Raw genomic sequence first — 115343 nt, forward strand, 5'->3', positions numbered from 1 at the left:
TTAGCATCAAAATGTCTTTCTAATAAACCTAAGAATGCTTTACCATGTCTTGCTTCATCTTTACACATTTCATGTACTGTATCATGTATAGCATCAAGTCCTAATTCTTTAGCTCTCTTAGCTATTTTTAATTTTCCTTCTGTTGCTCCGTACTCTGCATCTACTCTTGCTTTTAAGTTAGCTTTTGTATCAGCTACAACAACTTCTCCTAATAATTCTGCAAATTTAGCAGCATGTTCTGCTTCTTCAAATGCTATTCTCTTATAAGCTTCTGCAACTTCTGGATATCCTTCTCTATCAGCTTGTCTACTCATTGCTAAATACATTCCTACTTCTGTACATTCTCCAACAAAGTTTGCTCTAAGTCCTTCTAATATTTCTTCGTCTATACCTTTAGCAACCCCTATTCTATGCTCGTCAGCCCAAACCATTTCACCTTTCATTTCTTCAAACTTATCAGCTCCAACTCCACATACTGGACATTTCTCTGGTGCAGTTTCTCCTTCATGTATATATCCACATACTGTACAAACAAATTTTTTCATAATTTTATTCCTCCAAATTTATATAAATTTTATTTACTTTCTTTTAACATACTATATATATACCTCATATACATTGTTTTAAACATTTATTTGCATATTTTTTTATTTTTTAATCTATATTTTATAAGTCCATATACTATAGTTATTATTAATAATAAAATAACCATTATATATGAGTATTTAGTAACTAAAGACATTACAAATTTTAAGTTATCTCCTAAAACATAACCTATACTTATTAATGAAGTATTCCAAATCCCTATTCCTATAGCAGAACACATCATAAATGTAAATATATTCATTTTTATAGACCCTGCTATTATTGACACAAATGTCCTAGCATAAGGTATTACTCTAGTTAAAATTACTGATAATTTATCATGCTTTTTTAACCAAATATAAGATGAGTTTATAATTGATTTGGTCTTTGGATACTTTTCACCTATAGTATCTATTAAAGGCTTTCCAAATTTAAATCCTAGAAAATAATTTAGCAAGGAACCTATAACCCCACCTAAAGTAGATACTACTATTACATTTACAAATCCAAAGTTATATTTATATGCAAACATACCTGCAATTGGAAGTACTACTTCACTAGGAAGAGGTACATTAGCATACTCTAGTGCTACTATTATAAATATACTTATAAGTCCATAATTCATCATAAAATGTTCTATTATATTTTTTAATTCCAATAATTTCACCTCTTTATATTTATATAGTAACAGTGATTAATATATAAAAAGACTACCTGTATAAGGCAGCCTTTATATTCTATATATTACTTAGCATCAAAATGTCTTTCTAATAAACCTAAGAATGCTTTACCATGTCTTGCTTCATCTTTACACATTTCATGTACTGTATCATGTATAGCATCAAGTCCTAATTCTTTAGCTCTCTTAGCTATTTTTAATTTTCCTTCTGTTGCTCCATACTCTGCATCTACTCTTGCTTTTAAGTTAGCTTTTGTATCAGCTACAACAACTTCTCCTAATAATTCTGCAAATTTAGCAGCATGTTCTGCTTCTTCAAATGCTATTCTCTTATAAGCTTCTGCAACTTCTGGATATCCTTCTCTATCAGCTTGTCTGCTCATTGCTAAATACATTCCTACTTCTGTGCATTCTCCAACAAAGTTTGCTCTAAGTCCTTCTAATATTTCTTCATCTATACCTTTAGCAACCCCTATTCTATGCTCGTCAGCCCAAACCATTTCACCTTTCATTTCTTCAAACTTATCAGCTCCAACTCCACATACTGGACATTTCTCTGGTGCAGTTTCTCCTTCATGTATATATCCACATACTGTACAAACAAATTTTTTCATAATTTTATTCCTCCAAATTTATATAAATTTTATTTAGTTTCTTTTTAACATACTATATATATACCTTTTGTTTTTTTATTTAAACATGTTATTTAAAATTTTTATGTTTTTTATACAATCTGTATATTTTATCTAAATAGTTTTAGTTATTTTTTACATTACTAAGAAAACATTTTTTTGATATTATTAAAATATAAAATGAAATTAAAATATAGTTGTTAAAAGGGGGAAATGGTAATGGCTAAGGTAATTTTAAAAAATATATGTAAATCATATTCAAATGGATTTAATGCAGTAAAAAATGTAAATATAGATATACAAGATAAGGAATTTGTAGTACTAGTTGGACCATCTGGCTGTGGTAAGTCTACTACGCTAAGAATGATAGCAGGCCTTGAAGAAATAAGTGATGGTGAACTTTATATAGGAGAAAATTTAGTAAATGATGTAGATCCTAAAGACAGAGATATAGCTATGGTTTTTCAAAACTATGCACTTTATCCTCACTTGACAGTATACGAAAATATGGCATTTGCTCTTAAACTTAGAAAATTGCCTAAGGATGAAATAGATAAAAAGGTTAGGGATGCAGCTAAAATATTAGACTTAGATCAATTATTAGATAGAAAACCAAAAGCACTTTCAGGTGGTCAAAGACAAAGAGTTGCACTAGGGCGTGCTATAGTTCGAAACCCAAAGGTATTCTTAATGGATGAACCTTTGTCAAACTTAGATGCAAAACTTAGAACATCAATGAGAACAGAAATAACTAAACTTCATAAGTCTTTAGGTACTACATTTATATATGTGACACATGACCAAGTTGAAGCTATGACTATGGCAGATAGAATAGTTGTTATGAAAGATGGTATAGTTCAACAAATAGATACTCCACAAGAAATATACGATAAACCAAACAATATGTTCGTTGCGGGATTTATAGGCGCTCCACAAATGAACTTTATAAATGTTATTCTAACTGAAGTAAATGGAGAAATACATGCAAAAGCTGATGGTTTTGATATAGCATTAAATAAAGGTGAATCATCTAGTTTAATAGAAAAAGGATATATAGGTAAGGAAGTTGTTCTAGGTATAAGACCTGAAGATATACATATGGAAGATATATTTGTCGAAAATAGCTTAGATAGTACTTTTGAAGCTACTGTTGAACTTGGGGAACTTATGGGTGCTGAAATATATGCTTACTTAAAAACAGGTAATCAAAGTATAACTGCAAGATTTGATGGTAGGTATAGAGTTAAAATGGGAGATAAATTAAAACTTGCTATGGATAAACATAAAATACATATATTTGATAAAGAAACACAAGAAGCTATAAATAAATCTCTAGTTTATATATAAATATTTCTAAATTAATGATATATTTAAAGTAGGATGATTAATCATCTTACTTTTTTAATTGAAAACTTCAGGGGTGGTCTTCATGCAAAATTTGATACAATTTATAGAGGGAAAGACAAATAAAAAAATTAATTTTTTCGAGTATAATAATCAAAGTATTAGCAAAAACCAAAATGTAGTAACATTTAATGATAAAGCTTATGTTATAGAATTTATAGAAGATATAACTATAGATAATATAAAAGGTTATTTTTATATATTCTATCAACAAGACTGTGAACTAGATAATTTAAAGGGAATATTATATAACTTATATGATAATATAAAATTATTTTTATATGAAAATTTATTAATATTAAATTCAGATTATAAATTAGATATTAATTTTCATACACCAGAAATAATAGAATCAGAGACTTATAGAAATACTTATATTATTAATTTAGGTGAAATATATGATATAAATATATTTAAGTCTAGAGTATCTATTTTTAATGAAATACCTAAAGACCTCCTTATAAATAACACTTTTTTTAAAAACTACATAACTTTAAATGATTTAATAATATATAAATCTATATATTTTATAAAACACGACAGACCTTTTTACGATTTGATAGATTTTGAGTCTATAAAAACAATGGATATAAACTTGTTGAATACAGGAATATGCTTTATAGAAAATGATCAAAATATTTCTAAAACTTCATCATCATTATTTTTACATAGAAATACACTTATATATAGATTAGATAAAATTAAAGAAATACTAAATCTTGATTTGAAAAACTTTAAAGATGCTTTAATTTTTTATTTAACTATAAAATCTTATATAAATTTTAAATAATAATTTTTGCTTTAACTATTAACAGCTTAATATATTTAAGCTGTTTTTATTTTGCCTAATCTACTTATCACTAAATTACGAATATTTTTATCATATTTTTTATAAAATAAGATTAGCTATAACTTTAAACAAGGAGGATATTATGGGATTTTTAACTATATTTTTTACAGCATTTGCACTTTCAATGGATGCATTTGCCGTATCTCTTACAAAAGGTATGACTCTAAAGAATATAAATTTTTGGCTAGCTTCTAAAGTAGCTTTTTTCTTTGGATTATTTCAAGGCGGTATGCCTTTAATTGGTTATTTATTAGGTGTAAATTTTGAAAGCTATATAAAAGCATTTGATCACTGGATTGCTCTAATTTTACTAAGCTTTCTCGGTTTGAAAATGATTTTAGATGCAAAAGACAAACCTGAAGATACTACTTCATATTACATAAATAATAAAGATCTCATTATATTGTCAATTGCAACTAGCATAGATGCACTTGCTGTTGGAGTTAGTTTTTCCTTTTTAAGTGTAAATATAATTCCTATATCTATTACTATATCTTTAGTTACATTTATAGTATGTTTTTTAGGTGTTTTATTAGGAAAAAAAATTGGTAATTTATTCAAATCATCTGCTCAAATAATAGGAGGAGTATTACTTATTTTAATAGGTTTGAACATATTCAATGATCATACAGGTATTATAAATTTACTATTTTAATATATATTACAATTTTTTAACTTTACTTTTTATTGTATAAATAATATAATATAAAATAGTTCTAAATCTAACCTTATTTAGTCAACATGGAGGTGTAAAGACGTGAAAAATATTTTTAAAATATATAAAAAAGACATAAAGGATATTTTTACAAACAAAGTATTGTTAGTAATAATACTAGGACTAACTGTCTTACCATCATTATATGCCTGGTTTAATATAAAGGCATCTTGGGATCCTTATGGTAGTACTAAAAATATATCAGTTGCTATAGTTAATAATGATAAAGGTACTGAAATAAGGGGTAAGGATATAAATGTTGGTGATGAATTAGTAAAAAAACTTAAAGAAAATGATAATTTAGGTTGGAAATTTGTAGATAAAGCTGACGCAATAAATGGAGTTAAAAAAGGTACATATTATGCCTCAGTTGAAATTCCAGAAAGCTTTTCTAAAGATTTAACTTCATTAACTTCTGATGAAGTAAAAAAAGGTAAGATAGTATACACAGTTAATGAAAAAATAAACGCGATAGCCCCTAAAATTACAGATAAAGGTGCTTCAACTATACAAAATGAAGTTAATCAAACAGTAGTAAAAACTGTTAGTCAAATTATATTTGAAGTATCTAATAATTTAGGTATAGAACTTGAAAATCAACTTCCAAAGCTATCTAATTTAGAAAGTGAACTTATAGATGTTCAAAGTAAATTTAAAGATATATATAAAACTGTAAATCTTGCTTCAGATGCTACAGATAAAGTACAAGATCTTGCTAAGGAATTAAAAAAAGATGTTCCTTTAATAACTTCTACTATATCTAATACTAAAAAGTTAGCATCAGATGTAAAAGTATTTTTACAAGATAGCAAAGGTAGCTTAGATAAAGTTGCTCCTGTAATAAAAGAAGATTTGCAAATAGTATCTAAAGTTTCATCAAGTGCTTCATCAAATATATCATCTATAATAGATGCGATAAATAACGGTGCTGATAATATACCTCAACTTATAGATAGCTTATCATCAAAGCTTTCTACTTTATCAAGTACAAGTAATACAGTACTAGACTTTTTAAATAAATTAAATGCTATTAAACCAGGTGGGCCTCTAGAAAATGCTATATCATCTTTACAGTCTATAAATAATAGTTTAAATAATGCTACTAACGCTTTAAATGCTATAAAAGGACAGATTGCAAATGGAGAAAAACCTTCTTTAGATAAGTTAAATAGTATATTAAAGGTTGTAAATGATGTAAACCAAATTTCTACATCAATTTTAAATAATTTTGATTCAAAAATAGTAAATCCTATAAATAACATATTTGAGGGAAGTTTCAATACTGCTAATGAAGTTATTAGTGTGTTAGATAAAGCTCAAGCAAAACTACCTCAAGTTGAGGATATACTAAATACTACGATATCATTATCAGATAGTGCGAAAGATAATATATCATTTATAAGAAAAAAACTACCTATAGCTAAATCAACAATTGATGAATTAGTTAATGCTATGAAAAAAATAAACTCAAGTGACGATGTTAATGAGTTAATATCTTTACTTAAAAGCGATGCTATAAAACGTGCTGAGTTCTTAAAGCAACCAGTAGAGCTAGTTACAGATAAATTATATCCAGTAGCTAACTACGGAGCTGGTATGACTCCATTTTATACAGTATTATCTTTATGGGTTGGTGTACTTTTATTAATGTCATTACTGTCTGCTAATGTACATGGAGATTACAAACCATTTGAGATATACTTTGGTAGAGGACTTACTTTCTTAACTATAGCTATAATACAAGCTTTTATCGTAAGTGCTGGTGATTTATATATTCTAAATGTTAAAGTTATTGATCCTTTATCATTTGTATTATTATCAATGTTTACAAGTATTGTATTTACAGCTATTGTATACTCATTGGTCTCTATATTTGGAAATGTAGGAAAAGCAATAGGTGTAATACTATTAGTTATACAAGTTGCTGCATCAGGAGGTACTTTCCCTATACAAGTTACTCCTCCATTTTTCCAATACGTAAACCCATTTTTACCATTTACTTATGCTATATCTGCTCTTAGAGAGACTGTAGGTGGTATTTACAAACCAGTATTGATAAAAGATATATATGTATTAATAGTATTCTTAATAATACCTATAATATTAACTATACTATTTAAAGGTATTATTAATAAATATACAAAACCTATAACTGATAAATTTAATGAAAGTGACTTAACTGGACATTAAAATTTAATATAAAACATTAATATAGTAAAAAGTCTTCCTATAATCTTTAGGAAGACTTTTTACCATATTAATGTTTTATGTCGTCGTAATGTATACCAACTCCAGGTCTATGCTTATTTACTTCTCGTTCTTCATGTTCTCTTTCTTCTATTGCTTTATTTACATATCCTTCTAACTCTTCTTTACTTACATTTGTACAATTTTCTTCTATTATTCTATTTGAATTAAATTCATCTACTTTGGATTTTAAGTCATCGTCAAAACTATCCATGTCTTCATCACAACAATAAGCTCTGCTATCATAATCATCATAATAATAAGATTCATTTTTATAATCATTACAACAATTGAAATTTTTATTCATTCTTTTATTCTTAATAGCCTTATATGCAAAATAGCCCCCTAATCCAACTAAAACTCCTCCTGTATATACTAAGGCTTTTTTACTTTTTACGTTGACTTCATTTTTCATTTTACGTTTAACTAAGTACTTTACCATAGAACTTTTTCCTCCTTAAATGTCATATACTATATTAATAGTATTTGTATTATCTAATAAAAAATTCTTCTATTAAAAATAAAAAAATAACCCTTAAATTAGGGTCATTTTTTTTTATATACATATATATAAGTTATAATTAAAGTTAATACTTCAGCAAACACAGCACTTAACCATACTCCATTTACACCTAAGAATATGGGAAGTATAGTTATACCTATTATAATTAGTATAATCCCTCTTGATAATGATATTGCATTAGATAATATCCTATGTTCCATGGATTGATAATATGCTCCATTAACTATATTTATCCCCATAAATATAAATGCTAAGAAGTAATATCTTATGGCATTCACAGTTATATCTACAATCTGACCTTTTTCACTTGTAAACACTCCTACTATAAATTGTGGAAATAATATACCTATAATATAGAAACTTAATCCAACAATTATAGAAGTCTTCAGACCTTTTTTTCTTACTCTCTTTACTCTATCTATCTTATTTGCACCATAATTTACACTTATTATAGGTTGCATAGCTTGTGATATCCCCGTAAATATAGCTGCTGCTACTAAAGATACATTTGCTATTATACTATATGCACTAACACCTATATTACCTACTATATTTAGTAATTTCAAGTTAAATATAAATATTACTATTCCAGATGATATTTCAACAATAAAGCTTGGTAAACCATTAAATAGTATCCTTGATATATCTTTTACATTGATTTTAAATTTTATAAATCTTAAGCTACATTTTTTAGATATAAAGTGAGTTAAAAGTATTAATAGGTTTATAAGTGATGCTATTGATGTAGCTAAACCAGCACCTTTTATACCCATATCAAAAATAAATATTAGTAAATAATCCAAAATAACATTAGATAAACCACTAGTTACAGTAGCTATCATAGCAAGTCTTGGATTATGATCATTTCTTATAAAAGCTGATGTAGTATGAGCTAAGATATAACTAAATGAAAATATTAAAACACCACTTAAATACTCTTTTACCATATATATATTACTTATATTAGCCCCTAGTATATACCCTATTTTCTCAGTAAATATTTTCCCTAAAGTAGATAATGTAATTCCTACTAAAATAGCTATTATAATAGATTTTGTAAATATCCTTTGTGACTCAACTATTTCTCCTTTTCCTCTACTTATACTTAAGGCTGTAGCCCCTCCCATACCAAACAAAAGCCCTAATCCATTAAATAGATTAAATATAGGTATACATATATTTAAAGCAGCTAATCCATCGCTTCCTATACCTTGTCCTATAAACATAGTATCTGCTAGTATACAGAACGATACTGCTAGCATACCCAAGACACTATTAATTAAATACTTATAAAATAACTTATTTATATCTGAATTTAAAAATACACTTTCTTTATCTTTCATTTACTTCTCCTCATACATATATTTATATATAGTATTTGCTATAATGAAAGTATATTATTCATATTAGTAAGCATTCTATAAGCTTATATTTAATATATAGATATGTTTTCTAATAAATAGTAAAAAAAATAATGACATAAAAATATGTCATTATTTTTTGTGTTTTATACTATTTTAAATGGATTTAAATCTATATTACTTTTTAAAACTTCTATATCATGTATATCATCTAAAAATCTCTTCATAACATCCTTAAATATATCTTCAGTTTCAAAGTGCCCACAATCTATTATACACATCCTCATGTCTATTGCATCTTGTGCATCATGATATTTAACATCTCCAGTTATTATAACTTCACAACCACTTCTTTGAGCTTTCTTAACCATATCAGCACCAGAACCTGTAACTAAAGCTATTTTACTTATAGTAGTATCTAAACTACCTACTACTCTAATATGTTTCATATTTAGCTTTTCTTTTATAGAATTACTTAAATCTTTTAAACTAATCTTTTCTTTTAACTTAGTAACTCTACCTAAACCAACTGAATTTCCTTTATTCTCTAGTTTATATAAATCATAAGCTACTTCTTCATAAGGATGAGCATTTATCATAGAGCTTAAGACTCCGCCTAATATTTTTTGAGGTACAATAGTTTCTATTTTTACCTCTTTAACACATTCTATCTCTCCTTTTGTTCCTATAAATGGATTTGTGCCCTCTAAAGGCATAAAGTTACCTTCTCCTCTTGATGTAAAGCTACAGTGACTATAATTTCCTATATGACCTGCTCCTGCTTTTCCTAAAGCATTTTTAACCTTATCTATATGAGTCTCAGGAACATAAACTGCTAGCTTATATAATACTTCGTTATTTGTAACTTCTAATACCTTACAATCTTCAAATCCCATTAATTCCATGAAGTAATCATTTAAACCATCAAATGCTATATCAAAGTTTGTATGCATAGAATAAAGTGCTATATCATTTTTTATTAATTTATGTATAAGTCTTCCTTTTAAATCCGATGTATTTATTTTATTCATCTTTTTAAATATAAATGGATGATGAGTTATTATTAAGTCTATATTATTTTCTATAGCTTCATCTATAACTCTTTCATTTGCTTCTAGAACTACTAATACTTTTTTAATATCACTGTTAAAATCACCCACTAAAAGGCCTACATTGTCCCAGTCATAAGCTAAGTTTAATGGGTATTTAGCTTCTATATTTTTTATAAGACTTTTAAGTAACATAATATCATTCCCCTTATAAAGTTTTTAATTTTTCTAATTTAGATATATTAAGTCTACTATCTTCTATTTTCTCATCTATCCCTTTTCCACTTTTTCCTTCTAATTTATTAAGTATTGAAGTGTATGTATGTATTCTTTTATCTATAAACTCATTTAGTAATTCATCTTTATTTTCTATAAGTTTATTTCCTACTTCATAAAATATTTCATCTTCTACATTAGTATTTTTCCCAGTATATTTAGCCACTATTATTTCATATATTCTGAAATCTTCTCTAACTAAAACCTCATCTAATATCTCATATCCATTATTTAATAGATATTTTCTAAGTTCTTTTTGTGCTTGCATTGGTTGAAGTATAAATTTTTCAGTACTTTGTGCTACTTCTATATTAGCTTCTAACAATTCACTTATAAGTATTCCACCCATACCTGCTATTATAACTTCATCAACTTCACCTTTCTTTAATACTTCTATACCTGATCCTAATCTCAAATCAACTTTATCAATTAAATTATTATGTCTAACTTCTTTTCTTGCATTTTCAAGCGGTCCTTTATTAACATCTGCAAGTATTGCAAAATCTATGTTTCCTTCATTTAATAAATGTACTGGTATATATCCATGATCTGTTCCTATATCAGCAATTTTTTTGCCTTTAGTAACTAAAGATGCTATTTTTAATAATCTATCTGTTAACTTCATTTATATAGTCCTTTCCTTATTTCTTAGATGCAAAAAAACGCCTTATATAAAGGCGAGTTTTTGGTATAATCTAGTCTAAGTAGTCTTTTAATTTTTTAGATCTACTTGGGTGTCTTAATTTTCTTAAAGCCTTAGCTTCTATTTGTCTTATTCTTTCTCTTGTTACATCAAACTCTTTACCAACTTCTTCAAGAGTTCTTGCTCTTCCATCTTCAAGACCAAATCTTAACTTTAATACTTTTTGTTCTCTTTCATTTAAAGATCCTAAAACTTCTTCTATTTGTTCTTTAAGTAGTGAATATGCTGCAGCTTCTGCTGGTGCTGGTGCTGCATCATCTTCTATGAAATCTCCTAAATGACTATCTTCTTCTTCTCCTATTGGAGTCTCAAGAGATACTGGATCTTGAGCTATTTTCATTATTTCTCTTACTTTTTCTTCTGTCATATCCATTTCTTTAGCTATTTCTTCAGGCTTTGGATCTCTACCTAATTCTTGAAGAAGCTGTCTAGATACTCTTATTAATTTATTTATAGTCTCTACCATATGTACTGGTATTCTTATAGTTCTTGCTTGGTCAGCTATAGCACGAGTTATAGCTTGTCTTATCCACCATGTTGCATAGGTACTAAATTTAAATCCTTTTTCATAGTCAAATTTTTCAACAGCTTTTATAAGACCTAGGTTACCTTCTTGTATTAAATCAAGGAAAAGCATACCTCTTCCTACATATCTTTTAGCTATACTTACAACTAGTCTTAAATTTGCCTCAACTAGTCTTTGTTTAGCCATTTCGTCCCCTTCATTCATTCTTCTAGCTAATTCTACTTCTTCATGCGGCTTAAGTAAAGGTATCTTACCAATTTCTTTTAGATACATTCTAACAGGATCGTCTATACTTATACCTTTAGGTAATGATAAATCTATAGCTTCTAATTCCATAGGTGCATCATCTTTTGATAATTCTTCATCTACACCATCTTCTAGCACATCTATATCTAAATCATCATCTGATGAGAAATTAATATCAGCATTTTGAGGTTTGCTTTCTATAACCTCTATACCTAAGTTTCCTAAAGTTTCATATAAATTTTCTATTTGATCTTTATCAAGTTCAGTTTCAGAGAAAGCTTCCATTATTTCCCCTAAAGTAAGAGATCCTTGCTTTTTACCTTTTTCAATTAATCCCTTAGCTGTTATTCTTTTTGATTCTTTTTTATTTGTTTTATTTTCCACACTCAGACCTCCCTTCATTAAAGCTTTTGTAGCATTCTTCTTATTTCCACGATTTTTAAAGCAATTTCCATAATCTTACCATCTACCTCTTTCGTGTCACTATTATTTTTATTTTTTTCAATTTCTTTTTGTTCTTTTAATAATCTATTCATTTTTTCATTAAGAGTATTTTTCTTTACATTCTTAATAATATCATCTACACCCTTGACATTATTCAAGCTCATATTATTCAATGATATATTTTCTATATCTTTAATGTATTCTTCGGATATGTTTAAACTTTTAATTTTGTCAATAGTTATTTTGTCCAATTCTTGATTTTTAATTATCCAATTTAAAATTTCTTTACTTTCATCTAATAAAAAATCATTGTCATTTACTTTTAGTACGATTATATCTCTTAGTTTTTTATCTTCTATCATTAATTTTATAAGATTTTTCTCAACAAACTTTTCTCCATTTGTTATAATCTTAGGTTTTTCTATTACAACTTCGTCTTTTTTTATATATTTACTTTTTTGGTATTTATTATTTCCATTTTTATTATAACTTTTTCCATATATTTCCCTTTTTATGGAATCTATACTTATTTGTATTAAATCACTTAAGTATTTAGTATAATAGTCAATTTCAACAGGACTTTTTACTTTTTTTATTATTTTAGATGCCTCTTTTGCAAATTTAACCTTATCTTCATCTTTATTTAGATTAAATTGTTTTTTTAGATTATTTATTCTAAATATTATTTGATTTATTGACTCATCTATTGCCTCTTGGTATCCTTTAACTCCATATTTTCTTATAAATTCATCTGGATCTTTGCAATCCTTTAAATTTAATACTTTAACATTTATATCTATATCACTTAATATTTCTATAGCCCTTAATGTAGCTTTTATACCTGCTTCGTCCGAATCATATGATATAATAACATTATCAGCATATCTTTTAATTAACATACCTTGTTCTTTAGTAAGTGCCGTACCTAACGTAGCTACTACATTTTTTATACCATATTGATAAAGAGATATTAAATCCATATATCCTTCAACTAATATCAAAGTCTTATTTTTTATTTCTTTCCTTGAGAAATTAAGGCCATATAAATTATACCTTTTATTAAACGTTATTGTATCTGGGGAATTTAAGTATTTAGGTAATGAATCATCAAGTACCCTACCTCCAAACCCTATAACATTTCCTCTATAATCAAATATGGGAAACATAACTCTATTTCTAAATTTATCATAAATTTTGTTACTTTCTTTTTTATGTGCTAATAGCCCACATTCTATAAGATCTTTGTTACTATAACCTTTTGATGTTAAATAGTCCATAAGTGAATTCCAAGATGCTAGTGAATACCCAAGTCCAAATTTTTTTATGATTTTGTCATCTAATCCTCTACTTCTTAGGTATGCATATCCACTATTTTTCTTAGTGTGTAGGTTAGAAAAATAAAATCTAGCCGCTTCTGTGTGTATATCTTGAAACTTTTTTATCTTTTCTAATTTTTTCTTAGATTCTTCATCCATATTAGTATTAATTTCAATTCCATACTTCTGAGCTAAAACTTTTACTGCATCAATAAAATCTAGATTTTCCATCTTCATAACGAAGTTAATTACATCTCCACCCTCTCCGCATCCAAAGCATTTATAAATTTGCTTAGATTCATTTACATAAAATGATGGTGTTTTCTCGCCATGAAAAGGACAAAGTCCCTTATAGTTTATCCCAGATGATTTAAGCTCTATATACTGGGATATTGTGCTTACTATGTCACATCTACTTTTAACTTCTTCTATTATATCTTTTATATCATTCATATTATCACCTTCTGGTGTAATTTTTTCTAACATTACTATTTTACATTATATTTTAAATTTGTCAAATCCTCATTATACACAATTCGACTTTTTTTGTTAATATCCTTCTTATTTTTTTATTTTTTTATTATTTAATTCTATCTATATATTTATTATACGTTATTTATCTACAATTTTAAAATATCACATATTTTTTGAATTAAATATGTCTTTTGCAGATTAAATCTATTCTTATATAATTTTTCCTATTTTAATATAAATACCCTTATTTTTTAATATTAATTAAATTAATTTTAGCAAAATAAAAAAGAGGTAATTACCTCTTTTTTTATAAATTAATTGAATTCATTAAATCTTCAAATTCATTAAAGTGAAGTGACTGCATACCATCTGATAATGCATTTATAGGATCTGGGTGAACTTCTACCATTATACCATCAGCACCTGCTGCAAGAGATGCTATAGACATTGGTTTTACTAAATATCTTACTCCAGTTGCATGAGATGGATCAACTACAATAGGAAGACCTGTCTCCTTTTGTATTATAGGTACAGCTGCTAAATCTAATGTATTTCTAGTATAATCATTATATGTTCTAATTCCTCTTTCACACATGATTATTTTTTGATTTCCACCTATGGCAATATATTCTGCTGCTCCTATCCACTCACTTATAGTAGATGATAAACCTCTTTTTAACATAACAGGCTTATCTTGTTTACCTACTTCAGTAAGTAAACTAAAATTTTGCATGTTTCTAGATCCAATTTGAATTATATCAGCTACTTCATATAGTTTATCTAATTCTCTTGCATCCATAAGTTCAGTTATAACAGGCATTCCTGTTTCTTTCTTAACTGCTTTTAATATTTCTAATCCTTCTTCTTTTAATCCTTGGAATGAATTAGGAGATGTTCTAGGCTTATATGCTCCTCCTCTTAAAATATTTGCTCCTTTTAATTTAACAAATTTAGCTGTTTCTAAGAGTTGTTCATAACTTTCAATAGCACAAGGTCCTGCCATTACAAGCTTATTTTCCTTTACTATTAGCTTAGAGTTTTTATCCGTATTTATCTCAATCCTTATGTTGTCATCAAACAAATTTTTCTTCATCGCCTACGTACTCCTTTACTTGTTCTCTCTCCTCACAAGTTAGCGAATTTAAGTATTCCTCTATAGTTTTATTTTTAATTTTTAATTTTTTATTTAAATCCATAAGAGGGATAAGCACAAATGCTCTCTCACTTATTCTTGGATGAGGTATGTATAAATTTTCATCCTTCAATATTATATCATTGAAAAATAATATATCAATATCTATAGTTCTTGGTCCCCATCTTATAATTCTTTCTCTATTTAACTTTTGTTCTACCTCATGACAAAACTCAAGCAAGTCATATTCATTTAAACTTGTTTCTATTTCTAAGCACATATTTAAAAAATCTGCTTGGTCAGTATATCCCCAAGCCTTTGTTTCATATATCTTAGATTTTTTTAAAACTTTTATTTTACTGTTATTTTGTATTAATTCACAAGCAGAGTCTAAGTAATTAAGTCTATCCCCCATATTTGTTCCAAGACCCAGATATACTTTATTCATCTTTATTTCTCCTTATTTCAACGCCGAAATAGTCATATATTCCATTTACTGGAGCCTCTGGCTTTTTAACTCTAACCATTATGCCTTTAACTAAATCAAACTTCTCAAGTACTTCTTTAGCTATATTTTCTGCTACTGCTTCGATTAAATTAAATCTCTTATTTTCTACAATTTCTTTTACTACAACATATACATCAGCATAACTTACTGATTCATTCATATTATCACTTATTCCTGCTTTTTTTGTGTCTACATTTAATTCTATATCAATAAAAAACTTTTGACCTAATACACTTTCTTCCTTTAAAACACCATGATATCCATAAAAACCTAGGTTATTCATTAATATTTTATCCAATTTAATACCTACTTTCTATATATAGCATCAGCCATTTTTGCTGCCATTAAATTTTCCTTAACATCATGCACTCTTACTATAGAGATACCATCTCTAATACCTAAAACTGTAGTTGCTATAGTTCCTTCTAATCTTTCTTTTGGCTCTACATTTAATACATGTCCTATTACTGACTTTCTAGATGTTCCTAAAAGGATAGGATACCCTAATGAATTTAATTCATCAAGTCTTCTTAATACTTCTAAATTTTGTTCAACATTCTTTCCAAATCCAATACCTGGATCTAGTACTATTTTTTCTTTTTTTATGCCTGCATTAAGTCCTATTTCTATACTTTCTAATAAGGATTTTTTCATTTCTTCTATAATATCACCATCATAATTAGTACCATCTTGGTTATGCATTATACAAACGTGTGCATCATATTTTGCAATAGTACTTGCCATATCTTTATCCTTTTTTAGTCCCCATATATCATTTATCATTTCAACACCTAATTTTAAAGCTTCATCGGCAACCTTAGCTTTATATGTGTCTACTGATATGGGAACATTTACTTCTTTTTTTAATTCCTTTATAACTGGAATGATTCTTTTTATTTCTTCGTCAGCTTCAACATATTTATGACCTGGTCTTGTTGATTCTCCACCTAAGTCTATTATATCTACACCTTCTCTTACCATTTCTTTAGCACGATTTATAGCTTTATCTATATTATTAAAGTCACCGCCATCAGAAAAACTATCTGGTGTAACATTTAATATTCCCATTATATAAGTTCTCTTTGAGTAATCAAACATTTTTAATCTCCTATTACTTCATAGTTATTAAGCTCATAGCTTCTGCTCTAGCCGCTATGTCTTTTTCAAATATACCTCTTACTGCTGATGTTATAGTTTTTGAACCTGGTTTTTTAACACCTCTCATAGTCATACACATATGTTCAGCTTCAACAACAGCTATAACTCCATAAGGTTCTAATTCTTGCATTATTATATCCGCTATTCCCTTAGTTATTCTTTCTTGTAATTGTGGTCTTTTAGCGAATGTTTCAACTACCCTTGCCAATTTTGAAAGACCTGTTAATTTACCGTCTTTAGGTATATATGCTATATGAGCCTTTCCAAAGAAAGGAACTATATGGTGTTCACAGCATGAATAAAAAGGTATATCTCTAACTAACACTAATTCTTCATGACTTTCATCTTGGAAAATTACTTTTAAATGCTCACTTGGGTCTTGATGAAGACCTGCAAATATTTCTTCATACATTCTAGCTACTCTATCTGGAGTTCCTATTAGCCCTTCTCTATTTGGATCTTCTCCTATAGCTTCTAATATGTCTCTTACAGCTTTTCTTATTTTATCTTTATCTACCTTGCTCATTGGTTTAGCCCCCTTGATTAGTAAGTTATTTTTATGTTTTTGCTTACTTTTATATTATTAAATGCGTAATTATACACATTTAGTAAGTCTTCATATTTTTTTGTTTTTAGCGTTTGTTCAACTAAATTATATAGATTTATATCTTCTTTTTTTAGTGTACTAAGTAGTTTTTTATCTTTAGGTACCCACTTATTGTTTATAGTAAAATACCCAACTATTATATCTTTTAAATATAAATTCGTCAAAAACTCAAATTCAAAAAAATCTATTTTACTATTATTATTTATTCTATCTAGATTACCTTTTATTTGAGATTTTAAAAACTCTTTTTCGCTTTGTGAAAGTTTTTTAGGCCCTTCGCTTAGCTTTTTTTTACATATGCTTATTAAGTCTTTTGCTTCATCATTTAAATCGTATAATATTTTTGGATTTGACATTTCTTTTAAGAAAAAATACTCTCTTGAATCTATTAACTTATAAATACCTTCTTTTGAAAAAATATTTATATCAAATTCTAAGTTATCTATAGTTTTTATAATTCTAGTTTGAGTATTCCCCTTACTAACTATTACAAATATATCAAAATCATTTATAATCATACTACTATTTTCTATATCTATACTCTTAGAAGAACCTACTAAAAATACACTTTCTGTATTTTCATAACTTATAATTTTTTCTATTTCTTTAGTATATATGTCATAAACCCTATTTCCCATTTATTTCTCCTAATTTCTATTTATATATTTTATCTTTATATGCTTTTGTTATTTTATCAAATAATTCATTTCTATTATTGAATTTGATACCTTCTATCTCAATAACTTTCATCATTTCCATTATGCTATTTGTTATAAATACAAAGTCAAATTCTTTAATTTCATCTATGTTTATATTAGTTTCTACTAGTTGTATATTCAATTCGCCACAAATTTCTATAATCCTTCTTTTTACAGTTCCACTAAGTATAGGAAATTTATCACTTATAGTAAATATCTGTTTATCTTTAATGAAAAATATATTGCTCATAGAACATTCTAGTATGTTATCTTCTGCATCTAAAAATATACCATCATCATATCCATTTTCAGTAGCATAATTTTTAGTATATATATTTTCAAAGTAATTAGTAGTTTTATGTCTATGTATTATACTATCTCCTCTTCTTATAGGGGATATATTTAATCTAAATCCAACTTCATACATTTCTTTGTTATATAGTATATTTCTAACCGATATATTATATCCTTCATCGAATACTGTTAATCTTAAGGCTTTATTTTCAATATTATTCTCTTTAATATATTTTAATATTTCTTCTTTGTAAAATTCTTTATCATTATTAATTAAAATGTTTAACTCACTAAGTGAGTTAAACATTCTATCTATATGTATATCTATATCTATTGGGCTTTTATCTACTTTTATAGTTTCAAAAACCCCTATTCCAAATTTAGCTAAACTGCTAGAAAAATTCACATTATTCTTCATAATAGCCTCTTAATGCTTTCATTATAGATTTTGCTTTATCTAATGTTTCTTGGTATTCATCTTCTGGATTTGAATCCCAAGTCATACCTCCTCCAACTTGGAAGTATACTTTCTTATCTTGTTTTATAATAGTTCTTATTGCTATATTTAAATCCATATCACCATTAAAACCTATATAACCTATAGAACCTGTATATATATTTCTTTGAGTAGGTTCTAATTCATCTATAATTTCCATAGCTCGAATTTTAGGTGCTCCTGTTATAGATCCTCCAGGGAATGTTGCTTTTATAACATCCACACAACTTCTGTTATCATCTAGCTCTCCAACTACTGTTGAAACTAAATGATTTACATTTGCATATGGTTCTATTATAAATAATTCAGGTACCTTTACCGTTCCTATTTTAGATATTCTTCCTATATCATTTCTTTCTAAATCTACTATCATAAGCAGCTCTGCTCTATCTTTTTCACTATTTCTAAGTTCTTCTTGTAATCTTAAATCTTCCTCTTTTGTTGTTCCTCTTGGTCTAGTTCCCTTTATAGGTCTAGTTTCAACTTTTTTATCTATACATTTTATAAATCTTTCTGGAGAGTTAGATAATACATTAGTATCTTCAAAGTTTAAAAAAGCTCCAAATGGTGCTGGACTTATATTTCTTAAATCTCTGTAAAGTTCATAACTAGAAAGTGTAGTTTCTCCTTCAAACCTTTGAGTAAGATTTGCTTGGTATATATCACCTTGTTTTATGTAATCTTGTACTTTTCTAACTGAATTCATAAATTCTTCTTTAGTAAAGTTTGATTTAAGTTTTATAGGATTAACTTCTATTTTTTCATAACATATAGTGTCTATTCCCTTTTTAGTAGCTTCACCAATTCTTTTTTCTATATCAAGGGCTATTTTTCCCTCTTCCTTTTCATTTAAATTTGGTGTGGCTATATATGTCTTTTCTTCTAAGTGATCTATGACTATAACCCAATTGTATAAGCCAAAATATAAATCATAAACATTTGTATCATCTTTTGCAGTCCTAGGCAATTTTTCCATATAATTTCCTAAATCATAAGATAAATATCCAACTGCTCCGCCAATAAAAGGAAGGTGTGTATTATTTTCAACTTTATATTTATTTAATTCTTCTTGTAGATTATCTAGTGGGTTATTCTCTGTATTTTTGTATTTAATAATCTTAAATGGGTTACTACTTATAAATGAATATCTACCTAGTTTATTAGGGTCCATTGCACTATCTAATATAAAACTATTACTATCATCTTTAAATATAGTAAATATTTCAAATGAGTTTAATTTAGTATCTATTAATTTTATCATTATGCTTGTCCCCCTAATCTAGCTTCGTTTATAAAGTTCTTAAGTATGTCATGCCCTTGTTCTGATAAAATAGCTTCTGGGTGAAACTGTACCCCTTCTATTAGATATTTTTTATGTCTAATTCCCATTATCTCATTTTCATTTGTGATTGCAGTTACTTCTAGTTCTTCTGGAAGATTTTTTGTATCAACTACTAAAGAATGATATCTAGTTACATTTAAAGGATTATTAAGACCTTTAAATACTCCTTTATTTGCGTGGTTTATGCTATGTACTTTTCCATGTACTGGCTTTATAGCTTTTATAACATTAGCACCAAATGCATATCCTATAGTTTGATGACCTAAACAAATACCTAGTATTGGCTTTTTACCTTTAAAATAATTTACAACATCAATACATACTCCTGCTTCATTTGGTGAACATGGTCCTGGTGATAAAACTATAATCTCTGGATTTATTCTTTCTATTTCTTCTATCGTTACTTCATCATTTCTTTTAATTATGATTTCTTCACCTAGTTCACCTATATATTGTACTAAGTTATATACAAAAGAATCATAATTATCAATCATAAGAATCATATCTATTGCCCTCCCCTAAATACTACTTTTTATTATGTTTATTCTCTTTAAGTATCTCCTATATACAATATTAATTATATATTTTTATAGAAATCTATGTCAATATAGTCATCTTTGGTCTAATTTTTTATATTTATTTATATAAAAAAAGAGAAGCTATAAACTTCTCTTTACTACTTTATATCCACTATTATAATATTTTTCTTTTTTACCTTTTTGTTTTCTAGCCTCTATTAATTCTTTAATATGATTTATATAATCATCGTCATCTGAAATTCTAACAAGACTAGATAAATAATATACATCTGTGCTTTTAGGTATTTTTTTATTTATAACCAAATCTATTGCCGTTTTTGCTGCTTCAAAATGTTTCAAATGTGTGTGACCTTCTTGAAAATCCTTTTTAGTATTATATACAACATATCCTTCTTTTACTTGAAATATTATAAAACCTTTTTTTTCATATATTTTATTATACATATATTAAATCAATCCTTTTCAAGATAGTCTTTAATATATGTATATTATCTCTTTAGTCAATTGTTTCGTTTTTTTATTATTTTTACATTATTTTTAAATTATTTTTTAGATATATCTTAATAGTAAAGTGTATATATTATAAATTATTGCTATATATTATTATTTCATATATATTAGCTATTTTCTATCATTTCTGATACAGTTACAAATTTATATCCTTTTTCTATCATCTTAGGTATTAGTATATCTAGAGCTTCTACAGTGTTATTAGTTGCGTAATCATGTAGTAATACTATATCTCCATTTTTTACATTGTTTATTATTGTATCTGCTATTTTATATGCTTTAGGATTTTGCCAATCTCTTGCGTCAACAGTTGTCCAAAGTACTATTTTATATTTATATTTACTTGCTATTTGACCTAAAGTTTTTTGATTATAACTTCCGTATGGTGGCCTAAATAAAGTAGGCTTTACCCCTACAACCTCTTTAATTATTTTTTCACATTTTACTATTTCATCTTCTAATTGTTGTTGACTTAAATTACTTATATCTGGATGATTAAATGTATGATTTCCAATCTCATGTCCTTCTTCTTTAGCTCTAATAATAGGCTTTGGATACCAATTAACATGTTTTCCTGCTACAAAGAATGTTGCTTTAACATTATATTTTTTTAATACATCTAACACTTCATTGGTTTCTTTTGGATGTGGACCGTCATCAAAAGTAAGCGCTATTAATTTTTTATCTCTTGAACCATTTTTTATAAATACTTTATCATTACAACTTACTGGATTTTTTAAACTAGCAATTAGCATTATACTTATTGCTATTGTCATAACTTTTATTATGCTATGCTTCATATTATGTCTTCCTTTCAGATTATATTATCTATAAAAGTTTTGAGTGTAATAAATATTATAATCTCCTCCAAATTCAACTCCTACTCCTATACTATTATAATTACCTAAAATATTTTTTCTATGTCCTTTAGAATTCATTAATGCTTCATGAGCATGTATTGCACTAGTTTGACCTGCTGCAATATTTTCTCCTGCACTTATATATTTAATACCTTCTTCATTCATCCTATCAAAAGGTGTTTCATTTTCTTTATTAATATGATCAAAGTAGTTTTTATCTACCATATCTAAGCTATGTTTTTTTGAACTTGTAGTAGCCATTTCACTGTATTTTAACTTATTTAATCCATTTTTTGCTCTCACGCTATTAGTTAAATCTATAACTTGCATTTCAAAACTCTTTTTTAATTTTTCGCTTGGGCTTGCATATATAGATTTCGTATCACTTTCATTTTTAGAATCTATAACTTGATATGAACATATTTTATATTCATCATGTATATCATAAAAGAATGTTATATATTTATTATTTATCTCTATTATGTCATATTGACCTTCTGAATTAATAATATATTTAATATTTCCTTTTTTCTTATATTCTATAGGTGTATACAACTTCCTTACATCATCTCTTTTATCACCTATATTTATATTTTCTGTTTCACATGAATTTAATGAATTACTATATATTCCTTTGACAACTTCATCTTCAATACCTACCATAAAAAAATTATTATAATCATTATTATATATATACCAATTAAATCCATATTCACTTTCATCTATTCTATCTGGTTGACCAAATAGCGATAATAATTTTTCTTTACGCTCTCCAATTTTTATATTATAAATGTCTTTTGTATTACTAATATTTATAGACTTATTATTAACATTATTATTTGCATCTATCTCTTTTTTGCTATTATCTATATTTAAATTAAAAAGTAATAAGCTGGTTATTACTCCTCCTATTAATAATATACTTTTCAATGTATCACTCTCCCATACAGTTTATATTAGGATGATAGACATCTTTAAAATTATCATACATAATATATACTATATGTGATAATTTTAATAAAAAAATAACCTAGCGTTAAATAACGCAGGTTATTTTATATAAGAAAATATTTCATCCAGTGTTCTATTACATATTGATGGTTTATCAAATTTCCAAGTGCCTTCATATACCAATTCATCATCTATATAAAATATTCCAACACCATGCTTTTTCCCATGTGCAAATTCACCTTCATATCTTTTTCCATTTGGCCATATATAGGTTCCTTTACCATGAGCTAAATTATTTTTCCATTCTCCTTTATATATAAGTTCTTTTTCATGATCATAGCACTCGCCAATACCCTCCATTTTATTGTATTTAAACTCTCCAAAATATATACATCCATCACTCCATGTATATACTCCTACACCATGTCTTTTCCCACTACACCACTCACCTATATATTCATTACCATTACTATATACCATTTTTCCTATTCCGCTCATTAAATCTTCTTTAAACTCACCTATATACATATTTCCATTTGTAAATATGCATTCTCCATTTCCATCTTTCATATTATCTTTAAACTCACCACTATATTCTATTCCTTCTAAAAATGTGTATATTCCTTTTCCACTCATCTTGCCATCTATAACTGTTCCTATATATACATCTCCATTTGAAAAATTGTATACTTTACTAGCTGGTCTTCTTTGTTTTATATCACTTTCAATTGTATTCTCTTCTTCTATTGCTTTAACTTCTTCTTCAGTAGCAACTTCTTTTTTCTTTGTCTTTAACTTTTGTATAAATTTAACTTCTCTTTTTATATTATTTATAAACTTTACATACTGATTATATATATCAAAATATTCATTAGATAAACTCATATTATGTTTCTCCTATCAAATCTAAATTTATTATAGTCTAAACTTATTATATATTATAAATTATATACTTTTCTATATATTTTTAAATATAATAGATTTACATGAAATAAGATATGTTAATAAATTTATGTCATTAAAAAAGGATATATCTATTTGATATACCCTTTTTTATAACTAATTTGTGCCATTCTAATTCACCAAATCCAAATACGTTTATATATTTAACTGTAGAGTTAAGTATATTTAATCAATCTCATCTATATTTTAGTTATATTTATTTTTAATTTTATAAGTACTTTTCTTTAAATCCTCTACCCTTAACCTCACTTACATCATTTACAGATATAAATGATTTTTTATCGTATTTTAAAGCAATTTCCTTTATTTTAGGTATCTCATTTGATGATACTATACAATATATAAGTTTTTTCTTCTCATGAGTATATGCACCTTCAGCTTCTAAGAAAGTTACACCTCTATGAAGTTCACTCATTATTTCTTTTGCTATACTATTGCTTTCTCTAGATACAACCATAACTGACTTTTGATAATTCATAGCATCTTTTACAAAGTTCATACAGTATGCACTTATAAACATACCTATTAATGTGTATAATGCTAAATCCATTCCAAATAATACTCCACCTATAGATACTATTAGTATATTTATAGATAGCGTTGTATCTTTCATAGGAATATTTTTCTTAAATTTCAATATTGCAGCTAATATATCTGTACCACCTTGTGATGATTTTGTTCTAAATACTATACCACTTCCAATTCCTGATAATATACCTCCATAAACACTTTGAAGTAATACATCATTTATAGGTATATATTGAGCTATATCTTGAGTTATACCTAGTAAAAAAGAAAATATCATCATGTTTATTAAACTAGATATACAAAATTCTTTTTCTAAGTATATAAACCCTAATATAAATATAGGTATATTTATTAAAAATGTTAAAAGACCTATGTTTATTCCAGTTAAGTAATTTATAGCTGTAGAGGCACCTGGTACTCCCCCACTTAATAGATGCGCTGGTCTTAAAAAACCATTGACACCTATACATGCTACAAGCATTCCACCTATTACCACTAAATATCTTAAAAAAGCATTATCTTCTAAAGTGGTGTTAACTTTGCTCATTTTGTTCTCCCTTCAATTCGACCTAAACAAATCACCTAATAAATCAATAGGTAATTTAAATTATGCTTCTCTTTATTCATTGCACATGATATATTATATTATTTTTTTTTAATATGTCTAGTTAATTTTTTTTACCTATTTTACTTTTTTTTAACTTTTGAATAATTATAAAATTATTTAGCAATAAAAGATTTAAACGAATAATTTCTTGCATAATATATAAATACTGAACAATTTAATTCACAATAAAAGGCAAGAAACATATTTTGTTCCTTGCCTTTTATTGTGTAATATATACTTTTAATTTGAAAATATTTTATTTTAACCTTCATTTTTTGATATTTTAGTATATATATTTTCATTTATAAGAAAAAACTTTTTATATCATATTGATTATTATAGGTATTAATATGACTGTAATTATCCCAGATATACCTATAGATAATCCACTCATAGCACCTTCTATTTCTCCTAATTCTAAAGCCTTTGATGTTCCAAGTGCATGTGCTGATGTTCCAAGTGCTATTCCTTTTGCTACAGGATGTTTTATTCTTCCAAGCTTAAATACAAGCTCTGCCATTATAGCACCAAGTATACCTGTAAATATTATTGCCACTACAGTTATAGACTCTATACCATTTATAGTATTAGTAAGAGATAATCCCATAGGTGTCGTTATAGATTTAGGTATTAAAGAATTTATTATACTAATATCTGCATCTGTAAAACCAGCTATTATCTTTATAGAAATAAATGATACTACTACACCTGTAGTTATACCTACTAATATTTCTAGTATATGTTTTTTAAATAAGTCAAATTGCTTATATAATGGTACTGCTAATATAACCGTTACAGGACCTAAAAAGTAATTTATACTATCTGCACCTTTTTTATAACTTTCATATGGTATCTTAGTTATATTTAAAAATAATATAATTCCAACTATTGCAATTAAAAGTGGATTCATTAAAGCACTTTTAGTTTTCCTTTGTATATAAAGTCCTATGTTAAAAAATATTATAGTTATTACTATCCCAAATATAGGTGTGTTTAAAACATTATACATGACTAATTCTCCTTAACTTTATTTTTAATCATCTTTTCTACTACTATTCCAGTTATGTACATAACTAAAATAGTACTAAAAAATATAGTTATTAGTAATACAAATACATTTTTTTCAATAAGACCTAACGATCTTATAAGTGAAACCCCTGCCGGTATGAAAAATAAAGCCATATTATCTAGCAATAGATTACCTATATCTTCAAGCTTGTCCACTTTTATTATATTGGCTTTTAAAAGTATAAATAGTAATATCATACCAACTATACTACCCGGTACAATTACTATATTTTGTATGAATGAGCTTATGTACTCACCTAAAGCCCATACACCTAGTATTAATACTAATTGATTAAATAATTTCATTTTTGCCTCCTTTAATTCTGACTAAATCTTTAATGAAATTGTAAAGGGAGTTACAATACTCCCCCCGTATAATACTTTATCATATTTTTAGATATTTTCAAATTTATAGTAGTAATTTTCCATACTTATCTATATAATTGTTATTTTTTCCATTTATTATTTCAGAGTATCCATCTTTAAAATCAGATAGAGATTCATATATTGGAAGTATCTCTATCTCACCACTTTTATTTATAAATCCCCATTTCCCACATTTATTATTATTTATTCCTCTTATAAGTGAGTTAGTATCTATATTAAACCTACCTAACCCTTCTTTAAAGCTACAAGCATAGTCAAATATAGCATCTATAACTACATCACCATTTTTGTTTATATATCCCCATTTTTCATTTATACATACAGCTGCTAATCCTTCGCTAAATGGCTTTGCTTTATCAAACTTAAAATCAATCTTTAATTTCCCATATTTATCTATATATCCCCATTTATTATTATTTCTAACAGCTGCTAATCCTTCACTAAAGTCTGTTGCTATTTCATATGTAGGTTTTATTATAAACTCCCCTTTTCTATTTATATAGCCATACTTATTTTTATATTCTACTAATGAAGTATTATCTTTAAATTGATTTGCATAAGTATATTTTGGAGCTATAATCACTTCTCCATTAGAGTTTATATACCCCCACCTCTTATTTATTTTTATATTAGCTAAACCTTCACTAAAATCACCCGCACATTCATATTTAAAATCTATGGCTAAATCTAAATTTTTATCTAAATATCCATATTTATTGTAGGCTTTGGCTCTAGATAATCCTTCATTAAAATCAGATATACTATCTATGTGTAAATAGACTTTAGTATTTCCTAATTTATCTATATACCCAAATATCCACCTATTGATTCCTCTTATTTTTTTTATATATGTAATGACACTATATCCATCTTTTAGTCGCTCTGATACATACTTGAATTTAGGCCTTACAATAACATTGCCTTCTTTATCTACAAATCCATATTTTCCATCCCTAAGTATCGGGAGAAAAAGCTCTTTATTATCCATACTTATCCTCCTCGCTAAAACTTAATATCCCCTTCTATAAGTTTATTTAAAGGTAGTATTATATATGATTGTGATTTGTAAGATAATAAAAAATAAAACTACCTATTGGTAGTTTTATTTTTCTTTTAATATATCATTAACTTTTGAATTGTTATACATACTATCTGGTACTTCATTTTTTAGCCCATAGAATGTGTTTTTTGCATCTTTTAAGTCACCCATTTTATAATAAAGCATTCCTAATTGGTAAAATGCATCATCATAATATTGATCATTCTTTGTATAAGTATTTATATATTTTTTATAATATTTTACAGCTTCATCATCATTACCTATCTTTTCATTTAATAATGCTAACTGGTATACAGCTTCTGATATATATTTCTTACTTTTTCCTTGAGATACAATATATTCGAAGTTTTTTATAGCCTCTTTATAATTTTTATCCTTAGACTCATCAACTGCTTTATTATATAAAGTTTCCTCATCAGAAACTATAACTTGTGTATCTTCTTTTTTATTTTCGCTTTTTGCATTATCTAATTCTTTTTCTTTCTCTTTTATTTCTTGTTCTTTTTCATTTAGTTTTTTATCAGCTTTATCTAGTTCTTGCTCGTGATTACTTAATTTCTCATTTAATTTATCAATTTTATTTTTGCTATACATATGATATGCACCTAATGCCAAAAGTAAACATACTCCAAATATTAAAAATGGCTTACTATTCTTAGACTTTTTCTTAGGCTTAATATCTTCTTTTTTCTCTTCTTTATCTTCCTTCTTATTTTCAAACAAAGGATTATCTTTATCTACTTCTCTTAATCTACTTAGATAATGTTCTCTCTTTTTAACGTTACCTATCTTATCATATATTAAAGAAAGTATTATATATGGCTCTATTAAATCTGGGTCATCATCTATCATATTTTCAAGTATATGTATTGATTCTTGATTCATCTCCTCATTAATAAATCTTATAGAGTGATTATATCTACCTAAGAATACTTTAAATTCATCAGATGATAACATATCTACATACTTTCTAGATAGTTCATTGTTACCATAACACATAGCAGTGTAAAAACTTTCAAAAGCCTTAGCAAAATCACATTTTAATAGAGTAAGTAATCCTTTTAAATTAAGTATATCTACATCTTTTGGATTTATCTCTATAGCTTTTTCTATTAATTCATAAGCACTAGTTAAATATCCCTTTAAAGATAAATCAAGTGCATTATTATACCTTTTATATGATTCTAACTTTAATTCTTTTGAAGTATCTTCTGAATTACTCTTTAGTGTATTTTGTAAGTTTAATATTGTTTCTTCTTTATAGTTATTAGTTACATAACTTTGCTTTAATGCCTTTAATGTCTCATTCGTTTCTTCTTCATCTATATTAAAAAATGTCAAATCACTTTTGTTATCTTCAACTAAAGATATATCTAAAATTTTTCTAGGCATTTGCTTTATATCTTTTTTGATAATTTTACCTAAAATCATATTCTCCTCCTAATTTAAATATATATTCTAAGATAACACATTTAACACTACAAGTCAAAGATATACATATTTTCATATTTTTAGGCAAATTATTATAAAAAAAGATAACCTACATTATAGGCTATCTTTTTTTAACTAATATTATAATCTTTCTTAAGATACACTTGGTGTGTCTGGATTAGGATTTTGTTCTGGTGGTGGTGTTAAAGCTTCTGGTTGTACAGGTTTTTGTTCTTGTTGATTTGGTTTTTCTGGTCTTACAGGTTTTTGTTCTGGTGTTTTAACCTCCATAGTTCCAACAGCGATAACACCTTGCTTTTTAGGATAATATGATGTATATACTTTTTCTTTTTTTAGCACTTCTCCATTACTGTTCTTATATACTCTGTAAGTTGATACTGTATATGCATTTCTTGCTTTTTCTAATTGTTTTTCTTTCCCTTTTGGAAGAGTTGGATCATCGACTCTTTTTATAGGAGCTTGAGATACTCCATCTATGTTAGTTAATATATCTACATTTTGCTTATCTGATTTACTACCATAGATTTGACATATAACTCTATTTCCTGATACATAATTTTTTAAATATATAGGCTGCTTTAAGTTATTTTTAAATACAAAGTCTATTCCTCCATCAGTTACAGTTGCATCTCTCCCTTTTGCTACATATGTAGATGGTATAGAATGATTTTTAAGTTCTACAATTTCTAATCCTGAATATAACACCGTATTATATAGTGTAGATGATACCTGACAAACTCCACCTCCTACACCTTCTTGTACTACTCCTTGTACTATAACTGGTGCATTTTTATAACCATTTGATACAGTTCTCATTAAAGTATTTTCATTGTATGAAAATGTCTCACCAGGCATTAGCAATTTATCACTAGTTCTACTTGCTGCTAATCTTATATTAGTTGTTCTACCAGCTACTGATGAATCAAATTTGGTAGAATAGCTAGCTAATAATGTATCTATATGTTGTATATCCTCTTTTTTTACATTCTGATTAGTAACTTTTACTGCTAAATCTTCTTTTTTATTGCCTTTTTTAAGTTGACTAATTATATTTTCTACACTCTTATTTACATCAACTTCTTGTCCTTTATGTCCTGATAATACCTCTACTTTCGAGTTATTTATATCTAATTTTGCATCTTCCATATCAATATTTATATCCTTAGATATATCTTTAACGCATTTTATTAATTTCTCTTTATTATAGTCTATTTTAAGCTCAAGGTTATTTTTTGCTCCGAAATTTGCTTTTATAGTTTTTTTAATATTATCTATCATAGAATCTTCTCTATTTATAGATAGTGCCTCATTAATAGTCTCGTCTAAACTATATTTTAAATCTATATCTTTACTATTTATTTTCCATAACTTATCTGAATATGAAATGTATATTTGTTTTATGTCATATTTTTTATTTAGTACATCTTTAGCTTCTTCTCTTGTCATATTTCCTATTGATATGCTGTTAACATATGTGTTTTTAAGTATTTTATTTCCGTTTATTTGAAAACTTATAAAACCTATAAAAACGATTATCCCCAATAATATTACACCCGTTGCAGCGTATACATATTTTTTTACATCTTTCATGTCTTACTCTCCTCAATCTCCCATTTTTCTCACATATTATTACTTAGCTATAAGGTTTATATATCCTCTTTTATATTTCAATATTTTAAAAAAAGTGTGTTAAAAAACACACTTTTAATATTCTTTAATCTCTTTTTGAGAAATTATATAAACTTTTTCACTATACATATTTATCATAAAAGCTTCTTTAGGCCTAAAGAATCCTTTATTTACAATTTCATAGTAATATAAGCCTTCATTTCCCTTTAATATATTTTCTAATCCTTTTTCATCTTCTACATATCTGTCAGCTTTATTTTTAGATACTTCATATATTTCTTTGTACTTTTCGTCATTTTTTTCTAATTTATTTTGAAGTATAAATTTAGCTTTTTCTTCACTTATTGCAAATTGTACTTTTCCTGAATTATCATATCTAAAATACCCATTACAGTAAGTGTTTTTGTAATCTTTATTACTATCCTTATATGAATATATTTCCTTTGTTTTCGCATTTACTAGTATTTCATCGGTTAACATTCCATACTCTAACACTTCAACACAATAATATTTTTCACCATCTATCATTTGGTAGTAAGAATTTATAGATAGGCTATTTTTAGATATGTTTCCTTTTTTAGATATTAAATTAATAATATCATCTGCTGATAATGTGTATATTGATAATTTTTCCTTATACTTTTTCTCTAAATTTAGTATATTTTCATCATCTGGATAATATTTTTTTACATACTCTATGTATCTTAATGCACTTTCATAGTCTCCATCTTTGTTACTTTCATCAGCTTTTTCTATATAATCATCATACATAAGGTCTATACATTCATCTTTTTCTTTTTGTGCTTTTTTATAATATTTATCATCTTTGTCTAGTACTTTATCATAATCTTGTATTGCTTCATAATACATGTGGTTTTCTTTGTTTTCATTTGCTTTTTCATACACCAATCTAGATTCATGTATTTGTTCTATATTACTTTTATATCCATCTAATTCATTTGAAATTCCATTTAGAGTAGATGCCATACTTATATAAGATAAAGCTGTATCATAATCTGTATTTTCTTCCTTATACATATCAGATACTCTTTGAGATTGTTCTATTATACGACCTACATCTACCTCAATATTTTCTATTGCATTTATGGTATTTATCATACCTACATATTGTTCCTTTGTAATTTCTTTATTTACGTATTTATCTCCACTTTCAAGAAGTAATTTATTTATCTTTTTAGATAATGTTTTATCAATTCTTTTCATTTTAGAATCAGAAAATTTCTTTTCGTAGTTAGAGTAATTGTCAATAGCTATATTGTATCTACGATTTTCTATATTTTCCAATAATGTATCAACCTCTTTTTGTACGCTTAATTCATCACTACTTATGAAAAATACTATAACTAATACTATTACACCTAATACTGATAATGAAATTGTGATTATATTTTTTTTATATATATCTATAAAATCTACACATTTATAAAATAATTCTTTAAAATTCATTATCGTTTCCTTTCCTATTTAGTTTTTATGTAAATATCATTATTTATTATATCATATATGTATATCTTTAACCATATTTTATATTATTAGTAAATATATGTATTTTAATTGTTTATAAATAAAAATAAGTCAATATAATGTCTATAAAACTTTTTAAATACATAATATTGACTTATTTTTTTATTTATATTAAAAACACAATGCTTATATCATCCTGACTTTTTTGCTTGCTTAACTTACTTAGTCGCTGTTTGTAAGTTCTTTTTAGAACTTCCCTAGAAAATACACTCTTATTGTACATATATATTGTATCATTAAGGCTTTTGTACAATTCATTTTTATTGTCAAAAGACTGCTCATATCCATCTGTAAATATAATAATATTTTCTTTGTATTTATTTATTTCATCATCTATATAATACATAATATTTTTATATGAATCTATTCTTCCTAAAGAATCAACTGTATCACTTTTTCTAGTTTCTAATACTTCTTTAAACTCAGTATCATCTTTTATTATAATATTTCCATCTCCTATTTTTAAATATAGCCTAAATCTATTAGTTACCAACACTGCTATTAATGTTGTAGAATATTTTATATATTCTGTTTTAAAAACTAATGGATGAAATCTTTCAAAATCTAACTTAACTAAATCCATCCATTTTGATTGAATTTCCATTTGTATTTTTTTTTCTTCTAGCATATTAACTAAATCTTTTGTATCTAAATCTGCCAAATCTTTAAGCATGCCTACTGCAATATTACAAGCTATTTTAGCTCCTCTATCACTATATTTGAAAAAATCATTACTATGGCCATCAGACACAGCAAAAACTATTCCTTTATCAAAAAAATCGAAATCTAAATAATCTTGAGATTTCGATTTTTTTAATATATTTTTATAACCAGTTACCATTTCTGAAAATATATTGTATTCCATAAGCAACCTCTCCTATAATTGTTCTTAATTATCTTTTATTATAGGTTTTATATATTTATAACTAAAATTTTATTTTCTTAAGTAAAACTTTAACTTTATTTAAGTGACTTTATCTATTACCGAAAAGTTCTTTTTTGCTACCGTGTAAAGTGGTATCATTACTTTTTAACCTATTACTATAAGTTCAATAATTATGCATAATTTATAAATAGATATAATAATTAATAAGCAAAAAAGACACCATAGTTTATTTTATTGTGCCTTTTTAAATCATTTTAATATTAAGATATTTTTCTTTTTGCTTTAACAACTTCTTTTGTATTTCCTCTTTTAATATTTTTACTCTTGCTAACTTTAGTCTTTTGTATATGTTTTTTATTTTTAAATATTCTATTGTAGTCTACAACTACTAACATAACTGTTAAACATAAAGTTAATCCTGTAAATAACATAAAGTAATATTCTAACCCTATAAACACTCCCATAATAGCATTTAACAGTATAAGTCCAAATGTTATAACAAAAGATATAATAGATGATAGAACTAAAACCTTAAATATACTTTCTATCTTTCTTAGGATAGATTTCAACATTCTCACCCCGTATAATAACAAATCTTTACATTTATCTATCTTTAAATATATCAAATATGCACATAAATAGCAATTCTTATTAGTTATTTTTCTAAAAGTATTTACAATTATATTTTCTTCGTAACAATATCACCCCTTAATTAATAAAATATAATTAGGTTATATTTTATTAATTAAGGGGTGATATATATGCCATGCCTTCCAAGTTTAGGATCGAAAGCTCCTGATTTTAAGGCTAACACAACATTTGGACCTATAAAATTATCTGATTATAATGGTAAATGGGTAGTTTTATTTTCTCATCCTGGAGATTTTACTCCAGTATGCACTACAGAATTTCTATGCTTTGCTAAGTACCATAATGAATTTAAAAAAAGAAACACAGAATTAATAGGCCTAAGTGTTGACAGTAATGCGTCTCATCTAGCTTGGATGTATAATATATTTACTATGACAGGTATTGATATTCCTTTTCCAGTTATAGATGATAATGATAAATATGTAGCTAAGCTATACGGTATGATTTCAGAACAAATGAGTAATACTTCTACAGTACGATCTGTTTTTATAATAGATGATAAACAAATACTCAGAACTATACTTTACTATCCTCTCACAACTGGTAGAAATATTCCTGAGATTTTAAGAATTATAGAAGCACTTCAAACTAGTGATAAAGATAAAGTAGTAACTCCTGCTAACTGGTTTCCTGGTATGCCAGTCATAACACCATCTCCTAAAACTTATAAAGAGTTAAAAAATAAAATTAAAAACTGTGAGAAAGAATATGCGTATATGGACTGGTATCTTTGCTTTATGCCTGATAAGGATAGACCAACTATTAATGTAAAACATAATAAAGATGTATTTATAAAATCTAAAAATACTAAAAAGTGCCAAAGACCTGAAATAACAGACCCAGATAAACAGCCTGCTATAAGTTGTCCTGATGTTAGTCCAATAGTTATGGAGTATGTATTTGGTAATCCTGGAAACGTAGATCCTAATTTACTTGATGCTGTAATCTATGCATTCGTAGAAATTAATGAAAATGGAACATTACGAGTTCCTACTCCTAATTATTTAAATCAACTTATAAGTCTTAAAAATATTAAGCCTACTTTAAAAGTTATTGCTGCCATTGGTGGATGGGGAGTTGAAGGTTTTTCTGATGCTGCTTTAACTCCTGCATCTAGATATGCATTTGCTAGAGAAGCAAATAAGCTTATAAAGCAATATAATTTAGATGGTATTGATATTGACTGGGAATATCCAGGAAGTAGTGGTGCGGGTATAAAATCTAGACCTGAAGATAAAGAAAATTTTACACTTTTACTAACCGCTCTAAGGGATGTTATAGGAGATAATAAGTGGTTAAGTGTTGCTGGTACTGGAGATATTGGTTATATAAATAGAAGTGCTGAAATATCTAAAATAGCTCCTTTAATAAACTATTTTAATCTAATGAGTTATGATTTTACAGCTGGAGAAACAGGTGAAAATGCTAAGAAACATCATGCTAATTTATATCCTTCTAATTTATCTTTAAGAGGATATAGTGTAGATTCTATGGTACAAAATTTAATAAATGCCGGTATGCCTCGTGAAAAAATACTACTTGGAGTTCCTTTTTATGGTAGACTTGGAGCTGCAATTACAAGATCATATGATCAACTTAGAAGGGATTATATAAATAAAAATGGTCATACAGTAATGTTTGATAGAGATGCTAAAGTACCTTATCTAGTAAAAGATGGAGAGTTCTCAATGTCTTATGAGGATACCCTTTCTATTTATATAAAAGCTCTATATGTATTAGATAATTGTCTTGGTGGCATTTTTTCTTGGACATCGACATATGACCAGGCAAATATTTTGGCAAAAGCTATGTATGATGGTATAAATAGACCTTCTTTTGTTTTAGCTGAATTAGAGGATTTTGGATTAAGTTAAAAATAAAGTCTTGCAAAATACTTTGCAAGACTTTTATATTCCTATAGCTTTCTTAGCTAATTTATCAGCTTCATCGTTATATTTATTGCCACTATGTGCTTTTACTTTTACAAACTCAACATTTAACTTATCTTTTATATTATCATAAAATTTCTTATATTTAGTAGTTCCTTCTTTATTAGTTTTCCATAATCCTAAGCACCATTTTTCTATTCCTTCATAATCAAAATATAAAATCAAATTATTTATGTTATTATCTATACAATAATTCATCGCAATCTTTGCAGCTTCTATTTCACCTGCGACATTTCTCATTCCAACTAAATCTTTATCATTTCCTTTTTTGCTATAAGTTTTTATAACTTCTTCATTTTTTATTATAACTACCCCTGAACCATATTCTCTTATTGAATGTTCATAACTACCATCAACATAAGCTTTTACAAGTTCTTTTCCCTCTTGTATTTTTACACCACTTTCACCATATATATATGATTTTGCTTCCTCTATCGTAGTAAAACTTTTATACTCAGCGCCTGAAAAACCATTTATTTGTTCCTTACATTCATTCCATGTATTATATATACCATTGTTTCTTCCTTTTCTTACTGCATAAAACTTAACCTTAGCCAAATTTTTCACTTCCTTTCGTATAACTATTTATATAAAATTTATATTTTTCTAAATCATACATTTAATAACTATTCTATAGTAAAATAAGTAGTTTTTAAAGACTTATTATTTTACATATTATTGTGAAAATTTTCTTAAATTTTTTATTCCTAAATATTTCATGCTTTATTTTTTTTTAATTTATGGTATAATCTTTATTATCAAATAAATCGAATATAACTATTGGTAGAGGTCGCATTGTTAAATAGTAGTTTTGTGGAGGTAAGCACGAAGAAGCAAAATAAAAGGTAACTATGCCGAAATATATAAGGGAAGCTTTAAACTTATATATTGGGGTTATGCAAAATATGTATAACACTGTCACATTTATATGTGGAGTGCTATCTTTAGATTAAGCGTATTTTTAATTGTACGGTTGAATGCTTAAGTCTAGGATAATATCTTTACACCTAGACTTTTTTTATTATCTCTTTTCTCCTTAACGTTATATTCGGTATAAATTTTAGGAGGACTTTTATGACAAAAAAGGTTAAAAAACAAGCAACTTTATTTGATGCATTACTATGTGTCTCTGTTTTAGTTGCAGTTTTAGTGACATGTTTAGTATTTTTAAGAAAGTATGAAATATCTGCTCATATACCACTTATAATAGGAGCTACATTTGCAAGTGGTGTTGCAGTTTTTAGATTAGGTTTTAATTGGAAGGAATTAGAAGAAGGTATACTATCTACTATAAATACGACAATGCAATCAATACTTATACTTTTAGTAGTTGGTATGATAATAGGTACTTGGATAGCTGGTGGTATAGTTCCTGCTATGATATATTGGGGTCTTAAAATATTATCACCTGGAATATTCTTAGTGGCAACTACTTTAATCTGCGCTATAGTATCTATTTCTACTGGTTCATCTTGGACAACAGCTGGTACTGTAGGTATAGCTCTTTTAGGTATTGGTAGTGCCTTAGGTATACCTGGTAAAATAGTTGCAGGTGCTATAATATCTGGTGCTTATTTTGGGGATAAGATGTCTCCTTTATCTGATACAACAAACTTAGCTCCTGCTATGGCTGGTTCTACTTTATTTGATCATATAAAACATATGGTATATACAGCTGGTCCTGCTCTTTTAATATCACTTGTATTATACGGTATAATAGGAATGAAATATGCAGGTTCTGAAATGGATATATCTCAAATAAATCAAATTCAAAATGCTTTATTAAGTAATTACAATACATTATCTCCATTTTTACTTTTAGTTCCTTGTGCTGTTATAGCAATGGTTATATTTAAAGTCCCTACAATACCAGCACTTATAGGTGGTGTTATATTAGGTGGCGTTTGTGCAGTAGTATTTCAAGGTGCATCTATAGCTGATATACTTGTAGTTGCTAAGTCTGGTTATGTTTCATCTACTGGAATGAAGTTTGTTGATGATCTTCTTACTAGAGGTGGACTTGACAGTATGTTAGGGACAGTATCATTAATACTTTGTGCTTTAACTGTAGGTGGGGTATTAGAAAAAACTGGTATGTTACAAGTTATAGCACAGTCTATACTAAAATTTGCAAAGGGTACTTTTGGACTTATAGCTGCTACAATATTTACTTGTATCGGTACTAACTTAGCAGTTGCAGACCAATATTTAGCCATAGTTATACCAGGAAGTATGTATAAGGATGCATTTATAAGACAAGGTTTATCTCCTAAGAATCTTTCTCGTGCTTTAGAAGATAGTGCCACTATAACGTCTCCACTTATTCCTTGGAATACTTGTGGAGCATATATGTCAGCAACACTTGGAATTGGATCTTTCGTATTTTTACCATATGCATTCTTTAACTTAATTTGTCCTTTAATATCATTATTCTATGGATTAACAGGATTAACAATAGAAAAACTTTCTGATGAAGATTTAATAGAAGAATTTGAAAACGGAATAGCTTAAAATAAAAAAGAGTCTTTAAAGACTCTTTTTTATTTTCTTATTATTATAAATGTCATATATAATATATACATTATAACTAATAATATACCTTCTTTTTTATTTATACGTTGCTTAGTTCCTGCAAATATATATGTTAATATTGTTATTATTATCATAATCATCATATCAACAAACACTATGCTATGAACTTGTATATTGCTTATAAATGAGGATATACCTAAAACAAATAATATATTAAACAGATTCGAACCAACTACATTACCTATAGCTATATCACTTTCACCTTTTCTAGCCGCAACTATACTTGTTACGAACTCTGGAAGAGATGTTCCTATAGATACTATAGTTAAGCCTACTAGATTTTCACTCATACCCCAAGCTAAAGCAATATTGCTTGCACTATCTACAACAAACTGACCACCTACTATTATTCCAATTATACCAAGGATACTCATTAGTATACTTTTACTCATAGGTATGCTCTCATCAGCTTGATCTATTTCCATTTCCTCTTTAGATGTTATGGCCATCTCTACTAAATAATACATAAATATACCAAATAAAGTTAGTAGCATCAGCCCATCTGCTCTTGTTAAAGCATTTTGAGTATACCCTTGAAACTTTATATCGTGAGATAATATAGATAGTACTATAGTTGCAAGTACTGCAAATGGGAATTCTTTAATTATAGTGCTCTTTTGTACCTTTATAGGATTTATTATTGCTACGACTCCCAAAACACATAAAAAGTTAAATATATTAGACCCTACTACATTGGCTATAGCCATATCATTACTTCCTTTTAATGCTGCTGTTATACTTACTGCAGCTTCTGGTGCACTAGTACCAAAAGCAACTATTGTAAGCCCAATTATAAGTGTTGGGACCTTTAATGTTTTTGCTATAGATGATGAGCCAACTACAAATACATCTGCTCCTTTTATAAGAATTAAAAAACCTATTATAAGTAATATATAACTCATATTTACATCCTTTCTTTTAACTACTTTTATAAGATTTATTTTTTCTTAAATATCTAATCTTATTCAATAATTAAAATATAGGTAAAGTCTTTTTATAATCTCATACCTTAGATTTTAATTTGATTTTTTCTTTTGGTATAGTATATCTATGATTAAAGTACTTTATATTTAATTTATCATTATTATTTGAAGTAACTCTGCACTTTATATACCTTTGATTCATTTGCTCAACTACAAACTGTTCTATATCTTTTATGTCATCTATATCTGTAATTGTTAGTAAGTTCCTAACATCTACTAATACCTCTCTCATAACCTGCTTTCTACATATATTTAGATGATTATTAGTATAGTTTTGTATATTATTTTTGCTAACTATATTTATTTTACAACCATGAAGATCTCTCTCTAATTTTTTTAAAGTATGCCTATTAGTTCCTATGTCAAAGATTATAAAACATCCGTAATCATATTTGCTTCTTAAGATCCTTCCCATAGCTTGTTTTACCTTAATAGCCATCTGAGGGTAGTTTATAGATTGATAGGTCAAGCCATATTTTTTCATAATAGTTGAGTATAAAGGATCTTTCGGATTTAGATTAGGAATTTTATCTAAGGTTACACACACAAGTCCATCCCCTGGAACATCTACACCTTCAAAGCATCCTTTCGATCCTAATACAACACAATTTTGATTCATATTCTTTAAATTTCTAATTCCTTTTTTGTTTTTGTATATATCTATGTTTTTTCCATTTAATATATGAATTAGATCTTCGTATGTTTTATCTAATCTATCTGTACTATTAAATAATGATAATAAGTGTCCATGTGTTACCTCACATATTTTGTATATAGTATTTGATATGTCTGTTGTAAAGTTTTTATTATTATAATTTGATAAATCGCTTAACCCTAATGTTAATACTTTGTTTTTATAATTATATAAAGGCTCTATCACTTTTTCGATATTTTCAACCCTATTTATACCGAGAGTATTTTTAAAATAATTCATATTGTTTTCTACGCTCAAAGTAGCAGATATAAATATACCACTTTCCACTTGACTTAATATATTTTCTTCAAACAATTTGGCTAGTTTTAAAGGAACAACTTTAGCCTCGAAGTTAGTATAATTTTTATCTATTTCAATAATTCTTGCAAAATCGTCTTCTTCAGCAAATTCCATAAATAGTTCAAATGTAGTCCTTATATCTTCTAGTTCTTTTATTCTTGCTTTACCAAATTTATATATATCAGATTCCTTATCTATACTATCATCATCTATATTTCTATCAATTATAACTAATATAGCTATTAAATTTCTTAGTATTTTATCAAAACTATCTCTAATCTTATTACTATAACTTAAATATGTTAATTCTATATATTCATCTTCTTTTTTTACCTTTCCTAGCACTTCACTTTGTTGTAGGTTAAATTCCCACCTTAAGTTATACTTACTTAAATAATTATAATCTGATTCTATACCAAATCTTAGAACAGAGTTAAGTTCCTCTAAAATTAAATTTATATTCCTACTTATTTTTTCTTTTATATCTCTTCCAAAGTGAACATGATGATAAAACTTATCAAAATACTTTATCTTTCTAGATGTTTTATATTTTTCATATATGAAAGGACTATTTCCTATATATTCATATGGATATATTTCTTTTAAAAAATATTTTAGTGCTTTGTATTCTATAGTACTTGAGAAAAAATCATATCCCTTTTCAGCTAAATTATGACCCTCATCCACTATAATATTTTCTAGTGGTTTCTCTTCTTTATAAGGCCACTTTGCCAATAAAGAGTGATTTATAACAGTTATATCTTCTTCTTTTAATTCTTCTACCCTATTTTTGTATAGACATTCTTTATTACACTTTTTAGGTCTACATAAATTCGGATCACAACTAACATGTTTTATATGATCACCTATTACATTAAATTCATTTAATATAGAAGGACTTATCTCCTCTATATCACCGTGTTTTCCTTCCTTAACTATTTGTTCTAGTAGTAGTATCCCTAGTATTTCTTTTTTAGTTGTTTTTTTAGAGGTATATTCATTCTTATACTGTTCTAATTTTTCTACACATATATAGTTGTTTTTTCCTTTTATGTATCCATACTTTATCTTTCCCATAAGACCTAATGAGTTTAATACATTAGGTATATCTTTATTGATCAATTGTATTTGAAGCTCTTTAGTGTCTGTAGATATTATCATTCTCTTTTTGTTTAACCTTGCTTCTAATATAGCTGGAAGTAAATATCCTACACTTTTACCTATTCCTGTTGGGGCCTCTATACATGCTATTTTATAAGTAGTAGCACTACTTATAGTTTCTCTTATAGTTTTGGTTAATTCATACTGCCCTGGCCTGTATTCATATATAAATCCTTCTTTTTTAGCCCATATACTTTCATCTTTTAATAATTCTTCATAATTTCTTTCATTTTCATTTAGTTTTCTTATTACTAGTTTTTCTTTTTTATTATCTTTTAATTTTTCTTCTGCTTTTTTTTCTAAACTTTCTAATTCTTTAATATCATCTACACTATCTATTAACTCACTCCACTCCCAATTAGGTAGTGAAAATTTATTTAAGTAAGAATTTATTTTAAATGTTAAAGGCTCTAATGTTAATTTATCTTCTTTTTTTATACTTATTATTATATTGTTTACAATATTTACAATACTTATTAAATCACTTATATACTTATCATTTGTTAATATATCATTTAAATCCTTAATATTATAATCACTATAATAGGGCTTAATTACATGCACTAACTCTTTTACATCTAATATCTTCTCGTTTATATAGTTCTCTATAAACTTTTTATTAGATGATAAATCAAACATTGCTATATAGCTATCTCCTATAAAATCATTTAAACTATTTATCTTATAATTTTTATCATCATTATTTATTATTTCCTCAAAAATGTATACTTGATTATTAAAAAACTTTACTCCTATTAACTTAATTTTATTTGAATTTTTGCTAACTTCTATATTTAAGTAAGTTATATTATCTAAAACACTATATAACTTACTAGTTAATTGATGTATAAATTTCTCCATTTCATTTACCTTCCATCAAATATGTCTGTGCTTAAACATATTTATTTCATTGTCTTGTATACATAATTATATGATAAGTTTATCCAAAAAGTAAAAATATAATTTCCATTTACTTTTATTAGTATATTTTTAACTTAATTATTAAAACTATATATAAATTTACTACACTACTAGAGGTGACTTTATGAATAAAAAAAATACAACAAACTATCTACTAATAGGATTTTTCTTACTTATATTTACATTAATATTTACTACAAATTTTAATATAGTAAATAAATCTAAAACTCAAATATTAAATCCTATAAATACAGAATATAACTGGTACTTCAATCCAAGAAACGATGGAAAACAACCAGAACCTATTAAAGAAGCTAATTTCTTTAAAAAGTATAATTCATATTATGTCGGTGATAAGGATAAAAAAATAATATACTTAACATTTGATGCAGGATATGAAAATGGAACAACTGAAAGTATACTAAATACATTGAAAAAACATAATGTAAAAGCCCACTTTTTCGTTGTAGAAAGTTATATAAGAAATAACCCAGAGCTTATAAAAAGGATGGAAAAAGAAGGTCATTTAGTTTGCAATCATTCTAAAAATCATCCTTCAATGGCTAAAATAACAGATTTTGAAAAATTCAAAGATGAAATAACAAGTGTAGAGGATGCTTATAAAGATGTCACTGGTAAAGATATGCCTAAGTTTTTCAGACCACCTATGGGAAAATTTAGTGAGCAATCATTAAAATACACACAAGACTTAGGATATAGTTCTATATTTTGGAGCTTTGCTTATGTAGATTGGTATAATGATAATCAACCTACGCCTGAATATGCAAAGGAAAAAATCTACTCAAGAACTCATCCTGGTGCTATAGTTTTACTTCATCCAAACTCTACTACTAATACTCAAATATTAGATGAAGTTATAACTCATTGGAAGGAAGAGGGATATAAGTTAGAAACACTTGATTATCTAGTTAAAAATAAATAGTTTATAAGGATACAGATATCTCTGTATCCTTTACTTTAAGCATCTATTAGTATATTTTTTCCCCTAAAATTTGCTACCCAATAAGGTTTATAAATACTCTTAACTTCTTTTATATTAATATCTTGAAGGTTAACTTTTTCTATTTCAAGTTTACTTTTTTTATTTTTTAAAAATCCCATTATCTCACATTTAACATTTTCAACCATATACTCTTCCGATATTTTTGATCTTTTTATATAACTCTTATCTACATACTTACTTATTGTACTTGGTATAATATTAACAGACTCTGAGTATCCATTATAGGTATTAACTAACATAGTTATTTTATATGTACTTATTTTGTTTCTAAATATGCCAATACTTCTTTCTTTACTTATTATTTCATAGCTAAGAACTTTAATTTCAACATATTCTAAATGTATATCTTTTATTAATATATTAAATTGTAAAACTCTGCTCATTAAAGGCATCTTTTTTAATATATATTTGAGTATATCTTTTTTATTTGTATTAACTTCCATTGCCTCTATTCTCATACTATCCTCCTATAGTATTTGATATTAATAAATTATATTAATACTACCTATATTTTCATGTATGTATATATAAAAAATACATATGATAAATAACACAATATAAGGTAAAGGAATTGATTATTTATGAGATTAAACCTTCTATTAACAATTTTAATTTTATTTATATCTTTTACATTTTCTATTTTAGGCTTTAATAGAAATATATTACATGTTAATTATTTAAATAATGATTCTGTACATGTTGGTTCTTTTGATAATACTCCTCCTACTATAAAATCTATATCTCCTGGTAAATGTTCTGAATATATAGTGTCAAAACCTACTATAAAAATTAAATACTTTGATGAAAGTAAAATAGATAAATCTTCAATTAGATTACTCGTCAATTATGAAGATGTAACTAATAAAGCCACTATTTCAGATTCTAGTATAACTTATATACCAGATAAAAAATTTAAAAGAGGAAACCAAGTAGTAAGTCTTGAAATAAAAGATTTATCTCCAAATAAAAATAAGTCTAATATTGAGTGGTATTTTACAGTTGGAACACCTGTTTATAAGCATTATAGAGGTCTTTTACATTCTCATACTAGTGCAAGCGATGGTCATGGTAGTTATAGTGATGCTTATTATCTAGCTCGTGATAAAGCTAATTTAGATTTTTTCTTCATAACGGAGCATTCTAATATGCTAGATAATAACTCAAAGTGCGATATAAATAATGCTTCTAAAAGTAATAAATGGTCTGAGCTTGTAAAAGTTAGTGATAAATTTACATGTGAAAAAAATTTTTTAGGTCTATATGGATTTGAAATGACCTATCCTTATAATGTAGATAATCCTATAGGACATATTAACATATTTAATTCTAAGGGATTTATAACTGAAAAACATGGTGATATGATGAATTTAGATAATTTTTATAATTATATATATAACCAAGAAAATTTAATAGGTCAATTTAATCATCCTGGTGAAAAATTTGGAGATTTCAATAATTTAGAGTATTCACCTAAAGGAGATGCTATTATCTCATTACTAGAAGTAAGAAATGGATATAATTCTGATGATAGTAAAAATATTAAGTCTTATGATATGTATCAGTTAGCATTAGATAAAGGATGGCATGTCGCGCCTACATGCAATCAAGATAATCATAGAGTTAATTTTGGTATAGCAAATGAATTTAGAACAGTAGTATTATGTAGCGAACTTACTAAAGATGCTTTATACGACGCTTTAAAAAATATGAGGGTATATGCATCTGAAGATAAAAATTTAAAAGTAGATTACACCATAAATAATCTTCCTATGGGAAGTAAAATAACTAAATGTTCAAGACTAAACTTCTATATAAGTGCTGTTGATAATGACAAAAATGATAAGATAAAAGAGATACAAGTTATAAGTAATAAAGGTAAAGTAGTAAAGAGTAAAAATTTCGATTCTAATATAGCTAGATTAGAATTTTCAATGAAGTCTAATAAAAATAGTTTTTATTATGTAAAAATTATTCAAGACAATGAAAAAACATCTGTAACATCACCTATTTGGATTAAGTAAATAACATATATAAAATTTATCCAAAGATGTAAATAAGTCATTAAAATATATCCTTTTTATTTGTAAATACTATAATTGAATAAATTTTTATGGAGGTATTTATGAATAATCAATCTTTCAATACAAACTATAAAATAGCAAATGTATCTAAGGATGAAGAAAAACCAATAAAAAAAATAGAGGAAGAATTAAGAAATATAACTAAAAAAGATTTTGTTATTATAGCTTGGGAAAAAGAACAATAGATATATAATACCTTATTATTTTAAAGAATAAATTTATCTAAAAATTAATAAAGCTATAAATATATAATTTTATATACTTATAGCTTTATTATTCTTAATTAAGTTTTTATTTTTAAATTTATATTTAGATTAACTTAATATAAAAAAAGTACCAATAACAAGAAGTATTGCTCCTATGTATTTATAAAGATGTATACTTTCTTTTAAAAGAGTAGAGTCTATAAAAAAACCTATTAGCATCTGGGATACTACTATAAGTGTTAATGTATTAGATACACCTAAACTTGGAACTGATTTTACTGTGAAATATATAATTAACCCACCAAGTATACCACCTATTAATAGTTTAGGATTTATACTATTTATATTAGCTAAATCCTTAAAATCTCCAGCTAATAATATACTTATTAAAAAAAATAATGCTCCTACTACTAAACTTATAAATGTAGCTATTAATGCAGTTGTATTTTTTCCAAGTTCTCCATTTACAAATGCTTCTATTGCTGTAGAAACTCCTGCTAATATAGCAAATAAAACTGCCCCTAAATTCCCCACTATATCCCTCCTTTAAATGTTCTCTATTTAATCTATGATATAGCTTGTCTATTGATGCTTACTTACAATTTATTTTTCACTATTTAATAAATATCTATTTTTTGTTATAATTACTTTAAATTTATATAAAATAATGTTAGAGGTGACAATCTATGTTTCAAATGTTTAATATAAACTTTAGTAACATGTATAAAAAAGAAAACTCGGCTAAGTTTATGATTATAGGAGTATTACTTATAGGCTTTGGTGTTTTATCTTTTATAAATAAAGGAATCGGAATTAAACTACTTTCTTTTGCTTTTTCTTTATTACTTTTATTTTTTGCATACTTAAATTTAAAGAATATAAATGAACTTAGAAGATATGCTCCTAAAGAGGAAATTAAACCTTTTATTGGTATACAATGTATACTTTTGATTTCTGCCATATTATTGATAGTATTCCCTACTAAAATTCAAATTTTTATCTCCTCAATATTTGGAATATATATAATATATTCTCAAATAATAAACTTAATTAGAAATAAAAATAACCCTTACTATAGATTCGGTACTTTTAATTTAATTAAAGTCATATTTGGATTTATATTAATATTTTCACCATTTTTCTTATCTAGATTTATAGTTTCTATATTATCATTAATATTGATACTTATAGGTTTTAGTATATTATCAGTAGGTAATAAATTAAAAAATATTGACATATTATAAAAATTTAATGTGATTATATTATAAATAAAGTTGATTAAATTTTATAATTAAAAAGAGGAGACATTCTCCTCTTTTTATCTATATACACTAGTATCTATATGTTTTTCATATACTTTTTTCCCTTTCTCATTATATCCATACAAATACGTATTAGCTACTTTTCCACTAGAATATCCTACAGCTTCATACTCTATTCCATCTAAAGCTTTTTCATTTGACCAAAATTCTATAGTTAATAAGTTATTACTTGTTTTAGTATTTATAACTATTGGATATTCTAAAGTATTTTTAAACTTATAATCTATACTCCCTGTAGCTAATGTAGCATCTAATCCTCTTGGCACATAGCTAACTGGCTTTGAATGGTTTCTTCTCTCTGTAGGTAGTATTCCAGACTTTAATTGAGTATTATATAACGTTGATGAAACTTGACATACACCACCACCAATTCCATCTTTTAAATCTCCATTTATTATTACAGGTGCATTTTTATATCCATTTTCTCTATCTATTGGTCCCAAAGCTTTTTCATATGAAAATTCTTCTCCTGGCATAAGTAATAAATCATCTATTTTTTTTGCTGCAACTTCTATATTATCTCCTCTTCCTCCACCTGATGCATATGAAGTTGAGTATGATGATATCTTATGATTAATATTCTTTAAACTATTTATTTTTATTGTAGGCAGTTCATTTATTTCTTTACAGTTTATAACCATGTCCTCTCTGTATATATTTTCATTATTAATGTTATATAAAATATTTTTTACAAGTCTATTTAAATCTAATCTTTTACCAGTTTTACCTTCTTTCAATTTTACAACTTCATTGTCTATAATTACTTTAGGTTCTAGTGGCTTTTTAGAATTTTCTTTATCTATAATATATCCACATCTTACTATCTTATCTTCATTTATATCTATGTTAAACTTATAATTTTTTTCTTTGTTTTTTATTATAGTCATAAATTTTTCTAATATATTTTTATTTTTATTTTCATTAACTATATCTTCATATAATTTATCTGTATTATAATTTGATACAATGTCATTCATACTAAGTACATATGTATTTTTTTTTATTTTTATTTTCACCTCTTTTTCATTTATTTCTTTTTTTAATACCTCTAACTTTTCTCTTAGTTCATTATAATTCATTCCAGATATGTCTTCTTGGTATATACTAACTCCTGGGTAAACTCTTTTGTCATACTTAGCTACAACTATATTTATGCACACACATAATGATATAACAAAAAAAACTATGATTATTATACATTGTTTTTTAGTTATACCATTTATTTTGCTTTTTATAGTATTTAAGCATTCTTTTATTATCTCTTTATATGATTTTTCTTCTTTATTACTACTCATTTTTGCCCCCCTAATACTTTGTTAATAAATATTATTAAAGAGATGTTATTTGTATTCTAAATTTTATGTAACAGTATTGTAATTCTTATTTTTAGACTAGTTATTCTAGTTTGTACATATACTTTTTTTATGGTAATATAGATAGATATAAATTATATTGATTAGAAAAGGTGATAAATTTGACGAAGTTTAAATATGCTTTTGATAATAAAAGATACCATACATGGAATTATTATCTTAGAAATACATTTGGCGAGAAAGTTTTCAAAGTTTCTATAAATGCAGGTTTTACTTGTCCTAATATAGATGGTAAGGTTTCTTATGGTGGATGTACTTATTGTAGTAAAGAAGGTTCTGGAGATTTCGCTGGAAATCCAAAGGATAATCTTATAAAACAGTTTAATGATATAAAAGAAATGATGCATAAAAAATGGCCATCAGCTAAATATATAGGATACTTCCAAGCATATACTAATACTTATGCTCCTTTAGAGGTTTTAAAGGAAAAATATGAAACAATATTAGAGCTTGATGATGTCATAGGTCTTTCTATATCTACAAGACCTGATTGTCTTCCTGATGATGTTGTTAATTATTTAGATGAGTTAAATCAAAAGACTAACCTTTGGGTTGAGTTAGGGCTTCAAACTATTCATGATAAAACATCTAAACTTATAAATAGAGGTCATGATTATGAAGAATTTTTAAAAGGTGTTGAAAAGTTAAAAGCTAGAAATATAAAAGTTGTCGTTCATATAATAAATGGACTTCCTGGAGAAGATTATGATATGATGATGGAAACTGCTAAAGCAGTTGCAAATATGGGTGTTGATGGTATAAAAATACACCTTCTTCATGTAATAAAAGATACGCCTATGGAAAAAATGCTTCAAAATGGCATGCTTAATCTAATGGATAAAGATGAATATATAAAACTTGTATGTGATCAACTAGAAATACTTCCTGATACTATGATAGTTCATAGATTAACAGGTGACGGTAAAAGAGATGAACTTGTCGGGCCTTTATGGAGTTTAAAAAAATGGGAAGTGCTAAATGATATAGATGCAGAACTAAAAAGACGTGACTCTTATCAAGGTATTAAATTTAATAATAAATAAAATTGTAGATATTTATTTACTAAAAAAAGGATATGTAAACTTGCTTTAGCAAGTTTACATATCCTTTTTAAATATTTTTGTTAAGCATTTTTATTATAAAAATTAACTAACATTTCCTCTCTTATTTCTTTCGCTTTTTCTTCATACCCTAATGCTTTAAGTAGTTCTAAAGAAAACTCAATAGCTGTTGCTGGTCCTCTACTAGTTATTATATTTTCATCTCTTACTACTATTTCTTCTACATAAGATACACTAGATTTATCCTTTATAAATCCTGGATAAGATGTACACTTTCTGTTTTTTAATACTTCAAATTCTTCTAATGTTTCTGGTGCTGCACATATTGCTGCTACTATTTTACCTGATTTATGTAACTTTTGTACAAAATCTTTAACTCTTTCGTCTTTTAAATTTGTAGCACCTGGTAAACCACCTGGAAGCACTATGGCATCATACTCATTAACATTTATATCATCTATACTGCAATCTGATTTTAAAACTATATCATGAGTTCCTCTTACGTATTCTTTTTTTATTGAGCACATATCACATACAACATTTGCTCTTCTTAATACATCTACCACTGATATTGCCTCTATTTCTTCAAATCCATCTGCTAACATAACTAATACCTTTTTCATTATTTAATCCTCCTTCTTATTTACAATTTATGTCATTTATTGTTTTTATAGCTTCAGCTACACTATCTACAATATAGTTTGCATGTTCTTTTACGCTATCGCTAGAATTTTTCATTGCAAAACTATATTTTACTCCACTTAGCATATTTATGTCATTAGGAGAATCACCTATAGTAGCTATTTCATCTTCTTTTATTCCTAAAGATTTACATATATACTCTATACCCTTTCTCTTAGATACATTTTTAGGAGTAATATTTAATGTATTTTCTGATGAAAAATATATATCTAATACTTCATTAAACTCTGCTTTTAAGTCTATTTCTATTTTGCTTAGTTCCTCTATATTTTCTGATACTACACCTATATTTCCTATTAGATTATCAAAACTTTTTCTATGGATAAATTCTTTATCAAGGATATAATTATTAGTATACTTACTAAATACATTACATTCTTCGCATAGTATTACAGTTTGATTATACTTAAAATATAATTTTGCATCATTTGACTCAAATCTGGCTATAACTTTTCTAACTATCTCATCATCTATAGTACCCTTAAATACTAATTCTTTATCTTTATTATAAATATAAGATCCATTTTCGCATATATAGTAACCTTTTATTTCAATCTGATTATCTATAATATTTAATGCATGTGGAAATATTCTACCTGTTGCTATGTTAAATACTACATCTTCCTTCTGAACTTTATTTATCTCATAAATATCTCTATCATCTATATGTCCATTATATAAAGTTCCATCTAAATCACAAAATATATACTTTATCATATGTCCTCCTAAGATAGCTCTAATAATTTTAGTCTTAATTCATTGAGTATAGTTTTAGTAGCCCTTAACCTTATCATTTGTCTATCACCATTAAAAATTTGACCTATAGCATATGTTTTACCATTTATATATATACCCATATATACAAGTCCTACCGGTTTTTTTTCACTTCCTCCATCAGGACCTGCAATACCTGTTGTTGATATTCCGATATTAGTATTAAATTTACTTGCTATGCCATAAGCCATCTCTTTTGCTGTCTCTTCACTTACTGCTCCATATTTATCTAAAGTTTCTTTTTTAACACCTAACCTTTCTCTCTTAGCTTCATTTGAGTATGTAACACATCCTTCAACGAAAACTTTAGATATTCCTGGGTAATTTATAAGAGTTGAACTTACCATACCACCAGTACAAGATTCTGCTACTGATATGGTCATATTTTTATCTATTAACATATTAGCTATAACATCTTCTAAATTTATGTCTCCTACTACATATATGCAATTTCCAAGCCTTTCTTTGATTTTATCTACAAAAGGTTCTATTAAACTACTTGCTTCATTTTTAGTTTTAGCTTTTGCTGTTATTCTAAGACTAACTTCTCCTTCTTTTACATATGGCGCTATTGTTGGATTATTTTGTTCTTTTATGATATCTATTAAATTTTTTTCTACCAAAGACTCTCCCATACCAAGTATTTTTATATTCTTTGACATTAATACACTTTTAGTTTTATCTTGTAGATATGGCTTAACAAATTCCTCAAACATAGGCTTCATTTCCTTAGGCGGTCCTGGAAGTATTATTATAATTTTATTATTATTTTTTAGTATTGCACCTGGTGCTGTACCATTTTTATTCTCTAGTACCATAGCATTTTCTGGGAAATAAGCTTGTTTTTTATTACTATCACTTATCTCTATATTCATCTTTTTAAAATATTTTTCTATATTTTGAAGTGATGGCTTATGAAGTACTGGTGTTTGATTAAAAAATTTACAAGCCACCTCTTTAGTTATATCATCGCTAGTTGGACCAAGTCCTCCTGTAGTTATAACAATATCACTTCTACCTAAACTTTCCTCAAATGATTTTAAAAGTCTTTCTTCATTGTCTCCTACACTACTTTGGTAGTATACATCTACTCCTATACTTGCTAATTCTTTTGCTAAATATTGAGAATTAGTATTTATTATATCCCCAAGAAGTATTTCTGTTCCTACTGTTATTATTTCAGCTTTCATCTTCATCACCCTGACCAGTTTTGTTTTATTAATACTATAATAATCCATTTTTTTTAAGTATTTCTAAAGAATTTATTAGTTCATTTGTATCAACTATTTCTAAAGATATACTTGAATTTTTTAAATTTTTGTTTATGTATTTTATAAGTTCTATTATATTTATATTACCACTTTCTATACTACTGTGGCTATCTTTTGACCCATAATTATTGTGTATATGAAAGTGCTTAATTCTATCTCCCAATCCTTCTAACCATTCATTAACACTTATATTAGAAAATACATTTACATGACCTATATCTAAGCATACTGAAAAATTTTTATGATTTACATTATCAACTAACTCTTTTATAAAAAGATAATCTTCTTCCATAGTGTTTTCTATATGTATGTCTATATTGTCATCTTTATCTGCTAAAAAATCATTCCAAAAGGTTATTGCATTATTAAGCCATTCTTCCTTAGTGTATGTATTTGGTGTATATCCATTATGATATACTATTTTTTTAGCACCTAGTTCTTTAGCTATACTATACCCTTCATTTAATCTTTTTTTAGTTACTTTTACTATATCTCTATCTCTGCTTCCTACAGATAAATCTGCATAAGGTCCATGTATTGATATATTAGTTTTTCCATATATATCTTTTATTTCATCTTTATATGTTTGTAAATACATGTCTTTATCATCAAGTATATAAGGACTTGCAAATTGAACAACTTCTAATCCCACATTGTATTTTTTAATAATTTTAAGTATCTTTTGTGTTTCGTCTAATTGTGATATATATATATCCATCGCTTATCCCCCATTTTCTATTTAAAATACCTTAGTATATTTAACACTTATAAGATATAATATAATTATGTTTTTCTCAAATTATATTATATGCATTTTAAGTTTCACTTCTTTATATAGATTATACTCTATTATTTTTACATGTAAAATTAATTTAGTTAATAACTATTTACCTCATCATGTAATTTATATAGATTATTTTTGGTTTTAATGTCTATATTTAATAGTTTATTAAACATGCATAAATATAATCTCTTATATAGATTTATTTAAATAAAAAATCTATTATCAAAATTAATATGAATTTAGGTGATTTTATGAATTTAATGACTTTAGAAAATATATGTAAAAGTTATTCGGAAAAAACATTGCTAGAAAATATATCCTTTGGTATTAATGAAGGAGAAAAAATAGGTATTATAGGTGTTAATGGTACTGGTAAATCTACATTACTCAAAATAATAGCAGGAGTTGAAGTTCCAGATAGTGGTACTGTTACTAAAGCTAATAGAGTTAGAGTTGAATATCTACCTCAAAATCCTGACTACAATGAAGAGTTCACTGTATTGCAGCAAGTATTTAAAGGTACATCTAGCGAAATGAAACTTTTATTAGAATATCAAGAAACTCTTGATAAACTTAATAAAGCTTACAATGAAGATATAAACAATAAGCTAATATCTCTACAAGAAAAAATAGATACGCTTGGTCTTTGGGATTTAGAAAGTGAAGCTAAGATGATTTTAACAAAACTTGGCATAACTAATTTTAGTCAAAAGGTAAAAGAGCTATCTGGTGGTCAAAGAAAAAGAATATCACTAGCTTCAGCACTTATAACTCCTTGTGATTTATTAATACTTGATGAACCTACTAACCACTTAGATAATGAAACTATCGATTATTTAGAAGAATATCTAAATTCTAGACGTGGGTCACTAGTAATGATAACTCACGATAGATATTTCTTAGATAGAGTTTCTAATAGAATAATTGAATTAGATAAAGGTAGATTATTTAGTTATGATGGTAACTACTCTTTATTCTTAGAAAAAAAGATGGAAAGACTTGCACTTGAAGCTAGTATGGAAGAAAAGCGTCAAAATTTAATGAGAAAGGAACTTGCATGGGTTAGACGTGGTGCTAAAGCTCGTACTACTAAGCAAAAAGCTAGACTTCAACGTTTTGACGACTTAGTTAATCAAGACATTATAAAACCAGATGAGCAAATGGATATATCTGTTGGTTCTACTAGACTTGGTAATAAAATAATAGAAATACACAATATATCTAAGTCTTTTGATGGTAAATGCCTTATAAATAACTTAGACTATACTCTAGCTCGTACTGATAGAATAGGTATTGTTGGTAAAAATGGTATGGGTAAATCAACATTAATTAATATATTAAATGGTAAATTAAGACCCGATAGCGGTCATATAGAAGTTGGTGAAACTGTTAAAATTGGATGTTTCTCACAAGATGACTCTCACATGCATCCTGATATGAGAGCTATAGATTATGTTAAAGAAGGAAGTGATTATATAGAAACTTCTGATGGAAGTAAAATATCAGCCTCTCAAATGTGTGAAAGATTTTTATTTAACTCAACACTTCAGTATAGTTTAATAAATAAATTATCTGGTGGAGAAAGACGTAGACTTCATCTACTTAGAACCCTAATGACTGCACCTAACGTACTATTATTAGACGAACCTACGAACGATTTAGATATAGAAACACTAAATAGACTAGAAGATTATTTAGATGAATTTAGAGGTGTTGTTATAACAGTATCTCATGATAGATACTTCTTAGATAGAATATGTAATAAAATATTTGCATATGAAGGTATGGGAAATATTCATATATATACTGGTAACTATAGTGATTATCAGGTTTATAAGGAAGTACAAGGTATAGAATTTGAAGATGAAAAAATTATAAAAGAAAACTCTACTCCTAAGAAAGAAAAACCTAAATCAGCCAAAAAACTTAAGTTCTCATATAACGAACAAAGAGAGTTCGAAACTATAGATTCTGATATAGAAAAATTAGAACAAAAAATCGAACAATTAGAAAGTGATTCTACTAAATATGCAACTGACTTTGTTAAACTTCAAGAAGTTCTTGATGAAAAAGCTAATCTTGAAAAAGAACTAGAATTTAAATATGAGAGATGGGAATATTTAAATAATCTAGCCGAAGAAATAGAAAATAGCAAAAACTAATTATTAATAAAAATTTTCTAAATATTTTAATTTTACGAAATAAAATTGTTGACATTTAAAATTATTTATTTTAAGATTATAGAAAATAAATAATATAAATTCAATGAAAAAGAGAGTACATTAAATGAATTTTATAGAGAGCCGAGGATGGTGGAAGCTTGGCATTGAAGTTTAATCGAAGAGAGCTTTGGAGAAGATTATCTGAAACTAAGTATGGTAATCGGGATATCTCACCTTACGAGACTTAAGTGAGTAATATATGCGCATATATTATTAATAAGAGTGGTAACGCGGAATTTTCGTCTCTTGGTCTTTTGACCAAGGGACTTTTTTAATATTTAAATTTAATTTAGGAGGTTTGATTTATGCAAGGAAATTTAGTAGGTTCTACATCGAAAAGTAGTTTTTTTAAATTTTTAATACCGTCATTATTTGGTTTATTATTATTTGTTATTCCACTACCTTATGGTAGTATGATTCCTTTAGAAGGATTATCTTCTATAAATATTGGGATAGGATTTATTGCTGAGCTTATAAAAATAGTTTTTGCTGATTATATGTTAAACATAGCCTTAGTTGTTATTATTACTTCTGCTATTTTATCTATATTGAGTAAATTTATAAATATAAAAAATGAGTTTTTAAATAGTGTTTTAAATGTCTCTCCATTTTGGCTATTATGTAGAATACTTGGTGCTATATTTATAACTATGACTTTATTTAATGTAGGTCCTAAAGTTATAATATCTGATGTTACTGGTCAAACAATAATAGGACTTTTACCAAGTCTTCTTGCAATATTTTTAGTATCAGGTTTCTTCTTACCTTTAGTGGTTGACTTTGGTCTTATGGATTTACTTGGAACTTTAATATCTAAATTTATGTATAAATTATTTAAAGTTCCTGGTCGTGCTGCTGTAGATGCTGTTTCTTCTTGGCTAGGAGATGGTACTTTAGGAGTTATGATTACTAGCACTCAGTATAAACAAGGTTATTACACTACTAAAGAAGCTGTTATAATATCTGTTTGTTTCTCTTTAGTGTCACTGCCATTTTCTACAGTTATAGCAGATCAACTTGGGCTTATGTCAATGTTTGTACCATTTTATGGAACAGTTTGTATTGCATCACTAGCTTGTGCACTTATAATGCCTCGTATATATCCATTAAATAAGTTTAGTGATTCTACTTATAACGGAGTGGCTCATTTAAAGGAAGAATTAGTTCCTAGTGGTAAAAATGTTTTTGAATTTGCTTTTGAAAAAGCTTTATATAGAGCAGAAAATGCACCTTCTTTTAATACTATTATAATACAAGGAATAAAAACTGTTATAGACATGTACTTAGGATTACTTCCTTTAGTTATGGCTTGGGGGACATTAGCACTTATAGCTGCAGAGTTTACACCAGTATTTAATATAATATCTTTACCAATAGTTTATGTATTAAACTTATTACAAATACCTGATGCTCATATAGCAGCTCCTGCTGTATTAGTCGGATTTACAGATATGTTTTTACCATCTATTATGGTATCTGGGGATGGAGTTAGCCAAATAACTCAATTTATAATAGGTGCTTTATCTATAAGTCAATTAATATTTTTAACTGAAACTGGAGCTGTAATATTAAAATCAGATATACCATTAAACCTAAAAGATTTATTTATTATCTTCTTAATACGTACAGCTATAGCACTACCAATTATAACTTTAATAGCTAATCTATTATTCTAAATTAGTATCAATTTATATATAAAGTGCATAATATATATTAAGAGGAATGTATTTGACCTTTTAGCAGATAACTAATTCCTCTAAAGAGCTATCTTCAACTTTGAAGATAGCTCTTTTATGTCTTGACACCTGTATTATATATATGTAAAATAACTATAATTAGTTTATATATAAGGGGTGTATTATGGAAAATCTATTAAATGAATTAAAATCTATTAAAAACAATATTGATAACATTAAATCTAAAAATATTAATGATTTAAATCTAAATGAAACTGAGTTATTTATAGTTGACATGAATAATGGATTTGCAAAAGGTGGTTCCCTTTATTCACCTAGGATAAATGCTTTGATAAATCCTATTTATAATTTTACAAAATATTTATCTAATAAAGTGTCTGATATAACTGCCTTTACAGATTGTCATACTACTGATTCTATAGAACTTTTAAGTTATCCTCCTCACTGTATGGTAGATAGTTTTGAAAGTGATATAATAGATGAACTTAAGTCTATAGAAAACATCAAAGTTATTCCGAAAAACTCTACTAATGCCTTTTTCACATTAAAAGATATAAATTTTTCAAATACTAAAAATATAATAGTTGTAGGGGATTGTACAGATATATGTGTATATCAATTTGCAATAACGTTAAAGTCATACTTTAATCAAAATAATATAAGTAAAAATATTATAGTTCCTATTGATTTAGTAGATACATATGATAGCGAAGTTCATCCTGCAAATCTTCTAAACATGGTATTTTTAAATAGTATGCTACAAAATGGAATAGAAGTTGTAAAAACTATAAATTATTAATAAAAAAGTGTATGATTAAGTAAAATTAATCATACACTTTTTTTATTATGAGATGAAGCGAATTTTTTATTAATAATCATACTCTGTACAATTTTCACAAAGTACTACTTTTATTTTATTATTAAATACATTTTTATATCCTAGTAAAAATTCATTTAACTCAGCATCAACTAAATTTATTTTCTTACTACTACATAATGTAACTTTTTCTTTATCTATTATAACTTCTATATCATTTGTATCATTTTTTATATAAGTAGTTACACAACCTTTAGTTTGTATTTTATTAGCATATTTTTCATAAAATGATGTTGTATTCTTTATAGAATTTATACTCTCTTCACTAATATTAGACATGTCTAAATTTGCTGGATCTATTCCAAAATTTTTAAGTTGATCTTCTACTTCTTGAGGATTCATACCATATCTTTCCATAAATTTTTTTTGTATATTCATAAACTTCTCATAAGATATATTATTATCCTTCATATAATCAAATATCTTCTTAGAAAATTCAGCCATTGTCATACTTCCATCCATTACTGAAAAATATAAATTATATATATACTGTTCAAACTTATCTACATCAGAATCTTTAGCCTTGTTTTTTAAATTGTTAAAATCTATCACTCTATCGTCAGACATATTTATCCTCCTTTAAAAATCTTTACTTGTATATGATTATAACATATTTATATAGTTTTAAATTATTATTTATATAATATATTTGACCAATTTCAATAAATAAAAACTCTCCATTTATTATTTAACTTATCATCATATACATCTTATGTTTATCTATATTAGAATTGGAATTTATTTCACTTAATTGTTTAATAATTTTACTTTATATGATATATTTTTATATGTAATGTGATTTATTGGAATATTTTTAACTTGGAGGTAAAATTATGGAAATAAAAAGATTTGAAACAACTGAAAGAATGAGTAAAGCTGTTGTTCACAATAATACTCTTTACTTATGTGGTCAAGTTCATGCTGAAGGTGATATAAAGGAGCAAACAGCTAAAGTATTAGAGAAAATAGAAGATTTATTAAACAAGTATGGTTCAGATAAAAATCATATGTTATCAGTTACTATATATATAAAAGATATGAAAGATTTTGCTGATATGAACTCTGTTTGGGATGCTTGGATTGAAGAAGGATTTGCTCCAGCTAGAGCATGTGTTGAAGCTAAGATGGCTAGAGAATGTCTTCTTGTTGAGATGAGTGTTGTAGCTGCTATAAAGGAGTAATATAACATAAATAAAAAAGATGGTTTGATACCATCTTTTTTATTCCTCTTCTTCTTCCCACTCCATAGCTCTTTTTACAGCTTTTTTCCAGGTTTTATATAATTTCTCCTTTTTGCATTTATCCATTTTAGGAGTAAACTCTTTATCAACTCCCCACTTAACCTTTATATCATTCTTACTTTTATAAAATCCTACCGAAAGTCCTGCCAGATAAGCAGCTCCTAGTGCTGTTGTTTCTATAACCTTTGGTCTATCTATATTTACATCTAATATATCTGATTGAAATTGCATTAAAAAATTATTGCTACTTGCTCCTCCATCTACCTTTAAAAACTTAAGATTTATATTTGAATCTTGTTCCATAGCATTTAATACATCTTTAGTTTGATATGCTATAGATTCTAAAGTAGCTCTTATTATATGTTCTTTTTTAGCTCCTCTACTTAAACCTACAATGGTTCCTCTAGCATACATATCCCAGTAAGGTGCTCCAAGACCTGTAAATGCCGGAACAACATATACTCCATTGGTATCATCAACCTTTGATGCATAACTTTCACTATCCTTAGCTTCTTTTATCATTCTTAATTCATCTCTAAGCCACTGAATAGAGGCACCTCCCATAAATATACTTCCCTCTAATGCATAAGTAATTTTATTGTCTATCCCCCAAGCTATAGTTGTTATTAAACCATTTCTAGATTTAACTATTTCTTCACCTATGTTCATAAGTAAAAAACAACCTGTACCATAAGTATTTTTTGCACTTCCCTTTTCAAAACATGTTTGTCCAAACAACGCAGCTTGTTGATCCCCTGCACATCCTGATATTGGAATTTCTGCACCTGCCATCATCATAGAATCAGTGTGTCCATATACATAACTAGATGGGTATACATTTGGGAGCATTGATTTTGGTATATCAAGTTCTTTTAATATATCTTCATCCCACTTTAGCTCTTTTATATTATACATCATAGTTCTCGATGCATTAGAGTAATCTGTAGCATGAACTTTTCCCCTAGTTAAATTCCATATAAGCCAAGTGTCAACAGTTCCAAATAGTAATTCACCATTATTTGCTTTTTTTCTCGCGCCTTCTACATTGTCTAATATCCATTTTACTTTAGTAGCTGAAAAATAAGCATCTATTAAAAGACCTGTTTTATCTTTTATTATTTCTTCTAATCCTTTGTCTTTTAATTCTTTACATATATCTGATGTTCTTCTACACTGCCAAACTATTGCATTATATATAGGTTTTCCTGTATTTTTATCCCATACTATAGTAGTTTCTCTTTGATTAGTTATTCCTATTGCAGCAATTTCTTCCGGTCTTATACCCTTAGTTTCTATTACTTCTCTCATTACCCCACTTTGAGTTCCCCATATTTCCATAGGATCATGTTCTACCCATCCAGATTGTTTATATATTTGAGTAAATTCTTTTTGCGATTTACTTACTATTTCTCCATTTTCATCAAACAATATAGCTCTTGAACTTGTTGTGCCTTGATCTAGAGATATTATATATTTCTTTTCCATATTAATCTCCTTACTTTATTAATGAATATATACATATATATTACCACAATAAACAAAATAGCTAAATTATATTATTAAAGAATGAGATTATGTTAATTTATACTACTATATATATTTATCAAGTTTTTATAACTCATTTATTTCCTTTTTTTTAATTATATGATAAAATAATTAATATATTTTGCTTTGCTTGAATATAAATTTTAATAACAAACTTGTACATAATATAAATGTAATGACCTTTAAGTTTCAAGCATGACATCGTTATTATATCTAATATTAATTAAATTAGGAGGATTAATATGGGCTTAAAAGACAAATTCGCAGAATCATTTGCTAGATCAAAAACAATGACTGGCCCTGAAAAAAGAGCTAATGAAATAATGGGCAAACTACTTATGAAAAAAGCTATAATTCCTATTGTTTTAATGGTTATCATTATGATAGTTGGTATGGTTGCTAAGATAAATGGTTGGGCTATACTTGCAGTTAACTTATTAGTTGCTCTTGGGACTTACTTCTACATAAAAAAAGCTGGGGAAAAATATCAAAACTTCAAGCCTTATGTTGGTAACTTAATCAGTCTAGAGAAAAAAGGTAAAAATGAGTACGTAGCTATAATAAAACAAGGTAAAATGCCAGTAAAATTAGAAATAAACTATGGTGGAGAAGACCTTGCTGGACTTAAGAAAAATCAATTAGTTCAAGTTAGTTACAATCCTGATGCTAAAATAGCTATAGTTGTAACTAAGTAATAAAAAAGTCTTCGTTAGAAGACTTTTTTATTTATTATAAACATATTTCTTATATATTTTAAGTGCTTTAGCTAATTGATCAGGGCAAGATGTTCCTCTATTCTTACATGGTATATCTTCAAGATTTTTTATTATATCATCAATATCTTTACCTTCAACTAGATGCTTTATTCCTATAGTATTTCCACTACATCCACCCTCGAAAACTACGTCTTTTAATATATTCCCTTCAATATCCATTAATATAGACTTTGAACATACACCTTTAGTATAATATCTATACATACTTATCCCACCTTAATATATTTTATAAATTAATTTCTTAATTAATATATATACTAATTAAACAATAAATATTTCATATATTTTTTTTATATAGATATAATAATGGTAGTATTTGATTAATTTGTATGCTTTAATTTATTTATAGATTGAATTTGAAAGGATGTGTTTATTATTTCAAAAGAATTTCTTGATAAATATTTTAAATTTTTATTCTTATTTTTTTGGCCTATAGTTTGGTACGACTATGTTTCTATTGCTGCTATGAGGATTGAAATATTTATGTTTCTATTATTTTTAACAGCATCTATAGTTTATATAATAATGATTCTAAAATCTATTAATAAAATAGAAGATATAGATGTATTATATAGAATAACTACAATCTTAGCATTTATACTATTTTTATGTAGCTATTTATTATTCTCTAAAAACAGAATATTACTTATTTTTAAACTAATATTTTTATTTATATACTTTTATGTTTCTTGCATAAAAAATTTTAAATACAATGAAAATGAAGGTGTCGTTGGAATGCTATCATCACTTTTACTTATAACTATTACTTTTTCATATTAATACATATTTAGTATAAAATTTGGAAATGTTAGACATATAAGTTTTTTTCTGATATCATTTAAATTGAAAGTAATATTAATTATAAACTTACATAAAGGAGTAACAATTATGGAAAGAAAAGTTTTAGCAACAATTGGAGAAAAAGAAATCACTAACTACGATGTTGAGAGTGCTCTACAAAGCTTAGAACCATATCAAGCTATGCACTTTAATAGTGAGCAAGGTAAAAAGCAATTATTAGATGATTTAGTTAACCAAGAATTATTCTATATGGAAGCTAAAGAAAATGAATTACATAACGATGAAGAGTTTAAAAAAGAATTACAAAGAGTTCAAGAAAATATGTTAAAGCAATATGCTATAAACAAAGTATTAACTAGTATATCTTTAACTGAAGAAGAAAAGAAGGCTTTCTTTGATGCTAATAAAGATAAATTCCATAAGCCAGAAACAGCTACTGCTAAGCACATATTAGTTGAAACTGAAGAACAAGCTAATGATTTATTAAATAAAATAAAAGCTAATGAAGTATCTTTTGAAGATGCAGCATCAGAACATTCTACTTGCCCTTCTAAAGAAGCTGGTGGAAACTTAGGATCATTCCCTAGAGGACAAATGGTTCCAGAATTTGAAGAAGCAGTATTCAATATGGAAAAAGGTGAAGTAGCAGGACCTGTTAAAACTCAATTTGGATACCACTTAATAAAATTAGAAGATTTAAATAAAGGTGGAGAATCTGAATATGAAGAAGTTAAAAATGAAATAGAAAGAACTTTAATGTATCAAAAGCAAACAGAAGTTTATTCTAAAAAATTAAATGACCTTAGATCTAAATATGGAAATATGATCAAGTTAAATGACTAAAAATAAGACCTAGTATATACTAGGTCTTATCTTATTCTTTTAATTTATTGTAACAATACTCTATAATGTCTTTTCTTTTTATTATACCAATAAAAATTTCTTGATCGTCTATAACAGGAACAAAGTTCTGATTCATAGATTTTGAAATTAAATCTTCTATATTAGCGTTAACATCAACAGGAGAATTGTCTTTTCTTCTATTTACTTCTTTGATAGGAATATCCTCTACTCCCTTTAAATCTAGCGAAAATTTATTTTTTAATGTCCACAATAAATCTCCTTCTGTTATAGTCCCAACATACTTCCCCTCATCATTAATTATGGGAATAGATGAATATCTATGATATTCCATCTTCTCTAGAGTTTGCCTCATAGTGTAGTTTTCATATATATATGCAACTTCACTCTTAGGTGTTAGAAAAAATAATATATTCACTATACTGCACCTCCAATAAGTAAACATTAATTAATTTATATACAAAAGTATTATATTCTTCTTTCTCTCAACTATAATTTTAACATATTTTTATATATATTTTAATTTAAAATATGTTAAAATTATTTTTTTTATTTAAATTATCTTTTATGGGTATATATTAAATAAAAATTATTTATGTTTTAAATTTGGAGGTATAACAATGAAATTTGATTATAATATAGAAGTTAATAGTTTTTTAAATAAAATATATGAACACAAGGTATATGAAATAGCATATGAAAATAATTTATACAATATAGATGCTAAAGTTTTAAAAGATAGATTTGATTTATTAAAAAACACAAAAATATATTTAGGAAGCGATATGCATGAATTTATAGTAAATTTAATTCCTAAAGATAAAGATGGATACTACTTTAGATGTGAAATAGCTAACTATCACAACTACTCTGTTCCTAGAATTTATGACTATAAAGGAGAGCCTATAAAAAATACTAATTACAATAGATATGGTGTACAACTTTGGGAATCTCATATGAATGAATTACTTATAGAAGATATTGAAAGTAAATTTAATCAAGCTGATTTTATTTATTTTATAGATAATAATTTATTAAGCATTGTTGATAAAATAAATGACTATATTAAATCTCGTAGAGATAAAGAAAAGATAGTTATAAAATTTGAAGATAAGAATGAAATATTAGATATAGTGAAATCCCTAATATTAAATGGAAGTCTTGATTTATCTTATGCTGAATTTTTAATTGATATGGACAAATTAAGAGATGAAATGATTAAGTTTAGTACTCCTTTTCATATGTACAATGAATTTGATAAATTAGAAGATGATACTCTTTATTGTTTAGATAATTTCTGTAAATACAATTCTTTAGATTTATTTGATGCTTTGATTAATGAAAAAGGATTTAAATTTATAAATGGAGTTGGACTTGTAAAAGAATAAGTTAATAGTGAAATTAAAAACGCCGCTTAATTGCGGCGGGTGTTTCACATACTACTAGACTTACTAATATATATATGAAATTAATTATAATTTAACTACGTTAGCAGCTTGAGGACCTTTAGCACCTTCAACTATTTCGAATTGAACGTTTTGTCCTTCTTCTAAAGACTTGTATCCATCAGCAGCTATAGCTGAGAAATGTACGAAAACATCTCCTTCACCTTCTACAGATATGAATCCAAATCCTTTTTCATTATTAAACCATTTAACTACACCAGTTTTCATTTAATAGATCCTCCTAAAAACACACAAAAATTATTTAGCTACAAATGTTTGCAACTTTATTATTACTTTAACATATATACATATCATTGTCAAATGTTATTAAGTTTATACACATCAACTTATAGATTCTAGTTTCTAGTAATGTACCTTAATTAAATGAAATCTTATAGCCTTATCACTCCACCCTAAATCCCATGGTACTAGTAATCTATCTGTATTGTGACAAGTTACTAAAGGATATCCTTTTGAGTCAAGTCCTGTTACAGTTGATACGTGAGTTATTCTGCCTCCTTTTTCATATGCCACAAAATCCCCAGGTCTTAAATTATAGGCTTCTTTATAAATATCTTCATAACTTCCTTTTGCTATTAAACTTCCTCTACCACTATATACTATATAATTTTTAAAAGCTTGTGCATTTACCCATGCCTTAGTTCCTGCACCATCTGCGTAATTCCATGTATCATTTTTTTTGAATCTCCCACTTTCAAACATTATTTGAGATGCAAAGTTTGCGCAGTCTCCACCTTCTGGATTATAATCTCTGTAATTTGAGTTGAATTTTAAACCATTTTCTTCATCAGCAGCTGCTCCACAATATTTATGTGCATATTCTATGGCTTTTATTTGCTCTTGCTTTAAATCTAATATTGTAGGCTTTTGCATACTTATATAATTTTTTATGTCTTCAGATTTTATATTATCTAAGTTTAAAGAATCAACAAATGGATCTGTATACCATTCTTTAGTTATTATATATTGATCATCTATTATTTTGACATTTATATAATGATAAGTTCCTATTCTACACATATTTATAATATCTGGTTCTTTATCATATGAATACTTATACTCTGTTGAAACTGTACATATAATGCCGTATAAACCTTCTTCCTTTTCTTTTACTTTTTTGATTTTCACTTTTGCTTTTATATCATTAAACTTAACTCCTTGTTTACTAGACCAATTTTCTAGGTATTTCATCTTTTTTACTTCATGTTCCCATGCCCATAAACCAAACTTTTTATCTACCTCATATAATTCTTTTAGCCCTTCTTCATTTTTATCAAGTATTGCTTTATTTCTATGATCAAATAGTTCTTCAAGAAGAAGCTTGTATTTATTATTTTCGCCATCTTCTATTTTACTTACTTCGGTAGAGTTTGATTTTATTATTAATTCACCTTCTTTTATATATGAATATAATCCAATAGCTATCGTTAATGATAATGATATAATTATAATTTTAGCATACTTATTTTTAATATTAAGTTTTATCAATGTCAGACCTCCTAAAAGCAATTTATGTATTCTCTTGATTTATATTATTATATCCAAACATATTAAAAATAATTTTAATTTATTTAAAGCTTTTACTCTCTCAAATCTTTGTAATATATATTTAAATAAATTGTAACCATACATTTTATTTTTTGTAATTATATATTTGTTTTTGAATTTTTTAGTAGTAATATATTTATATAAATATTTTTATAGGGAGGTGCTATTTTGAAGAAAATAGCTGCTATTCATGATTTATCAGGTATAGGTAGATGTTCTTTAACTGCTGCAATACCTATATTATCTGCATTAAAAACTCAATGTTGTCCTTTTCCTACAGCAATTTTATCTAGTCAAACAGGCTATCCTAAATATAGTTTTTTAGATTTTACTGATCACATGAGAGAATACTCTAATGTTTGGTCTGAGCTTAATATTAATTTTGATTATATCTATAGTGGTTTTTTAGGTTCTAAAGACCAAGTAGATATAGTGATTGACTTTATAAAGAAAAATAATAATTCTTTTGTAATAGTGGATCCTGTAATGGGAGACAATGGAAATATGTATTCTATATTTGATAACGATATGTGTAAAAAAATTAAAAATTTAGTAAAGATATCTAATCTTACGACTCCAAATATAACTGAAGCATGTCTATTAACCAATAGAAGTATTTCTGATATTGGTGATTTGACTAAAAAAGATATTATTAATATGGCCAAAGAAATTTCTGAATTAGGCCCTGAAAATGTAATTATAACTGGAGTAGTTCAGGATGGTTATATACTAAATATTGGATATGATAAAATCAGTGATAATTGTTTTATTACTTCATTTGAATATAATAATTTATCTTATAGTGGCACTGGTGATATATTCACATCTATTATATGTGGCTTAATAGCAAATGGTCATGATTTAGAATTTGCTATTAACAAATCTAGTTATTTTGTTCATAAAGTAGTAAACTATACATCCAAATTTGACACTGATAGAAATGATGGTATTATGTTTGAATACTTTTTAAATGAATTAACTCGCTTATAATGTAAATTATATTCCTTTTAAATATGTAGTATATATTACCTTCTTAAATTATAAAATGTAATATAGTATTTTTTATAAATGGAGGTATATATGGATATAAATAAAAAAGCACTTGAACTTGCTAATTCAATTAAATCTAGTGATGAATTTAAACTTATGAAGAAATCTAAATCCCAACTTGATAAAAATAAAAATTTAAAAAGACAACTTGATAATTATATAGATAAAAAAAATAAGCTTTACTCTAATAATAGAATAGAAGATGCATCAAGTAAATTAGTAGAACTTAACAAGGAATATCAAGAATTTTTTAATTTACCTCTAGTTTCTAGCTATATGAAATCTACTAGAGATTTTAATAATCTCATGGAAAAAGTATATAAGTCTATAGAAAAAGAATTATTAAAATAAGTATAATTTTCTTTAAGAATAAATAAAGAATGCCTGCAGGCATTCTTTATTTATTCTTAGTATTTTAATATCTTGGCCATCCCATATTTTTCATCATATTTTTCATATTCATATAATAGTGCATCCACATATCATTTGCGTCTTGACAATGATTAGAGCAAGCATTCATATAAGGCATTCCGACCATTGGATATTCATCTGCCATATCCCCTATATAGTGCATATTACACATATCATACATAGGGCTTACATAAGTTGCACAATCACAATCTATATACACATCTTCTTTGCAATGTGGCTTACAATATTCTGGCTTTAGACCTATATCACAATATTTCTCTTTATTTTTTTTGCAATATAATTTACTTTCTTTAGTATCGCATGTACAATATTTTTTGTGATCACAATCTATATATTTTTTCATATCCATTTCACACTTATCTAACTTGCTACTACATTTTTTTATCATTTCTTCACATTTTTTAGATTTATGTCCATATTCTTTTATTTTATCTTCTGCAGATTTATAACATTCTAATGCTTTTTCATCAAATTTTAAAGCTTTAGCATATAAACACTTAGCTTTTTCACTGAATTCTTGTGCTCTGTCTCTTAAATCATTTGCTTTTTCACACTTACATCTAGCTTCATTCTCTATTTCTTCAGCTTCTTTATGCAAGCATTTAGCCTTTTCACAAAGTTCTCTAGCTTTTTCCATTAATTCTTTGGCTTTACATTCTGCTGCTCTAGATTCATTCTCGTTGCATTGTGCTTTTTCTCTTAAATCATTAGCTTTTGCTGCTAATACATTTGATGATTTTTCACACTCTCTAGCTTTTTCCATTAACTCCTTAGCTTTACATTCACAGCGTGATGCTTCATCAAATAAATCTTCTGCTTTTTGTGCTAGTTCTAAGCACTTATCTACACATGTAATCTCAAAATGCTCATCACATTTGCAATCGTCCATAAAATCACATTTACTCTCATGATCACAATCTATATATTTTTTTGAAGGTTTTTTGCAACAAACATTTGATTTGTGTGAGTTACATGATTTACATGATTTTACTTTGTCATTGCATACATTGAAATTGTCACACTTAGGTTGACATCCACACCCTTGGCTTTTCTTTTTCTTCATAATACGTCAAAACCCCTTTTGCTGTAATATTCAACTCGCATAATAAACTTATGCTGTCTAATATAATTATATGAAAATCTTAAAATCTGGTTACTAGTTCTTTTAATAATATTATTAAAGTAAATAATCCTAAAATCATAAATATTTTTAATATATCAGTTTTAGATTATATTTTTTTATCATTTACACATCCTATTTATATATTAAAATTTAATTAATTTTTAATATATAAATTATATCTTGATGGGAGTGACACCATGGATAAAGATAATCAATTATTAAAAGGTATTTTAATAGGTTCTACTACATTAGCTGCTTTGAGTGTAATTAGTCCTTCAATTAGAAAAATAACAACTTCAACAGTTAAAGCAACTTGCAAGCAACAAATGAAGCTTCTCGCTGGTATAGGTGTATTATCTATAGCTAACTATATATCAAATCTTGATGATGATATATATACAATAGATGATATATAATTTATATGATAATTGTTTTTACTTTATATTTCTTTGAAATACATATAGAAATATAAAGTAAATTAAAAACAAAATAATCATAAAAACATAAAAAAGTCAGTATTAGAAATACTTCTAATACTGACTTTTAATCTAATGATATTAACTTACCATCATAATATAATTGTACCTCTTTTATCCAATCGCCTTTATAATCTTCTTGAATTATATTTTTTACAATTGTATTTATTGTGTACTCTTTTGTTGTTTCATTTAGATAATCTTTCTTCCAAGATACTCTACTCTCTGAATCAGTCTTTGGTTCTATCAATTCAATCCTTACTTTACTATTACCAGGATAAAGCTTAACTTTCATTGGTAAACTATTAAAGCACTCTTTAGATAATACCTTTATAATACTTTCTATCTTTTCTTGAAGTGTACTATCTTTTTTAACTTCTATATACTTAACCTCTTTAGGATCATCTTTAAGTATATGTATAGGTATGTTAATGCTATCTGAATTTTGCTTAATTTTATCCGATTCCTTTAGTGTTGCTTCACTTTGAGATATTTCACTTTCTACTGCAGAAGATGGTTTAACTTCTACTTTATTATCATCATTTACGCTTTTATCACTACATCCTATAACTAAAAATGAAGTAAAAGCTGTTATAAAACTTAATGCTAATTTATTCATAAGTATACCTCTTCTTTTTATATTTATAAATATTATAACATAGTATACTTTATATTTTTAGCATTTTTTATTGGAGTTAATTGATTATTCTATATTTTTTGGCTATAATTTCATTTATTTAATGTAAATTTATATTATCCGCTTTTACATTTATAATATATTTCTCTTCATTATTTAAATTTTCTTTGTTTAAAGTTCCCTTTAACTCTTTTAAATTTTCATCATTTCTATAATGCTCATCAATAAGCATATTACTTGCATTTATACCTGATATAGACTTCATATCTACACTAAAATTATAATTTTTACTTGGTATGTTTATATAAACGCTTGAATTGTATGCATTTATATTTAATTCTTTAGCTATTGGTATATTTGTATCTATATTAATATTTGAACTACTATTACTATTTTGAGTTATATTTATAGTTTTTGGTATAAATTTTTCAATATCATCTACAAATATTTCATTTTGAGCTGAATATATTTCAATTCCACCACTTTCTATATTAACGTTATCTATTCCTATTAATTCCTCTGTAGATAAATATATATGTCCATTAGATTTTATATCTAGGTTTTTAAGTGTTTTCATCCCTTTAGGCAGTGATATATACCCATTTATAGTCTTATAATATACACTATCTAGTAATAGATTATTTTCTATACTTAATCTTGCATAATCAGTAGATGCATTTACATTTATATTATTTGGAACATATATAATTAAACTTTGACTATTATTATAGTAAAATGCATTAATCACATTTTCTATAAATTCTTCTAAATTGTTGCTTATTTTATAATTATATTCATTTTCATTTTCAACTATACTCAATTTATTGCCATCTTCTTTAATATTGTAGTTACTTGTACCTTTTTTTACTACTTTAACTTCATGTCCTTCATATTTTTCTATTATTATATTACTAACTTTAGTATTTACATCTAAATTTTCTATACTTATATTTTTATTATAAATTACTTGCTCTTTATCTAAGCTTTTTTCTATATTAGATATAGTTTGAGTAAAATAAGGGACAGATGATATAGAAAAGTATATAGTGCCAACTATACCAATTACTATTAATATTATTGAAAATATGGTTACCTTTTTATTCATCATCTTTCTCTCCTTCCTTAAAACTATTCTCTTCTTTATTATTAGCTTCTTTTTTCTTACTAGCATTTATATATAGTTTTCTTGTTTTCATCCAACTTTTATATCTATTTACGCTTGTTTTATATATAGATATTATAAATATATATATTTGCCATGCTAGTATCTGACCACCTACAAATGCAATAGACATAAATACATAAAGTCCCATTACCTCATGTGTTTGAGATATAAAATTCATTATTATAGGCATTGTAGCTACATATAAACCAATTAATGAAACTAATATAATACCAACTACAGATAAAAATAATACTATTAAAAATCTTGGAATGAATACTATTAAAGATAGTATACTAAGACCTAATTGTATTATTTTTCTTTTATTTTGGTCATTATTTTCAATATCTAAAGTTAATTTTTCACTAACTCTATCTTTTAAGTTTATATATTGTCTTTTAAAATTTGACTTTATTATATTTATTTTTAGTCTTATACTATTATCTTCTTCTTTATTTTTAGTCTCTGCTATAAGTTCACTAGCTATAGTTTTAGGTGAACCTAGAGATTTTATTATTTCTATATCGCTTTTTCCCTCTATTGTTCCATCTAAAAAGTATTCTTCATAGTCTCTTAATATATCTCCTATTTCTTCTTCTGAAAAACTACCTTTAAGATAATCTCTTAATATATCTAAAAATTCAGCTCTATTCAATATTATCACTCCTTTTACTCTATTAAAATATTTACAGCCTTTACGAAATCTTTCCACTCTACAATTAACTTATTTAAGTTTTCTTTTCCCAAGTCTGTTAATTTATAATACTTCCTAGCAGGTCCCTCACTCGATTCTAATATATATGTGTCAAAATATCCCTCTTTTGTAAGTCTTCTAAGAATAGGGTATATAGTTCCTTCATTAACTTCTATAACTTTAGATATATTTTGCACTATCTCATATCCGTACATGTCCTTTTTAGAAATAAGAGCTAGTACACATATTTCAAGTACTCCTTTTCTAAACTGAGTATTCACAAAACTCCTCCTCTCATTAAGCAGTCTACTGTGTATAACACACTACATTGTTTTATTACAATAGTGATTATATAATAGCACAGTACTTTGTTTTGCACAATAGTAATTTATAATAAGTTAATATTAAAATTATCCTTTAAGTTGATAATTTTGAAAAAGGAGCTATTTTAAGCTTAAATAGCTCCCTATCTTATATTAAATATCCACTATACAAGTAAGCTATAAATATGTATATTATTATAATTAAATTTATTCTAAGTAAATAAGATATTATAAACTCTTTTATATTTATTTTTAATGCCATTTTATTATTAGCTATATATATAATATTTGTGCTAATAGATGTACAACTTAAAATTCCTATTATACAAATTAAAATTTTGGTTTGTATACTTATACTTTTATCTACATTATTTATTCCTATTATAGTGTTATAAAATACATCTATTATAAATCCTACTAACTCATTTATATTTTTAACTTGCAAAATATCTAATACTGGATTAATCAAAATCTTTATTATTTCTATTATTATCTCACTATTTAATATTATCTGCCCTATATATAGAAATATAACTATATTTGGTATAAGATTTATAGATATACTTATGCTTTCTTCTAAATTATCTATAATTGCTTTAAATAGACCTTTACTATCACTATTAGATAAATAATATTTTATTATTTTTTTTAATTTATCCTTTTTAGGGTAACTATTTTTTTTATTACTTTTTAAATAATATGATTTTTTCTTCTTAGATATTGGATATATTCTACTTAATACTATATTTATTAATATTAATACAGTAGTTGACACCGTAATGGCATAAGCTAGATTTATATTTAGATATCCACATATATAAATAACTATTGGGTATGAAAGTATTGAAAAATTTAATATTATATTACAAGCTTCATATTCCTTTAATTTACCTTCTCTATATAATTTATTAGTCATAAACATTCCACAAAATGGATTTGTAAAAATATATACCAATATATTTAAAAAGCTTATACCATCTATTCTAAATAACAATTTTGTATATTTATTTAGATAAACACTTGTTAATTCTAACAATCCATATTCTAAAAATGGCATAAATAAAACACCTATAGTAAATACAATTATTGTATTTAAGACTACTTCTTCTATAAGAAGATATACATTATCATTTCCTAAAAGTCCGTTTTTACTTCCAAAAAATATATTTACTAAGAAAATTAATGCTACAATTCTACTAATAATAAGAATATTTTTATTTTTCAAGTTACATTTTAATATTTCTTTAAACATTCCTATAATTAAATAAAATACAATACACACTTCTATGAAATGTTTCATATTACTTTGAAGCTTATATGATATATGATATATTAAATTCAATACTTGTCCATTTAATTTAATAGGTATAAAAAATATAATTATTCCAATTGCTGTGTATACTATAGATTTTGATAATTTTATAAAATATTCTCTATTATAATCATCTTTTACATTAATTTTATTAATATTTTCCATATCACCACCTCATTTATTATTTTCAATTCTTATTTGATATTTCCTCTATAAAATTTTAAATTACAAATTATTTATATACATTTAGAAGCTAACATCAACTTCTATTATTGCTTATTTTTCCTTATATGGTTATAATAAATTATACTTATTAAGGTAATTTTTTAGAGGTGAATATTTAATGGATATAGATAATAAAAAGACTGTACTAATTCTTACTGCTCAATTTGGTGCAGGACATATAAGTGCAGCAAATGCCATAAAAGACTATATTTTAGAAAAGGATTCTTCTGTTAATGTAATAATAGAAAATTTTATAACAGCTAGTATACCTAGGATGAATAAACCAATGGTAAAACTTTATGAAAACAATACTAAATATGTTCCTGGACTATATAACTACTATTATTATTTAAAAAAGTCCTTTGATTCAAAACATGATATAGCTCATAAATTATATACTCCTAAGCTTATCGAATTTATATTAGATGTAAATCCTGATGTTATTATATCAACGTTTCCTCTTGCTGCTGCTTGTGTGTATAATTTTAAAATTAAATACCCTAGTATTAATATTCCCACACTAACAGTTGTCACAGATGTAGTTGATAGCCTCGAATGGATATATCCAGATACAAGCATGTATTTTGTACCATCATTAGAAATAAAAAATAGATATGTTCAAAAAGGTATTAATCCAGAATCTATAAAAGTAACTGGTGTACCTATAAACAAAAAATTTTGTATTGAGAATAAGACAAAAGAATCTAATAAGTATAAAATTTTATTACTTGGTGGTGGTAGAGGTTTATTTGATATAGATGAAGATTTCATGTATTGGATTGATGAATTTATAGAAAATAGCTGTAATAACATAGAAATAGCTATTGTTACTGGTAAAAATAAGAAGCTTTATGATATATTAAAAGAAAAAAAACCTTTAAACAATATTAAAGTTTTAGGATTTGTTACTGATATGCACAATCTGCTAAGAGAGTATGATTTAATGATAACTAAACCTGGAGGGGCAACACTTTTTGAGGGAATTCTTTCTCAAACACCAGTTGTCGTTAAGCTTCCTAAGGTAGGACAAGAAATAGAAAATGCCCGATTCATAATAGATAAAGGAATTGGATTAGTATATACAAATGATGAAGATTTAAAAGATATTTTTAATAGTATAGCTTCAAATAAATTTGATTCTATATTTAATTTTATGAAGTGCAATATGAAATCTTTTAAAAACACTATAGAAAATGAAAGTATTGGAGACAGTATTTTAAATCTAATAAATAACAAGTAATACACTTGTTATTTATTAGATTTTTTACATTTATCTAAATATATTATATTGTCTTTTTTGCTTTCTAATACCTTTGTATTTTTATTTCTTAACTTTTTACTAGCATGATTAAATATATTATATGTTATATATATTTCTCCTATAAGAAATAATATATTTACTAACATCTCTAATGTTAATGTTATTTTGTAACTTTCGTTGCTATAATTTATTATAGTGTAATACTTAATAAATATTATAGCTAAAATATGAATATTTATTATATTTGAAATTCTATTAAATTCATTACAAAGATTATACTTTCTTATATTATTTTTTATAATATACTTACTATGACCATTAGCTCTTAGTATATCTGTGTATAAAGCACTTGCTATATCTTTTTTTAATAAATTACTAATAATTATAGCTACTAATATTCCTATTAGGATATATATATCATATGCATATTTTTCAAAGCTTGAATCCATATCTTTTTTTACTAAATGTATTATTATATATATGCAAGAAAATATTATTGCTGTAATGTTTAATCTATGTTGGCTTTTAAATGTATAAAGTGAATAAAGTATTCCTGGCACTATTAATAATATAGCTATATACTCTAGACTTTTCCATTCACTTATATAGCAAACCCCCAAAGGTAAAAGTATATAACAAAGCATATCTAATAGAAAATCTTTTTTCATGGCATCATCCCTTTTTAAATTTTCTAAATTTTCTAAATTTTTAACTTATAGATTAGGCTTATGTTTTTTGATTACTTTATTATAATTTATTTTATGCTAAAAAGAAGGGTATATTACCCTCCTTTTTAATATATTTAAATTATTTTATTACTCCATCAATAGGATTTGTAGTTTCTCCATTTAATAAAATCTCAAAGTGGACATGATTACCAGTTGAATTTCCTGTACTTCCAACTTCCGCTATAGCTTGTCCTTTTTTTACTATATCACCTTTATTAACTCTATTATATGAGTTATGTGCATATACTGTTGTCTTTCCATCAAAATGTTTTACCTTCACAACATTACCATACCCATTTTGACTACCAGAAAACTCTACTATTCCATCATCACTAGCTAATATTTCAGTAGACTTAGGAGCAGGTATATCTATCCCTCTATGAAAATTTGCTTTTTTAGTTATTGGATGTATTCTTTGTCCATATGCAGAGCTTATTTCATAATATGATTTTAAAGGCCATATGCCAGGTATAAAACTTAAATTATTTTTATCTAAATACTCTTTCTTCTCTTTCTCTATGCTCTTTTGGATTTGTATACTATCTATCATTATATTTTCTAATTCTTTTTCTAATGCTTTTTTGTTTTCTTGTAATGAATATTCTTTTTCTTCTACTAGATCCATATCTTCTTCTAAAAAGCTTATACTTATAACTTCTATAGATTCACTTTCTTCTTTTTTTAATTCTAAGTCTAGTTCATTTATTTTTTTAGATATTTCCTTTTGCTTTTGCTCATTTTCTATTAGTCTATCAATTTGTAATTCTGTTGATGCATGTACATTATTGTATGGCAAAATACATACTAATAAAATTAACATATAAGTAAATATATTTTTTCTCATTTTTTCACTCCTTTTAAAACTATTTATCAGTATTAACTATTTTTTACATTTTTATTACATTTTTTATTCAATTTAAGAATTATTGTTAAGTAATAAAGTAAACTTTCCTAATTTTTTATTATAAAAATTTACTTCACCTAAGCGACATGTAGATAAAATACTTTATGCCGTCAACGACTTTGTCAGTTGCTTAAAATATAATTTTTTGTATATAAAAAAGAGCTATTCTCTATTTGAGATAGCTCCTTTACTTTAGTAAATATTTTTTTTGTAATCTGCATATAGTGCTTGAATATCTTCTATATATCCATTTAATTCTAATTGTAACTTTGATACTTTTTCAAAATCATTAAATTCTATAGCTTCTTTTATTTCTGTAAATAGTGATTTTTTAGTTAATGTATCTTTCATAACTTTAAACTTTATATCACATATTTTATTCCATGTAACTTCATCTAAAGCGTCCATATTTTCATTATTATGTAATTTTACACAATTTCTTATTATTTCTCTATCATTTTGTATTATTCTATTATTTAATTCCTTTGTCCACTTGTCTATAGCACCTGTCTTAAATGAATCTATTATAGCTTCTGTGAATACATCTCCCATTTTTAACACGTCTACCTTAGATTTATCTATTTCTAGATTTCTCATATTTTCATAAACAGTTGCTGGTGGTACTGAGAATCTTTCATTTCTCTCTTCAATTGTATAATACTCAAATACATCATTTTCATCTCTGTATGATCTATTTTTTTCTAAATAAAAACTTTCTTCTCCTATATCTTTAGATATTTCTTTTTCAAGTTCCTTAGTTGTTAATTTACTTTTAGCTACTGCTTTTATTCCATCTAACATAGTTTGGTAACATCCAGCTACAACTAAGTATGTATTTGAAAGTGGATTTGGAGATCTTAGTTCAAATCTTACTGTTTTAGGGTTTTTAATATCTCTTACTAACCCTACTAATACAGATCTATTTCTTGATGGTAGTTTATAGCTATGACCTAGAGATGTAACTATACAAACAGGTGCTTCAAACCCTGGAACCAGTCTATTAAATCCATCATTAGTTGCCGTTACTATAGGATTTAATACTTCATAGTTTTTAAGGATACCCATAAGTGCTCCATAACCAATTTCACTTACATAATCTTTATTCATATCTCTTGGCGCAAATAAATTTTTTATACTTCCATCCTTTAATTTTGCACTAACTCCTACGTGAGTGTGTCCTCCACTACCTGCAACTCCATGTATAGGTTTTGCTTTAAATGTTACTTCAAGTCCATGAGACGTAAATACGTCTTCTATTATCTCCCTTACTAATAACTCATTGTCCGCTGTTTGTATAGGGCTAGAAAATTTCCATGATATTTCTAATTGCTCCATCGCGTGGTTAGTTTTACCATCTATACTTATAGAACTATTTATTCCCCCTACTTCTTTATGTGCCATTTCTGGATTTATTCCCATTTTTTGAAGTACTATTATTGACTTTTCTAGGCACGTTCTTATTATTCCATGTGTTCTTTTCCAGTACTGTTCTTTTAAGCTTTGAGATACCGATAATTTCTCTAAGTCAGCTTTATCTTCTGGAGTATTTACCCAAAACTCTAATTCAGTTGCAGCTGTTAGTATTATATCTTCTATATCATCTGCTTTTTCTATTCCTATATTATTTATAAGATGTGGATATTCCCTAAATAACTCTATTATAGAGTTTTTAAAATATTTTTCTGATTTTTTAAGTATTCCCCTTGAACAAACTTTTTTATTTTCATGTATTAAAAATGCAGGTATTCTAAGGGTACCTACAGGCAAATTAGTTTCTTCATCTATATGCTCAAAATTATAATCTATAAACCATGTACACTCTGTATCTGGCATTAAATCTACCTTAGCATTGTTTAATGTAGCAATATTATAAAGCTCAACACTTGAACCATCAGTTTGAACTGCCGATTCTAAGAAATTGTCTATATCATCTAAAAACAATTCCATAGGTATTTTTTCATCAGTTGCATTTCCACCTAAGTCAACACCCATTAATGATACAAACTTTATATGCTTGTTTTTACTTAATATATCTCTAAGATTTTTTTCATTATGATTATCTCTTTCTATTGTATATAATAGTTTTTGCATTTAAGCACACTCCCCTATAAGATATGTATTTTGTACTGAAAAATATACACGATACCTAAAACTTTTATATTTTAATTTTTATAAATCGTTTTGTTCGTATTTTAATTTATACTTATTATATATTAAGCTTTTAAAGTTCGCAATATTTTTATTAATTTATATTTTAAACATATTCACGATATTACTTATTACTGTTTTTTATACATTTATTTAACATTTTTATCAATATAGGGTATACTAAAGTAAGATGTATTTTTATATATTAATACAAGTAATTTTATAATTTAATTATACATTTTATCACAAGATAAGATTATTAGGAGAGAAGTATTATGGAATATATAGTTTTTGACTTAGAATTTAATCAAGGCTTTGACAAAAAAATTAATAAGACAGTATCTAATGAAAAATGTCCTTTTGAGATAATTCAAATAGGTGCAATTAAATTAGATAGCAATTTTAATCTAATAGATACCTTTAATAGCTATGTAAAACCTCAACTATACAAAAAAATTCATCCTTTTGTTGGTAAAATGACTAATATCACTATAGATGATGTTTTAGATGCACCTACCTTTCCACAAGTTTATAAGGATTTTAAAAAATTTATTTCTACTAAAAATCCTGTGCTTTGTGTATGGGGAACTGGTGATTTAAAAGAGCTATATAGAAATATAAATTACTATAGTCTACCTTCTAAAACTTTGCCTAAATCATATATAAATATACAACATCACGCTTCAAATTACTTTAATAATCCCGCTGGAAAAAGTATTGGTCTTCAAAATGCTATTAATATATTAGGATTAAATCAAGACAAATCATATCATAATGCTTTAAATGATGCATATTATACTTCTCAAGTGTTTATTAAAATATATAATCCAAGTATAGTTCCTGATGTATATATGTATACTACAGTTAAAGCACCTTGTTCTTCTAAAAGAAGTCAAAAAAAGCAATTAGATTATGATAAACTATTCAAAGAATTTGAAAAACTTCTTGAAAGACCATTAACTCGTGAAGATAAAAAAATTATTGATTTAGCATATAAGATGGGGAAAACTGGCCAATTTTTAAGTGGTGAACCTAAATATAAAAAAAGATAGAGTATATACTCTATCTTTTTTTATTTAAATATTTATAAATAGCATCTTCATAAGCTCATACTGAGCAAATTCTACACTTTTTATTTCTTTACTTTCACTTCTATTTAGCTCTTTTTCTCCTATAAATACATCTTTATCACCTATATTGGCATATAGTTCATTTAATATATTTAAAAAGTCACATACCTTAACAGATTCTTCTTTTGACTTTAGCAAGGTTATATATTCATTCTCTCGATCTTCATATAAACACTCTATTCCATATAGTATATTATCTTCTTTTATATAAATAACCTCTCCGCCTAAAGATTCTCCTTTTTCTAATTTATGCTTAAGCTCTAATAATTTCATTTTGTCCCCCTTAATATAAATTTTTCTTATGATTTAATATAATCATGCTACTATACATTATATTAAGGTGATATAAAATTTATTAATAATTATTTTATGACTAATTCTATAGGACAATGATCAGATCCTAATATTTGTGTATGTATATCAGCACTAACTAATCTATCTTTCATATCATCACTTACTACAAAGTAATCAATTCTCCATCCAGAATTATTTTTTCTTGCATTAAATCTATAAGACCACCAAGAATATACGCCTTCTTTATCTACATTAAAATATCTATATGTATCTATAAATCCAGAATCTAAAAGTTCTGTAAATTTATTTCTTTCTTCATCTGTAAATCCTGCATTTTTTCTATTAGTTTTAGGATTTTTTAAATCAATCTCTTTATGAGCAACATTTAAATCTCCACATACTACAACAGGCTTTTTAGTATTTAATTCTAATAAATAATTTCTAAAATCATCTTCCCATTTCATTCTGTATTCTAGTCTTTTTAATTCACTTTGAGAGTTTGGTGTATATACTGTTATAAAGTAAAAGTCATCAAATTCTAAAGTTATTACTCTTCCCTCTTTATCATGTTCTTCTATATTTAACCCATAAGATACACTTAAAGGTTCTATTTTAGAAAATATAGCAGTTCCTGAATATCCCTTTTTTTCTGCATAATTCCAATATTGGTGATATCCTTTTAAATCAAGGTCTATTTGACCTTCTTGAAGCTTTGTTTCTTGTAAACAAAATATATCTGCATCTACTTCATTAAAGTAGTCTAAAAATCCTTTTGTTACACACGCCCTTATTCCATTTACATTCCAAGATATTAATTTCATTTATTCCTCCTAAGTTTATTATTGTATTTTTATATTACCCAGTTTTAATTATTATCAATCTATATTATTAAACCTTAATTTATTTGCAAATTCTGAAGGATTAATTGATGATACATATAGCCCTGTACTTAATTCAAATCCTCCAAAACTATATTTCCTAGGTATTATATGCATATGAAAATTATAATACTCATCACATTTTATTTTATTTGGATGTGTATGTATATATAGATTAAAAGGACTATATCCTCTTACCTTATATAGTTTTTTAAATAATTTTTCAAATATTTTAGATAATTCATCTATATGTTTGTCTTCCATGTTTTCAAATCTAATTTTGTCTTTTGATATAATTCTTATCTCACCGCTATATCTAGTGGCATAAGGAACTAAAGCTAAAAAGTATTTACCATTGTATATAGTTCTTTTAAATTCTTTAATTTCTTTATTTATTGTATCTTCATATAAAGATGATTTATTTTGATTATAATAATCCTTTGCTATATTTATTTCATTGTATATTTCTGGTGGTACAATTGATAGAGATATGATTTGAGTATGAGGATGATCTAATGATGCACCTGATTTTCTTAAAAAGTTTTTAAAAATACTAACATACTCTATCCCTTTATCATTTATTAAATTTTTATATCTATTTTTATACATCTCAAACATATGAATAAACTCTTCTTTAGTCATGTTATAAAAATTACCATTGTGCCTATAGGTATCTATCATTACTTCGTGAATGCCATATATGTCTTCTTTTTCATCATTTATTATAGGAAATTTATTATTTACAGATTTTACAAGCCATCCATTTTTATCACATACCTTATATTTTTCATCCTCTATAAATTCTTCATTTCCTCTACAAAAAGGACATTTTACTTCATACTCATTGTATATTTCCACTTCTTCATAATTTTTAGCTTTATCCATAGGCCTTTTTGACCTATCCTTTGCTACTATTATTTTATCATTATTCATGTTATCTATTATTAAGTTACTCATTTATAACACCTCTTAGAAATACATTCTTTATTATAAAAGCCTTATACTATTGATTTTACATTATATATCCATTTTTTTGCTACTTTTTTAATATCTTTAACTATTTGTGTATATTCTTATATTTATGTATACAAGATTTTTCACGCCATATATGCTACTATAATCTTGAAATTATAAATTGACTTTTTAAAGCTATCTATGGAAAATCTACTATAAAGCTTTATCGTCATAATATTATTTCCTATGGGCTATAAAATTGTCTGGTTATTTTAATTATATAGGAGGTAGTTTAAATGAAATATTCACAGAGAGTATCTGCTATGCAGTCTTCTCCAATAAGAAAGTTAGTTCCTTATGCACTTGATGCAAAATCTAGAGGAATTAAAGTTTATCATTTAAATATAGGCCAACCAGATATAAAGACTCCAAAAGGATTTTTTGAAGCAGTAAAAAACTTTGATAGTAATGTATTAGAATATGCTGTATCTAATGGTATTCCAGAATTAATAAAATCACTTCAAGATTATTATACTACATATGATATGCATTTTGATAAAGATGAAATACTAATTACTAATGGAGGTAGTGAAGCAATACTTTTCACTCTTATGGCAATATGTGATCCAGGAGATAATATAATAGTACCAGAACCTTTTTATACTAACTACAATGGCTTTAGTCAGTGTATAAATGTAGAAGTAAATCCTATAACAACTAAAGCTGAAAGAGGATTCCACTTACCATCTAAAGAAGAAATCACATCAAGAATCAATTCGAAAACTAAGGGTATATTACTTTCCAACCCAGGTAATCCAACAGGAACAGTTTATACGAAAGAAGAAATAGATATGATAGGTAAAATAGCTATAGAAAACAACTTATGGATAATAGCAGATGAAGTTTATAGAGAATTTGTATACGATGGTCTTTCATATACAAGTTTCGGTAATGTAAAAGAAATAGAAGATAGAGTTGTTATAATAGACAGTGTATCTAAAAGATACAGTGCTTGTGGAGCAAGAATTGGTTCTATAGCATCTAAAAATAAAGGGCTTATAGCACAAATATTAAAACTTTGCCAAGGAAGACTTTGTGTACCTACATTAGAACAAATAGGCTCAGTTGAGCTATATAAGACTCCAACTTCATACTTTAAAGAAGTTAATGAGGAATATAGAAGAAGAAGAGATGTTTTATATAATGAATTAATGAAGGTTGATGGTGTAGTTTGTAAAAAGCCTACTGGTGCATTTTATATAGTTGCTAAGCTTCCTGTTGAAAATGCTGAAGATTTCGTTATATGGATGCTAAAAGATTTTAATAAAGATAATGAAACAGTTATGGTTTGTCCTGCTGAAGGATTCTACTCAACAGAAGGCTTAGGTCGTGATGAGATTAGGCTTGCATATATATTAAATGAAGATGACTTATTAAAAGCTGCTTCTATATTAAAAGAAGGACTTGAAAAATACGTAGAACTAAAAAAATCTCAATTATCATCTGCTGATGCTTAATATAATTTCCTTGTATGTAAAAAAAGAGGTATAATTTTTACCTCTTTTTTATTTATTTTCATAATATAAAATTTTTCTTATATATTTATCTGAAGTTTTCTTGATTTAGTATATCTTCTAAAGTATTTATAGCGTCCCTATATCTTTTTATATCTTCATCATTTAATTTACTTAATTTATCTTCTAGTTTTTGGCTTAACTTTTCCATAAAATCTGATGCAAGATTCATTCCCTTGTCTGTTATACTTATTAAATACTTTCTTCTGTCTGATAAATCTCTAGTTCTTATTACATATCCTTTTTCTGTTAAATCATCAACCATGCTAGTTAAACTCCCCTTTTCTATGTTTAACTTTGAACATAGATCGGTCATACTTATATCCCCATAGTTTTTGATAAACATCAAAGCTCTTAATTGCGTTTTATTAACATTTTTTATAGAAGAATATTCTTTTAAATATTCTAAATATAAACTTGAATATATTTTTGGAAATGTTCTTGATAAAAACGCGATTGTATCTGATACTACGTGGTTCATTTTGCCTCCTTAGATGTTTATATATATTTCTTTTTCTAACTATTAGTTTACATTATAAATCTAATTAAGACAATACTTTTTATTTTATTTTAAAATAATTTTATTATATATTTTTATTTTGTATTATTTTATATTAAAAAAGTACCATATAATATGGTACTTTTAAAAATTTATACGTGTAAGTCTATTGTCATTCCTATTTGCTCTTTAAACTCTTCTATTGCAGGATCTAAATATTCTTTTACAAATTCTACAACTTGTTCTGGAGCTCTACCTATGAAGTTTTTAGGATCCATTACAGATAGTATTTCTTCTCTAGACATTTTGAAAGAATCATCATTTATTATAAGCTCTATTAAGTTGTTATCTTTACCTTCTTGCTTTACTCTATAAGCTGCTTGCATAGAGTACTCTCTTATTATTTCGTGAAGTTCTTGTCTATCTCCACCTCTTTTTACAGCTTCCATAAGTATATTTTCTGTAGCCATAAATGGAAGTTCTTCATTTATATGTTTATTTATCATGTTTTCGTAAACTACTAATCCATTAGTTACATTTATACCTATTTCTATTATAGCATCTGCTGCCATAAATGCTTGTGGTATAGATAATCTCTTGTTTGCTGAATCATCTAAGCTTCTTTCTAACCATTGAGTAGCTTGTACTAATGCAGGACTTATTGATTCTGCTATTATATATTTAGAAAGTGATGCTATTCTTTCACTTCTCATTGGGTTTCTCTTATATGCCATAGCAGATGATCCTATTTGATTCTTTTCAAATGGTTCTTCTATTTCTTTTAAACTTTGTAGTAATCTTATATCATTAGTCATTTTATGCATACTTTGTGCTATACCAGATAATACACTTAACACTTGATAATCTAATTTTCTAGTATATGTTTGTCCACTTACTGCATAAGAAGATTTATATCCCATCTTTTCACAAACTAACTTATTAAGTTCTTTTACTTTTTCATGATCTCCTTCAAATAGACTTAAGAAACTTGCTTGAGTTCCAGTTGTACCTTTAACTCCTCTTAGCTTCATATTATCTATTCTGTAGTTTATATCTTCTAAATCTAGTATTAAATCTTGAGCCCATAATGTAGCTCTTTTACCTACTGTTGTAAGCTGTGCTGCTTGGAAATGTGTAAATCCAAGTGTTGGAACGTCTTTATACTTTAATGCAAACTCTCTTAAGTTGTTTATTAAGTTTACAAGCTTTATTCTTATAAGTTTTAAAGCCTCATCCATTTGTATAACATCTGTATTATCTCCAACATAAGCTGAAGTAGCACCTAAATGTATTATACCTTTAGCGCTATCACATTGAAGTCCATATGCCTTTACATGACTCATTACATCATGTCTTACTTCTTTTTCTATCTTTCTAGCTTCATCAAAATTTATATTATATATGTTAGCTTTTAATTCTTCTATTTGTTCATCAGTTATATTTATTCCTAATTCCTTTTCACCTTCTGCAAGTGCCACCCATAACTTTCTCCAAGTTGAGAATTTAAATTGTGGAGAGAATATATAGCTCATATCCTTGCTACAATATCTATCTATTAAAGGGTTTTGGTATGTACTATATTTTTTATCTATCATAATTTTTCGCACCTTCCTTAAGTTGTTATATAATAATTATATAAAATATTACGAACCATAACAAGTTTTTTTTTATTTATGTTCATTTTATTTGTTATTTAACGTAAGATTTTCTTTTTGCATCATATAATCTATACTTTCACTATCAACAAAATTTAATACATATTTATACCTTATAGCATAGTATTTATCACTCCAACCTAATTGCTTCTTTATATCAGATTCATTAGCACCTAGTCTTAGTGCTATAGCAGCATAAGAGTGTCTAAAATCTTTTGCAGAATATTGGCAAAGCCCAGCATTATCTAACGCTTTTCTAACTATTAATCTGACATTTCTATCGGTTATAGAATTACTTTTTTGAGTTGTAAATACAAAATCTTCTGTAGGCATTATAACCTCTGATAATCCAGAATAATTTCTGTAATCCTCTAATAGCTTAAAACAATATGGATGTAATTTTACTATCCTTTCTTTTCTTTTTTTGCCAAGTCTTACATAGTGGTTATCTTTTTCATCTACCATAAGATCTTTCCATTTTAAACTAACTACTTCATTTAATAAACATCCTGTTGTTACTAAAAATACTATTATAGCTCTATCTCTTATAGTTAACTTATATATGGAATCTACTAGTTGATTTATTTCTTGAATACTTAACACGTCATCTTTAGTTTTTATTCTAGTTACTTCAGGCTTTTCTACATATCTAAATGGGTTTACTTCTATATATTCTTCTTTCATTAAAAAATTATAGAAACTATGTAAATAACTATATATCTTTTCTGATGTTGACTTTGCATAGTTTTCTTTTACATTATCGATAAATTTTTGACAATCTTCTTTATCTGCATATAAGAGTTCTTTATCATCTATAAACTCTTTAAATGCTATTATTTTTGATAAGTAATCATGCCTAGTTGCTGGGTTAAGTTTTTTCGAAAAGTTTTTAAAAATCTCATATTCATAATCATCTAATTCTATAATTTTATTCATATATTTATCCTTTCATCTCATATATTATATTTAGTTGACACCTTATAATTTTTATTGGTATACTCTAAGTTGACGTTAATTTAGTATATTAAAATTTTATGTTGGAGGAACTTTTTAATGGCAAATTTAATAGAAATTTTTAAAGCCGTAATACTTGGTATTGTCGAAGGTATAACTGAATGGTTACCTGTAAGTAGTACTGGCCATATGATACTAGTAGATGAATTTATGCACCTTAATTTTTCGGATACTTTTGTAAATACATTTTTAGTTGTAATACAACTTGGTGCAATACTAGCAGTCATTATCATATTCTTTAAAAAACTAAATCCTTTTGATAGTTCAAAAACTTCTATTCAAAAGAATGAAACAATAAGCTTATGGCTTAAAGTTATAGTAGCTGTTTTTCCATCTGCAATATTAGGATTTTTGTATGATGATAAAATAGAAGCAGCTTTCTTTAATGCTACAACAGTTGCTATTGCACTTATAGTATACGGTATAATCATGATACTACTTGAGAATAGAAATAAAAAACCTAAGTATAATGATTTCTCTCAAGTAACTTATAAGTTAGCTATCGGTATAGGTTTATTCCAGTGTTTAGCTTTAATACCTGGAACATCTAGATCTGGATCTACTATAATAGGTGCAATACTTCTTGGTACATCTAGATATGTAGCTGCAGAATTTTCATTTTTCTTAGCTATACCTACTATGCTTGGGGCTAGTGCACTAAAACTTGCTAAAGCTGGTTTAGCATTTAGTGGACTTGAGTGGGTTGTACTTCTAACTGGTTCTATAGTGGCTTTTGTAGTTTCAGTATTTGTTATAAAGTTTTTAATGGATTATATCAAAAAGCACGACTTTAAAGTATTTGGATACTATAGAATAGTCCTAGGTATAATAGTTTTAGCTTATTTTTACCTTATAAAATAGTATCTTTATAAATTTTATATAAATATAAAAGTCTTCATTTGATTATCTAAATGAAGACTTTTATAATGCATATTAAACCTGATAATACTCTTATAATGTTTATAATGTTTTATTTACTATAAGAAAATACTTATGTTTTTCTTATAGTTTCAAACTTATATATTTGATTCTATAAGAAGTTTTATTATATCACTAGATTCTTCATTAAATGCAGTTATTATAGTCAAATCATCACAAGCTCTATTTATAGCCGAATATACTTTATTTAAATCTCCTACAAAATCGTTTATTTGATAATCCTGACTTCTATCTATTATTTTATGATTGTATAACATTTCTAACTCACATAATATTAAAGCTTTGTATTCTAAATTACTCATATTATAAATATTAGAAATGGTTATTCCAAACTTTTCACTCATATTAGTTAAGTCTTCATCTGCACATATATAAGGTATTTCTGCTTCATCTAATGCCTTTCTTAGCATATATTGGAAGTATATCATTTTTCCACTTTTTAATTTCTTTTTATTGTATGGATATACTATTCCTATATCACTATAATTTAATCCTTTATCTTCTACTAAATGCTCTATCTCCCATATTACAGAGCTTATTTGTTCATCTAAATCACTAACTTTTATTATATCTACAGATTTACCTTCTTCTCTTTTAGATATACTTTTATAAAATTCATTATAAGTTTTATTTTCTCTTAAAGAATGTATATAATTATTTGTATTTTCAGAGAAATTATTTACAAATTCCACTAATCTTTTAGTTTGTTTATAATTATCTTTTAATTCTATTATTTCATCAAACGCTAGATTGTTTACATTGGGTTTGAATATGTTTAAATCATTACTTATATTTGAACTCTCACATGAATACACATTGAATATGTGTTTAGTTTTATATAAGAATTCTTTTAAGAAATATATTTCCTCACTTGAATACTGTTCGCCTTTATCTACAAATATTCCTTTAAACATCTTCTTATTTTTTATTATATTTTTAGCTTGCTTTATAAGGTTTTCAAAAGCTTTTTCATAGTCCTTTTTTAATAAACTATAGTTTATTACTAAATTGTATTTTTTAGCTAGCTTAAATATAAAAGAGCTATATGTATGTATTTCTAAATTGTTATTATTTTTATATAATAATTTAACCTTTTCTCTAAGCTCATTACATCCTTGTTTTGATGGTGTTATTATTAAAAATTTATGATGTGGATATATTCTAGCTAATTTTATAGCTCTAGATAACATTATTGCTGTTTTACCAGTACCTGGTGCTCCTTTTAAGAGTATATCACCATATTTTATAGATATACTTTTAATAAGCTGACTTTGATTTAGCATAGTCGCACTATACTCATAGTCATCACTATAAAAAGATATCTTTTTAAAATTTTTATTTAAGTGATATTTACTATTAAGTAAATAATACTCAGGGCATACGTCCATCATAAATAAATTTAATGTTACTTCATTATTTGATTCTTCTAGGTAATTATCTAGTAGTTTTTTATCATTCATTATTTCTTCAAGTTTACTTTTGTCTATTATATGTTTATATATAAATTCGCTAAATCCATAATCTTCTTCTATATCTACATATGGCATAACAAAAACATAATTATATTTTATATCACTATGAGACTGCTTCATTTTTAAACTTAACAGGTCATTTTCTTCACTCATAACCTCTAATAGGTCTTCTTCTAGGATATAGAATATATCTTCTGTTGTATCCATAAATTTTATAAATAGCGCTTTATTGTCTTTTATATATAACATATCTGTATTGATCCCTTTAAATGGTGTTACTTTAGGTATTATTTTTACATCTCTTTCTATATTTTCATAGAATACTTTTTCTACTTCTTTTATTTTTAAAGCATCTAGTTCAGAGTCAATATTTATGTAATTTTTCACCTGATATTCCCCCTCGCTTACTAATAATTATAGCATTTAAACTTATAATTTACTATATTTACTATGTATTCTATAAACTTCTTAATTTATATTAATTTAATTATATAAATTGTATCATTATATTATAGTTTTTACAAAAATAGGGAAGTTTATAACTCCCCTTAAAATTTTTAATGTCTATAATGTTCTTCCATCCAAATATTCATTTTTCTTCTTACTTCATTTTCTTTTACTTCATCAAAATAAGCATCATCTATATTATAGGTATCTACTAGATTGTATGATTCTATAGGGTATTCTAAAAAGTTACCATTTTTATTTATAAATCCTATTGTCATTATTTCATAATTATCTTCATTTTTATTAAGAACTACTCCATATTCAACTTCTTTTTCTTTATCATTAACTTTAGTCATTTTTACATACTGATTTTTTGATAATTGTTTTAGCATACTAGCACTCCTTTTATTTATAATAAACTTACACATATTTAGTATTTCCAATTTTCTTGCTTATATTTAATCTTTATATACATAAGTATTGTACTATATTGTATTTTTGTTTCTTTATATAAAAAAATGCATACTTATAAAATTTTAAGTATGCACTCTTTTAACAACTATATTATTTTTTTAAGTTTATGACTTCATCAAGTACTACATCACTACCTATTTCTTCGTATGTTCCTGGTTGTGATTTTAACTCTTTATATTTAGGTTTTTCTATCACTACTCTAATGTTTTTGCTATCTTTTGGTGATTGTAAATAAGTTTTATCACCTTTATTATCATTATCTGCTGTAGACTCTGATTGTTCTAGTTTTTTTCCTTTGTCATCAAATACTGTCATTCTATATTCATCCCACGTACCTTTTTTGTAAGAATTTTTGATTATCATATCAAAAGGTGTTATAGAAATTGAATTAACTTTTACAAAATCATTTTCAACATTTTCTAAATTTATAATATTTCTTAATTCTTTATTTACTTTTACTGGAATGTTAAAAGCCCAAGTTCCCCAAGTTACATCATCTTTATCACCTTCATTTATAGCATAGTTATCTATAACTTTTAATTTAGTCTGAAATGTAAATTCATTTGGTACTTCTTCTTTTATTTCATTTATTTTATATTTTTGTACTCCAACAAATGTATACTCATCAATAAATTTCCCTTCTAACCCTGCAAATCCAGTTGAATCTAGTTCTTTATCACTAAAGCTAACTTTATTATAAGCTTCTTCTATTATTAATTGATTCATATCTAGTTTTTTCCCATTTCCCCAAGAAGTATATTTAAATGGTTTTTCATTTTCAACTACATAAGTTATATATAATGATTGCCCATCGCATACAACTTCTGAAAGTGTAACCCCTATCCCATTTGAATATGCTGTTTCATTAATAGCTGTAGAATATTGAGAATAATTTCCTGGGAAGTAAATATTTTTTTCTATTGCTTCAAAAACATTACCTACAAAAGGTATTTTAGATGCTAACGCTGGGTTTAAAGCTCCTAGTGTAAGTATTCCAACTAAGCTTGCAGCAGCTATTTTAGGCAAATTATTTCTTTTATGATTTTTATTTTTCTCTTTTAATGCCTTTGATACTCCCTTTTCTATAGCTTCATCTATATCTAAAGGTATATTTATATTATCATATCTCTTATTGCTCATTTATCTCGCCCTCCATTAATATTTCCTTTAATTGCTTCTTTGCTCTTCTCATATGGCTTTTAACTGTATTTATTGGTATATCCATATTTTGAGAAATCTCTTCAATAGTCATGTCATTAAAGTACTTTAAAATAATAACCATTTTGTATTGCTCTCTTAAACTATCTATCGCATCATATAAATCTAATTTTTCTTCTATTGAAATTTCCTTTGCTTTTTCAACTATATTTGCTTCTTCTTCTATGTAAACTATCTTGTCTTCCTTCTTTGAATAATCTATAGCTACATTTATTAGCACTTTTGTTATCCAAGTTTTAAAAAATTTTGGTTCACTCAATTTATTTATATTTAATAATCCCTTGTAAGTAGTCTCTTGTAATATATCTAAAGCTTTTTGCTCATCTTTTACGTAACTATATGCAATTTTGTAAAGAGATACTTTATGAACTTTCATCAATTCTGTAAATGCTTTTGAGTCCCCTTTTATAGCCTTTTTAACTAGCTTTATATTAGACTCTCCTTTTTTTCTTCCTTGCCAAGGCAATGTTAATACATTTCCCATATGTTCCTCCTTTTTTTCAATGTGCCATGACACAAAATGTATACAACAATTAGACTGACATAAATACTAAAAAGTTGCAAATTTTTATATTTTTTATAAATTTATATATGATTAGAAAATTTAAATATTAATAAAGGGCTCTAATACTAACTTTTATACAAATAAAAAAAGAGAGTAAATTACTCTCTTTTTTACTTAGCATATTCAATTGCTCTTGTTTCTCTTATTATACTAACTTTTATTTGACCTGGATATTCTAATTCATCTTCGATTTTCTTAGTCATATCACGAGCTAATAAATGTATATCTTCATCGCTTACATTTTCAGGTTTAACCATTATTCTAACTTCTCTACCTGCTTGTATAGCAAACGATTTTTCTACACCATCATAAGAGTTTGCGATCTCTTCTAGCTTTTCAAGTCTCTTTATATACGCCTCTAATGTTTCTCTTCTAGCACCTGGTCTTGCTGCTGATATAGCATCTGCCGCAGTTACTAAAACAGCTTCTATTGTTTGAGGTTCATAGTCTCCATGGTGAGTACTCATAGCATGTATAACTTCTTTAGATTCTTTATATCTTCTTAATAAGTCCATACCTATTTCTACATGTGTACCTTCCATTTCATGGTCAACAGATTTACCTATATCATGAAGTAAACCAGCTCTTTTAGCTAATTTTATATCAGCTCCTATTTCAGCTGCCATTATACCTGCTATATGTGCAACTTCAATAGAATGTTTAAGTACATTTTGTCCATAACTAGTTCTGTAGTTAAGTCTACCTAATAGTCTAATTAACTCTGGATGAAGTCCGTGCACTCCTGTTTCAAATGCTGCTTGTTCCCCATATTCCTTAATTATATTATCTACTTCTTTTCTAGCTTTTTCTACCATTTCTTCTATTCTAGCTGGATGTATTCTTCCATCTGCTATTAGCTTTTCTAAAGCTATTCTTGCAACTTCTCTTCTTATAGGATCAAATCCTGATAAAATTACAGCTTCTGGAGTATCGTCTATTATTAAATCAATTCCTGTTAAAGTTTCTAGAGTTCTTATATTTCTTCCTTCTCTACCTATTATTCTACCCTTCATTTCATCATTTGGTAAATTAACTACTGTAACAGTTGTTTCTGCAACATGGTCTGCTGCACATTTTTGTATAGCATAACCTATTATTTCTCTTGATTTTTTTTCAGCTTCTTCCTTAGCTTGAGATTCTATCTCTTTTATCATTATAGACATTTCACGTCTTACTTCTCTCTCAGCATTAGTTAATATTATCTCTTTTGCCTTATCAGAAGTTATACCTGATATGTTTTCTAATTTTTCAAGTTGCTTTACTTTTATTTCTTCTACTTCTTCTTCTTTTTTTGCTACATTTTTAAGCTTATCACTTAAACTATTTTCTTTTGATTCTAGGTTGTATAATTTCTTATCTAGAACTTCTTCTTTTTGTATTATTCTTCTTTCGTATTTTTGTAAGTCATTTCTTCTTTCTTTGTTTTCTCTTTCAGCTTCAGTTCTCCACTTGTGGATTTCTTCCTTAGCTTCTAGTTGCTTTTCTTTTTTAATAGTTTCTGAGTCTCTATTTGCTTTATCTATAATTTCTTTGGCTAAGCTTTCTGCTTGTCCAATTTTAGTCTCAGATATATTTTTTCTTACAAAATATCCAGCTATAATACCTATTGCTGCCCCTATCAAAAGCATTACTACAGTCTCTATGACATCCACCTCCTTTAGTTAATATCCCAAAATGTCACTTCTAAGATTTTAATCGTTAAAGTACAATCATAACTATGATATACGTTTATAAACTATAAGTATTTTCATAATCTATGTTGTAATAACAACAAAATACCTTTATTTATATTTATCTAAGAATATTTATATATAGAACTAAATTTAGATATTTTATTTCTCTTTAATTTTATAATTTTTTCTAACTCATGTCAAGTTAATAGGAGGTGTATGTTTAAGTTATTATTGCTTATCTATTTCATCTTCTAATGGTGCATTTTCTTTATTTTCATCTAATTTGTAGTGTGCTCTTACCTTCTCATCTATTTCTGCTATTAAATCAGGATTATCTGATAAGAATTTCTTAACATTTTCTCTACCTTGTCCTAATTTTATATCATTATAGCTGTACCAAGCTCCTGACTTTTTAACTACATCTATATCTGCTGCTATATCTAATAAATCTCCAACCTTAGATATACCTTCACCATACATTATATCAAACTCTGTTTGCTTAAATGGTGGTGCAACTTTATTTTTAACTACTTTTACTCTTGTTCTACTTCCGATTACTTTATCGCCTTGTTTTATACTATCTACTCTTCTAACATCAAGTCTTACAGATGAGTAGAATTTAAGCGCACGTCCACCTGTTGTTGTTTCTGGATTTCCAAACATTATACCAACTTTTTCTCTTAATTGGTTTATAAATATTGCAACACAATTAGATTTTTTTATTGAACCTGTTAATTTTCTAAGCGCTTGAGACATAAGTCTAGCTTGAAGACCAACGTGAGAGTCTCCCATGTCCCCTTCTATTTCAGCTCTTGGAACAAGTGCTGCAACTGAATCGACTACTATTATATCTATAGCTCCACTTCTTATAAGTGCTTCTGCTATTTCTAGTGCTTGTTCCCCTGTATCTGGTTGAGATATTATTAAGTTATCTATGTCAACTCCTAATGCTTTTGCATATACTGGGTCAAGTGCATGTTCTGCATCTATAAATGCTGCTATTCCACCTTGTTTTTGAGCTTCTGCTACTGTGTGAAGTGCAACTGTTGTCTTACCTGAAGATTCCGGTCCATATACTTCTATTATTCTTCCCTTTGGTAATCCACCTATACCAACTGCAATATCTAGCCCTATTGAACCTGTTGGTATAACATCTATATTCATAGATGTAGCTTCTCCTAATTTCATTACTGACCCTTTCCCAAAGTCTTTTTCTATTTGACCTAACGCTTGGTTAAGTGCTTTTAATTTATCTTGTTCTATACTCATTTATATCCATCCCTTTCTTTCGCTTTTTACAAACATTTGTTCTGTAATATAGATTATATACTAATTTTTAATTACAGTCAATTAATAAAAATTTGTTTTTACATTTATATTATTTTCCTATATTAAAATTTTACCATACTAATTTTATTTATAAACCTTTATTTACATTTTTATACATTTTATATAAAACTTATGTTTTAGTATAACTTGTATCTGTGTAAATTAATATTTACACTTTAGCTTATATTTAAAACTGTATTTTGTATAAAGTAAAAAGCGGGCAGTTTATGCCCACTTTTTATTATTTACTATTCATGAATAATTCTTTATTTTTATATAAGTATTCCCATCCTGAGTAAAGTGTTAGAAGTGTTGCTATTAATATAGATATATCTCCTATCATAATTAATAGTGAATTGTTAAAGTTTGCTCCTAATAATAATACTATTATAGCTACCATTTGGCTTATAGTCTTTAACTTTCCTCCTCCACTAGCTGCTATTACTTTTCCATCAGCTGCTGCTATTGCTCTTAGTATACTTACTGTTAGCTCTCTCGCTACTATTATTATTACCATCCAACTTGCTACTAAGCCACTTTCTATCATACATATTAATGCTGATAAAACTAATAACTTATCTGCAAGTGGATCCATAAATTTCCCAAAGTCTGTAACTAGATTATGCTTTCTTGCTATGTGTCCATCCATAGCATCTGTTATTGATGCTACTACAAATATTATACAAGCTATTAAATATTTGTTAGGTATGTTAAGTAACATTACTATTATAAATACTGGTATTAAGAATATCCTAAATAAAGTTAATTTATTTGGTAAATTCATTTATAATACATCTCCCATTAAATCATATTCTAAAGCTTTATCTATTCTTACTTTTACAAAATCCCCTACATTAAGTTGATCTTCAGATTTTACGTAAACTATACTATCTATTTCTTCTGCATCGCCTTGAGTTCTACCTATATATACTTTATCTTCTATTTGTTCTTCTATTAAAACTTCGTAAGTGTTTCCTACTTTAGCTTCATTTAATTCTTGAGATATTTTTTGTTGTTCTAGCATTAATTTATCTCTTCTTTGTTCTTTTATTTCTTGTTCTATGTGATTAGGTAATTTATCTGCTGGCGTATCTTCTTCTCTTGAATATGCAAATGCACCTAATCTATCAAATTTAACTTCTTTTGCAAATTCTACAACTTCATTAAAATCTTCTTCAGTTTCACCTGGGAATCCTACTATTATAGTTGTTCTTATTGTAGCATCTGGTATATGCTTTCTTATCATTTCTATTTTAGATAATATATCTTCTTTAGTTGTTTTTCTATTCATTAGCTTTAGTATTCTGTTACTTGCATGTTGTATAGGCATATCAAAGTAGTTACATATATTATCATATTTTTTCATTACCATAACTAATTCTTCGCTTATTGATTCTGGGTAAGAATACATTACTCTTATCCACTTTATGCCTTCTACTTTAGCTAATTCTTCTAGTAAAGTTGGTAACATTTCTTTGTTGTATAAATCAAATCCATACTTAGTTGTATCTTGTGCTATAACTACTAATTCTTTAACACCTCTAGCTGCTAAATCTTTAGCCTCTTTAACTATATCTTCCATTTTTCTACTTCTATATTTACCTCTTAATTTTGGTATTATACAGTAAGTACAATGGTTGTCACAACCTTCACCTATTTTTAGGTATGCCATATGATTTGGAGTTGTAACATATCTTGGTAATTCTTCGTTGAAAGCAAATTCTATATCATTTAAGCTAACAACTTGCTTTTCTTTTTCTAAGTCTTTTATTATTTCGTCTATTTGTTGATAACTTCCTGTACCTACTATTGCATCTATTTCAGGTATTTCTGCTTTTAATTCTTCTGAATATCTTTGTGCTAAACATCCTGTTACTATAAGTATCTTTAGATTTCCATCTACTTTGTATTGTGCTAAGTCAAGAATAGTATCTATTGATTCTTGCTTTGCTGATTCTATAAATCCACATGTATTTACAAGTATTATATCAGCCTCAGAAAAATCACCTACTAACTTATAACCTTTTCTATTTAGTATTCCCATCATTATTTCTGCATCTACTAAGTTTTTCGAACATCCTAGTGATTCTAGTGCTATCTTTAACATCTTTATTGCTCCTTTTTGGCCTTCTCGTGATATTTTATGCTTTCATTTAGTCCTTTAGTCATATCATCAAAGTTTATAACTTGATTATATTTATACTTATCAACCGAATGCATATATAAAGGGTCATAATACTCTACTAAATATCTTTCTACTAATTCCTCGTATTTTCCTTCATCTAATAGATTAATATATTCATCTACTCTCTTATGACCTAATCTTTTTCTAAATTTATTTATACAATCTTTTAAAGTTTGTATGTTTTCTTCTTTATTTTTTTGATTATGTATATAATCTCTACATAATCTTTTAACTCTATTTTCAGTACTACATTCTAATAATATATGATGACCATCTCTTATAATAGCATCATATATTTCATTAGGTACACAAACATGACCTACTCTTTTACTTTCACTTTCTATAAATATATAATCTGAGTTTGAGTAAAATAATTCTTCAAATATTTTAGTTTCGAATTTCTTTTGACTTGGTGGTTTTTGGTCAAATGTTATAAATCCAAATGTAGAACCACTATTTTTAGCTATTCCTTCTAGATCTATATTGTCTATGTTATTTTCTTCTAACATTTTAAGTAAGTCGGTTTTTCCGACTCCCGTAAGTCCATGAACTACTATAAATTCTTTTGTATTCATTATATTTCTTAGATAATCTAATACATAATTTCTATAAGATTTATATCCACCTTCTAATTGGTATACATTTATGCCTAGAGAAGAAACTAAGTTAACTACCGATCCACTTCTCATTCCTCCTCTAGCACAATAAACTACTACATTGTCATGATTTTTTGCAGCTTCTAATACATTAAGATATATATCTTTTAATTTATATCCAACATAATCAAATCCTATTTTTATAGCTTCATGTTTTCCTTGCATTTTATATATAGTACCTACTTCATTATGTTCATTGTCTTTAAATAATGGCATGCTAAATGCATCTAATATATTATCTTCTTCATGCTCTGATTCAGTTCTTACATCTATAAAAACTACATTTTCCAACTTAAGTGCGTCTTCTATTTTTATTGTCTTCAATTTTACTCACCTTCTAAATTTTGTAAGTCTTGTTTACTTATTAATACTTTTCTTGGTTTACTTCCTTCGCTTGGTCCAACTATACCTCTTTCTTCCATAGAATCTATAAGTCTTGCCGCTCTATTAAATCCTATTTTAAACTTTCTTTGTAACATAGATGATGAACCTTGTCCACTTTCAACTATAAATTCTATAGCTTCACTTAATAATTCATCTTCATCACTTGATTTTGCTATATTAGCTTTTGATATAGTCTCCATTATATCTTCTTCGTACTTTACTTCGTTACCACTAACTTGTGATTTTACAAAGTCTATAACTCTTTCAGATTCACCTTCTGATATAAACGCACCTTGAAGTCTAACAGGTTTTGCTGCTCCTAATGGATAGAATAACATATCACCTTTACCTAATAGTTTTTCAGCTCCACCCATATCAAGAATTGTTCTTGAGTCTGTTTGTGATGAAACAGCAAATGCTATTCTAGATGGTATGTTAGCTTTTATAACTCCTGTTATAACGTCAACAGATGGTCTTTGTGTTGCTACTATTAAGTGCATTCCAGCTGCTCTTGCCATCTGTGCTAATCTACATATATAATCTTCAACATCATTTGAACTTACCATCATTAAGTCTGCAAGTTCGTCTATTATTATTACTATCTTAGGGAGTTTTTCTTCTGCCTTTTGATTGTAACTTGTTATATCTTTTACTTGTGCTCCTGCAAATAACTTGTATCTTCTATTCATTTCTGTTACTGCCCAGTTAAGTGCATTAGCAGCTTTTTTAGGATCTGTAACTACTGGTATAAGTAGGTGTGGTATCCCATTATAGTTTGCAAGTTCAACTACTTTAGGGTCTATAAGTAATAACTTTACTTCATCAGGCTTTGCTTTATAAAGTATACTACTTATTAGTGTATTTACACATACACTTTTTCCTGAACCTGTTGATCCTGCTATTAACATATGAGGCATTTTTCCTATATCTGCTATTACAGTTTTTCCTGCTATATCTTTACCTAGTGCCATAGCAAGTGGAGATTCAAAGTTTCTAAATTCTTCACTTTCTAATACTTCACGAATTCCTACCATTTGTGCATTTTCATTTGGCACTTCTATACCTATTGCACTTTTACCTGGTATTGGAGCTTCCATTCTTATACTTTTAGCAGCTAAGCTTAGTGCTATATCATCTGTTAGATTTACTATTTTACTAACCTTAACTCCTGGGCTTGGCTGTATTTCATATCTAGTTATAGTAGGTCCTACTGTAACTTGATTAACCTTTGCTTCAACTCCAAAATCAGATAAAGTCTTTTCTAAAAGAGATGCATTTTTAAGTACTTTTTTTCTTCCTCCGTCATCACTTTTTTTATCTATTTTGTTTAAAAGGTTAAAGCTTGGCATTTTATAGTTTTCATAACTCATATTTGAAGCTACATTTATATCTTGAGTTTTCTCCATATCGGAATTGAATGTTTTAGATGTTTTTATAGGTTGTTCCTTTACATCTTCTACAACTCCTGTTTTAAAGCTTTGTAATTCCTTTATTGTATCTAATTCTGGCATATTTTGAGTACCTTCTAATATTTCTAGGTATTCATCTTCTGCCTTATTAAACCCAACTATTTTTATAGTTTTATCTCCTATATCATCTTCGTCTTGGTCTATTACATATTCTTCCTCTTCTTTAGAGTTTTTAGACATAAAGCCTTTAAATAGACCTTTTTTATCAACCATAGTTTCTTCATCTACTTCTTCTGTCATCATATCTATTGCTGATTTTTTCATATTAGATACTTTTTCTTTTAAGTTTAGGTTTCCATTTTTAGCACTTGATGATTTTGCTTTTATGTTTAATATTAAATCTTTAACTGATATGTTAAAGATAAATAATATAGTCATTACAAGTGCAAATATACTTATCATCCATCCACCAGTTAATCCAAACATTTTAACGATATAGTAAGTTATAGTGGTAGATACAAGTCCACTTCCTTCTCCACTTACCCCCATATCCATAACACCTTTAATCATGTCTGAGCTTAAAGGAGAATCTACAGGTAAACTTTTTGCATTTAATAATCCATAGAATATAAACATAAATAATATTACTACATAGTATGTTTTAGTATTTTTTAATCTATATATATATTCGTTGCCTTCAAAGAATCCAAGTATCCCTATAATAATTACTATAAATGGTATTATTACAGAAAGAGAACCAAATAATCCTTTAAATAAAGATTGCATCATAGATCCTATAAATCCCATTGAACTTGAATTTAAACTATATAATAAAAATATACCTATAAATATAGTTACCAAATTATGATATTCCTGATTAAAGCTTAATTTCTTTTCTTTTTTCTTGCTTTTTTTCTTTTTAGCCACTCATCTCACCTCTTATCTTACTTTAAGTATATCATAGCAAAAAGTGTTAATGCCTTAACACTAACACTTTTATTTTATCATTTAATTATATCATACAACATATATTTATAACAATTTTTATTTATCTTGATTCTTTTCATCTTCTTTTATAAGTTCTTTTAACTTACTTAATGCTTCTTTTAATCCTCCAACTTCATTTATAAGCCCAACATCTACAGCTTCTTTTCCTATTAATACACTTCCAACGTCATTTACAAGTTCGTCTTTTGAGTGCATTATCCTGTCTAATTCATCTCTATCTATATTAGAAGTTCTAGTTATGAAATTACTTATTCTTTCTTGCATTTTTTTAAAGTATTCAAAAGTTTCATTTACTCCTATTACAAGTCCGTTAGTTCTTATAGGATGAACTATCATGGTAGCAGTTGGTGCTATAAATGAATAGTCTCCTGCAGTTGCAAGAGGAACTCCTATACTATGACTTCCTCCAAGTACTAATGTTACTACTTTTTTAGAGATGCTATTTAAAAGTTCTGCTATAGCAAGACCTGCTTCTACATCTCCTCCTACTGTATTTAATATGACAAGTATGCCTTTAGTATCTGCATTTTCTTCTACTGAATAAAGCATTGGTATTATATGTTCATATTTAGTTGATTTTTTTTGAGGATTTCCTACGTAGTGACCTTCTATCTCTCCTATTATAGTTATACATTGTATATCTTTTTTAGGCTGTGGTGGCATATCAGGCACACCCATTTGTTTTATATTTTGTATATCTTTAGTTTCATTTACTGGATTTTCTTCATTTTCATTTTTTATTTGTAATGTACTTTTTTCTCTACCTCTATCACGGCTAAATTCTATATGATTATTGTAGTTAATGTTATCTTCATAATATCTCATGTATGTAATACTCCTCTCAAACTCTGCTTTCATGTTATTTTGTCCAAATATATGCAAAAAATTCTTTAAGCATTTAGTTTTAAAGTATTACATTTATTAATTTTAATATAATTTTTGTATTTAGTCATTTTTTATTGTATATTAGGTATTTTTACTTGATTAGTTTAAGTGAAATTCATTATGAATTGCATGCACTGACTTTGATATATCATTACTATCTACTAAACAAGATATTGTCATGCTAGAATCAGATGTTTGAAGTAATGGTATATTTTCTTTTGATAAAGCTTTTACTAATCTTGACATAACTCCTGGTATGCCATTTATCTTAGCACCTATTAAAGTTACTTTTGCGCAATTTTTTCTTATGGAATATTCTATGTTTGATTTTTTAAGTATATTTTCAAGTTGCTCTATATACTCTTCTTCTACTACAAATGCTTTTTCTTCTATAAAAAAGTTTATCATATCTATACTTATGTTTTCTTTTTCTATATCATTTAATATATTTGTAAAGTCATCTTCACTTGCTTTTATTTTAACTTGTGCTACTTTATCCTTGTGAGCTACAGCTGTCATTAGGCTATTTTTTACTTCATACTCCATATATTCCCTTTGGCACTCTGTACATATTCTAGTTCCTGCAAACTCTGGATTTAGTGTATTTTTTATTGAAAGTGTTATATTTGCACTCCTTGCAAGAGATACTGCTCTTGGATGTATAACTTTAGCTCCTTTTTCTGCCATTTGAAATACTTCTTCATAATCTATACAATCTAATACCTTAGCATCAGGTTCTATTCTTGGGTCTGCTGTCATTATTCCATCTACATCTGTATATATCTCAACCCTAGAACAATTTAGTGCTTTTCCTATTGCAACAGCCGATGTATCACTACCCCCTCTTCCTAGTGTTGTTATTTCTCCATCTTCTGTTTTACCTTGGAATCCAGCTATTACTACTACATTGTTATCATTTAACTCTTTTAATATTCTTTCTGTATTTATATCTAATATTTTTGCATCTGAAAAATTATTAGTTGTTATTATTCCAGCTTGATATCCTGTCAAGAAAGTAGCCTTTATATTTCTAACCTGTAACATGTTTGTAAGTACAGTTCCTGATATTATTTCGCCACAGCTCATTATCATATCTAGTTCTCTTTTGTTTGGTTGATCGTTTATTTCACTTAATAAAGAAATTAATGTATCTGTTGCATATGGTGAACCCTTTCTTCCCATAGCTGATACTACTACAACTAGCTTTAAATCCTTATAAGTTTCTTTATATGCTTTTATTATTTTGCATACCTCATTCATTTTTTCGTAAGATCCAACTGATGTACCACCAAATTTTTGAACTAAGATTTCCATAATGCCCCCCTAGTATATTCCGTCATATTCAATTATTATCATATCATTTCCTATTTTTCTAACATTTCTCCAAGGTACTTCAAGTACTGATTTATCCTTTCTAATACCAAAGAATCCTTTTTCCCTTGGTATTAATAATGCTAGTATCTCTCCTGTAGTTTCATCTATTATCATGTCACACTCTCCAATTACACCTAATCTTTCTCCTGTAACTAGATTTACTATTTCTTTACCTGCTATTTCAGATAAATTCATGTTTATCCCCCCATTTTTTCTTTTATAGTAAAATATCTCAAAGCATTTTGTAATATAAAAGTAAGTTAAATATTAGTTCACTTTTATATGATTATATTTACCTTAATTTTTATATTAATTTTAATCAACTTTGAGATATTCTTCATTCGTTTATTTTATTGTTTAAAGTATTATAGCTTTATGTTTTCTACATCTCTACCAACTATACATACTCCTATTTTATCTAAATTAAATACTTTATCTATTACCTTTTTTATAGTTTCTCTATCTATATTATCTATAGATTTTAATATTTCATCACTATTTCTTACCTTTTTATTTAGTAGCATTGCCTTACCTATTGCCATCATTCTGCTGCTTGTACTTTCTAGACCTAGCATATAACTTCCCTTTAATTGTTCTTTAGTTAATCTTATCTCTTCATCACTTAGGTAATTGTTTTTAAGATCTTTTATTTCCTCTATAACTAAATTATATACTTCTTCTAGATTTTCGTTACTCATACTAGCAAATATTCCTAACTCTCCACATTGTCTATATAAACTTTGAGATGAATATATTGAATAAACTAATCCCTCTTCTTCTCTTATCTTTTGGAATAGCCTAGAACTAATGCTTCCTCCAAATATAGTGTTTATTATAGCTAATGCATAGGCTTCTTCTGTTTCTTCAGATGCTATAGCTTCTAAACCAATTGCTAGATTAACTTGTTCAGTATCTTTATTTTTCGTTATATAAGTATTTTTAAAATCTGCCTTAGTAAAGTTTATATCTACTTCTTTTTTATTCCATGATTTAAACTTATCTTCTATTTCTTTTACTATTTCTTCAAAATTAAAGTTTCCACATATAGATATTACTGAATTATTAGGTACATAATAATTGCCAAAATACTCTTCTATTTCTTTTTTGTTTATATCAAATAAAGACTTTTCTGTCCCTATTATGTTGTATCCTAAAGAATGCCCTTTATATATTCCTTCACTCAATAAGTCATAAGCTAAATCTTCTGGAGAATCTTCATACATCTTTAATTCTTCAAGTATTACTAATCTTTCTTTATCTATATCAGTTTGATTAAACAGTGGATTTAACATCATATCACTTAATATGTCTATTCCTTTATTTATATGAGAATCTAATAATTTAACGTAATAACATGTACATTCTTTGCTTGTAAAAGCATTTATTTGTCCACCTAAATTATCTATCTCATTTGCAATATCTTTTGAAGTTCTATTTTTAGTGCCTTTAAATAGCATATGTTCTATAAAGTGAGATATACCACTTATTTTCTCATCCTCTATTCTTGAACCTGCATTTATCCATACCCCTAGTGCAATAGACTTTAAATAAGGTATCTCTTCCCCTATTATTGTTAGTCCATTATCTAATATGTGTGTTTTATACATACTTCCCTCCATTTATAATGTCATTTTTATAATTTAATATATTTATAAAGTTTTTATTTTTACTTAGTGCTTTACATGAGCTATGTAGTAAATATCTATACCTTAATATAAAAAATCTAAATATTAGTAGCTTTTATTAAACTACATGTATTAAATTATAAGTTACTATTTTTATTTATTCAACTATTACTATCCTAAAATATATCACTTAACTTCCCTGGTTTTAACCCTTTGTCCCTAATTATATTTATAATATCATCTATACATTGGACTGTTGCATTTGTTGGATGCATTAAAACTATACTATTATCTACTATGTCTTTTTTCTTAATTCTTTCAATTATAACATCTGGCTCTTCTCTATTTTTCCAGTCTATTGTGTCTATGTCCCATTTTATAGATGTATATCCCATTTCTTTTGCTGCTTTTACAGTGTTGTCCCCAAATGAACCTGATGGAGCTTGGAAAAATCTAGTTTCTTCCTTTATTATATCTTCTATTATTTTCTTAGATGTTTTTATTTGCTCTAAATTTTCTTCATAAGATAAATTTGCATAGTCTAAATGTTTATGTCCATGGTTTCCTATTTCATGTCCTTCTTCCTTAATTTTTAGAAGTAATTCTTTATTGTTTTCTGCCCATCTACCAGTTACATTAAAAGTTATCTTTACATCTTCTTTTTTTAGTACTTCTAGTATTCCCTCTACATATTCACTTTCCCATCCTAGGTCTACGTTGCAAGTTAATGCAACGTATCCACTTTTAACTTTTGTTCCTTGGTAGTATGGCTGATTTGCTACATCTAAGTTTAAGGTTGGTTTTGTCTCTCTTTTCATAAAGTATAACCCAGAAATTACAATTAATATAACTGCTATTAATCCTATAATGACTTTTTTTAATTTTTTCTTATTGATTACTATCATCATAATAGTTTTCCCCCTAATCAAGCCTTAATTATGTACAACTTCTTATATATTTTATTAGGTTGTATTAATATTTATGACTCTATTTCTTTGAGATTATTTTTGTATTGTATATTACTTTTAATCAAACAAAAAGACTGTAGAAAATTAGTTCTACAGTCTTTTTGTATTAATATATTATTTTTCTTCTTTTTTCTCAGGCTTTGGTAAAAGTACTTTTCTAGATAAGTTTACTCTTCCTTTTTCATCTATTTCAGTTACTTTAACTTCTACTTCATCTCCTATGTTTAGTACATCTTCAACTTTAGCTACTCTTTCGTGTGCTATATGAGATATATGAAGTAATCCTTCTTTTCCGGGAAGTATTTCAACAAATGCTCCAAAGTTCATTATTCTAGTTACTTTACCAGTATAAGTTTTTCCAACTTCAGCTTCAGCAACTATATCATTTATAAGCTTTTGAGCAAGTTTTATCATATCAGCATCTATTCCTGCTATGAATACTTCTCCTGTTTGTTCTATATCTATTTTAACTCCAGTTTCATCTATTATCTTAGTTATAACCTTTCCACCAGGTCCTATAACGTCTCTTATCTTATCTGGGTTTATATTCATTGTTACTATCTTAGGTGCATACTTAGATAATTCAGGTTTTGGCTCACTTATTGTCTTTCTCATTTCATTAAGTATGTGTATTCTACCAGCTTTAGCTTGAGTTAATGCATCTCTTAGTACTTGCTCATCTATACCAGCTATTTTTATATCCATTTGTATAGCTGTTATACCTTTTTCAGTACCTGCAACTTTAAAGTCCATATCTCCTAAGTGGTCTTCCATACCTTGTATATCTGAAAGTACTGCTACTTTATTGTCATGCTTTATAAGACCCATTGCAATTCCTGCTACCATATCTTTTATAGGAACACCAGCGTCAAGTAGTGATAATGTTGAACCACAAACACTACCTTGAGAAGTTGAACCATTTGAGCTAAGTACTTCAGATACAACTCTTATTGCATATGGGAATTCTTCTTTAGATGGTAATACTGGAAGTAAAGCTCTTTCAGCTAAAGCTCCGTGACCTATTTCTCTTCTTCCTGGACCTCTTGATGGTCTAGCTTCACCAACACTGTATGCTGGGAAGTTGTAGTGATGCATATATCTTTTACTTTCTTCTTCATCAAGTCCGTCAAGTATTTGAACATCTCCTAAAGCTCCAAGTGTAGCTATAGACATTACTTGAGTTTGACCTCTTGTGAATAATCCAGAACCATGAGCTCTTGGTATAAATCCATTATCACACCATATAGGTCTTATTTCATTTAACTTTCTGTTGTCTGGTCTTACATTTTCATGTACTATTAATTTTCTTACTTCTTCTTTTATTATAGCGTGAAGAGTTTCTTCTATATCTTGTTCAAATTCTTCAGCTATTTCTGCAAAATGTTCAAAAGTTTCAGCTTTAACAGCATCCATCTTTTCCATTCTTTCTAACTTTTCAAATGTTTTTATAGCTTTAGCCATTTTTTCGCTTGCAAATTCACGAACAGCTTTTTCTACATCTTCATCTATTTGATGAAGTACAACTTCCATTTTTTCTTTTCCAACTTCAGCTACTATTTGTTCTATAAATTCAACTATCTTTTTGATTTCTTCATGAGCAAATAATATAGCTTCAAGCATTAATTCATCTGGTATTTCTTCAGCCCCTGCTTCAACCATCATTATAGCATCTTTAGTTCCTGATACTACAAGGTGCATAGAACTCTTTTCTCTTTCCTCTGCTGTTGGATTTACAACAAATGCCCCGTCAACAAGTCCTATTAAAACAGAACCAGTTGGTCCATTAAATGGTATATCAGATATAGATAATGCTACTGAAGAACCTATCATTGCTACTATATCAGGAGTACAGTCTTGATCTACTGATAAAACTGTTGCAACTACTTGTACATCATTTCTAAATCCTTTAGGGAATAAAGGTCTTATAGGTCTATCTATAAGTCTTGATGTAAGTATAGCCTTTTCTGATGGCTTTCCTTCTCTTTTTAAGAATCCTCCTGGTATTTTACCTACTGAATATAACCTTTCTTCATAATCTACACTTAGTGGGAAGAAATCTATTCCATCTCTTGGTGCAGAAGATTTAGATACGTTAACCATTACCATCGTATCTCCGTATCTAAGAATAGCACTACCACTAGCAAGTTCTGCTATTTTTCCTATTTCAACAGAAAGTTCTCTCCCTGCTAAATCCATTTTAAATATTTTATGTTCAAACATTAATTGCTTGCCTCCTCTTTAAAAAACACGTTTATCATCCTATGTATTATATTATCAAAAATAGTATAAATTAACAACATAAAAGTAATTTACTATATTTGGGATAGCTTTGTTTAAGTAACTTATTATTAATTTATTATTTACTTATTAATATAAATTTAATCATATATGTTTTAATCAATTAATATATTCTTTTTAAATAAAAAGTCTGTGTTTAACTTAAAATACTTTAAGTCAAACACAGACTTTTTATATTAATATAAATATTTATTTCTTAATTCTTTTAAATCTTCTACTGTTAATCCAAACTCATTGTATAAATATTCTTCTGTAGTTTTATACTTTTCATCTATTCTTCTAAATGCTTCGTTTATATAATCTTCATTTACACCAAATAAATATTTTAATTTTTCTTCAGGGACATTTTTTAATTCAGGGTGTACTTTTATTATCTCTTCTATAGCCTCTTGTGCTGATTGATTGCTTTTTAAATAATCTTTTATTATATCTTCTCTACATACACCTAATATCATTAAAATTATAGCACATCCTACTCCAGTTCTATCTTTTCCTGCTGTACAGTGAGTTAAAATTGGTAGGTTATTTTCATCTCTAATAAGTTCAACTAATCTTTTATATGATTTATTATTTACTGGTAAATCATAATATCTTTCTTTTAACATATTAAAAGCATTTTCATTTTCAAACATATTTAATAACATTTCTTTGACAGATCCAAACTTAGCCGCACTCATATCATCCATATTCATAGCAGATACTCTTATGTACTCTATATTTTCTATTTCTTCTGTTGGATTTTCTTTACTTTCATCTTCACTTCTATAATCAAATACTAACTTTATGTTTAAATCTTTTAGCATTTTTGTGTCATCACTACTTAAATTAGCTAAATTTCCAGATCTAAAAAATAATCCTTTTTTTACAGTTCTTCCATCTGATGACTTATACCCTCCGATATCTCTAAAGTTTATCAAAACTTATCCCTCCTTATAATTTACATTTATTAGATACCCTAAATAATTATACTAAAACATAAGTATAATTGTCTGTAGAAAACGGTATTTAGAAAATATATTTTATATAAATTTTTAAGTATGCTTGCAATATTTAATTAAGAGTACTATAATCTAATTAAGTAATCACTTAACTAAAAGGAGTGAACATGAATAATTTAGCTAAAATATTTAAGGCACTAAGTGATGAAACACGACTTAAAGTCCTTTTATTAGTTTCAAAGAGAGATATTTGTCAAAAAGGAATCTCTAGGTACTTAGGTATAACTGATTCATCAGTATCTCAGCATATAAAAGTTTTAAAAGAAGCTGAGATAATAAGAGGATATAAAGAAGGATACTACGTTTTTTATCATATTAATGAAAATGTTTTTAATGAATGTATATCATTTTTTAATTCTCTTGGAAATATTAATGATAACTTATTAGATTTATCAAGCATTAATCTTATAAGTACAGATTGTAGTGCTAACTGCAAGTCTATAAAAAAATGTTGTAAAAGAAGGGATGTTTAATTATGAAAATTTGTATGCCAGTAGAAGTAAATGAAGGTCTTTTAAGTAAGCCATTTGGACACTTTGGTTCAGCTCCAATGTTTTTAGTTTACGACTCAGAAACTAAGGAAGTGTCTGCTTTAGATAATGGAGATTTAGGGCATGAACATGGAAAATGCCAACCTATAAAAGCTTTATCAGGAAATGTTGTAGATGCAGTTATAGTTGGTGGTATAGGTCAAGGTGCTATAGTTAAATTAAATTCTATGGGAATAAAAGTGTATAAGGCTTTAGGAGCTACTTTAAAAGAAAATATAGATTTATTCAATGAAAACAAATTAAATGAATTCCCAAGTAATCACACATGCTCTCATGATGGATGCAACCATCATTAGAATATAAGTTTTGCATAATTATCAACATATAAAAGCCTCTTATTAAATCTTTAATAAGAGGCTTTTTATATAATTCTTAACTACAGTAGTTAACCAAAGTTTTTTAAGTATAATAATTTTCTTAAATGCAAAAAGTTATCTCTTACGAGATAACTTTTTATATATAGAAAAATTATTATTTTCTTAATCCTAACTTAGCTATTAACGCTCTGTATCCTTCTAAGTCTCTGTCTTTTAAGTAAGCTAATAAGTTTCTTCTTCTACCAACCATCTTTAAAAGACCTCTTCTTGAGTGGTGATCTTTTTTGTGGATTTTTAAGTGGTCGTTTAATTCGTTTATTCTAGCTGTTAATAAAGCTATTTGTACTTCTGGAGAACCAGTATCTCCTTCACTTCTTCCGAATTCTTTTATTATTTCTAATTTGTTCATTTGAATACCTCCATAATATTTAAAAATCGCCTATTACTAAGCACGAATTGGAGTAATTCTATGCCGAGTAATGGTTTACTCCAACTATTTTACCATACATTCACTAATATTGCAAACATAGTTTTCTCTTACATAGTTGGTATCTTTTTTCAATTGTTGTTTTAGTTCTTCTAAGGATGAAAACTTACGCTCATCTCTAATTCTTTCTAAAAACTCAACTTTTATAATCTTGCCATATATATCTTCATTAAAATCTAATATATTAGTTTCTATTGATAGCTTATCCCCATTTACAGTAGGATTAAAGCCTATATTTGTTGCGCCATAGTAAGTATTACCATCAATATATACTTTTGTTGCATATATACCATTTTTAGGTATTATCATATTTTTATCGCCTTGAATATTAGCTGTTGGAAAACCTATAGTTCTTCCAAGTTTTTTAGCGTGTATAACTTCTCCTTTTATTTCATAGTTATGTCCTAAATATTTTTTTACTTTAGATACTTGTCCATCTTTTATAAGATTTCTTATATAAGTACTGCTAACTCTTATATTATCTATTTTTATAGGATTTAATATATCTAGTTCAAAGTTATACTCACTACATAGTTCTTTTAATAAATTTACATTTCCTTCTTTATTTTTTGCAAATGTAAAATCATATCCAACTATTATTTTCTTAACGCCTAACTTATCTATTAAGATGTCTTTTACAAACTCTCTTGGAGATATTTTAGTCATATATTCATCAAAAGGTATACTTATTATTAAATCTATACCCATATCTTTTATTCTTTGTTCTTTTTCTTTATTACTTATAATATTTTTTATTGAGTTTTTTATAAAATAATTTGCTGGATGGTTGTCAAAGGTAAATACTACACTTTTTATATTGTTTTTAAATCCATATTCTACTGCCTTTTTTACTAAGACTTGATGACCTTTATGAAGACCATCAAAGTTACCAATTGTAACTACACTTTTATTTATGTTTTGTATTTTATCTATAGATTTTATAATATCCATAATGAGTCCCCACTGAATTATAGTATTTTTTTAGTTTTATACTATAAATAGTTTATCACTCTTTACACTTATTTCGCTACCTTTTTTAATTAATTTACCACTACCTAAAAATTCACCTTCACAGTAAACTCTTACAATTTCATCATTTTTATTGAAATCTTTTTGTGTAAATCTTCTTTCATCTATTATTCCACCATTTACATAATACTTTCTTGCATTAGGGTGTATAGATAGACTGTTAAAATTTGATAATACGTAGTCTATGTCATATAAATGTTCTTCTAAAGTGTTATTTTCCTTGTATTCTTGTAATTGTTCTAAAGTTATAGCATTTTCTAGATTAAATTTACCTGAAGATGTTCTAAGTAAGAAAGACATATGGCCTCCACAACCTAAAACTTTTCCTATATCATAGCATATACTTCTAACATAAGTTCCTTTTGAACACATTACATAAAACATTATCTTATTATCATTTATGCTAAGTATTTCTAATTTTTTAATATTTACTGGTCTAGTCTTTAGCTTTATTTCATTTGCTCTTCCGCTTCTAACTAAATCACACATTCTTTTTCCATTTACCTTAAGTGCAGAATACATTGGAGGTAACTGGTCTATATGTCCTCTTTGAGTTTCAAAAGCTTTTTCTATTTCTTCTTTAGTGTAGCTAAAGTTATCAACTCTATCTATTATCTCTCCTGAAGAATCGTAAGTGTCTGTTGTTATACCAAGAGTTAATTCACAAATATAGCTCTTATCTTTATTTAGTATAAGTTCACTTACTTTAGTTGCTTTTCCTATACATATAGGTAATACCCCTGCCGCATCTGGGTCAAGGGTACCTGTATGTCCAACTTTCTTTATATTTAAGGTTCTTCTTACTACACTAACAACATCATGAGATGTCATTCCTGTAGGTTTTATTATGTTTACTATTTTGTTCATGTCTTTATCACCTTAGATTGTTTTTAATACAGCTTCTAATACCTGTTTTTTTGCATTTTCAACACTATCATATATAGTGCATCCTGCTGCCTTTACGTGCCCTCCACCATTAAAGCTTTGTGCTATAAGGCTTACATCTACATAATTTTTAGATCTTAAGCTTACTTTTACTTCATTTTCTTTTTTCTCTTTAAGAAGTATTCCAACTTCTACTCCTTCTATATCTCTAGTATAAGATGTTATTCCATCTACATCATTAAAGCTTATTATGTTATTTTTTAACATTTCTTTTGTTATACATATAATAGCGACTTTTTCATTAACTATATCTAACGTATTTAGAGCTTCTCCTAATAACTTGTAATAGTTGTATGGATTACTTTGAAATACCTTTTGGATTATCATATCTCTTTTAGCACCTTTTATAAGTAGTTCTTTTGCCATTTCAAAACTACTTGGATGAGTGTTTGAATATGAGAAGTTTCCAGTATCTGTTGCAAGGCCTGTATATAAGGCTGTTGCTATTTTTTCATCTATTAAGTCTATGTTTTTAGTTTCACTATATCTTACTAATAAATTGTATACTAACTCACAAGTAGATGATGCATTTATATCTATGTAATTAAAATCTCCATAATTATCATTACTTGCGTGATGATCTATACATATAACTTTATTAGCATTATTTATTATTTCTTCTTCTAAACATATTCTTTTTTTATCTCCGCAATCAAGGGCTATTAATGAATAGTTGCTTTCATTAAATTCATTAGATTTAAGTATGTTTATATCTTCAACTAAAAATTCTAAATTTCTAGGTGCATTATCATCTAAAACATAGTAAACGTTTTTACCTAGCTTTTTTAAGCTATAATACATTCCTAGAGTTGAACCTATATTATCACCATCAGGACTAATGTGAGAAGTGACAACAAAATTGTCACTTCCATTTATATAATCTATTATATTGTCTAGATTACTCTTCATCAAACATTTCCTCGTCTATTTCATTTGCAGTTTTTCCTTCATTGACTTTTTTAATTAATGTATCCATATACATTCCATTTTTTATAGAATCGTCAACTTTGAATATTATTTGAGGAGTATGTCTTAATTTAACATTTCTACTTACTTCTCTTCTAATGTAGTTTACTGCACTTCTTAGTCCTGTTAATGTAGATTCTTCATCTCCGCCTAGTATACTTATATATACGTATGCATAACTTAAGTCACTTGTAACTTCAACATCAGTTACACTTACCATAGAGTTTATTCTAGGATCTTTTATTCCACTTATAAGCATTGTACTTATAACTTTTTTTATTTCTTCTGCTATTCTTTTTGTTCTGCTATATGATGCCATAAATATCGACCTCTTTTACTTCTATTTTAGAATAGCACATTAGAAATTATATTTGCAGTAAATATAATTTCTTTAATGTGCTTTGATTTTATCTATTAATTTATTAGCCATAATTATTTACAACATATTACATAGTTTTAAACCTTAAAAGTTTTTGTAATATATTATTATATGACTTAAAATATCTTTTTGTTATTATTGTCTATTTATCTAAAACTTATTATAAACTTTTTCTTTCTACTTCTTTAGTTATATAAGCTTCTATTATATCTCCGATTTTTACATCGTTGTAGTTAACAAAGCTTAATCCACATTCGTATCCGTGGTTAACTTCTTTAACATCATCTTTGAATCTCTTAAGAGCTGCTAATTGTCCATCATGGATTACTATACCATCTCTTACTATTCTTACCTTAGAACCTCTAAATATCTTACCACTTGTTACATAACATCCAGCTATTGTTCCAACACCTGATAATTTGAATGTTTCTCTAACTTCAGCTTTACCAGTATCTTCATCTTTAAGTTCTGGATCAAGCATTCCAAGCATTGCAGCTTGAACATCTTCTATAGCTTTGTATATTATTGTGTAACATCTTATATCAACAGATTCTTTTTTAGCTATAGTTTCAGCAGTAGCTCCAGGTCTTACGTTAAATCCTATTATTATAGCATTAGATGCAGCTGCAAGCATAACATCTGACTCAGTTACAGCACCAACACCACCATGTATAACTCTAACTGCTACTTCTTCAGTAGATAATTTTTCAAGTGATTGCTTAACAGCTTGAACTGAACCTTGAACGTCAGCCTTAACAACTATGTTTAATTCTTTAACGTCAGCATCGTTCATATGGCTGAAGAAATCATCAAGAGACATTCTTTGGTTAGATTTTAACATTTCTTCTCTAGCCATTTGAGCTCTCTTTTCAGCTACACTTCTTGCTATCTTTTCAGTAGCTACAGCAACAAATTGATCTCCACCTTGTGGAACTTCTGATAAACCTAATATTTCTACAGCAGTAGATGGTCCAGCAGTTTTAACTCTTTTTCCTTTAGAGTTTATCATTGCTCTTACTTTACCACTTGCAGTACCACATACTATTGGATCTCCAACTTTAAGTGTTCCACCTTGAACAAGTACAGTAGCAACTGGTCCTCTTCCCTTATCAAGTTCTGCTTCTACAACAGTACCAACAGCTCTTTTATCAGGGTTAGCTTTGAATTCTTCAACTTCTGCAACTAATAATATCATTTCAAGTAAAGTGTCTATTCCTTCACCTTTAAGCGCTGAAACTGGAACTGCTATAACGTCTCCACCCCAGTCTTCAACTAATAATCCTTGGTCAGCTAATTCTTGCTTAACTCTATCAGGGTTAGCTGCTGGTTTATCTATTTTGTTTATAGCTACTATTAATGGTACTTCAGCAGCTTTAGCATGGTTTATAGCTTCAACAGTTTGAGGCATTATACCATCATCTGCTGCAACAACTAATATTGCTATGTCAGTTACTTGTGCTCCTCTAGCTCTCATTGCTGTGAAGGCTTCATGTCCTGGAGTATCTAAAAATACTATCTTTTGTCCATTTACCATTACTTCAGAAGCACCTATATGTTGAGTTATTCCACCTGCTTCTCTTGAAGTTACGTTTGTTGATCTTATTGCATCAAGTAAAGATGTTTTACCGTGGTCAACGTGTCCCATAACTGTAACAACTGGAGGTCTAGGCTTTAAGTCTTCTTCTTTATCTTCTTCTATTTCCATTAAAGCATCTATTGCTTCAACTTCTTCTTCATCTGCTCCTCCAACTACTAATTCAAATCCGTAGTCCTTAGCAACAAGTGAAGCTATTTCGAAGTTTAATTCTTGGTTTATTGTAGCCATAGTTCCCATTTTCATAAGCTTCATTATTATTTCTGAAGCTGACTTATCAAGGGCATTAGCTAACTCTTGAACAGTTAATTTTCCTTCTATTTTTAATATATTTCCTTTAGCCGCTGCTATTTCTTCTTTTAATATGTCTATAACTAACTCTAATTCATCTTCTGCTATTTCAGAATTTTCGTTTTCTACATCTATATCTAATTCTTTTAACTTTTGTATCATTTCTTCATTTGATACTTTCAATTCTTCTGCGATTTGGTATACTCTTGTTGACACAAGACCACCCCCTATTATATTTTTTGTGTTTCCATCAACTCACTGATTTTATCAG

General features: G+C 26.7%; 114 protein-coding genes, 1 riboswitch and 1 other annotated feature (1 of these 116 running past the window's edge). Of the genes, 28 read left to right on the forward strand and 86 right to left on the reverse strand.

Annotated elements, in window-relative coordinates; translation table 11 throughout:
- The 3 genes from I4U66_RS07725 to I4U66_RS07735 form a co-directional block, all read right to left on the reverse strand.
- The coding region (locus I4U66_RS07725; RefSeq protein WP_195928694.1) for an NADH peroxidase at nt 1-545 on the reverse strand (545 nt) is incomplete at its 3' end.
- Between the two features lie 86 nt (nt 546-631).
- The gene (locus I4U66_RS07730) at nt 632-1243 is read right to left on the reverse strand and encodes a DedA family protein (protein WP_195928695.1); all 612 of its coding nucleotides are present in this window, start codon (nt 1241-1243) and stop codon (nt 632-634) included.
- 86 nt (nt 1244-1329) lie between these two features.
- Nucleotides 1330-1878 carry an NADH peroxidase gene (locus tag I4U66_RS07735; protein ID WP_092924962.1) on the reverse strand — a complete coding sequence of 183 codons (549 nt, stop codon included), beginning with the start codon at nt 1876-1878 and terminating at the stop codon, nt 1330-1332.
- Nucleotides 1879-2115: 237 nt separating this feature from the next.
- Here I4U66_RS07735 and I4U66_RS07740 point away from each other — a divergent pair, with 237 nt between their 5' ends.
- From I4U66_RS07740 to I4U66_RS14950, 4 genes are all read left to right on the forward strand, one after another.
- The gene (locus tag I4U66_RS07740) at nt 2116-3243 is read left to right on the forward strand and encodes an ABC transporter ATP-binding protein (protein ID WP_092924960.1); all 1128 of its coding nucleotides are present in this window, start codon (nt 2116-2118) and stop codon (nt 3241-3243) included.
- A gap of 82 nt (nt 3244-3325) precedes the next feature.
- On the forward strand, nt 3326-4090 hold the full coding sequence (locus I4U66_RS07745) for a PucR family transcriptional regulator (RefSeq protein ID WP_092924958.1): 765 nt from the start codon (nt 3326-3328) through the stop codon (nt 4088-4090).
- 142 nt (nt 4091-4232) lie between these two features.
- Nucleotides 4233-4805 carry a manganese efflux pump MntP gene (locus tag I4U66_RS07750; protein ID WP_092924956.1) on the forward strand — a complete coding sequence of 191 codons (573 nt, stop codon included), beginning with the start codon at nt 4233-4235 and terminating at the stop codon, nt 4803-4805.
- 102 nt (nt 4806-4907) lie between these two features.
- A complete protein-coding gene (locus I4U66_RS14950; protein WP_092924954.1) occupies nt 4908-7055 on the forward strand; it encodes a YhgE/Pip domain-containing protein in 2148 nt (715 codons plus the stop codon).
- A 67-nt stretch (nt 7056-7122) separates the two neighbouring features.
- Here I4U66_RS14950 and I4U66_RS07760 read toward each other — a convergent pair whose 3' ends face one another.
- The 28 genes from I4U66_RS07760 to I4U66_RS07895 all read right to left on the reverse strand — a co-directional run bounded on the left by I4U66_RS07760 (nt 7123) and on the right by I4U66_RS07895 (nt 33822).
- Nucleotides 7123-7554, reverse strand: coding sequence for a hypothetical protein (locus tag I4U66_RS07760; RefSeq protein WP_092924952.1), 432 nt, complete (start codon nt 7552-7554; stop codon nt 7123-7125).
- 104 nt (nt 7555-7658) lie between these two features.
- Nucleotides 7659-8978 (reverse strand): MATE family efflux transporter, encoded by a 1320-nt coding sequence (locus I4U66_RS07765; protein WP_092924950.1) that lies wholly within the window; start codon nt 8976-8978, stop codon nt 7659-7661.
- Nucleotides 8979-9142: 164 nt separating this feature from the next.
- Nucleotides 9143-10240, reverse strand: a complete 1098-nt coding sequence (locus I4U66_RS07770) for a Nif3-like dinuclear metal center hexameric protein (protein WP_195928696.1) — start codon at nt 10238-10240, stop codon at nt 9143-9145.
- A 13-nt stretch (nt 10241-10253) separates the two neighbouring features.
- Nucleotides 10254-10946 carry a tRNA (adenine(22)-N(1))-methyltransferase gene (locus I4U66_RS07775; RefSeq protein WP_092924946.1) on the reverse strand — a complete coding sequence of 231 codons (693 nt, stop codon included), beginning with the start codon at nt 10944-10946 and terminating at the stop codon, nt 10254-10256.
- Nucleotides 10947-11016: 70 nt separating this feature from the next.
- Nucleotides 11017-12180, reverse strand: a complete 1164-nt coding sequence (gene rpoD / locus I4U66_RS07780; protein ID WP_242871306.1) for an RNA polymerase sigma factor RpoD — start codon at nt 12178-12180, stop codon at nt 11017-11019.
- Between the two features lie 17 nt (nt 12181-12197).
- Nucleotides 12198-14009 (reverse strand): DNA primase, encoded by a 1812-nt coding sequence (gene dnaG / locus I4U66_RS07785; protein WP_092927431.1) that lies wholly within the window; start codon nt 14007-14009, stop codon nt 12198-12200.
- 328 nt (nt 14010-14337) lie between these two features.
- Nucleotides 14338-15123, reverse strand: a complete 786-nt coding sequence (gene aroF / locus I4U66_RS07790) for a 3-deoxy-7-phosphoheptulonate synthase (protein ID WP_092924944.1) — start codon at nt 15121-15123, stop codon at nt 14338-14340.
- Nucleotides 15104-15610, reverse strand: a complete 507-nt coding sequence (gene folK / locus I4U66_RS07795; protein ID WP_092924942.1) for a 2-amino-4-hydroxy-6-hydroxymethyldihydropteridine diphosphokinase — start codon at nt 15608-15610, stop codon at nt 15104-15106. Before folK ends, aroF begins: the two co-directional genes overlap by 20 nt.
- Nucleotides 15603-15968, reverse strand: a complete 366-nt coding sequence (gene folB, locus I4U66_RS07800) for a dihydroneopterin aldolase (protein ID WP_092924940.1) — start codon at nt 15966-15968, stop codon at nt 15603-15605. The genes folK and folB overlap by 8 nt, the downstream gene beginning before the upstream one ends.
- An 8-nt stretch (nt 15969-15976) precedes the next feature.
- Entirely contained in the window at nt 15977-16768 is a 792-nt protein-coding gene (gene folP, locus I4U66_RS07805) for a dihydropteroate synthase (RefSeq protein WP_092924938.1), read from the reverse strand.
- Between the two features lie 13 nt (nt 16769-16781).
- Complete coding sequence (gene folE / locus I4U66_RS07810) at nt 16782-17354, reverse strand: GTP cyclohydrolase I FolE (RefSeq protein WP_195928697.1); 573 nt, start codon at nt 17352-17354, stop codon at nt 16782-16784.
- A gap of 17 nt (nt 17355-17371) precedes the next feature.
- A complete protein-coding gene (locus I4U66_RS07815; RefSeq protein WP_092924934.1) occupies nt 17372-18073 on the reverse strand; it encodes a hypothetical protein in 702 nt (233 codons plus the stop codon).
- Between the two features lie 16 nt (nt 18074-18089).
- Nucleotides 18090-18845 carry an aminotransferase class IV gene (locus I4U66_RS07820; RefSeq protein ID WP_092924932.1) on the reverse strand — a complete coding sequence of 252 codons (756 nt, stop codon included), beginning with the start codon at nt 18843-18845 and terminating at the stop codon, nt 18090-18092.
- Nucleotides 18835-20184 (reverse strand): aminodeoxychorismate synthase component I, encoded by a 1350-nt coding sequence (pabB, locus tag I4U66_RS07825; protein ID WP_092924930.1) that lies wholly within the window; start codon nt 20182-20184, stop codon nt 18835-18837. The genes I4U66_RS07820 and pabB overlap by 11 nt, the downstream gene beginning before the upstream one ends.
- Complete coding sequence (locus tag I4U66_RS07830; protein WP_092924928.1) at nt 20184-20768, reverse strand: anthranilate synthase component II; 585 nt, start codon at nt 20766-20768, stop codon at nt 20184-20186. The genes pabB and I4U66_RS07830 overlap by 1 nt, the downstream gene beginning before the upstream one ends.
- A 156-nt stretch (nt 20769-20924) precedes the next feature.
- The gene (locus I4U66_RS07835; RefSeq protein WP_092924926.1) at nt 20925-21248 is read right to left on the reverse strand and encodes a hypothetical protein; all 324 of its coding nucleotides are present in this window, start codon (nt 21246-21248) and stop codon (nt 20925-20927) included.
- A 173-nt stretch (nt 21249-21421) separates the two neighbouring features.
- Entirely contained in the window at nt 21422-22114 is a 693-nt protein-coding gene (locus tag I4U66_RS07840; protein WP_092924924.1) for a polysaccharide deacetylase family protein, read from the reverse strand.
- 24 nt (nt 22115-22138) lie between these two features.
- A complete protein-coding gene (locus I4U66_RS07845) occupies nt 22139-23104 on the reverse strand; it encodes a CAP-associated domain-containing protein (RefSeq protein ID WP_092924922.1) in 966 nt (321 codons plus the stop codon).
- A 120-nt stretch (nt 23105-23224) separates the two neighbouring features.
- A complete protein-coding gene (locus I4U66_RS07850) occupies nt 23225-24010 on the reverse strand; it encodes an MORN repeat-containing protein (RefSeq protein WP_092924920.1) in 786 nt (261 codons plus the stop codon).
- A 286-nt stretch (nt 24011-24296) separates the two neighbouring features.
- Nucleotides 24297-25163, reverse strand: a complete 867-nt coding sequence (locus tag I4U66_RS07855; protein WP_092924918.1) for a YitT family protein — start codon at nt 25161-25163, stop codon at nt 24297-24299.
- A 379-nt stretch (nt 25164-25542) separates the two neighbouring features.
- Complete coding sequence (locus I4U66_RS07860; protein WP_092924916.1) at nt 25543-26232, reverse strand: LrgB family protein; 690 nt, start codon at nt 26230-26232, stop codon at nt 25543-25545.
- A 2-nt stretch (nt 26233-26234) separates the two neighbouring features.
- A complete protein-coding gene (locus I4U66_RS07865; RefSeq protein WP_092924914.1) occupies nt 26235-26597 on the reverse strand; it encodes a CidA/LrgA family protein in 363 nt (120 codons plus the stop codon).
- A 103-nt stretch (nt 26598-26700) separates the two neighbouring features.
- Entirely contained in the window at nt 26701-27666 is a 966-nt protein-coding gene (locus tag I4U66_RS07870; protein ID WP_195581251.1) for a WG repeat-containing protein, read from the reverse strand.
- A 114-nt stretch (nt 27667-27780) separates the two neighbouring features.
- On the reverse strand, nt 27781-29169 hold the full coding sequence (locus I4U66_RS07875; RefSeq protein ID WP_243240000.1) for a tetratricopeptide repeat protein: 1389 nt from the start codon (nt 29167-29169) through the stop codon (nt 27781-27783).
- Between the two features lie 153 nt (nt 29170-29322).
- Nucleotides 29323-30780, reverse strand: coding sequence for a VanW family protein (locus I4U66_RS07880; RefSeq protein WP_195928698.1), 1458 nt, complete (start codon nt 30778-30780; stop codon nt 29323-29325).
- Between the two features lie 114 nt (nt 30781-30894).
- The gene (locus I4U66_RS07885) at nt 30895-32286 is read right to left on the reverse strand and encodes a UbiD family decarboxylase (protein ID WP_166505733.1); all 1392 of its coding nucleotides are present in this window, start codon (nt 32284-32286) and stop codon (nt 30895-30897) included.
- A gap of 184 nt (nt 32287-32470) precedes the next feature.
- Nucleotides 32471-33229, reverse strand: coding sequence for a protein phosphatase 2C domain-containing protein (locus I4U66_RS07890; protein ID WP_092924907.1), 759 nt, complete (start codon nt 33227-33229; stop codon nt 32471-32473).
- A gap of 281 nt (nt 33230-33510) precedes the next feature.
- Nucleotides 33511-33822, reverse strand: a complete 312-nt coding sequence (locus I4U66_RS07895; RefSeq protein WP_141664380.1) for a hypothetical protein — start codon at nt 33820-33822, stop codon at nt 33511-33513.
- A gap of 189 nt (nt 33823-34011) precedes the next feature.
- Here I4U66_RS07895 and I4U66_RS07900 point away from each other — a divergent pair, with 189 nt between their 5' ends.
- Nucleotides 34012-35775 (forward strand): peroxiredoxin, encoded by a 1764-nt coding sequence (locus I4U66_RS07900; protein WP_092924903.1) that lies wholly within the window; start codon nt 34012-34014, stop codon nt 35773-35775.
- A 33-nt stretch (nt 35776-35808) separates the two neighbouring features.
- On the opposite strand, the gene I4U66_RS07905 is transcribed toward I4U66_RS07900, so the two are convergent.
- Nucleotides 35809-36408 carry a ribonuclease H1 domain-containing protein gene (locus I4U66_RS07905; protein WP_092924900.1) on the reverse strand — a complete coding sequence of 200 codons (600 nt, stop codon included), beginning with the start codon at nt 36406-36408 and terminating at the stop codon, nt 35809-35811.
- 218 nt (nt 36409-36626) lie between these two features.
- Nucleotides 36627-36799: riboswitch (Lysine riboswitch) on the forward strand.
- 125 nt (nt 36800-36924) lie between these two features.
- Between I4U66_RS07905 and nhaC the strand changes: the two genes are divergently transcribed.
- Entirely contained in the window at nt 36925-38361 is a 1437-nt protein-coding gene (gene nhaC, locus I4U66_RS07910) for a Na+/H+ antiporter NhaC (protein ID WP_092924898.1), read from the forward strand.
- Nucleotides 38362-38390: 29 nt separating this feature from the next.
- On the opposite strand, the gene I4U66_RS07915 is transcribed toward nhaC, so the two are convergent.
- Together I4U66_RS07915 and I4U66_RS07920 are read right to left on the reverse strand one after the other, a co-directional pair.
- Nucleotides 38391-39344 (reverse strand): calcium/sodium antiporter, encoded by a 954-nt coding sequence (locus tag I4U66_RS07915; RefSeq protein ID WP_092924896.1) that lies wholly within the window; start codon nt 39342-39344, stop codon nt 38391-38393.
- A gap of 100 nt (nt 39345-39444) precedes the next feature.
- Nucleotides 39445-42441: an ATP-dependent DNA helicase gene (locus tag I4U66_RS07920; RefSeq protein WP_195928699.1), complete on the reverse strand. Its 2997-nt coding sequence runs from the start codon at nt 42439-42441 to the stop codon at nt 39445-39447.
- Nucleotides 42442-42625: 184 nt separating this feature from the next.
- On the opposite strand from I4U66_RS07920, the gene pdaA reads away from it, so the two are divergent.
- The gene (gene pdaA, locus I4U66_RS07925) at nt 42626-43444 is read left to right on the forward strand and encodes a delta-lactam-biosynthetic de-N-acetylase (RefSeq protein WP_092924892.1); all 819 of its coding nucleotides are present in this window, start codon (nt 42626-42628) and stop codon (nt 43442-43444) included.
- 35 nt (nt 43445-43479) lie between these two features.
- On the opposite strand, the gene I4U66_RS07930 is transcribed toward pdaA, so the two are convergent.
- Nucleotides 43480-43983, reverse strand: a complete 504-nt coding sequence (locus I4U66_RS07930; protein WP_092924890.1) for a hypothetical protein — start codon at nt 43981-43983, stop codon at nt 43480-43482.
- 123 nt (nt 43984-44106) lie between these two features.
- On the opposite strand from I4U66_RS07930, the gene I4U66_RS07935 reads away from it, so the two are divergent.
- Together I4U66_RS07935 and I4U66_RS07940 are read left to right on the forward strand one after the other, a co-directional pair.
- Nucleotides 44107-45546, forward strand: a complete 1440-nt coding sequence (locus tag I4U66_RS07935) for a CehA/McbA family metallohydrolase (RefSeq protein ID WP_092924888.1) — start codon at nt 44107-44109, stop codon at nt 45544-45546.
- 101 nt (nt 45547-45647) lie between these two features.
- On the forward strand, nt 45648-45791 hold the full coding sequence (locus tag I4U66_RS07940) for a hypothetical protein (RefSeq protein ID WP_195928700.1): 144 nt from the start codon (nt 45648-45650) through the stop codon (nt 45789-45791).
- Nucleotides 45792-45920: 129 nt separating this feature from the next.
- Here the strand turns inward: I4U66_RS07940 and I4U66_RS07945 are convergent, their stop codons facing one another.
- Complete coding sequence (locus I4U66_RS07945; RefSeq protein ID WP_092924886.1) at nt 45921-46346, reverse strand: DMT family transporter; 426 nt, start codon at nt 46344-46346, stop codon at nt 45921-45923.
- 152 nt (nt 46347-46498) lie between these two features.
- On the opposite strand from I4U66_RS07945, the gene I4U66_RS07950 reads away from it, so the two are divergent.
- The gene (locus tag I4U66_RS07950; protein ID WP_092924884.1) at nt 46499-47056 is read left to right on the forward strand and encodes a DUF308 domain-containing protein; all 558 of its coding nucleotides are present in this window, start codon (nt 46499-46501) and stop codon (nt 47054-47056) included.
- 74 nt (nt 47057-47130) lie between these two features.
- Here I4U66_RS07950 and I4U66_RS07955 read toward each other — a convergent pair whose 3' ends face one another.
- Complete coding sequence (locus tag I4U66_RS07955; RefSeq protein WP_092924882.1) at nt 47131-48429, reverse strand: VanW family protein; 1299 nt, start codon at nt 48427-48429, stop codon at nt 47131-47133.
- Nucleotides 48430-48608: 179 nt separating this feature from the next.
- Between I4U66_RS07955 and I4U66_RS07960 the strand changes: the two genes are divergently transcribed.
- Nucleotides 48609-49550, forward strand: a complete 942-nt coding sequence (locus I4U66_RS07960; protein ID WP_195928701.1) for a TIGR01212 family radical SAM protein — start codon at nt 48609-48611, stop codon at nt 49548-49550.
- An 80-nt stretch (nt 49551-49630) separates the two neighbouring features.
- Here I4U66_RS07960 and I4U66_RS07965 read toward each other — a convergent pair whose 3' ends face one another.
- From I4U66_RS07965 to I4U66_RS07980, 4 genes are read right to left on the reverse strand one after another with little or no spacing between them, the layout of a single operon-like run.
- A complete protein-coding gene (locus tag I4U66_RS07965) occupies nt 49631-50191 on the reverse strand; it encodes a DJ-1 family glyoxalase III (protein WP_092924879.1) in 561 nt (186 codons plus the stop codon).
- Between the two features lie 16 nt (nt 50192-50207).
- Nucleotides 50208-50987, reverse strand: a complete 780-nt coding sequence (locus I4U66_RS07970; RefSeq protein ID WP_195928703.1) for an HAD family hydrolase — start codon at nt 50985-50987, stop codon at nt 50208-50210.
- A gap of 8 nt (nt 50988-50995) precedes the next feature.
- On the reverse strand, nt 50996-52234 hold the full coding sequence (locus tag I4U66_RS07975) for a competence/damage-inducible protein A (RefSeq protein ID WP_195928705.1): 1239 nt from the start codon (nt 52232-52234) through the stop codon (nt 50996-50998).
- 34 nt (nt 52235-52268) lie between these two features.
- On the reverse strand, nt 52269-53033 hold the full coding sequence (locus I4U66_RS07980; protein ID WP_195237401.1) for a sugar phosphate isomerase/epimerase family protein: 765 nt from the start codon (nt 53031-53033) through the stop codon (nt 52269-52271).
- 317 nt (nt 53034-53350) lie between these two features.
- On the opposite strand from I4U66_RS07980, the gene I4U66_RS07985 reads away from it, so the two are divergent.
- The 3 genes from I4U66_RS07985 (at nt 53351) to I4U66_RS07995 (ending at nt 57817) form a co-directional block, all read left to right on the forward strand.
- The gene (locus tag I4U66_RS07985) at nt 53351-55261 is read left to right on the forward strand and encodes an ABC-F family ATP-binding cassette domain-containing protein (RefSeq protein ID WP_195237400.1); all 1911 of its coding nucleotides are present in this window, start codon (nt 53351-53353) and stop codon (nt 55259-55261) included.
- A gap of 94 nt (nt 55262-55355) precedes the next feature.
- Nucleotides 55356-55571, forward strand: a binding site (T-box leader).
- A 55-nt stretch (nt 55572-55626) separates the two neighbouring features.
- Nucleotides 55627-56997, forward strand: coding sequence for a YjiH family protein (locus tag I4U66_RS07990; protein WP_240275671.1), 1371 nt, complete (start codon nt 55627-55629; stop codon nt 56995-56997).
- Between the two features lie 184 nt (nt 56998-57181).
- Nucleotides 57182-57817 carry an isochorismatase family cysteine hydrolase gene (locus I4U66_RS07995; RefSeq protein WP_092924870.1) on the forward strand — a complete coding sequence of 212 codons (636 nt, stop codon included), beginning with the start codon at nt 57182-57184 and terminating at the stop codon, nt 57815-57817.
- Nucleotides 57818-57886: 69 nt separating this feature from the next.
- Here I4U66_RS07995 and I4U66_RS08000 read toward each other — a convergent pair whose 3' ends face one another.
- Entirely contained in the window at nt 57887-58462 is a 576-nt protein-coding gene (locus I4U66_RS08000) for a DUF3867 domain-containing protein (protein WP_092924868.1), read from the reverse strand.
- Between the two features lie 266 nt (nt 58463-58728).
- Here I4U66_RS08000 and I4U66_RS08005 point away from each other — a divergent pair, with 266 nt between their 5' ends.
- Nucleotides 58729-59076 (forward strand): RidA family protein, encoded by a 348-nt coding sequence (locus tag I4U66_RS08005; protein ID WP_092924866.1) that lies wholly within the window; start codon nt 58729-58731, stop codon nt 59074-59076.
- Nucleotides 59077-59115: 39 nt separating this feature from the next.
- On the opposite strand, the gene glpK is transcribed toward I4U66_RS08005, so the two are convergent.
- Nucleotides 59116-60621 carry a glycerol kinase GlpK gene (gene glpK / locus I4U66_RS08010; protein ID WP_092924864.1) on the reverse strand — a complete coding sequence of 502 codons (1506 nt, stop codon included), beginning with the start codon at nt 60619-60621 and terminating at the stop codon, nt 59116-59118.
- Nucleotides 60622-60923: 302 nt separating this feature from the next.
- Between glpK and I4U66_RS08015 the strand changes: the two genes are divergently transcribed.
- Entirely contained in the window at nt 60924-61376 is a 453-nt protein-coding gene (locus I4U66_RS08015; protein ID WP_092924862.1) for a hypothetical protein, read from the forward strand.
- 27 nt (nt 61377-61403) lie between these two features.
- Here the strand turns inward: I4U66_RS08015 and I4U66_RS08020 are convergent, their stop codons facing one another.
- Nucleotides 61404-61661, reverse strand: coding sequence for a TIGR03905 family TSCPD domain-containing protein (locus tag I4U66_RS08020; protein ID WP_166505750.1), 258 nt, complete (start codon nt 61659-61661; stop codon nt 61404-61406).
- A gap of 279 nt (nt 61662-61940) precedes the next feature.
- Here I4U66_RS08020 and I4U66_RS08025 point away from each other — a divergent pair, with 279 nt between their 5' ends.
- Nucleotides 61941-62237 carry a hypothetical protein gene (locus tag I4U66_RS08025; protein ID WP_092924858.1) on the forward strand — a complete coding sequence of 99 codons (297 nt, stop codon included), beginning with the start codon at nt 61941-61943 and terminating at the stop codon, nt 62235-62237.
- A gap of 108 nt (nt 62238-62345) precedes the next feature.
- A complete protein-coding gene (locus I4U66_RS08030; RefSeq protein WP_166505751.1) occupies nt 62346-63101 on the forward strand; it encodes a peptidylprolyl isomerase in 756 nt (251 codons plus the stop codon).
- 31 nt (nt 63102-63132) lie between these two features.
- Here I4U66_RS08030 and I4U66_RS08035 read toward each other — a convergent pair whose 3' ends face one another.
- Nucleotides 63133-63537: a CBS domain-containing protein gene (locus I4U66_RS08035; protein WP_092924854.1), complete on the reverse strand. Its 405-nt coding sequence runs from the start codon at nt 63535-63537 to the stop codon at nt 63133-63135.
- A gap of 202 nt (nt 63538-63739) precedes the next feature.
- Here I4U66_RS08035 and I4U66_RS08040 point away from each other — a divergent pair, with 202 nt between their 5' ends.
- Entirely contained in the window at nt 63740-64507 is a 768-nt protein-coding gene (locus I4U66_RS08040; protein ID WP_092924852.1) for a hypothetical protein, read from the forward strand.
- 84 nt (nt 64508-64591) lie between these two features.
- On the opposite strand, the gene I4U66_RS08045 is transcribed toward I4U66_RS08040, so the two are convergent.
- Complete coding sequence (locus I4U66_RS08045; protein WP_092924850.1) at nt 64592-64792, reverse strand: cold-shock protein; 201 nt, start codon at nt 64790-64792, stop codon at nt 64592-64594.
- Between the two features lie 135 nt (nt 64793-64927).
- Entirely contained in the window at nt 64928-66073 is a 1146-nt protein-coding gene (locus tag I4U66_RS08050; RefSeq protein ID WP_243278800.1) for an amidase domain-containing protein, read from the reverse strand.
- A gap of 228 nt (nt 66074-66301) precedes the next feature.
- Between I4U66_RS08050 and I4U66_RS08055 the strand changes: the two genes are divergently transcribed.
- The gene (locus I4U66_RS08055; RefSeq protein ID WP_207733536.1) at nt 66302-67123 is read left to right on the forward strand and encodes a pyridoxamine kinase; all 822 of its coding nucleotides are present in this window, start codon (nt 66302-66304) and stop codon (nt 67121-67123) included.
- A gap of 90 nt (nt 67124-67213) precedes the next feature.
- Nucleotides 67214-67534, forward strand: coding sequence for a YlbF family regulator (locus I4U66_RS08060; protein WP_092924844.1), 321 nt, complete (start codon nt 67214-67216; stop codon nt 67532-67534).
- A 64-nt stretch (nt 67535-67598) separates the two neighbouring features.
- Here I4U66_RS08060 and I4U66_RS08065 read toward each other — a convergent pair whose 3' ends face one another.
- On the reverse strand, nt 67599-68678 hold the full coding sequence (locus I4U66_RS08065) for a hypothetical protein (RefSeq protein WP_195928707.1): 1080 nt from the start codon (nt 68676-68678) through the stop codon (nt 67599-67601).
- A gap of 257 nt (nt 68679-68935) precedes the next feature.
- Between I4U66_RS08065 and I4U66_RS08070 the strand changes: the two genes are divergently transcribed.
- Nucleotides 68936-69154 carry a hypothetical protein gene (locus I4U66_RS08070; RefSeq protein ID WP_092924840.1) on the forward strand — a complete coding sequence of 73 codons (219 nt, stop codon included), beginning with the start codon at nt 68936-68938 and terminating at the stop codon, nt 69152-69154.
- Nucleotides 69155-69281: 127 nt separating this feature from the next.
- Here I4U66_RS08070 and I4U66_RS08075 read toward each other — a convergent pair whose 3' ends face one another.
- From I4U66_RS08075 to I4U66_RS08095, 5 genes are all read right to left on the reverse strand, one after another.
- Nucleotides 69282-69833, reverse strand: coding sequence for a hypothetical protein (locus tag I4U66_RS08075; protein WP_092924838.1), 552 nt, complete (start codon nt 69831-69833; stop codon nt 69282-69284).
- Nucleotides 69834-69951: 118 nt separating this feature from the next.
- Nucleotides 69952-70956, reverse strand: coding sequence for a hypothetical protein (locus tag I4U66_RS08080; protein ID WP_195928709.1), 1005 nt, complete (start codon nt 70954-70956; stop codon nt 69952-69954).
- A complete protein-coding gene (locus I4U66_RS08085) occupies nt 70949-71668 on the reverse strand; it encodes a DUF1700 domain-containing protein (protein WP_166505753.1) in 720 nt (239 codons plus the stop codon). Before I4U66_RS08085 ends, I4U66_RS08080 begins: the two co-directional genes overlap by 8 nt.
- Before the next feature lie 14 nt (nt 71669-71682).
- Complete coding sequence (locus I4U66_RS08090; protein WP_092924834.1) at nt 71683-71988, reverse strand: PadR family transcriptional regulator; 306 nt, start codon at nt 71986-71988, stop codon at nt 71683-71685.
- A 190-nt stretch (nt 71989-72178) separates the two neighbouring features.
- Entirely contained in the window at nt 72179-73507 is a 1329-nt protein-coding gene (locus I4U66_RS08095; RefSeq protein WP_166505754.1) for a hypothetical protein, read from the reverse strand.
- A 178-nt stretch (nt 73508-73685) separates the two neighbouring features.
- Here I4U66_RS08095 and I4U66_RS08100 point away from each other — a divergent pair, with 178 nt between their 5' ends.
- Entirely contained in the window at nt 73686-74807 is a 1122-nt protein-coding gene (locus I4U66_RS08100; RefSeq protein WP_166505755.1) for an MGDG synthase family glycosyltransferase, read from the forward strand.
- Between the two features lie 8 nt (nt 74808-74815).
- On the opposite strand, the gene I4U66_RS08105 is transcribed toward I4U66_RS08100, so the two are convergent.
- The 3 genes from I4U66_RS08105 to I4U66_RS08115 form a co-directional block, all read right to left on the reverse strand.
- The gene (locus I4U66_RS08105; RefSeq protein ID WP_092924830.1) at nt 74816-75496 is read right to left on the reverse strand and encodes a hypothetical protein; all 681 of its coding nucleotides are present in this window, start codon (nt 75494-75496) and stop codon (nt 74816-74818) included.
- A gap of 139 nt (nt 75497-75635) precedes the next feature.
- The gene (locus I4U66_RS08110) at nt 75636-76400 is read right to left on the reverse strand and encodes a M23 family metallopeptidase (protein WP_092924828.1); all 765 of its coding nucleotides are present in this window, start codon (nt 76398-76400) and stop codon (nt 75636-75638) included.
- A 252-nt stretch (nt 76401-76652) separates the two neighbouring features.
- The gene (locus tag I4U66_RS08115; protein ID WP_166505757.1) at nt 76653-78551 is read right to left on the reverse strand and encodes a glutamine synthetase; all 1899 of its coding nucleotides are present in this window, start codon (nt 78549-78551) and stop codon (nt 76653-76655) included.
- A gap of 332 nt (nt 78552-78883) precedes the next feature.
- Between I4U66_RS08115 and I4U66_RS08120 the strand changes: the two genes are divergently transcribed.
- Nucleotides 78884-79660, forward strand: a complete 777-nt coding sequence (locus I4U66_RS08120) for a 3'-5' exonuclease (protein ID WP_092924824.1) — start codon at nt 78884-78886, stop codon at nt 79658-79660.
- A 24-nt stretch (nt 79661-79684) separates the two neighbouring features.
- On the opposite strand, the gene I4U66_RS08125 is transcribed toward I4U66_RS08120, so the two are convergent.
- From I4U66_RS08125 to I4U66_RS08135, 3 genes are all read right to left on the reverse strand, one after another.
- A complete protein-coding gene (locus I4U66_RS08125) occupies nt 79685-80011 on the reverse strand; it encodes a hypothetical protein (RefSeq protein WP_092924822.1) in 327 nt (108 codons plus the stop codon).
- 89 nt (nt 80012-80100) lie between these two features.
- A complete protein-coding gene (locus I4U66_RS08130) occupies nt 80101-80853 on the reverse strand; it encodes an exodeoxyribonuclease III (protein WP_092924820.1) in 753 nt (250 codons plus the stop codon).
- Between the two features lie 54 nt (nt 80854-80907).
- A complete protein-coding gene (locus tag I4U66_RS08135; RefSeq protein ID WP_166505758.1) occupies nt 80908-81867 on the reverse strand; it encodes a galactose-1-phosphate uridylyltransferase in 960 nt (319 codons plus the stop codon).
- A 293-nt stretch (nt 81868-82160) separates the two neighbouring features.
- Here I4U66_RS08135 and I4U66_RS08140 point away from each other — a divergent pair, with 293 nt between their 5' ends.
- On the forward strand, nt 82161-83381 hold the full coding sequence (locus I4U66_RS08140; protein ID WP_092924816.1) for a pyridoxal phosphate-dependent aminotransferase: 1221 nt from the start codon (nt 82161-82163) through the stop codon (nt 83379-83381).
- An 85-nt stretch (nt 83382-83466) separates the two neighbouring features.
- Here the strand turns inward: I4U66_RS08140 and I4U66_RS08145 are convergent, their stop codons facing one another.
- The 3 genes from I4U66_RS08145 to I4U66_RS08155 all read right to left on the reverse strand — a co-directional run bounded on the left by I4U66_RS08145 (nt 83467) and on the right by I4U66_RS08155 (nt 86528).
- Complete coding sequence (locus I4U66_RS08145) at nt 83467-83919, reverse strand: MarR family winged helix-turn-helix transcriptional regulator (RefSeq protein ID WP_092924814.1); 453 nt, start codon at nt 83917-83919, stop codon at nt 83467-83469.
- A gap of 170 nt (nt 83920-84089) precedes the next feature.
- The gene (purB, locus tag I4U66_RS08150; RefSeq protein WP_166505759.1) at nt 84090-85532 is read right to left on the reverse strand and encodes an adenylosuccinate lyase; all 1443 of its coding nucleotides are present in this window, start codon (nt 85530-85532) and stop codon (nt 84090-84092) included.
- 87 nt (nt 85533-85619) lie between these two features.
- Nucleotides 85620-86528 (reverse strand): tyrosine-type recombinase/integrase, encoded by a 909-nt coding sequence (locus I4U66_RS08155; RefSeq protein WP_195928711.1) that lies wholly within the window; start codon nt 86526-86528, stop codon nt 85620-85622.
- Between the two features lie 117 nt (nt 86529-86645).
- Here I4U66_RS08155 and I4U66_RS08160 point away from each other — a divergent pair, with 117 nt between their 5' ends.
- A complete protein-coding gene (locus tag I4U66_RS08160) occupies nt 86646-87467 on the forward strand; it encodes an undecaprenyl-diphosphate phosphatase (protein ID WP_166505761.1) in 822 nt (273 codons plus the stop codon).
- Between the two features lie 155 nt (nt 87468-87622).
- On the opposite strand, the gene I4U66_RS08165 is transcribed toward I4U66_RS08160, so the two are convergent.
- The 17 genes from I4U66_RS08165 to I4U66_RS08245 all read right to left on the reverse strand — a co-directional run bounded on the left by I4U66_RS08165 (nt 87623) and on the right by I4U66_RS08245 (nt 108432).
- Nucleotides 87623-89404 (reverse strand): UvrD-helicase domain-containing protein, encoded by a 1782-nt coding sequence (locus tag I4U66_RS08165; RefSeq protein WP_195928713.1) that lies wholly within the window; start codon nt 89402-89404, stop codon nt 87623-87625.
- Between the two features lie 170 nt (nt 89405-89574).
- Nucleotides 89575-89856, reverse strand: coding sequence for a hypothetical protein (locus tag I4U66_RS08170; RefSeq protein WP_092924804.1), 282 nt, complete (start codon nt 89854-89856; stop codon nt 89575-89577).
- Between the two features lie 172 nt (nt 89857-90028).
- Nucleotides 90029-91078 carry a DUF4179 domain-containing protein gene (locus tag I4U66_RS08175; protein WP_195581281.1) on the reverse strand — a complete coding sequence of 350 codons (1050 nt, stop codon included), beginning with the start codon at nt 91076-91078 and terminating at the stop codon, nt 90029-90031.
- Nucleotides 91068-91640 carry a sigma-70 family RNA polymerase sigma factor gene (locus I4U66_RS08180; protein ID WP_195581283.1) on the reverse strand — a complete coding sequence of 191 codons (573 nt, stop codon included), beginning with the start codon at nt 91638-91640 and terminating at the stop codon, nt 91068-91070. Before I4U66_RS08180 ends, I4U66_RS08175 begins: the two co-directional genes overlap by 11 nt.
- Nucleotides 91641-91831: 191 nt before the next feature.
- Nucleotides 91832-93373 (reverse strand): ribonuclease Y, encoded by a 1542-nt coding sequence (gene rny / locus I4U66_RS08185; protein WP_092924798.1) that lies wholly within the window; start codon nt 93371-93373, stop codon nt 91832-91834.
- A gap of 249 nt (nt 93374-93622) precedes the next feature.
- The gene (recA, locus tag I4U66_RS08190; RefSeq protein ID WP_092924796.1) at nt 93623-94663 is read right to left on the reverse strand and encodes a recombinase RecA; all 1041 of its coding nucleotides are present in this window, start codon (nt 94661-94663) and stop codon (nt 93623-93625) included.
- Between the two features lie 301 nt (nt 94664-94964).
- The gene (gene pgsA, locus I4U66_RS08195; protein WP_092924794.1) at nt 94965-95507 is read right to left on the reverse strand and encodes a CDP-diacylglycerol--glycerol-3-phosphate 3-phosphatidyltransferase; all 543 of its coding nucleotides are present in this window, start codon (nt 95505-95507) and stop codon (nt 94965-94967) included.
- Nucleotides 95508-96830, reverse strand: coding sequence for a 30S ribosomal protein S12 methylthiotransferase RimO (rimO, locus tag I4U66_RS08200; RefSeq protein ID WP_176579612.1), 1323 nt, complete (start codon nt 96828-96830; stop codon nt 95508-95510).
- A 2-nt stretch (nt 96831-96832) separates the two neighbouring features.
- Nucleotides 96833-97888: a tRNA 2-selenouridine(34) synthase MnmH gene (gene mnmH, locus I4U66_RS08205; RefSeq protein WP_166505765.1), complete on the reverse strand. Its 1056-nt coding sequence runs from the start codon at nt 97886-97888 to the stop codon at nt 96833-96835.
- A 2-nt stretch (nt 97889-97890) separates the two neighbouring features.
- Entirely contained in the window at nt 97891-100284 is a 2394-nt protein-coding gene (locus I4U66_RS08210; protein WP_166505766.1) for a DNA translocase FtsK, read from the reverse strand.
- Between the two features lie 117 nt (nt 100285-100401).
- The gene (locus I4U66_RS08215; protein WP_176579613.1) at nt 100402-101190 is read right to left on the reverse strand and encodes a ClpP family protease; all 789 of its coding nucleotides are present in this window, start codon (nt 101188-101190) and stop codon (nt 100402-100404) included.
- 159 nt (nt 101191-101349) lie between these two features.
- Nucleotides 101350-102564, reverse strand: coding sequence for an aspartate kinase (gene dapG, locus I4U66_RS08220; RefSeq protein WP_092924786.1), 1215 nt, complete (start codon nt 102562-102564; stop codon nt 101350-101352).
- Between the two features lie 9 nt (nt 102565-102573).
- Nucleotides 102574-102819: a YlmC/YmxH family sporulation protein gene (locus I4U66_RS08225; RefSeq protein ID WP_092924784.1), complete on the reverse strand. Its 246-nt coding sequence runs from the start codon at nt 102817-102819 to the stop codon at nt 102574-102576.
- Nucleotides 102820-102989: 170 nt separating this feature from the next.
- Entirely contained in the window at nt 102990-104231 is a 1242-nt protein-coding gene (locus tag I4U66_RS08230; protein ID WP_195928715.1) for a M16 family metallopeptidase, read from the reverse strand.
- Nucleotides 104232-104425: 194 nt separating this feature from the next.
- Nucleotides 104426-105157, reverse strand: a complete 732-nt coding sequence (locus tag I4U66_RS08235; protein WP_207743623.1) for a polysaccharide deacetylase family protein — start codon at nt 105155-105157, stop codon at nt 104426-104428.
- A 174-nt stretch (nt 105158-105331) separates the two neighbouring features.
- Nucleotides 105332-107437 (reverse strand): polyribonucleotide nucleotidyltransferase, encoded by a 2106-nt coding sequence (gene pnp / locus I4U66_RS08240; RefSeq protein WP_092924780.1) that lies wholly within the window; start codon nt 107435-107437, stop codon nt 105332-105334.
- Nucleotides 107438-107691: 254 nt separating this feature from the next.
- Nucleotides 107692-108432 (reverse strand): tyrosine-protein phosphatase, encoded by a 741-nt coding sequence (locus I4U66_RS08245; RefSeq protein ID WP_195928717.1) that lies wholly within the window; start codon nt 108430-108432, stop codon nt 107692-107694.
- Nucleotides 108433-108620: 188 nt separating this feature from the next.
- Between I4U66_RS08245 and I4U66_RS08250 the strand changes: the two genes are divergently transcribed.
- Nucleotides 108621-108986 (forward strand): ArsR/SmtB family transcription factor, encoded by a 366-nt coding sequence (locus I4U66_RS08250; RefSeq protein ID WP_092924776.1) that lies wholly within the window; start codon nt 108621-108623, stop codon nt 108984-108986.
- A 2-nt stretch (nt 108987-108988) separates the two neighbouring features.
- The gene (locus I4U66_RS08255; protein WP_166505770.1) at nt 108989-109360 is read left to right on the forward strand and encodes a NifB/NifX family molybdenum-iron cluster-binding protein; all 372 of its coding nucleotides are present in this window, start codon (nt 108989-108991) and stop codon (nt 109358-109360) included.
- Nucleotides 109361-109535: 175 nt separating this feature from the next.
- Here I4U66_RS08255 and rpsO read toward each other — a convergent pair whose 3' ends face one another.
- The 7 genes from rpsO to I4U66_RS08290 form a co-directional block, all read right to left on the reverse strand.
- Nucleotides 109536-109790 (reverse strand): 30S ribosomal protein S15, encoded by a 255-nt coding sequence (gene rpsO / locus I4U66_RS08260; protein ID WP_092924772.1) that lies wholly within the window; start codon nt 109788-109790, stop codon nt 109536-109538.
- An 84-nt stretch (nt 109791-109874) separates the two neighbouring features.
- Nucleotides 109875-110819 carry a bifunctional riboflavin kinase/FAD synthetase gene (locus I4U66_RS08265; RefSeq protein WP_195928719.1) on the reverse strand — a complete coding sequence of 315 codons (945 nt, stop codon included), beginning with the start codon at nt 110817-110819 and terminating at the stop codon, nt 109875-109877.
- 36 nt (nt 110820-110855) lie between these two features.
- Nucleotides 110856-111764, reverse strand: a complete 909-nt coding sequence (gene truB, locus I4U66_RS08270; protein WP_195928721.1) for a tRNA pseudouridine(55) synthase TruB — start codon at nt 111762-111764, stop codon at nt 110856-110858.
- Nucleotides 111765-111776: 12 nt separating this feature from the next.
- The gene (locus I4U66_RS08275; RefSeq protein WP_195928723.1) at nt 111777-112751 is read right to left on the reverse strand and encodes a DHH family phosphoesterase; all 975 of its coding nucleotides are present in this window, start codon (nt 112749-112751) and stop codon (nt 111777-111779) included.
- Complete coding sequence (gene rbfA, locus I4U66_RS08280; protein ID WP_092924764.1) at nt 112741-113127, reverse strand: 30S ribosome-binding factor RbfA; 387 nt, start codon at nt 113125-113127, stop codon at nt 112741-112743. Before rbfA ends, I4U66_RS08275 begins: the two co-directional genes overlap by 11 nt.
- Nucleotides 113128-113347: 220 nt before the next feature.
- The gene (infB, locus tag I4U66_RS08285) at nt 113348-115288 is read right to left on the reverse strand and encodes a translation initiation factor IF-2 (protein ID WP_195237369.1); all 1941 of its coding nucleotides are present in this window, start codon (nt 115286-115288) and stop codon (nt 113348-113350) included.
- A gap of 14 nt (nt 115289-115302) precedes the next feature.
- Nucleotides 115303-115343: the end of a L7Ae/L30e/S12e/Gadd45 family ribosomal protein gene (locus tag I4U66_RS08290; protein ID WP_195928725.1), read on the reverse strand. 277 nt of this gene lie beyond the right edge of the window; only the last 41 of its 318 coding nucleotides appear in the window; its start codon lies beyond the right edge, outside the window; its stop codon occupies nt 115303-115305.

This window comes from Romboutsia sp. D33t1_170424_H2, from assembly GCF_015669105.1.
Lineage (GTDB): Bacteria > Bacillota > Clostridia > Peptostreptococcales > Peptostreptococcaceae > Romboutsia_C > Romboutsia_C hominis.

What these genes read in the sequence shown, in the direction of transcription:
- I4U66_RS08045 (WP_092924850.1), bottom strand. Translation starts at nt 64,792, where the DNA reads ATGAAAACTGGTGTAGTTAAATGGTTTAATAATGAAAAAGGATTTGGA.
- truB (WP_195928721.1), bottom strand. Translation starts at nt 111,764, where the DNA reads ATGAACAAAATAGTAAACATAATAAAACCTACAGGAATGACATCTCAT.
- I4U66_RS07885 (WP_166505733.1), bottom strand. Translation starts at nt 32,286, where the DNA reads ATGAATTTTAAAGAATTATTTTATAAATGTGTAGATTTTATAGATATA.
- I4U66_RS08130 (WP_092924820.1), bottom strand. Translation starts at nt 80,853, where the DNA reads ATGAAATTAATATCTTGGAATGTAAATGGAATAAGGGCGTGTGTAACA.
- I4U66_RS08080 (WP_195928709.1), bottom strand. Translation starts at nt 70,956, where the DNA reads ATGAATAAAAAGGTAACCATATTTTCAATAATATTAATAGTAATTGGT.
- I4U66_RS07930 (WP_092924890.1), bottom strand. Translation starts at nt 43,983, where the DNA reads ATGAGAATAGAGGCAATGGAAGTTAATACAAATAAAAAAGATATACTC.
- I4U66_RS07850 (WP_092924920.1), bottom strand. Translation starts at nt 24,010, where the DNA reads ATGAGTTTATCTAATGAATATTTTGATATATATAATCAGTATGTAAAG.
- I4U66_RS08135 (WP_166505758.1), bottom strand. Translation starts at nt 81,867, where the DNA reads ATGAGTAACTTAATAATAGATAACATGAATAATGATAAAATAATAGTA.
- I4U66_RS07865 (WP_092924914.1), bottom strand. Translation starts at nt 26,597, where the DNA reads ATGAAATTATTTAATCAATTAGTATTAATACTAGGTGTATGGGCTTTA.
- I4U66_RS07965 (WP_092924879.1), bottom strand. Translation starts at nt 50,191, where the DNA reads ATGAAAAAGGTATTAGTTATGTTAGCAGATGGATTTGAAGAAATAGAG.
- I4U66_RS08120 (WP_092924824.1), top strand. Translation starts at nt 78,884, where the DNA reads ATGGAATATATAGTTTTTGACTTAGAATTTAATCAAGGCTTTGACAAA.
- recA (WP_092924796.1), bottom strand. Translation starts at nt 94,663, where the DNA reads ATGAGTATAGAACAAGATAAATTAAAAGCACTTAACCAAGCGTTAGGT.
- pgsA (WP_092924794.1), bottom strand. Translation starts at nt 95,507, where the DNA reads ATGAATTTACCAAATAAATTAACTTTATTTAGGATATTCTTAATACCA.
- purB (WP_166505759.1), bottom strand. Translation starts at nt 85,532, where the DNA reads ATGATAGATAAAAAATATAGTACATACCAAAACCCTTTAATAGATAGA.
- I4U66_RS08175 (WP_195581281.1), bottom strand. Translation starts at nt 91,078, where the DNA reads ATGAGCAATAAGAGATATGATAATATAAATATACCTTTAGATATAGAT.
- I4U66_RS08145 (WP_092924814.1), bottom strand. Translation starts at nt 83,919, where the DNA reads ATGAACCACGTAGTATCAGATACAATCGCGTTTTTATCAAGAACATTT.
- I4U66_RS08275 (WP_195928723.1), bottom strand. Translation starts at nt 112,751, where the DNA reads ATGAAGAGTAATCTAGACAATATAATAGATTATATAAATGGAAGTGAC.
- I4U66_RS08140 (WP_092924816.1), top strand. Translation starts at nt 82,161, where the DNA reads ATGAAATATTCACAGAGAGTATCTGCTATGCAGTCTTCTCCAATAAGA.
- I4U66_RS08125 (WP_092924822.1), bottom strand. Translation starts at nt 80,011, where the DNA reads ATGAAATTATTAGAGCTTAAGCATAAATTAGAAAAAGGAGAATCTTTA.
- folE (WP_195928697.1), bottom strand. Translation starts at nt 17,354, where the DNA reads ATGAGCAAGGTAGATAAAGATAAAATAAGAAAAGCTGTAAGAGACATA.
- I4U66_RS08000 (WP_092924868.1), bottom strand. Translation starts at nt 58,462, where the DNA reads ATGTCTGACGATAGAGTGATAGATTTTAACAATTTAAAAAACAAGGCT.
- I4U66_RS08095 (WP_166505754.1), bottom strand. Translation starts at nt 73,507, where the DNA reads ATGGAAAATATTAATAAAATTAATGTAAAAGATGATTATAATAGAGAA.
- I4U66_RS07880 (WP_195928698.1), bottom strand. Translation starts at nt 30,780, where the DNA reads ATGAAAGATGTAAAAAAATATGTATACGCTGCAACGGGTGTAATATTA.
- I4U66_RS07920 (WP_195928699.1), bottom strand. Translation starts at nt 42,441, where the DNA reads ATGGAGAAATTTATACATCAATTAACTAGTAAGTTATATAGTGTTTTA.
- rpsO (WP_092924772.1), bottom strand. Translation starts at nt 109,790, where the DNA reads ATGAACAAATTAGAAATAATAAAAGAATTCGGAAGAAGTGAAGGAGAT.
- nhaC (WP_092924898.1), top strand. Translation starts at nt 36,925, where the DNA reads ATGACAAAAAAGGTTAAAAAACAAGCAACTTTATTTGATGCATTACTA.
- I4U66_RS07940 (WP_195928700.1), top strand. Translation starts at nt 45,648, where the DNA reads ATGAATAATCAATCTTTCAATACAAACTATAAAATAGCAAATGTATCT.
- I4U66_RS07835 (WP_092924926.1), bottom strand. Translation starts at nt 21,248, where the DNA reads ATGTATAATAAAATATATGAAAAAAAAGGTTTTATAATATTTCAAGTA.
- I4U66_RS08170 (WP_092924804.1), bottom strand. Translation starts at nt 89,856, where the DNA reads ATGCTAAAACAATTATCAAAAAATCAGTATGTAAAAATGACTAAAGTT.
- I4U66_RS08020 (WP_166505750.1), bottom strand. Translation starts at nt 61,661, where the DNA reads ATGTATAGATATTATACTAAAGGTGTATGTTCAAAGTCTATATTAATG.
- I4U66_RS08255 (WP_166505770.1), top strand. Translation starts at nt 108,989, where the DNA reads ATGAAAATTTGTATGCCAGTAGAAGTAAATGAAGGTCTTTTAAGTAAG.
- I4U66_RS07775 (WP_092924946.1), bottom strand. Translation starts at nt 10,946, where the DNA reads ATGAAGTTAACAGATAGATTATTAAAAATAGCATCTTTAGTTACTAAA.
- I4U66_RS07745 (WP_092924958.1), top strand. Translation starts at nt 3,326, where the DNA reads ATGCAAAATTTGATACAATTTATAGAGGGAAAGACAAATAAAAAAATT.
- I4U66_RS08235 (WP_207743623.1), bottom strand. Translation starts at nt 105,157, where the DNA reads ATGATGATAGTAATCAATAAGAAAAAATTAAAAAAAGTCATTATAGGA.
- aroF (WP_092924944.1), bottom strand. Translation starts at nt 15,123, where the DNA reads ATGAAGAAAAATTTGTTTGATGACAACATAAGGATTGAGATAAATACG.
- I4U66_RS07820 (WP_092924932.1), bottom strand. Translation starts at nt 18,845, where the DNA reads ATGAAGAATAATGTGAATTTTTCTAGCAGTTTAGCTAAATTTGGAATA.
- I4U66_RS08030 (WP_166505751.1), top strand. Translation starts at nt 62,346, where the DNA reads ATGGAAAGAAAAGTTTTAGCAACAATTGGAGAAAAAGAAATCACTAAC.
- I4U66_RS08070 (WP_092924840.1), top strand. Translation starts at nt 68,936, where the DNA reads ATGGATAAAGATAATCAATTATTAAAAGGTATTTTAATAGGTTCTACT.
- I4U66_RS07815 (WP_092924934.1), bottom strand. Translation starts at nt 18,073, where the DNA reads ATGGGAAATAGGGTTTATGACATATATACTAAAGAAATAGAAAAAATT.
- I4U66_RS07895 (WP_141664380.1), bottom strand. Translation starts at nt 33,822, where the DNA reads ATGTTGAAATCTATCCTAAGAAAGATAGAAAGTATATTTAAGGTTTTA.
- I4U66_RS07840 (WP_092924924.1), bottom strand. Translation starts at nt 22,114, where the DNA reads ATGAAGCATAGCATAATAAAAGTTATGACAATAGCAATAAGTATAATG.
- I4U66_RS08025 (WP_092924858.1), top strand. Translation starts at nt 61,941, where the DNA reads ATGTTTCTATTATTTTTAACAGCATCTATAGTTTATATAATAATGATT.
- I4U66_RS07950 (WP_092924884.1), top strand. Translation starts at nt 46,499, where the DNA reads ATGTTTCAAATGTTTAATATAAACTTTAGTAACATGTATAAAAAAGAA.
- I4U66_RS07740 (WP_092924960.1), top strand. Translation starts at nt 2,116, where the DNA reads ATGGCTAAGGTAATTTTAAAAAATATATGTAAATCATATTCAAATGGA.
- I4U66_RS08180 (WP_195581283.1), bottom strand. Translation starts at nt 91,640, where the DNA reads ATGGGAAATGTATTAACATTGCCTTGGCAAGGAAGAAAAAAAGGAGAG.
- I4U66_RS07915 (WP_092924896.1), bottom strand. Translation starts at nt 39,344, where the DNA reads ATGAGTTATATATTACTTATAATAGGTTTTTTAATTCTTATAAAAGGA.
- I4U66_RS08060 (WP_092924844.1), top strand. Translation starts at nt 67,214, where the DNA reads ATGGATATAAATAAAAAAGCACTTGAACTTGCTAATTCAATTAAATCT.
- I4U66_RS07985 (WP_195237400.1), top strand. Translation starts at nt 53,351, where the DNA reads ATGAATTTAATGACTTTAGAAAATATATGTAAAAGTTATTCGGAAAAA.
- I4U66_RS07900 (WP_092924903.1), top strand. Translation starts at nt 34,012, where the DNA reads ATGCCATGCCTTCCAAGTTTAGGATCGAAAGCTCCTGATTTTAAGGCT.
- I4U66_RS08015 (WP_092924862.1), top strand. Translation starts at nt 60,924, where the DNA reads ATGGGCTTAAAAGACAAATTCGCAGAATCATTTGCTAGATCAAAAACA.
- I4U66_RS07765 (WP_092924950.1), bottom strand. Translation starts at nt 8,978, where the DNA reads ATGAAAGATAAAGAAAGTGTATTTTTAAATTCAGATATAAATAAGTTA.
- I4U66_RS08250 (WP_092924776.1), top strand. Translation starts at nt 108,621, where the DNA reads ATGAATAATTTAGCTAAAATATTTAAGGCACTAAGTGATGAAACACGA.
- I4U66_RS07955 (WP_092924882.1), bottom strand. Translation starts at nt 48,429, where the DNA reads ATGAGTAGTAATAAAGAAGAAAAATCATATAAAGAGATAATAAAAGAA.
- I4U66_RS07980 (WP_195237401.1), bottom strand. Translation starts at nt 53,033, where the DNA reads ATGGATATATATATATCACAATTAGACGAAACACAAAAGATACTTAAA.
- I4U66_RS07760 (WP_092924952.1), bottom strand. Translation starts at nt 7,554, where the DNA reads ATGGTAAAGTACTTAGTTAAACGTAAAATGAAAAATGAAGTCAACGTA.
- I4U66_RS08075 (WP_092924838.1), bottom strand. Translation starts at nt 69,833, where the DNA reads ATGAATAAATTAGCATTAAGTTTTATAACAGCTTTTACTTCATTTTTA.
- I4U66_RS07975 (WP_195928705.1), bottom strand. Translation starts at nt 52,234, where the DNA reads ATGAAAGCTGAAATAATAACAGTAGGAACAGAAATACTTCTTGGGGAT.
- I4U66_RS08005 (WP_092924866.1), top strand. Translation starts at nt 58,729, where the DNA reads ATGGAAATAAAAAGATTTGAAACAACTGAAAGAATGAGTAAAGCTGTT.
- I4U66_RS08265 (WP_195928719.1), bottom strand. Translation starts at nt 110,819, where the DNA reads ATGGATATTATAAAATCTATAGATAAAATACAAAACATAAATAAAAGT.
- folK (WP_092924942.1), bottom strand. Translation starts at nt 15,610, where the DNA reads ATGAATAAAGTATATCTGGGTCTTGGAACAAATATGGGGGATAGACTT.
- dnaG (WP_092927431.1), bottom strand. Translation starts at nt 14,009, where the DNA reads ATGAATGATATAAAAGATATAATAGAAGAAGTTAAAAGTAGATGTGAC.
- I4U66_RS07935 (WP_092924888.1), top strand. Translation starts at nt 44,107, where the DNA reads ATGAGATTAAACCTTCTATTAACAATTTTAATTTTATTTATATCTTTT.
- I4U66_RS07875 (WP_243240000.1), bottom strand. Translation starts at nt 29,169, where the DNA reads ATGATTTTAGGTAAAATTATCAAAAAAGATATAAAGCAAATGCCTAGA.
- I4U66_RS08040 (WP_092924852.1), top strand. Translation starts at nt 63,740, where the DNA reads ATGAAATTTGATTATAATATAGAAGTTAATAGTTTTTTAAATAAAATA.
- I4U66_RS08105 (WP_092924830.1), bottom strand. Translation starts at nt 75,496, where the DNA reads ATGAAAAAAGATTTTCTATTAGATATGCTTTGTTATATACTTTTACCT.
- I4U66_RS08155 (WP_195928711.1), bottom strand. Translation starts at nt 86,528, where the DNA reads ATGAATAAAATTATAGAATTAGATGATTATGAATATGAGATTTTTAAA.
- pnp (WP_092924780.1), bottom strand. Translation starts at nt 107,437, where the DNA reads ATGTTTGAACATAAAATATTTAAAATGGATTTAGCAGGGAGAGAACTT.
- glpK (WP_092924864.1), bottom strand. Translation starts at nt 60,621, where the DNA reads ATGGAAAAGAAATATATAATATCTCTAGATCAAGGCACAACAAGTTCA.
- I4U66_RS08110 (WP_092924828.1), bottom strand. Translation starts at nt 76,400, where the DNA reads ATGAGAAAAAATATATTTACTTATATGTTAATTTTATTAGTATGTATT.
- I4U66_RS07890 (WP_092924907.1), bottom strand. Translation starts at nt 33,229, where the DNA reads ATGGAATACAATATATTTTCAGAAATGGTAACTGGTTATAAAAATATA.
- I4U66_RS08215 (WP_176579613.1), bottom strand. Translation starts at nt 101,190, where the DNA reads ATGAGATATTATGAAGATAACATTAACTACAATAATCATATAGAATTT.
- I4U66_RS07750 (WP_092924956.1), top strand. Translation starts at nt 4,233, where the DNA reads ATGGGATTTTTAACTATATTTTTTACAGCATTTGCACTTTCAATGGAT.
- I4U66_RS08115 (WP_166505757.1), bottom strand. Translation starts at nt 78,551, where the DNA reads ATGCAAAAACTATTATATACAATAGAAAGAGATAATCATAATGAAAAA.
- I4U66_RS07735 (WP_092924962.1), bottom strand. Translation starts at nt 1,878, where the DNA reads ATGAAAAAATTTGTTTGTACAGTATGTGGATATATACATGAAGGAGAA.
- rimO (WP_176579612.1), bottom strand. Translation starts at nt 96,830, where the DNA reads ATGTTAAAGATAGCACTAGAATCACTAGGATGTTCGAAAAACTTAGTA.
- dapG (WP_092924786.1), bottom strand. Translation starts at nt 102,564, where the DNA reads ATGGAAATCTTAGTTCAAAAATTTGGTGGTACATCAGTTGGATCTTAC.
- I4U66_RS07990 (WP_240275671.1), top strand. Translation starts at nt 55,627, where the DNA reads ATGCAAGGAAATTTAGTAGGTTCTACATCGAAAAGTAGTTTTTTTAAA.
- I4U66_RS08160 (WP_166505761.1), top strand. Translation starts at nt 86,646, where the DNA reads ATGGCAAATTTAATAGAAATTTTTAAAGCCGTAATACTTGGTATTGTC.
- I4U66_RS07995 (WP_092924870.1), top strand. Translation starts at nt 57,182, where the DNA reads ATGGAAAATCTATTAAATGAATTAAAATCTATTAAAAACAATATTGAT.
- pabB (WP_092924930.1), bottom strand. Translation starts at nt 20,184, where the DNA reads ATGATAAAATTAATAGATACTAAATTAAACTCATTTGAAATATTTACT.
- I4U66_RS07770 (WP_195928696.1), bottom strand. Translation starts at nt 10,240, where the DNA reads ATGTTACTTAAAAGTCTTATAAAAAATATAGAAGCTAAATACCCATTA.
- I4U66_RS07970 (WP_195928703.1), bottom strand. Translation starts at nt 50,987, where the DNA reads ATGATAAAGTATATATTTTGTGATTTAGATGGAACTTTATATAATGGA.
- rbfA (WP_092924764.1), bottom strand. Translation starts at nt 113,127, where the DNA reads ATGGCATCATATAGCAGAACAAAAAGAATAGCAGAAGAAATAAAAAAA.
- I4U66_RS07870 (WP_195581251.1), bottom strand. Translation starts at nt 27,666, where the DNA reads ATGGATAATAAAGAGCTTTTTCTCCCGATACTTAGGGATGGAAAATAT.
- I4U66_RS08065 (WP_195928707.1), bottom strand. Translation starts at nt 68,678, where the DNA reads ATGAAGAAAAAGAAAAGCCAAGGGTGTGGATGTCAACCTAAGTGTGAC.
- I4U66_RS08100 (WP_166505755.1), top strand. Translation starts at nt 73,686, where the DNA reads ATGGATATAGATAATAAAAAGACTGTACTAATTCTTACTGCTCAATTT.
- I4U66_RS07855 (WP_092924918.1), bottom strand. Translation starts at nt 25,163, where the DNA reads ATGAGCAAAGTTAACACCACTTTAGAAGATAATGCTTTTTTAAGATAT.
- I4U66_RS07860 (WP_092924916.1), bottom strand. Translation starts at nt 26,232, where the DNA reads ATGTATAATGTTTTAAACACACCTATATTTGGGATAGTAATAACTATA.
- I4U66_RS08230 (WP_195928715.1), bottom strand. Translation starts at nt 104,231, where the DNA reads ATGTATAAAACACACATATTAGATAATGGACTAACAATAATAGGGGAA.
- pdaA (WP_092924892.1), top strand. Translation starts at nt 42,626, where the DNA reads ATGAATAAAAAAAATACAACAAACTATCTACTAATAGGATTTTTCTTA.
- I4U66_RS08225 (WP_092924784.1), bottom strand. Translation starts at nt 102,819, where the DNA reads ATGAATTTATCTGAAATAGCAGGTAAAGAAATAGTAAATCTAGTTACA.
- folP (WP_092924938.1), bottom strand. Translation starts at nt 16,768, where the DNA reads ATGTTTGATTACTCAAAGAGAACTTATATAATGGGAATATTAAATGTT.
- I4U66_RS07830 (WP_092924928.1), bottom strand. Translation starts at nt 20,768, where the DNA reads ATGATTCTTATGATTGATAATTATGATTCTTTTGTATATAACTTAGTA.